Source organism: Sphingomonas sp. BK580, from assembly GCF_014194975.1.
GTDB lineage: Bacteria > Pseudomonadota > Alphaproteobacteria > Sphingomonadales > Sphingomonadaceae > Sphingomonas.
The window spans coordinates 115,344-230,686 of record NZ_JACIAY010000004.1 but is presented as its reverse complement, the minus strand read 5'-3'; the positions used below and the strand labels follow the sequence as shown (position 1 = coordinate 230,686).

The following is a 115,343-nucleotide window of genomic DNA, read 5'->3' as shown; positions in this document are numbered from 1 at the left end:
GAACTCGCGCTCGCGCACCTCCTGCTGCCGGGTGATGTCCTTGATCGCGTTCTCGAACGGGAATTTGCTCGCGCGCAGGTAAGTGCCGCAGCCCTTGGCGTCGCAGCTGGCGAAGCCGCTCTCCGCGTTGACGTGGACGTTGCGGAAGCGGATGTCGCCCGACTGATACAGCTTCACCGCCGCGTCCATCGGCTTGATCGTCCGCGTCACGCGATAGCCGTGGTAGTTGGCGAAGAGGATGTTGCGCGAGTGGTGGATTTCGGTCGAGACGGCGTTGACGCCGTCGCGCACCTCCTGCTCGGTCTGCGGCGCGAGGAACTCCCAGTTCTCGACATGGTCGAGCACGATCTCCGCGCGATAATGATGCTCCGCCGAGAGCTCGTAGACGTGCCCCGGTGTCTTGGTGTCGGAGACGTAGAAGCCCGCCGACGCCAGGGTGTTGGGCGACCAGATCGCGGCGAAGGTGCCGCCGCCCCCGTCCGTGACCCAGATGCTCGGGTGCTGGCCGTCCTGGCGCGCCTGCGGGTCATTGGGCTTGATCGCGCTGCCCTTGGTCAGCACCGTCCCGCCGCCGCCCTGGATCTTGACGTCGTTGACCATCGAGGCGGCGCCGGCGCGCCACAGCAGCGCGGTCGCGCGCGGGTTGACGCTGCCGGTCCACAGCCCGATGCCGTGGACGATGGCCTTGCCGCCCTTGGCGCTCTCCAGCAGCGCGCGCGCGCCGCCGACACCCGCGTAGTTGGGCGCGTTGTCGGGTAGATAGAGGTGCGTCAGGCTGGGGTGCAGCGCGATCAGCACGCTGTCGGGACGCAGCTTGAGCGTGTCGGTGACGCGATAGCGCCCCATCGGCAAATAGAGCACGCGGTGCGTGTCGATCGCGCGTTGCAGCGCCGCCGTGTCGTCCGTGGCATCGTCGCCCTTCACGCCGAGCGTGCGCACGTTGACCCACTGGCTGACCGGGGGCAGCGCGGCGATGGCGGGGGCTGACGTGCGCGATGCGCGCGGCTCGGCGGCGATATCGAAGGTGGTCGCGGTCTTGCCGATCTCGCCGAGTCCGGCGAGCGCGAGACCGTGCGAGAAGTCGGCGACCTGATAGCGCCTTCCCTTGCCCGCGATCGTGCGCCCGCTGTCGCGGAAGCGCGCGAACACCGGCGTGTCGCTCGCCACCGCGTGGTCGAAGCCGATCTGGGTGAAGACGCTGCTCTCCTCCGAGATCACCACCGCCGCCTGGCTGACGCGCTCGAAGCGCACGTCCTTCCCCCACAAGGAGTCCGACCAGCCGCGATCGATGTCGATGCCGATCGGCGTGTCGCGGATGACGACGTTGACCAGCGTGAGATCGACCTCATGCTCGCGGATCGCGGCGTCGCGCTGTCCCTCGAATGCCGAGTCGATCAGCGTGAACTGCCACGCCGAGGAGGTCTTCTCGCTCAGGATGCCGTAGCGCCCGCCGTAGAAGCGCAGGTCCTCGAACTCGTTGCCCGCCTGATAGACGCCTGCCAGCGCCGAGCCGAGATGGAAGTCGGCGTGGCGGACATAGCCGTGCTGCGCGACGCGGAAGCGCACCGCCACCGCGCCCTCGTTGCCCGCGCCGACGCGGAAGTCGACGTTGGCGATCGCCGAGTAGAAGGTGCTCGACGTCGCGTCATAGACGGTGGGATCGAACGGCACCGTGGTGGGCGGCGGCACCGCGACCTTGCCGACGCGATACTGGTCCTCGCCCGTGAACGCGAGCATCGCCGCGACGCCGCTGCCGAAACCGGGGGTCGCGTCGCCCAGCACGATCTCGGGACGGGTCTTGCCGACGCCGAAGATCCGCACCGCCGGGCGCACGAGGATGGTCCGCGTGATGCGGTAACGGCCGGAGGGCAGGAAGACGATGCCGCCGCTGCCGCTCGTCGCGGCCTGGTCGATCGCCTGCTGGATCGCCGCGCTGTCGTCGGCACGCCCGTCGCCGACGCCGCGCACCGTGATCGCGCGCGGATCGTCGGGCTGCGTGAGATAGACCGAGGTCGAGCGCGCCGCCGCGGGCAGAGCCGTTCCCGCCGCCAGCGCCGCCGTCGCGGCGCCCAGCCACCCCTTCGCCCACATCGCGCGTCTCCAGTTTTCTATTCTATCACAGGTGCTTACTAACGGTTCTCGGGCAGCGCTAGCCGGCGTGAGCGGCGAGCGCCTCGGCCACCACCGCCACCTGCGTGCGATTGCGGACGTTGAGCTTGCGCATCAGCGCGGTCATGTGCGCCTTCACCGTCGCCTCCGCGATGCCGAGGTCGAAAGCGATCTCTTTGTTGAGCCGCCCCGAGCGCACACCGCGCAGCACCTTGACCTGCGTCGGGGTGAGTTGCGCCAGCGTGGCAACGCCGCCGGTCGGTTCGTGGGGGATAGCGCCCGTCGTCATCCTGCTCCTCCTTCGCGGTCGTCGCCGCGCAACCTTATCGGCTCGTCCACCAGCAATCGGTTGGACAGCTTTGTTCGATATGAGCCCGTTTCACTTGGGCGAGCAAGCGGATTCACCGCAATCTGTGCCAACCTGTCTGACAGGCATCATCCTCGCCACGAAGGCCGTGCTCGGTTATGCCAGGGCCGAGGAGAGGATCGTGAGCGAGGGACGGCTGACCGATCGCGCCTATGCCGCGATCGTGCGAATCATCAACGACGAGGCGCTGGCGGTGGGCGACCGGCTGCCGTCCGAAGCGCGCCTGGCCGAGAGCTTCGGCATGTCGCGCGCGATCGTGCGCGAGGCGCTGGCGCGGCTGGCGTCGGATGGGATCACCGAGGCCCGCCGCGGTGCCGGCTCCTACGTCAAGCGCCGCCCATCGGCGCGGCTCGACACGCACATGCCGATGGACACCTTGGCGTCGGCGATGGGCACCTATGAGGTACGCTTCGTGCTCGAGGCCGAGGCGGCGCGACTGGCGGCGCAGCGCCGCTCGCCCACGCAGATGGAGGCGATCGAGCGCGCGCTGGCCGCGCTGCGTGCCGCGCTGCTCTCCAATGCTCCGGCGCACGAAGAGGACTGGCGGCTGCACCGCGCGATCGTCGAGGCGACCGCCAACGCGTCCTTCCCCCTGGTGTTCGACCAGCTGCTCGACGGGGTGATGCGGGTGTTGCGCGCCGGCGTCGACATCTCCCGCTCGCGCCCGCCAGCGGTGATCGGCGCGATGATGGAGGAGCATGACGCGATCGTCGACGCGATCCGGGCGCAGGACGGCGAGGGAGCCGCACTGGCGATGCGCTGGCACCTGTCGCAAGGGCGCCGCCGGCTGATGCCGTGAGCACTCACGGCTCCCCCCGCTCACGGGGAGGGGGGCCAGCCGCAGGCTAGTGGAGGAGGTGGCTTCCCTGAGCGCTGCACGACGAGGAGAGCTCCCCTCCACCACCTTGCGGCGCGCAGCGTTCCCCTCTCCGTGCCCGGAAGATTAGAAGCGCCTCACCCTAGCCCCAACCACGCGTGCACCGCGGCGACCAGCTCGTCCGGCGGCCGGGTCGAGTCCAGCGTCAGCGCTCGCTCGTCCGCGGTGGGGGGCTCCAGCGTGGCGAGTTGGCTGTCGAGCAGAGCGACCGGCATGTAATGGCCCGAGCGAGTCGCCATCCGGCGCGCGATCGTGTCGTGATCCAGCGCTAGCAGCACGAAAGCCGGGCGCAACCCTGATGCCGCACCGAGTCGCTCACGATAGGCGCGTCGCAGCGCCGAACAGGCCGCGACCGCACGACCTCGCTCGCGCGCGGCGTCGCCGAGCGCCGCGCCGAGCCGGTCGAGCCAGGGCCAGCGATCGTCGTCGGTCAGCGGATGACCGTCGCGCATCTTCGCGATGTTGGCGGCGGAGTGGTAGGTGTCGCCCTCGAGCATCGGGCAGCCGAGCGAGCGCGCGAGCGCGGTGGCGAGCGTGGTCTTGCCCGTGCCGCTCACGCCCATCACCACGATCGCGAGCGCCGCCTCACGCTCGTCCCCGCTCGCCTGCCCGATCGCGCGCAATGCCTACCCCGTTCTCGGCGCGGCCCGGACGGGGCCGCCTCACCGGCCCTATCCCGCGTCAGCGGCAGCTTGACCAGCGCGACCTTGGTCGGGCTCCGCGCCGCCGCGACTTTGGTCGTAGATGATGCCGTGCCCCGCTTCGGCTATAGCGGCGCACAGCGTGCAGCGGCACCGCACCAGCAGCGCGGGCCGATCTCAGGGGATGGATCATGATCAAGGTCAAGCGAGCGTCGTCTACCCGCCAGCTTGGTAACGTTACCAGCTTAGCCGCACTGGCGCTGGTCCTCGCCGCCGCGCCGGCTGTCGCCCAGACGCAGACGCCGCCGGCCGACGTGCCCGCGACCACGCGCAGCGCCGATCCGGCGGCCCCCGACTCGCTGATCGCGCCGGCCGACCGGGGCGCCGAACAGGCACCGGCGAGCGAGTCGGATATCATCGTCACCGGCTCGCGCATCACCGCCACCGGCTTCAACGCGCCGACACCGACCACCGTGGTCGGCGAGGAGCAGATCCAGCGCAACGCGCAGCCCAACATCTTCAACACGATCGCGCAGCTGCCCTCGCTTCAGGGCTCGACCGGCGCGGCCACCGGGACGTTCAGCACGTCGAGCGGCACGCAGGGGCTCAGTTCGTTCTCGCTGCGCGGCCTGGGGACGATCCGCACGCTCACGCTGCTCGACGGCCAGCGAGTCGTCGGCGCCAACGTCACCGGCGTGCCCGACATCAGCCAGTTCCCGCAGCTGCTCATCAAGCGGGTCGACATCGTCACCGGCGGTGCCTCCGCCTCCTACGGCTCCGACGCGGTCGGCGGCGTGATCAACTTCGTCACCGACACGCGCTTCGAGGGGTTCAAGGCCAACGCGCAGACCGGCGTCACGACCTACGGCGACGGCGGTCAGGTGCTGCTCCAGGCAGCGGCGGGGCACGCCTTCGCCGACGACCGACTCCACCTCGTCGTCAGCACCGAATATGCCAAGGACCAGGGCGTCGGCCCGGGCGACTTCGGCGAGGATCTCGCCGGCAGCCGCGACTGGTATCGCGCCACCACGCTGGTCGACACCGGCGTCCGCAACAACGGCAACCCGCAGTTCCTCTACCGCGACCACGGCCAGGCCTATCAGTACACGAAGTACGGGCTGATCTCGGCCGGTCCCTTGCAGGGCACTGCCTTCGACGCCAGCGGCAACCCGGTGCCGTTCAACTACGGCTCGAACGGCGTGCCGTCGAAGACCGCGGGCGGCAGCGTGATCGGCTGCTATGTCGGCTTCTGCGTCGGAGGCGACCAGTCGGGCCATGTCGGATCGGGCACCTCGCTCCAGTCGGGGCTGGAGCGGATCAACGCTTATACCCGCGTCGGCTTCGACGTGACGCCCGACATGGAGCTCTACGTCACCGCCAATATCGCGCAGGTGAAGAGCAACAACCAGCCCAACCCCGGCGCCGCGCGCACCGGGCTGACGATCCAGTGCGCCAACCCCTATCTGCCCGCCTCGATCGCGGCCGGGTGCGCCGCGAACAACGTCACCAGCTTCTCCTACGGGCTGAGCAATGCGATCCTGCCCAACATCAAGGTCAACACCGACCGTCGCCAGTACCGCTTCGTCGGCGGGCTGAAAGGCAAGGCGGACCTGTTCGGGGACGACTGGACCTACGACCTGTACTACGAGCACGGGATCAACATCACCGACATCAACGTCGACAACATCAGCATCAACCGCCGCTACGACCAGGCGATCAACGCCGTCCGCCTCAACGGCGAGATCGTCTGCGCCAACCCGGTCGCGCGGGCACAGGGCTGTCGCCCGATCAACATCTTCGGCAATTTCCAGCCGTCGCCCGAGGCGCTGGCCTATATCGTGCCGGAGAACGGCCCGTTCCAGCATACCCGGCAGACGCAGGACGCCGCCGGCGCGAGCATCTCGGGCACGCCGGTCGACCTCTGGGCGGGGCCGCTCGCGATCGCGATGGGCGTCGAGTATCGCAAGGAGGCCTATCGCGTCCGCGCTGACCCCTATGGCGCGGGCGTGACCGACCTCAGCCCGAACTCGGCGCTCTACCCCGCCGACCCGATCCTCAACGCCACCGACGGCAGCAACTGGTACGCGGGCAATTACAAGAACGGCCGCGGCAAGTATGACGTGGTCGAGAGCTTCGTCGAGCTCAACCTGCCGCTGCTCGACTCCGCCGCGCTGGGCAAGGCCAACGTCAACGTCGCTGGCCGCTCGACGCGCTACTCCACCTCTGGCGTGATCTACGCCTGGAAGATCGGCGGCACCTGGGACACGCCGATCGACGGCTTCCGCCTGCGTGCGGTGACCTCGCGCGACGTGCGCGCGCCCAACCTCTCCGAGCTGTTCGCCGCGCCGGTCACCACCACCGTGCCCAACTTCACCGACCCGCGCCCGACCGCGGCCAATCCCAACGGCCAGCAGGTGCTGATCATCCAGAACACGATCGGCAATGCCGCGCTGCGCCCGGAGACGGCGCGCAGCACCGAGCTGGGCGCGGTGCTGTCGCAGCCGAGCTGGGCACCCGGGCTGAGCCTGTCGTTCGACTATTACAAGATCAAGGTGAAGGACGTCGTCTCCAGCCTGTCGGCGCAGCAGATCGTCAACCTCTGCGTGGTGTCGAACATCCCCGACACGTGCGGCGCCTTCAACCTCGACGGCGACTCCAAGTTCGTCAACGTCCAGTCGTTCAACCTCGCCTCGATCGACACCGACGGCTTCGACATCGAGGCCAGCTACCAGTGGCGCAACCCGCTGTCGCTCGGCGGCAGCTTCACCATGCGCGCGCTGGCGACGCACGTGATCAAGTTCGTCACCGATCCCGGCCTGCCCGGCACGGTGCCGGTCGACACCGCCGGCGCCAACTCGGGCGCGACTCCCGACTGGAAACTGCTCGCGATCCAGACCTACGAGAACGACAAGTTCAACCTCACGCTGCAGCAACGCTGGTTCAGCAACGGCGTGATCGGCAACCAATATGTCGTCTGCGACCCCGGCACCTGCCCCGTGTCGACCACCGCCAACCCGACGATCGACTTCAATCGCATGAAGGGCGCCTTCTACTTCGACATCGGCGGCGGGGTGAACGTGACCAAGGAAGTGAGCATGTATTTCAAGGTCGACAATCTGTTCGACCATGATCCGGAGCCTTCGCCGCAGACCAATACCGGGCTGGACGTCAACCCGGCGCTGTACGACACGCTGGGGCGGATCTACCGCGTCGGCGTCCGCGCGCGGTTCTGACGCTAACCCTCCGCCCCCTGTTCCCCGGCGAGGCCGGGGTCCAGTTGGGGAACAGCTGTGCCACTCTCCACGGCCAACCCGACTGGCCCTGGCATGCGCCGGGGACAGCGCGTCGCTCGCCCGCCTCCCCTATCTCACCCGCGCCCAACCCGGCGCCGCCGGCTCCAGCGTCTCGAGGAACGCGCGCGCGCTGTCGCGATACTCTGCCCGGCGCGCGTCGTCGAACCGACGCCACGTCGCGTAGACGTTGCGCATGCGCGGGTTGCGCGCGAACCGCTCCTCGTGGCGCGCGACGAAGTCCCAGTAGAGCGCGTTGAACGGGCACGCCCCCTCGCCCGTCTTCTTCTTCACGTCGTAGCGGCATCGCCCACAGTAATCGGACATGCGGTCGATATAGGCGCCGCTCGCGACATAGGGCTTGGACGCGATCACCCCGCCGTCGGCGAACTGGCTCATGCCGACGACATTGGGCAGCTCGACCCACTCATAGGCGTCGAAATAGACCACCAGGAACCAGTCCGAGATCGCCGCCGGCGCCACTCCGGCGAGCAGCGCGAAATTGCCGAGCACCATCAGCCGCTGGATATGATGCGCGTAGGCCTCCCGCCGCGTCTGGTCGACCGCCTCGGCGAGGCAGCGCATGTCGGTCTCGCCGGTCCAGTAGAAGTCGGGCAGCGGCCGCGTCGCTCCCAGCGCGTTGCGCTCGGCGAAGGCGGGCATGTCCCACCAGTACATGCCGCGCATATATTCGCGCCAACCGATGATCTGGCGGACGAAACCTTCCACCGAGTTGATCGGCGCGCGCCCGCGCCGATAGGCACCAACCGCTGCCTCGCACACCTCCACGGGCCCGAGCAGCCCGAGGTTGAGGCACAGCGACAGGCTGGAGTGGAACAGATAGTCCTGCCCCGCCACCATCGCGTCCTGGTAGCGGCCGAAGTCGGGCAGCGCCTCGGCGACGAACTGGTCGAGCGCCTGCAACGCCTGCGCGCGGGTGACCGGGAGCGCGAACGGCTCGAGCGCGCCGAAATGCGCGCCGAAGCGTGCCGCCACCAGGGCGAGCACCTCGCGCGTCGTCTCGTCGGGCGCGAAGCGAAGCGGTGCGGGATAGTTGCGCCCGGCGGTCGGCCCGGCGCGATTGTCGTGGTCGAAGTTCCACTGGCCACCATCGGGCTTGCCGTCCGCGTCCATCAGCAGCCCGGTGCGGCGGCGCATCTCGCGGTAGAAGAACTCCATGCGCTTCTCGCGCGTCCGCTGCGCCCAGGCGTAGAAGTCGGGCAGCGGGCAGACGAAGCGGTCGTCCTCGAGGATCTCGACGGGCAGGCCGGTGCGCTCGGCCCAGCCGTCCTGCGCCTGACGGACGCGATACTCGCCGCCCGCGACGGTGCGGATCGCGCCGGCGCGGTGGCGCTTGGCGGCGCGCTCGACCTCGCCGGTGAAGCTCTGCGTGTTGCCGCGCGCGTCGAGCGCGACATAGTCGACCGTCCAGCCGTCGTCGCGCAGCGCCGCGGCGAAGTGGCGCATCGCCGAGAAGATCAGCGCGATCTTCTTCTGGTGATGCCGCACGTAGGTGGCCTCGTCCCACACCTCCATCATCAGCACGACCGCCCGCGCGCGGTCGACGTCGCGCAGGCTGGCGAGCGTGGGGGTGAGCTGGTCGCCCAGCAGCGGGATCAGCAGCGTCATGCCAGCGCCAACGCGCGGGCGGCATGAAAGCAACGTGGGTTAGCGGGGCGACGCCCGCGTCTTCCTTTTCGTCATCCCGCCATACCGTCATCCCCGCGCAGGCGGGGATCCAGACGCGCTGACGCTCGCGATGGAGTTGCAACGTCAGTGTGTATGGATCCCCGCCTACGCGGGGATGACGGGTAGGATGGGGCTGCCCTTCTCCTATCCGGCGCTAAGCCGTCACCCTCACCAGATCTTCACCCGATCCTTCGGCGCGAGGTACAGCTTGTCACCGGGCTTGACCCCGAACGCATCGTACCAGGCGTCGACGTTACGCACGATGCCGTTGACGCGGTAGAAGGCGGGCGAGTGCGGGTCGGTGAGGAGCCGCGCGCGCAGCGCCCCCTCGCGGATCTTGCTCCGCCACGCCTGGGCATAGGCGAGGAAGAAACGCTGGTCGCCGGTCAGCCCGTCGATCACCGGCGCCTTGCCGTGCTCGGCCTGGTAGCGCTGGTAGGCCGAATAGGCCGCCTCGATCCCGCCGAGGTCGCCGATGTTCTCGCCGAGCGTCAGCGCGCCCTTCACCTTCACGCCCGGGATCGGCTCATATTGGTCGTACTGGCCGACCAGCACGCCGGTGCGCTTGGTGAAGGCCTCGCGGGTCGCGGGCGTCCACCAATTCTCGAACTTGCCCGAGGCGGAGAACTGGCTGCCCTGGTCGTCGAAGCCGTGGCCCATCTCGTGTCCGATCACCGCGCCGATCGCGCCGTAGTTCACGGCCACGTCGGCCTTCGGATCGAAGAAGGGCGGCTGAAGGATCGCGGCGGGGAAGGTGATCTGGTTCGCCAGCGGGTCATAATAGGCGTTCACGGTCTGCGGCGTCATGCCCCACAGGCTGCGATCGACCGGCTTGGGGAAGCGGCTGAGGTCTAGCTGATGCTCGAACTCCGCCGCGCGCATGTTGTTGCCCAAAGGATCGCCGCGCACGACCTTGAGCGAGGCGTAGTCGATGTAGGTCGCGGGGTGGCCGGTGCGCGGCTCGAACGCGGCCAGCTTGGCCAGCGCGGCCTGCTTGGTCGCGGCGTCCATCCAGCTGTTGCCCTCGATCCGCTCGCGATACGCGCCGCGCAGGTTCTTGATCAGCTCGGCCATCTTGGCCTCGCTCTCGGGCGGGTAGAAGCGCGCGACATAGACCTTGCCGACCGCCTCGCCCATCGCCCCGTTGACCAGCGCCACGCCGCGCTTCCACCGCGCGCGCTGCTCGGGCTGGTCGCTCAGCGTCTTGCCGTAGAAAGCGAAGCTGGCGTCGTCGAACGCCTTGGGCAGCACCGCGGCCTGGCTCGAGGCGAGCCGGAACTTCATCCAGTCCTGCCAGGTGCTCACCGGCGTCGCCGCGAAGATCTTGCCCAGCGCGGTCAGCGCGGTGTCGTCGCTGACGATCAGCACCGGCTGGTTGCCGTAGCCCGCCGTCGTCTCCATCGCCGCGAAGTCGAACTCGGGCGCGAGCGCGCGGCGCTGCGCCACCGTCATCGGCTTGAGCATCTTGGCGAGGTCGCGCTGCTCGACCGGCGACCATTGCACCTTCGCCATCGCGGTCTCGAGCGCGACGATCCGATCGGCGCGCGCCGAAGCGTCGCCGATCCCGGCGAGCGTCAGCACCTGCTCGACGTAGCGGCGGTAGGCGGCGCGATAGGTGTCGTACTTGGCGCCGGGCAGCAGGTAATAGTCGCGCCCGCCCATGCCGAGCGAGCCCTGCCCCCAGTTCGCCACGTAGCGCGTCGGGTCGGACGGATCGGGCAGCTGGCCGATCTCGACCGGCGAGGCATAGCCGACGGTGGCGAACAGGCGCTGGAGCTGTGCGCGGTCGCGCGCGGCGTCGATCTTGGCGAAATAGGGCTTGAGCGGCGCGGTGCCGGCGCGCTCGATCGCGGCCTGGTCCATGAAGCTCGCGTAGAGCGCGCCGATCTGCGGCGCCGCCGGGCCGATCGCCGCAGGGTCGCTGGTCGCCTCCTCGAGGATGCGGCGGACCTGCAGCTCGGCCTCGTCGCTCAGCACCACCGCCGGGCCGGCGGACTGGCGATCGGCCGCGATCGGCGTGCTCTTGTCCCACTGGCCGTTGGCATAGGTCCAGAAATCGTCGCCGGGCTTCACCGCGGTGTCGCGCGCCGTCAGGTCGACGCCGAACGCGCCGTAGCGCGGGCCGGTCGCTCCGGTCGCAGCGGTCGGCGCGGGCGCGGTCTGCGCCGCCGCTGGCGCCGCGGCGAGCGAGGTAACGAGCGAGAGTCCCAGCAGGATCTTCGAAGTCATTGGGTCAGGCGTCCTCATCGAGTCACTGTGTGACTCGATTAAGGCACCGCGATGCCGCGCGCAATCGCGCCTCACCGGCCCCGGTCAGCCGCTGCAACATCTTCAATCTACAGCTGAACCCTCACGGCTCCGGCACGTTCGCCGCAGGTGGCGCTCGCGACCGACTTTCCCCGCCCCGTCGTCTGGCGCCCGCGCCGGCTGCTGATCACACGCGCCGCGCGCGGCTTCGCTCACGGTCGCGCGATCGCCGCACGTGCGGGCGCCGCCGGGGTAGAAGTGATCGAGCTGCCCGGCGACCGGCTCACGCTCGACCTGCCCGACGACCAGCGCCGCGCCTATGCCGCGGCGAAGGCGACGCTCGCGGTCACCGTCGCGCCGCCGTCGAAACGGCGGCTCCAGCCGATCGCGCCCAGCGCCGACTGGCGCGTCGACCTCGCCGAGGGCTGCCCGGCGCACTGCAGCTACTGCTATCTCGCGGGCTCGCTGCAGGGCCCGCCGATCACGCGAGTCTACGCCAATCTCGAGGAGATCTTGGCGGTGCTGCCCGATCATCTCGGGCGCGGCACGGTCACCTCGCGTCAGCGCGCCCGCGCCGGCGAGGGCACCACCTTCGAGGCGTCCTGCTACACCGACCCGCTCGCGCTGGAGCCGCTGACCGGCTCGCTCTCCGCCGCGATCGCCTGGTTCGGGCGCTGGCAGGCCGAGGCGCAGCTGCGCTTCACCACCAAGTTCGCCGACGTCGCGCCGCTGCTCGCGCTCGACCACGGCGGCCGCACGCGGATGCGCGCCTCGATCAACCCGCCCGCCTTCGCACGCTTCGAGGGCGGCACCGCGCCCGTCGCGGCGCGGCTGGGGGCGCTGCGGCAGATGGCGGACGCGGGCTATCCCGTCGGGCTGACGATCGCGCCGATCATCGCCGCGCCGGGCTGGGAGAGCGCCTATGGCACGCTGATCGACGATTCCGCCGCCGCGCTGGCGGGCGCGCGCGACCTCGACCTCACCGTCGAGCTGATCACGCACCGCTACACCGCCGCGTCGCGCGCGGTGCTGGAGAGCTGGTATCCCGGCTCGTCGCTCGACATGACCGGGCAGGATCGCGCCACCAAGCGGACCAAGTTCGGCGGCGAGAAGCAGGTGTACGACGCCGCGACGATGCGCGCGCTGCGCGGCTTCTTCGAAGCGCGGCTGGCGACGGCGCTGCCCGCGGCGCGGCTGCTCTACTGGACATGACGGTCTGGTTCACCGCCGACACGCACTTCGGCGACCACCGCACGATCAACATCTGGCGCCGCCCCTTCGCCGACGTGGCGGCGATGGACGCGCTCCTGGTCGAGCGCTGGAACGCGACGGTCGCGCCCGGGGACACGGTGTGGCACCTCGGCGACGTCGCGCGCCGCGCCGAGGCGGTGGCGGGGCTGCTGGAGCGGCTGAACGGCACCAAGCACCTGCTGCGCGGCAATAATGATACGGGGGCGACGCTCGCCGCACCGGGCTGGGCGAGCGTCGGCGACTATGCCGAGCTCGAGCTCGGCGGACGCGAACTGGTCCTCGGCCACTATCCGTTCCGCAGCTGGAACGGGCAGCACCGCGGCGCGATCGACCTGCACGGTCACAGCCACGGGCGGCTCGCACCGATGAAGCGGCAGTACGACGTGGGTGTCGACGTGCACGATTTCGCGCCCGTCTCGCTGGATCAGCTGCTCGCCGCCGCGCCGCGCCGCGCGGGCGAGCGGGCGTGACGCCACCGCGCCACGCCCGCCGACGGCTCAGAAGTCGAGCCGTGCCGTCGCGGAGACCGTCCGCCCGTCGAGCACGCGGGCGCGCAGGATGCCGCTCGACGGGATCGCCGCGTCGTCGAAGCCGCTGATCGCCGTCACGTCGAACAGGTTGCTCGCATTCAGCGCGAGCGACAGCCGCTCGGCCGCGCGCACCTGCAGGAAGGCGTTGGTGGTGACATAGCCGGGCATCCGCAGTAGGTCGTTGTCCTGCGCGTAGCTGCCGGTGGTACCGATGAACACCGCGCCCAGGCTGAGCCGCTCGGTGACGAGCTGCGGCGTCGCCTGAAAGGTCAGCTTGGCCTGGTGCCGCGGAATGTTGCCGGCGACGCGCGGGTTGACCGCGTCGCGCGTGATCGCGGCATGGGTCAGCGTCGCGCCAGCGTTGAGCGCGAAGACGCCGTGCCGCACCCCGCTCTCCAGCTCGACGCCGTGCGCCCGATAGTCGCGCTCAATCGGGTCGGTCGTCACCTGATCGGTGTTGCTGTCCTGCGCCGTCGCCCAGAAACCGGTGACGTTGAAGGTCAGCCCGTCCTGCCGGAACTTGGCACCCAGCTCGGCCTGGCGCACCGGGTCGTCGGCGGCACGCGGCAGCGCCAGCGCGCCGCTCGCCGTGTCGACGATCGGGCTGAACAGCAGCCGGTCGGCGTTGGCGCGCGCGCCGCGGCTGTACCGCGCGAACAGCGCGAACGGCTCGGCGACACGCCAGGTGATACCGGTAGAGTAGGACAGATACTGATAGCCGTAGTCGAGCGGCGCCGGCGCGCCGAGCGGGGTGATGCCGACCTTGGTCTCGGGCGCGGAGACGCGACCGTCACCGTCGACGTCGCGCGTCACGGTGCCGACGCGTCCGCCGCCGAGATCCGAGCCGTACATCCGCCCGCGGGCGCTGCCCGTGTCGTAGCGCAGACTCGCGCCGATCGCGACCGCGCCGACATGGTAGTTGGCCGAGGCGAAGGGCGCGTCGACCGCATAATCGAGGTCCATACTGCGTCGCCGCTTCCCGGGCAGCAGCATGAACTGGTAGGCGAGTACGCCCTTGTCGGTCAGCCGCGCGCCGGTGGCGGTGCTGAGGTCGACGAGCGCCGCCCTGCCGTCGCCGCGCACGTCGGAGAGCATCGTGCTCCACAGGGTGTCACGGTCGAGCGTCTGGCGCGCCGCGTAGAAGCCGCCGGTCAGCGTCAGCTCGCCTTCGCCGAGGCGCAATACGCGGCTGGCGCGCGTGTCACTGGTGACGTTGCCGTAGTCACGGATGCGCAGGTCGAGGATGCTGAGCAGCCCGACCAGCCCGTTGCCGTTGAGGCCGGACGGGTCACCGATCGCCTGACCGGCGAGCGGACCGCTGGCATAGGACAGCTGCCCGCCGGCTCCGGCCAGTGCCGCCGCACGCGTCGCTGGCAGGAACACCGTCGCGAACGGGCTCACCAGCGCGCCCGAGACGCTGCTGACGCGAAATCGCGCGGTGACGATCCAGTCGGCGAGATCGAGCTGCGCCTCGATCCCACCGCTCAGCGAGCGCGTGCGCTGGCCGTCGCCGATGTCGTGCCGCGCCGGCCGATTGGTCCCGTCGAGCAGGAGAACGTCGCGGATCGAGCGCGACAGCAGCACGCCCGAGCCGATGTCGAAGCTCGCTACCGGGCGCGGCGCCGGGTGCCGCGCGGTCCCGGTCGCGCGCACCGGCACGACGTCGTAGAAGGGCGTGCGATCGTCGAGATACTTGCCGTACAGCCGCACATAGCCGCCGGCGACCGTCCTGGTGAGGTTGAGCTTCACCTGCCCACCGCGCTGCGCGTCATAGCCGGCGCTGCGCGACCCCTCGCCGCGGCGATAGTAGCCGCCGATATGGTAGCGCCACGTGTCGCCGAGCTGACCGCCCTCGTCGGCATCGATGCGATACTGGCGGTGATCGAGCCCGGCGGTCAGCGCCACCGCGCCGCCCTCGGCCTCCCCCGTCTTGGAGATGAAGTTGATCAGCCCGCCCGGCGAGTTGGAGGCGAAGGTCGAGGCGGAGCCGCCGCGGATCACCTCGACCTGCGCGAGGCTGAGGTCGGCGCGCACCAGCCCGTCGGCACCGAGCCCCTGCATGTCGCCGAACTCGAGCACGGGCAGGCCGTCCTCCTGGAGCTGGACGAACTTGATCCCCGAGGAGGCGAGCGGCAGACCGCGCACGCTGAGGCTCACCAGGCCCTCGCCCGTGGAGGCTTCGGAACGGAGGCCGGGGATATCGCGCAGCAGGTCACCGACCGAGCGCGGCGCCAGCTTCTCGACATCAGCTTCCCTCAGGCTGCTGGTCGAGGTGGCGCTGTCGAGTCGGTCACGCCCCCTGGCGACGCCGGTGCTGACCGTGTCCGGCGCCGGCGCGCTCGGCGGCTCGCCGGCGTCCGTCGCGGGCGCGACGAGTGCGGTCGACGACATCGTCGCCACCAGAAAGATCGAGATCAATGTTTTGCCCCCCAGGGACGACGAGGGCTCGCCGTCGCGGCGGAGCGCATAGAGTTGGCGGAAGGGTCGTCTCAATCATACGGGTGACGCAGAACGGTGACGGCCTGGCAGCGGCGCGATGCCTCTCGACCCGCCTACCCGCGAACTTCTCGTCTTCTTCTGATCGGTTATCCGACGTGTGCCGAGTTGCACGATGGCCGCTGCGGCCGGGCGTCCTCACCACGACGGGTCAGACGCTCGTCACCCCGCGCCACCTCGCAACCGGCGCGTGCGCACCTTATCTAGGTGCCAACGGAGGTTGCATGACGGACTATCGCAAGACTGACGAGGCGATCGCGCGGCTCACGCCCGAGCAGTATCGCGTTACCCAGCAGAACGGCACCGAGCGGCCCGGCACCGGCGAACTGCTCTACAACAAGGAGCCAGGGATCTACGTCGACGTGGTCTCGGGCGAGCCGCTGTTCGCCAGCGCCGACAAATATGAGTCGGGCTGCGGCTGGCCCAGCTTCACCAAGCCGATCGAGCCCGCCAACGTCGCCGAGCTGGTCGACCGGTCGCACTTCATGACCCGCACCGAGGTGCGCTCCGCGCATGGCGACAGCCATCTCGGCCATGTCTTCGACGATGGCCCGCGCGACCGCGGCGGTCTGCGCTATTGCATCAACTCGGCGTCACTTCGCTTCGTCCATCGCGACGACATGGAGGCCGAGGGGTACGGCGCCTATCTGCCTCAGGTCGAGGACGTACGCTGACGCGCGCGCGACGGCGTGCTCACCACAACACGCCGTTGTCGGGCTTGAGCGGCTCGGGCGCTTCCTCACCGATCGATTGAAGCAGATCGATCTCGATCGTGCGGCACATCGCCGACAGCGGCAGGTCGTGGACGGTGTTGGCGAAGGGGTCGACGAGATCGTCGCCGATCGCCAACACCGCCAGGAACATCAGTCCCGCCACGGTCGAGCCCAGCGGGGTGGCGAAGCCCAGCGTCTCGACCAGCCCGATCGGCAGCAGAATGCAGAACAGATGCGTGAACACCATCGGGAAGAAGCGATATTGATTGGGTAGCGGCGTGTTCTTGAGCCGCTCCATCCCGCCCTGCGCGTTGGCGATGTCGATCAGCACCCCCTCGATCGAGGCCTGCTGGATCGTGTCGATCCAGCCGTTCTCGCGCGCGAGATTGACGCGACGGCCGGTGCCATCGACGATACCGTTGGCGATGTTGGTGCGCGACAAGGCGAAGTCAGCCTCGCCTTTCGAGAGGAATCGCAGCACCTCGTCGTCCGCCTTCTGCCGCCGCAATTGGCAGCGCAGCGCGTTCACGTAGGCGATCTGCCGCAGCACGATCGTCCGCTTCATGTCGCGCGCGTCGGGATCGGGAAGATAGTTGCGCGCCGCACGCGCGAGGTTGCGGCTGGCGTTGATCATCAGGCCCCACAGCGACCGCCCCTCCCACCAGCGCTGGTAGGCCGAGTTGCTGCGGAAGCCGAGGAACAGCGCCAGTGCCGAGCCGAACAGCGTCAGCGGCAGTTCGGGGGCCTTGAACGGCAGGACGTAGTAGGTGACCGTCACGATCACGTCCCAGACGAACAACAGCGTCAGTGGCTTCCAGACTTCGCGGACGATCTGCGTGAGGCGGGGAACGGCGGTGACGATCATGCCCGGCTAACGCGCATTAGGCTGGGCCGTTGCACGTACGAAACCAAATGTTACAGAGCCAGGCGGCGGGACGCGTCGGCTAGGCGCGAGACCCGGTCGAGCCGCATCGTGCTCCGGCGACCGCCGGGGTCGCGGTCGTGGCACCACTGGCTCGGGGCTGCTGCGCCCGCAGCAGCTCCCCCCTCACCCGACCAAGGCGCGATCGCGCAGGCCGCGCCAGACGCGCAGCGCCTGCACCGTCTCGGCGACGTCGTGGACGCGCAGCAGCTGCACGCCCGCCCCCGCTCCCCTGAGCGCGAGCGCCACCGAGCCGCCGAGCCGCTGTTCCACGGGCGCCTCGTTGCTGAGCGCACCGATCAGCCGCTTGCGGCTCGCGCCCAGCATCACCGCGCAGCCGAGGCCGTGGAACATCGCGAGACCGTTGAGCAGCGCGAGATTGTCCGCGAGCGACTTGCCGAAGCCGATGCCGGGGTCGACGATCACGCGGGTGCGATCGACCCCGGCGGCGACCACCGCCGCCACCCGCGCCTCGAGCCAGTCGAACACCTCGCCGACCACGTCGTCGTAGATCACACGGCCGTGCCCGCCGGCCGTCGGATCGGGCGAGTGCATCAGGATCACCGGCGCGCCGCTGCGCACCACCACCTCGAGCGCGCGCTCGTCCCACAGAAGCGCCGCGACGTCGTTGACCATCGCCGCGCCGGCGGCAAGCGCCGCCTCCATCACCGGCGCCTTGCGCGTGTCGACCGAGACCAGCGCGCCGGCGCGGGCGAGCCGCTCGATCACGGGCGCGACGCGGCGTGCCTCATCCTCCTCCCAGACGAGCGCGGCGCCGGGGCGGGTCGACTCGCCGCCCACGTCGATCAGTGCGGCGCCCGCCCCTGCCATCGCCATCCCGGCGGCGGCCGCGGCGGCGGGGTCGTCCCGGTGGGCGCCGCCGTCGGAGAAGCTGTCGGGCGTGACGTTGAGGATCGCGGCGACCTGCGGCTGGTCCAGCCGCAGCACGCGCTCGCCCAACGCCAGCGGCGCGCGCGGTGACGTGAAGCGCGCGTGCAGCAGCGCGGCGCGCTCGCCGAGTGCCGCCACCTCGCCGACGGGGACGACCCGTCGCGGACCGTCGCCGCTCACCTCATACGCGGCATACCACTGCAGCCCGCCGGCGAGGCGCGCCACCGCGCCGTCAGGGTAGGCGAACGGCGCGTCAACGAAGTGGACGGGGCGGAGGCGCATCGAACGGACCTTCTGCTGGGCGGGTGCCGCCTGCTAGCGCGGTTGACGGCGCGGCCCAAGCGCCGGCCGGGCGCTCGGCGGGAACGACGGCACGCGAGCGCTCTACCGCGCCGCCTCGCTCACGGCTGCGTCGCCAGCAGGTACGTCTGGCGCACGCGGTCGATCGGCTCGAGCGCGCCGTCGAGCTCGCGGTGCCAGAAGGTCCAGCCGTTGCACGCGGGCGCCTGCTGCACGGTCGCGCCCACCCTGTGGATCGAGCCGCTCGCGCCGCACGCGCTCGCCAGCGAACCGTCGGCGCGCACCGTCGCGCTGTGCCGCCGCTTGGCGTCGACCAACACGGTGCCGGGCGTGAGATAGCCGTTCTCGACCAGCACGCCGAACGCCACCTTCGGCTGCGCGCGCGGGCTCTGCATCGTCGCCAGCGCCGATTCGTCAAGCGGCAGCGCGGCGGCGATCCGCTCCGCCGCGGCGTCGATATAGGTCAGTTCGCGCTCGATCCCGATCCAGCGACGTCGCAGCCGCCTGGCCACCGCCCCGGTCGTCCCGGTGCCGAAGAAGGGGTCGAGCACGACGTCGCCCGGCTTGGTGCAGGCGAGCAGGATGCGATAGATCAGCGCCTCGGGCTTCTGCGTCGGGTGCACCTTCACGCCGCCCTTCTTGAGCCGCTCCTGCCCGCCGCAGATCGGGAACTCCCAGTCGGAGCGCATCTGCAGCTCGTCGTTGAGCGTCTTCATGCTGCGGTAGTTGAAGGTGTATTTGGCCTTCTCGCCCTTCGACGCCCAGATCAGCGTCTCGTGCGCGTTGGTGAAGCGCGTGCCGCGGAAGTTGGGCATCGGATTGGCCTTGCGCCACACGATGTCGTTGAGGATCCAATAGCCCAGGTCCTGCACCGCGGCGCCGACCCGGAAGATGTTGTGGTAGCTGCCGATCACCCAGATCGTGCCGTCGTCCTTGAGGATCCGGTGCGCCTCGGCCAGCCAGGCGCGCGTGAAGGCATCATAGGCGGCGAAGGTGTCGAACTTGTCCCAGTCGTCGGTCACCGCGTCGACGTGGCTGCCGTCGGGGCGGAACAGCTCGCCGCCGAGCTGGAGGTTATAGGGCGGGTCGGCGAAGACCATGTCGACCGACTTGGCCGGCAGCGCGCGCATCGCCGCGATACAGTCGCCCATCACGATCTGGTCGAGCGGGAGCGGCGATTCTGCCGGCTCCGCCGCGCGCCGCGACCGCGCGACCTTGTCCATCACCCCCATCGATCAGCTCCCCTTTGCCCGCGCAAGAGGCCGCCGAAACGCCGCTCCGTCAAGCCGCCTTTTACCTCGCGACTCGCGGACCGAAGCCGAGTCGCTAGCGGAACAAGATGAGTCCACGTCTATATGTTGAGTCAACCGCGGCGAGGTCGACTCGATATATGGTGGTGTGACGGGAAAGACTCAGAGCGGCAGAACCGCCTGCGCGACGGGGGCAAAGCTGCGGCGATGCAGCGGCGATGGCCCGTGCTCGCGCAGCGCGCGCAGGTGCGCGGGGCAGCCATAGCCCTTGTTCGAGTGCCAGCCGTACTGCGGGTGTGATTCGGCGGCGGCGATCATGATCTGGTCGCGCGTGTGCTTGGCGACGATCGAGGCGGCGGCGATCGAGCGGCTCTGCGCGTCGCCTCCGACGATCGCCGTCGCGGCATAGCCCCAGCGCGGCAGCCGGTTGCCGTCCACCAGCACGTGACCGGGCACGTTTCCCAGCGCGCGCGCCAGTTCGTCCACCGCGAGCGTCATCGCCTTCATCGTCGCCCAGTAGATGTTGAGCGAATCGATCTCGGCGGGCTCGACGATGCCGACGCCGACGATCGCGCAGTCGCGCAGCCGCGCGTAGAGCCGCGCGCGCTCGCCCGCGGGCAGCTTCTTCGAATCGTCGATCCCGCGCGGCACTCCTCTCGCGGGCAGCACCACCGCGGCGGCGACCACCGGCCCGGCGAGCGGCCCGCGCCCGGCCTCGTCGACGCCCGCGACCGGCGGCAGGCAGCGCTTCTCGTGGAGCAGCCCCGGCATCAGAGCCGCCACGGCGGGAAGCGGCGGTTCTCGCCCGCCTGAAAGAGACACACAGCGTTGCCCGAGGGATCGCGCAGCCGCGCCTCGCGCCAGCCCCACGACCGGTCGCGCGCCTCGTCGACCGCGACGCCGGCGGCGCGCGCGTGCGCCACCGCCGCGTCGACATCGGCGACCTCGAGGAAGACGACAGGCGCGGCGCCGATCTCCTGCGCCGCCTCGATCGACAGCGTCGCGCCGCCGGCGCTCTCGAACCGCGCGTAGCGCTCGCCGCTGGCGACGATCGGGGTCAGCCCGAGCCCGCGGTAGAAAGCGAGCGTCGCGGCGTGATCCGTCATCGGCAGCGTCACCTGGTTGAGCGTCGGCGCCGCCGCGGCGACGTCGAGCCGGACGCGCGCGTGTCCCATCGGTCCGTGCCCGCCGCCCAGCCCCGGCGACTCGCGCAGCGCGACCCGGACGAACACCCGCGCGCGCTCGATCGCCTGCGGCAGCGCGAGGCCGCGCGCGAGCCCCTCGGCGATCGCGCTCGCCAGCGTGCAGCCGGTGCCGTGGCTGTGGCGCGTGTCGATCCGCGGCGCTTCCCAGCGCAGGATCTCGCCGCCGGGGCCGATCAGCCGGTCGACCACGATCTCGCCCTCGGCGTGGCCGCCCTTCACCAGCAGCGGCGTCCCGATCGCGGCGGCATAGTCGCGCGCCGCCGTCGTCACGTCGTCGGCCGCGAGCGTGTCGACCCCGCACAGCGCCGCCAGCTCGGGCAGGTTCGGCGTGACCAGCGCGCTGAGCCGTGCCAGCCGCTCGAACGCCGCGATCGTGGCGGCGTCGGCCAGCACCGCGCCGCTGCTCGCCACCATCACCGGGTCGAGCACGATCGCGCGCCCGTAGCGCCCGCCCGCCAGCTCCTCGGCGACCACCGCGGCGATGTCGGCGCCGCCGAGCATGCCGATCTTGACCGAATCGACGCCGAGGTCCGCGACCACGCTCGCCATCTGCTGCCGCACCATGTCGGGCGACAGCGCCGCGACCGCCTGGACGCCGAGCGTGTTCTGCGCGGTGATCGCGGTGATCGCGGTCATGGCATGGCCGCCGAGCATCGTGACGGTCTTGATGTCGGCCTGGATCCCCGCGCCGCCGCCCGAGTCCGAGCCGGCGACGATCAGCACGCGCGGCATCATCCGCGGTGGCGCCGCTCGGTCGCGGCGGGGTATCTCTTCAGCGTCGCGCCGACCCGCGCGGGGCGATCGAGCAGCTCGCCGCCGCAGCCCGGGCAGCGCTCGTCGAGGTCGTCGGCGCAGTCGGCACAATAGGTACATTCGAGCGAGCAGATGAACGCGCCGCCCGCGTCGGCGGGCAGATCGACGCCGCAGCGCTCGCAATCGGGACGCATCTCCAGCATGCGCGCGCCATAGCGCCGCGCGCGCGCGAGGTCACGCGGGATCAGGGTGGAAGAGTGCACACGGCCCGCTCCTCGGCGCCGTCGCGGGCCGACGGCGACGAACCTCCTTCCTCCACCCCGGCGAACGCCGGGTTCCGGTTGGGAAGGCCGTCATGGGACTCAGCGCCGTCCCCCACCCGGACCCCGGCGTCCGCCGGGGTGGGAAGAAGAGGAGGGACAGGCCCACCTACCCCTTCACGCCGCGGCGCGCACCGCGTCGCAGATGCGGTCCACCACGCGCTCGACCTGCTGCGGGTCATCGCCCTCGGCCATCACGCGGATCACCGGCTCCGTGCCCGAGGGGCGGATCACCAGCCGGCCGGTGCCCGCCAACTCGGCCTCGGCCTCGGCGATCACCGCCTTCACCCCGTCCTGCTCGAGCGGCTTGCCGCCGGCGAAGCGCACGTTCTTGAGCAGCTGCGGCAGCGGCTCGAAACGGTGAAGCACCTCGCTCGCCGGCGCGCCGGCGCGGCACAGTTCGGCGAGCACCTGGAGCGCGGCGACCAGCCCGTCCCCCGTGGTGGCATAGTCGGACAGGATGATATGCCCCGACTGCTCGCCCCCGACGTTGTAGCCGCGCCGCCGCATCGCCTCGAGCACGTAGCGGTCGCCCACCTTGGTGCGGATCAGTCCCAGCCCCTGCGCCGACAGATGCCGCTCCAGCCCGAGGTTGGACATGACCGTCGCGACCAGCCCGCCGCCGGCGAGCCGCCCGGCGCGCGCCCAGCCCGCCGCGATCGTCGCCATCAGCTGGTCGCCGTCGATCACGCGGCCGCGCTCGTCGACCACGATCAGCCGGTCGGCGTCGCCGTCGAGCGCGATGCCGATCGCGGCACCGTGCTCCACCACCGCCGCCGACAGCGCCTCGGGGTGGGTCGAGCCGATCCGGTCGTTGATGTTGAGCCCGTTGGGACTGACCCCGATCTGGACGAGGTCGCCGCCGAGCTCCCACAAGGCCTCGGGCGCGACCTGATAGGCCGCGCCGTTGGCGCAATCGACCACCACCTTGAGCCCGTCGAGGCGCAGGTCGTTCGGGAAGGTCGACTTCGCGAAGTGGATATAGCGACCGCGCGCGTCGTCGATCCGCTTGGCGCGGCCGATCTCGCCCGCGGCGGCCAGCGCCACCTCGCCGTCGATCGCCGCCTCGATCGCCTCCTCGTCCTCGTCGGAGAGCTTGTAGCCGTCCGGGCCGAACAATTTGATGCCGTTGTCGGCGAAGGGGTTGTGGCTGGCCGAGATCATCACGCCCATGTCGGCGCGCATCGACTTGGTCAGCATCGCCACCGCGGGCGTCGGCATCGGCCCGACCAGCGTGACGTCCATGCCGACGCTGGTGAAGCCCGCCTGGAGCGCGCTCTCGAGCATGTAGCCCGACAGGCGCGTGTCCTTGCCGATCACGACGCGGTGGCGATGCGCGCCGCGCAGGAAGTGTCGACCGGCGGCCATGCCGACCTTCATCGCCATCTCCGCGGTCATCGCGCCGGTGTTGGTGAGTCCGCGAATGCCGTCGGTGCCGAAATATTTCCTTGCCATCGCCTCTTCCGTTCGCTCCGCTGGTGGGCTCCCATAAACGATGACGAACGAAGGGCGAAGAGCGCGCTGATGTCGCAGGCCACCCGTATCCTCCTTGCCCTGATCGCCGGCCTCGCCGCCGGCATCGCGCTGGCGCGCGTCGCGCCCGGCGCGGTGCCGAACGTGGTGGCGGTGGCCGAGCCGCTCGGCACCGCCTGGCTCCACGCCTTGCAGATGACGATCGTGCCGCTCGTGGTCTCGCTGCTGGTCACCGGGGTCGCCGCGACCGCGGAGGCGGCGCGTGCCGGGCGGCTGGCGGCGCGCGCGATCGCGCTCTACGTCGCCTTGCTCGCCACCTCGGCGACGATCGCGGCGCTGCTGACCCCGCTGCTGCTGGCGCTCGCGCCGCTGCCCGCCGCCTCGGCCGCGGCGCTGCGCCGCGCGCTGTCCGACGCGAGCGCGGTGCCCGCGGTGCCGCCGCTCGGCGAGTTCTTCGCCGGCATCGTGCCGACCAACGTGATCCAGGCGGCGGCGAACGACGCCTTCCTCTCGCTGATCATCTTCACCTTGGCCTTCGCCTTCGCGATCGCGCGGATCGAGCGCGCGCAGCGCGACCTGCTGGTGCGCCTCTTCACCGCCTTGCGCGACGCGATGCTGGTGGTGATCGACTGGGTGCTGTGGATCGCGCCCGCGGGCGTGCTGGCGCTCGCGCTGGTGGTGGGCGCGCGCGCGGGCACCGGCGCGTTCGGCGCGCTGATCCACTATATCCTGATCGTGAGCGCCTCGGGCGTGGCGGTGATGCTGCTGGCCTATCCGATCGCGCGGCTGGGTGCGCACCTGCCGCTCGGCGCCTTCGCGCGGGCGACGCTGCCGGCGCAGGCGGTGGCGATCAGCACACAGAGCTCGCTCGCCTCGATGCCGGCGATGATCGAGGGCGCGCGCGGCCTCGGCGTCGAGGTGCGGGTCGCCGGCGTGACGCTGCCGTTGGCGGTCGCGATCTTCCGCGCGACCGGGCCGGCGATGAACCTCGCGGTAGCGATCTACGTGGCGACCTGGTTCGGCGTCACGCTGTCGCCGGCGACGCTCGCGATCGGCGTGGTGGTGGCGACGCTGACCTCGCTTGGCTCGGTCAGCCTGCCCGGCACGGTGAGCTACGTTAGCGCGATCGCGCCGATCGCGGGCACGATCGGTGCGCCGATCGCGCCGCTGGGGCTGCTGGTGGCGGTGGAGACGATCCCCGACATCGTCCGCACCGTGGGCAACGTGACGATGGACATCGCCACCACCGCGCTGCTGGGCCGACGCGGCGACGCGGATGACCCCTCGGGTCCGCCCGGCCCGGACGCTTGACGAAGGCGAACCATCTCCTTTATTGACAGGACTGTCAGTAAGGAGTCTTCGCGTGACCCGCATGCCCCCCTATCCCGGCACCAGCGGACGGCGCGACTGGCGCGGCGCGGTCGACGCGGTGCGGCGGCTGATGCGCGACCCCGACGACACGCGCCAGGTCTTCCGCATCATGCGCGCGCTCAACACCGGCAACGCCCCCGCCAACTACGCGCGCCTGATCGCCTCCTCGGCGGGCGGCCGGATCGCCTATGAGCGTGCCGAGCTCGCCGCGCTGCTCGCCGATCCCGCGGCGGTGGCGCGACACGTGCCGGGCACGGTCGGCGCCGCCTATCGCGACTTCCTCGCCACCACCGGCTATACCGCCGACGGGCTCGTCGCGGTCAGCGAGGCGGACCATGCCGACGCCTGGGGTGCCGAACATCCCTATGGCTGGATGGGCCGTCGCATCCGCGACCTGCACGATCTCTGGCACGTGCTGACCGGCTACCAGGCCGACGACCCGCTCGGCGAAGCCGCGCTGGTCGCGTTCAGCTTCGCCCAGGTCGGCGGCCTGGGCTGGGCGCTGATCGCGGTCGCGGCCTCGGTGAAGAGCCTCGCGGTGACGCGCAGCACGCTGTTCGCGCGCGCGGTGTGGGAGGGCTATCGCCACGGCCGTGCGGCCGTGTGGCTGGTGGCGGAGGACCCGAGGACGCTGCTCGACGAGCCGCTCGCCGCGGCGCGGGCGCGGCTGGGCATCCGCGAGCCGCACGCCTATCAGCGTGCCCGTCGCGTGCTGGGCGCGGCGATCGACTCGTTCGGCGGCGCGCGCGGGGCAGCAGCGTGAGCGTGCCAGTCGCTCGCGCAGGCTGCTGCACGACCTGAGCCGCACTGTTCTCGAACGAACGCCGGAGTCCAGCGCGGCGGGATAGACGTTCGTGGCTCCGGGCGCCTGCGTGCGCGGGAGCCCAGCGTGAGCGCGGATCGGGCGGCTCAGCTTCTCTCGCCCGGCGCCGCGCGCCAGCCCGCCGCCGCGTAGAGCGCGCAGGCGGTCCAGATCAGCGCGAAGCTCAGCAACTGCGCCGGGCGGAGCGGCTCGCCGAAGATCAGCACCGCCTCGAGGAACTGCAGCGTCGGCCCGATATATTGCAGCAGCCCCACCGTCGCGTAGCGCAGCCGCCGCGCCGCCGCGGCGAACATCAGCAGTGGTGCCGCGGTCACCGCGCCCGCGAGCACCAGCAGCAGGTCGAGGCGCGTGGTCTGACCGAAGGCGCCGCTGCCATGCGCATGCGCCCAGGCGACGATCGCGACGGCGGGCACCAGCAGCAGCGCCGTCTCGATCAGCAGCCCCCCCAGCGCGTCGATCGCCACCACCTTGCGGATGAGCCCGTACAGCCCGAAGCTCACCGCCAGCGCGAGCGGGATCCACAGCGCCCCGCCGCCGTCGAGCGCGAGCAGCACCACCCCCACCCCGGCGATCGCGACCGCGCCGGCCTGCACCCGCGTGATCCGCTCGCGCAGCACCGCGACGCCGAGCAGCACGTTGAGCAGCGGGTTGATGAAGTAACCGAGGCTCGCCTCGAGCACATGGCCGTTCTGCACCGACCAGATGTAGACGAACCAATTGACCGCGATCAGCAGCGCGGTCGCGCTGAGCAGCGCCAGCGTGCGCCCGCGCGCTTCCCGCAGGATCGAACGCCCGCGTCCCAGCGCGGCGACGATCGCGACCAGCAGCAGCAGCGAGAAGATCACGCGATAGGCCAGCACCTGCAGCGCCGGCACCGAGTCGAGCAGGTGCAGGTAGAGCGGCAGCAGCCCCCAGCACACGAAGGCGCCGACTCCGAGCAGCAGGCCGGTGCGGGTCGAGGCGGGACGGTCGGGCATGCCGGTCGCCATCGCCCGCCGACCGCCCCGGCGCAAGTCGTCGCGCTCCCGTCATGACCCAGTGCGGTGGCGCTGCCTTGCGCGCGCCCTCCGACGCCGACTAGGGTGTGGCGCGTTGCCGCTTCCGCTTGCAGCGCTTACAGCCGCGGGCGATGCTCGCGCGCCTGGTCCTCACCGATGTCCGCAATCACGCGGCGCTGAGCCTCGCCCCCGCGCCGGGCTTCGTCATCCTGACTGGCCCCAACGGGGCGGGGAAGACCAACGTGCTCGAGGCGGTGTCGCTGCTCGCGCCCGGCCGCGGACTGCGCCGCGCGCCCTTGTCCGAGATCGCGCGCGCCGACGGACCGGGCGGCTTCGGCGTCGCCGCGACACTGGGCGACGGCGTCGAGCTCGCCACCGGGGCGCTGGCGGGCGCGCCCGAGCGACGGGTCGTGCGGGTCAACGGCGCCGCGGCCGGCGCCGGCGCGCTGGCCGAGCGCGTCGCGGTTCTCTGGCTCACCCCGGCGATGGACCGGCTGTTCACCGAGGCGGCGGGCGAGCGTCGTCGCTTCCTCGACCGGCTCACGCTGGCGCTCGCCCCCGAGCACGCGCGCCACGGCATCCGCTACGAGGCGGCGATGCGCGACCGCAACCGCCTGCTCGCCGAGCCGGCGCCCGACCGTGACTGGCTCGTCGCGCTGGAGGCGCAGATGGCGCAGCACGGCGCGGCGCTCGACGCCGCGCGCCGGCGCACCGTCGCGGCGCTGGGCGACGCGCTGGCGGCGCAGCCGGCGGGGGCGGTACCGCGCGCCGCGCTCGCGCTCGCCGGCTGGAGCGGCGATGCCGAGACGCTCGCCGCCGAACTGCGCGCGGGCCGTTCGCGGGACGCCGCGGCAGGGCGCACGCTCGCCGGACCGCACCGCGCCGACCTGCTCGTCACGCACGTCGACAAGGCCCGCCCCGCCGCGAGCGCCTCGACCGGCGAACAGAAGGCGCTATTGCTCGGCATCGTCCTCGCCCATGCCGAGCTGGTCGCCACCGCGACCGGCCGCGCGCCGCTGCTGCTGCTCGACGAGATCGCCGCGCACCTCGACCCCGCGCGCCGCGCCGCCTTGTTCGAGCGGCTCGCCCCGCTGGGTCAGGTGTGGATGACGGGGACCGAGCCAGCGCTGTTCGCCGCGGCGGGCGAGGCGACGCGCCTGGCGCTGTGACCGGGCGACGCGATCCCCGCGTCGCAGCGGCGTTGCGTCGCACCGCAAAAGCGCGCAGGCGGCGTTGATCATCCGGCGCCGCGCGCGCCGCACGCAGGACCACGCCGCTGACCGAGCCCGCCTTCCCCCTCGCGACCGAGCGCGCACCGTCAGAGGGCGCGGGCGAGTGGCGACGGGGCTGGCCGCTGGTGTCGGCGGCGATGCTCGGTGCGGGGCTCGGCCCCGGCCTCTACCAGAATCTGTCCAGCCTGTTCACGCCCGGGCTGGAGCGCAGCTTCGGCTGGTCGCGCGGCGAGATCGCCACCGCGGCCGGGCTCGCTCTGCTGGGCGCGCTCGCGGCGCCCCTGATCGGGCGCATCGCCGATCGCTTCGGTGTGCGACCGGTGATCACCGCCTCCATGCTGCTGCTCGGAATCGCCTATCTGTGGCTCGCCTCGATCGGCGGCGCGATCTGGCGCTATCAGGTCGGCGTGCTGCTGCTGGTGCTCACCATACCGGGGACGAGCAGCCTGGCCTATGGCAAGCTGATCGCGGCGGCGTTCGACCGACGACGCGGGCTCGCGCTGGCGCTGGGCACGTCCGGGCTGGCGCTCGCCACCATCGTCGCCGCCCCCGCGCTCGGCTGGGTGATCGGACGCTATGGCTGGCGCTACGGCTTCGTCGCGCTGGCGGCGGGAAGTTCGGTGCTGGCGCTGCCGCTGATCCTGCTCGCGATCCGTCGCGCGCCGCGCGCGATCGTCGCCCCGCGCGCCCCGCCGAGCGAGGCGAGCGGCGTGTCGGCGCGCGACGCGCGGCGCGATCGGCGCTTCTGGATCCTCGTCACCTCGGCGCTGCTGATCAACGCGGCGACGACCGGGCTGGTGACACAACTGGTGCCGATCGGGCTCGAGTTCGGCCAGAGCGCGGCGCAGGCGGCGCTGCTGCTGACCGCTTTCGCCGCGAGCGCGATCGCGGGGCGGCTGATGGTCGGCGTGCTGGTCGACCGGCTGCGACCTCAGCCCGTCGCGGCGGGGTTCGCGCTGGTGTCGGCGGTGGCGTTCGTGCTGCTCGCGCTCGCGCCGCAGGGCCAGGCGACCTTGTTGCTGCTGGTGTTCCTCGCCGGGCTGATGAACGGCGCGGAGAACGACCTGCTGCCCTTCTTCGCGGCGCGACTGTTCGGGCTGCGCGCCTATGCCGAGATCTACGGCACCGCGATGCCGCTGGCCCTGTCCGGCACCGCGGTGGGGATCATCGGCTTCGGCCGGCTGCACGACGCCACTGGCACCTACACGCCCGCGCTGGCGTGCGGCGCCGGCGCGCTGCTGCTCGCCTGCGGCTGCTTTCTGCTGCTGCCCGACCGCGCGCTGCCGAAGGCTGGCGAACCGCTCTGACCCCGGGGCTGGCGCCCGCGTGGTGGGCGCGGAGACGAGGATCGCGCCGGTCTTCCTAGAGGAGCCGGCCACCATCGTTCTCCGCGGGGAAGCAGTGATCGCGTCGCAGCCTCGCGCCACGTCGCCGCCCGACATTCCGACCCAAGACGAACCGAAATGTACACGCCCGCGCTGGCCGCCTCGCGGCCAACCGTCCTAGGGCTTCGCGCGCATGGGTATACCGAATCACCGCGCCGGCGCCGAGTGGCGCGCGGGCTGGCCGCTCGTGCTGGGCGGGCTGGTCGGCATGGGCGCGGGACCCGGGCTGTTCCAGAACATCTCCAGCCTGTTCATTCCCGGCCTGATCGCCGAGTTCGGCTGGACGCGCGGCGAGATCGCCACCGCCGCGGGCGTGGGGCTGCTCGGCTGTGTCGCCATCCCCTTCTTCGGCCGCGCCACCGACCGCGCCGGGCCCATTCCCGTCATCGCTTTCTCGCTGCTGCTGCTCGGCGCCACCTATCTCTCCTTCACGCGGCTGGCGGGCGAGCTGTGGCATTATCAAGTGATGGTGCTGTGTCTCGCGCTCGGCGTGCCCGGCACCAGCGCGGTCGCCTACGGGCGGCTGATCGCGACCCGCTTCGTCGCGCATCGCGGGCTGGCGCTCGGCGTCGCGACCTCCGGCCTGTCGGTCACCACCCTGCTGATGCCGCCGATCGTCGGGGCGGCGATCACGCGTCACGGCTGGCGCGGCGGCTTCGTCGTCCTCGCCATCCATGTCGTGGCGGTGGCGTTGCCGCTGACCCTGCTCGCGCTGCGCCGCGTCGGACCGGTGGCGCCGGTAGACGCCGCGCGCGGCCCCAGCGCGCGCGCGGCGCGGCGTCAGGCGCGCTTCTGGCGGCTGGGGCTCACCGCCTTCTGCGTCAATTTCGCGACGGTCGGGCTGGTCACCCAGCTCGTGCCGCTCGGGCTGGAGCGCGGGCTGGGCGTGATCGAGGCGGCGCTGCTCGTCACCGCGTTCGGCAGCGCGCAGCTGGTCGCGCGCGTCGCGATCGGCGCGCTGGTCGACCGGCTCGCCCCGCACCGCGTCGCCGCCGCGGTGGCGCTGCTGTCCGCCGCCGGCTTCGCGCTGCTCGAGCTGCGCGCGCCCGGTCTCGCCGCGCTGTGGCTCATCGTCTTCGTCGCGGGGCTGATGAACGGCGCGGAGAACGACCTGCTGCCCTTCTTCGCGGCGCGGCTGTTCGGGGTCGGCGCGTACGGCGAGACGTACGGCTCGCTGCTGGTGATCGCCCTGCTCGGCACCGCCGCGGGCGTGGTCGGCTTCGGGCGACTGCGCGACGCGACCGGCGCCTATGATCTCGCGCTCGCGCTCGGCGCCGGGGCGATGGTGGCGGCGGCGCTGCTGTTCCTCTCGCTGCGCCAGCGCGGCGACGGCTGAGCGATGCTCGACCGTCGCCGCCACCCGCCCGGGCTCGCCTTCACGACCTGGCGCGCGCGCGACGGCTGGGCCTTACGCGCCTATGACTGGCCCGCGCCGGCGCCGCGCGGGCGTTTGCTGTTCCTCGGCGGACGCGGCGATTTCGCGGAGAAGTACCTGGAGGCGATGGCGCATTGGCGCGGGCGCGGGTGGAGCATCACCGGCTTCGACTGGCGTGGCCAGGGCGGCTCGGGGCGGATCGGGCGCGACCCGCTGGTCAACCACCTCGACAGCCTCGACCCGCTACTCGACGATCTCGCCGAGTTCGTCGCCGCGCGACCGGCGGCCGTGGCGGTGGCGCATTCGATGGGCGCACACCTGCTGCTGCGGCTGCTCGCCGAGAAGCGCGCGCGCTTCGACGCCGCGGTGCTGTCGTCGCCGATGCTGGGACTGCGCGCCGGCCCGCTCGCCACGCCGGCGATCGCCGCGCTCGCCGCCGCGGCGGCTCGCGCCGGCCGCGGCGAGCGGCGCGTGTGGGAGGGCGACGCGGGCAACGTCGGCGGGCGCATGACCTCCTGCCCCGAGCGGCAGGCCGACAAGGTCTGGTGGAAGACGAACCACCCGCAGATCGCCTCGGGCGCGCCGAGCTGGGGCTGGACTCGCGCCGCCTGCGCCTCGATCGCCCGGCTGCGCCCCGCCGCGCTCGCCGCGGTGGACACGCGCGCGCTGCTACTGGTGTCGCGGCGCGACCCGATCGTGTCGCCGCGTGGCGTGGCGCGTGCCGCGCGGATCCTCCCGCTCGGCGAGCTCGAGCTGCTGCCCGGCCGCGGCCACGAGCTGCTGCGCGAGGCCGACCCGATCCGCGAGCGCGTGCTGGCGCGGATCGACCAGTTCCTCGGCTGAGAAGGGCGCCATTTCGCTTCCGTTGGAGGGGCGCCGTGCCTATATGCCCGCTATGGCAGAACAGCAGAATTCCAGCGAGTACGGCGCCTCCTCGATCAAGGTGCTGAAGGGCCTGGACGCGGTGCGCAAGCGTCCCGGCATGTATATCGGCGACACCGACGACGGCTCGGGCCTCCACCACATGGTGTTCGAGGTGAGCGATAACGCGATCGACGAGGCGCTCGCCGGCCATTGCGACCGGATCGACATCTCGCTCAACGCCGACGGTTCGGTCTCGGTGACCGACAACGGCCGCGGCATCCCCACCGGCATCCACCCCGAGGAGGGCGTCTCCGCCGCCGAGGTCATCATGACCCAGCTCCACGCCGGCGGTAAGTTCGAGAACACCAGCGACGACAACGCCTACAAGGTCTCGGGCGGGCTCCACGGCGTCGGCGTCTCGGTGGTCAACGCGCTGTCGGAGTGGCTCGATCTGACGATCTGGCGCGACGGCGAGGAGCATTACATGCGCTTCGCGCATGGCGACGCGGTGGCGCCGCTCGAGGTGGTCGGCACGGCCGACGGCAAGAAGGGGACGCGTGTCACCTTCCTCCCCTCCCCCGCCACGTTCAAGATCACCGAGTTCGACTTCGACAAGCTCGAGCACCGCTATCGCGAACTCGCCTTCCTCAACTCTGGCGTGCGGCTCTTCCTCACCGACGCGCGTCACGAGGAGCCCAAGCAGGTCGAGCTGTTCTACGAGGGCGGCATCGCCGCGTTCGTGAAGTGGCTGGATCGTAACAAGCAGCCGCTGTTCCCGGACCCGATCTCGGTGTCGGGGATGCGCGACCAGATCGGGATCGACGTCGCGCTGGAGTGGAACGACTCTTATTACGAGAACGTCCTCGCCTTCACCAACAACATCCCGCAGCGCGACGGCGGCACGCACATCGCCGCCTTCCGCGCCGCGCTGACCCGCACGCTCAACAATTACGCGGAGAAGTCGGGCCTGTTGAAGAAGGAGAAGGTCAGCCTCACCGGCGACGACATGCGCGAGGGACTCACCGCCATCGTCTCGGTCAAGCTGCCCGACCCCAAGTTCAGCTCGCAGACCAAGGACAAGCTCGTCTCGTCCGAGGTGCGCCAGCCGCTCGAGAGCCTGATGGCCGACAAGATGGCCGAGTGGCTCGAGGAGAACCCGCAGCACGCGCGCGCGATCGTCGGCAAGATCATCGACGCCGCCGCCGCGCGGGAGGCGGCGAAGCGGGCGCGCGAGCTGACGCGGCGCAAGGGCGTGATGGACATCGCCTCGCTGCCCGGCAAGCTGGCCGACTGCCAGGAGCGCGATCCCGCCAAGTCCGAGCTGTTCCTCGTGGAGGGCGACTCCGCCGGCGGCTCGGCCAAGCAGGGGCGGGACCGCCACTTCCAGGCGATCCTCCCCTTGCGGGGCAAGATCCTCAACGTCGAGCGCGCTCGCTTCGACCGGATGCTGGGCTCGAAGGAGATCGGCACGCTGATCCAGGCGATGGGCACCGGCATCGGCCGCGACGACTTCAACCTGACCAAGCTGCGCTATCACAAGATTGTCATCATGACCGACGCGGACGTCGACGGCGCACACATCCGTACGCTGCTGCTGACCTTCTTCTATCGCCAGATGCCCGAGATCATCGAGGCGGGGCACCTCTACATCGCGCAGCCGCCGCTCTACAAAGCGACGCGCGGGCGATCCGAGGTGTACCTCAAGGATGACGCCGCGCTCGACGAATATCTCGTCGACGCCGGGCTCACCGCGATGGCGCTCGACCGCGGCGGAGAGGCGCTGACCGGCGCGCACCTGCGTCCGCTGGTGGAGCATGCGCGTCGGATGCGGACGCTGATGCGCTACGTGCCGCGCCGCTACGATCCGGTGATCATCGAGACGCTCGCGCTGGGCGGTGCGCTCGCACCCGAGCTGACGCGCGAGGCGCGTGCCGCCGCGGTGGCCGAGGTGACGCGCCGGCTCGACCAGGGCGACAGTGAGGCGACGTGGAGCGCGCGACTGACCGACGAGGGCGGCATCCACTTCGAGCGGCTGTGGCGCGGCGTGACCGACCACCATATCGTCGAGGCGGCCTTCCTCGCCTCGGCCGAGGCGCGCAAGCTCCACACGCTCGCCGCCGAACAGGCCGAGAGCTTCGCGCACGCCTCCAAGCTGGTGCCGGTAAAGGGCAGCACGGTCGAGACGCCGGCCGACGCGGTCGCCACCGACGAGGAGGGTGAGGAGACGGTGACGGTCGGGCGTGGCGAGTCGCTCGTCGCGCGCCCGTCGCAGCTGCTCGACGCGATCCTGGCGGCCGGGCGCAAGGGACTGGCGATCCAGCGCTACAAGGGGCTGGGCGAGATGAACGCCGAGCAATTGTGGGAGACCACGCTCGATCCGTCGAACCGCTCGATGCTCAAGGTGGCGATCGACCAGGCCGACGTGGCCGACGAGATCTTCACCCGGCTGATGGGGGACGTGGTCGAGCCGCGCCGCGAGTTCATCCAGGAGAATGCGCTGAGCGTCGCCAACCTCGACGTGTGAGGAGAGCGGCGCGGAGACGCATCGGCACGACCTGGGGGCGTGAAAGCGTGCTCCGGCGCACGCCGGCGTACCGCGCGGCGCCGCGCATGCGCGCCACCTTGGCTCCTGCCGCGCGATAGCCCGCTACAATGTGGTCCGTCGCGTGGGATCGTGCTCCGGCGAACGCCGGAACCCGGAGCCGCAGGCGTGACGCCAGCGCTCTGGGCTCCTGCGTGCGCAGGAGCACTCCGCTGGTTCACGCCAGATAGATCGTACGCTTGCGCTTCAAACGGCAGAGATCATCCGGCGCCTGTCACGCGCGGGGGCAGTCGCCCTTCCTACCCCGCCGCTCTCCGCGGCAAGTAAAAATGACGACGCCGCTGGTGCATAACTACCAGGAAACAATCTAGGTTAACGTGGTTCTTCTCTCGACAGGGGAGATATACCATGAGACCTTTCGTAGCGGCCGCACTCTGCTTGGCCCTGCTCGGCGCGACGTCGGCGTGCGTCGACCCGTCGGCGCGGATCGCGTCGTCGCTGGAGGGCTACGGCCTCGCGCCCGACCAATCGACCTGCGTCGGCGAGCACCTCGAGAAACATCTCTCGCTCGGGCAGTTGCAGCAGCTCGGCCGCGCCGCGCGCGCCGCGCGCGAGGGCGACACCACGCCCGGGCGCCTCACCATCAGCGACTTCGTCCGCGTCGCGGGTCAGGTGAAGGATCCCAAGGTCCCGCTCGAGGTCGCCCGCGCCGCCGCGGGCTGCGGCATCGTCACCGCGCCGCCCGCGCTCTGACGCGCGGTCTCACTCTACAGAAGGGCATCCCAACCCATGAACGACGTCACCTATGCGGGCGGTCAGGTCGTCTCGAACGGCCGGGAGATCGGCTCGCGCCTGCTCTATTATGTCGAGGAATGGGGCCCGCGCATCCTGGCGGCGCTCGTCATCCTGCTGATCGGCTGGGTCGCCGCGCGCGCGATCAAATGGGCGGTGGCCAAGCTGGTCAATCGCACCCCGCTGGCGCGCCACGCCAACGCCGCCAACCTCGGCGAGCGCCACCCCGACAGCATCGGCGTGCAGGTCGGTGACGCGGCCTATTGGATCGTGCTGCTGATCGCGCTGTTCCTCGCGGCCCAGCCGCTCGGGCTGACCGGCGCAACCGGGCCGCTCGGCGACATGCTGCGCGGCTTCGGCCACGCGGTGCCGCACATCATCGGCGCCAGCCTGATCTCCTTCCTCGGCTATGTGCTCGCCAAGGTGGCGCGCAAGGCGGTCGAGGCGGTGGTCACGGCCAGCCACGTCGAGCGCTTCTCCACCAGCCTGGGCGACGGCGCGCCGAGCGACCCGTCGATGCTGCCGCGCACGCTCGGCGCGATCGTCTTCGCGCTGATCATCATCCCGGTCGCGATCGCCGCGCTGGACACGCTCAACATCGCCGCGATCTCGCAGCCCGCCACCGCGATGCTGCGGCTGATCCTCGACGCGATCCCGCACGTCATCGCCGCCGCGCTGATCCTCGCGGTCGCCTATGCCATCGGCAAGTTCGCGTCACGGCTGCTGACCCAGTTCCTCGGCACCACCGGCTTCGATCGCGCGATCGGCGCCACCGGCCTGTGGTCGCAGGCGACCGCGAGCGAGCTGGGTGCGGCGCGCGCCGATCTTCGTCCCTCCGCGCTGGTCGGCAGGGGCGCGTTCGTCGCGGTGCTGATCTTCGGCCTGATGGAAGCCTTCCGCCAGCTCGACTTCGCTTATGGCTCGCGCATCATGGCCGAGGTGCTGGCGCTGTTCGGCCAGGTGGTGTTCGGCTCGATCATCATCTTCGCCGCGGTGATCGTCGCGCGGCTCGTCGCCCGGGTGGTCGAGGGGCAGAGCGGCGCGCGCGCCGCGGCGCCGCTGGTACGGGTCGCGATCATCGTGCTCGGCACCGCGATCGGGCTGCGCTTCATGGGCCTGGCCGACGACATCATCAACATGGCGTTCGGACTCCTCCTCGGCGCGGTCGCGGTCGCCGCGGCGCTCGCCTTCGGGCTCGGCGGCCGCGAGGCGGCAGGGCGCGTCGTGGCGCGGCTGCTCGAGCCTGACGCGACCGGGCGCGACCTGACGACGGCACCGCCGAAGGAGCACACCGCGGCACCGCGTCCCGCGCCGCTCACCCCGCACTTCAACGAAGGAGACGAATGATGAACACCGATACGTTCGCCGGCGCCGCGACCGACCTCGGCGGCAAGATCAAGGAAGGGCTGGGCAACGCCGCCGGCGACAAGACCCTGCGCGCCGAGGGCAAGGCCGATCAGCTCGGCGGCCAGGCGCGGCAGAGCTACGGCGAGGCCAAGAATGCGGTGGAGGACACGATCCGCCCCGCGATCGACTATGCGCGCCAGTTCATCCACGAGCGGCCGTTCACCGCCGCGGCGATGGGCGGCGTGCTCGGGATCGCGCTGATCAACACGCTGCGCGGCAAGTGATCGCGGGGCGAGGTGCCGGCCGGCGCCTCGCCCTCACCTCCCCTGCCCGCCGCGAAGATCGCCACGACCGTCCCGCTCGCAGCGGTCCCGATTATCCCGCCCCCGGCGCGTGGCGGCTGCGGTCCTGGGTGTCGCGCTCGTGTCGGGATCGACCGTCTTGACGAAGGCGTTCGCCGTCGGTGCCCACAGCGCCCGCGCGGACGACCGATCACGATCGCTAGCTCGGCGTAACGGATTGACGGAGCCAGTCTTTTCGGCTCCTACGGGCATTCGGGCCGGGGAGAGGAAAGAATGACGCAGGCGATCCAACGACGCTCGCTGCTCGCGGGAGCTGCTATCGGCGGCATGACGCTGGCGAGCGGCGCGGCGAGCGCGCAGCGCGCCGTCGCGACGACCGCGCCAGAAGTCTATGAGCTGCGCACCTATCACCTGGTGCGCGGGCCCATGCGCGAGCGGCTCGACACCTATCTGCGCGAGGCCTTCATCCCCGCCGCCCGCCGCGCCGGCTGCGGGCCGATCGGCGTGTTCACGGTCGCGATCGGCTATGGCACGCCGGGGCTCCAGGTGCTGGTGCCGCACCCGACGATCGCCGACTTCGCCGCCCTGCCCGACCGGCTCGCCGCCGACGCGCGCTACACCGCCGCGGCGGCACCCTTCCTCGGCACCACGCCGGACGCGCCGCCCTTCGTGGCGCTCGACGTCAAGCTGATGCGCGCCTTCCCGCACTTCCCGCGGATCGAGCTGCCCGCCGCAGCCGCCGGCAACAAGGGGCGCATCTTCGAGCTGCGCACTTATTACAGCCACAACGAGCGCGCGGGCACCACCAAGATCGGCATGTTCGACACCGGCGGCGAGATCGACATCTTCCGCCGTACCGGGCTGACCCCGGTCTTCTTCGCGCAGGACCTGACCGGCGCGCACCTGCCGAGCCTGACCTACCTGCTCACCTTCCCCGACCTGGCGACGCGCGAGCGCAACTGGGCGACGTTCGGCTCGGACCCGGCGTGGCGCAAGCTGATCACCACGCCCGGCCTGACCGATCCCGAGATCACCTCGGCCGCCGACAACCAGATCCTCAGCCCGACCGCCTACTCGCAGATCTGACGCGGCGGAGAAGCGGAGTCTCGCCGCTCGCCCGGCGGCCCGCGTTCGATGCCCCGACGAGACGGTCAGGCTAGAGGCCTGCAGTCACCCCCGCCTTCGGGGGTCGGTTCATCGTCGTGAACGCGCTCCCCACGATCGTCATCCCGGCCCTGAGCCGGGGGCGATGGTTCAGCAAGAGCGATGACTTAGGCGTGAGCGGCACGACGGATCGCGGCTCGAGGCCGAGATGACGGGAGTTCCGCAACGAACCGCGAAGGGAAGGCGCTTACCAGCGTGGGACCACCGAGCGGACCTAGTCCAGCGACAGCGGCAGCACCGCGGTGAACACCACGCCCTCGGGTCGATAGTCGATCTCGGCGCGGCCCCCCGCCTCGCTGGCGAGCACGCGCCGGATCAGCTGCGTGCCGAAGCCGCTGCGCTCGGGCGCGACCACGGGCGGGCGCGGCGCGCTCGGTCCAGTTCAGCCGCAGCAGCGCTGGGGTGGCCCGATCGATCAGCTCCCACGTCACCTCCACCACGCCCCCGGCGTTGGAGAGTGCGCCGTATTTGGTCGCGTTCGTCGCCAGCTCGTGCAGCGCCAACGCGAAGGCGACGACGAGGTGCGGCGGCAGGCTCATCGCCGGGCCGTTCAGCACGAAACGCTGGCCGTCGTCGATGCCGAAGGGCGCCAACGTGCGCTCGAGCAGGTCGCGCACCGAGGCGCTGGCGAAGTCCTCGCTGACGAGCAGCTCGTTCGCCGCCGCCATCGCTTGGATCCGCGCCGCGATCGACTCGCCCGCGTCCTCGAGCGAGCTGGCGCGGCGGATCGTCTGCGCCACCACGGCCTGGAGCGAGGTGAGCGTGTTCTTGACGCGGTGGCTGAGCTCACGTGCCAGAAGTGCGCGATGGCCCTGGTCGCGCCGGCGCTCGGTGATGTCCTGCGTGGTGCCGACCAGCGTGATCGGCGTGCCGTCGGCACGATGGTTGGCCTGGCCCCGAACCTGCACCCAGCGCTCCTCGCCCGACGGCAAGGCGAGGCGATATTCCGCATCGAGCATCGTGCCCTCGCTGATCGCGCGCTCGATCGCGGCGGCCTGCATCGCGCGGTCGTCGGGGTGGATGGTCGCCTGCAACTCCTCCAAGCTGAGCGAGTCGCCGGGGCGGCGGCCGCAGATCGCCTTGCAGCTGTCGGACGCGATCAGGTGGCGCGTCTCGAGGTTCAGGCTCCAGGTGCCGAGCCGCCCCGCCTCCAACGCGAGCCGCAGCCGCTGCTCGCTCGCCTGTAGCTCGGCGGTGCGCCGCGCGACCTCCGCCTCCAACTCGGCGCGGTCGCGCTCGAGCCGGGCAACGCGCTCGCGCTCGGGGGTGACATCGAACTGCGAGGCGAAGAAGAAGGTCAGCACGCCGTCGTCGCTGAACACCGGCGACACCAGCAGCCGGTTCCAGAAGGTGGTGCCATCCTTGCGGTAATTGAGCAGCTCGAGTTCGATCGGCTGACGCAGGTCGATCGCGGCGCGCAGCCGCGCCACTTCGCCGCGGTCGGTCGCGGGGCCCTGAAGAAAGCGGCAGTTCTTGCCGATGATCTCGGCGCGGGCGTAGCCGGTCAGCCGCGCGAAGGAGGCATTGGCGAAGACGATCGGATTGTCCGGCTGGCGCGGGTTGGTGATCAGCATCGGCATGCGCGTGGCGCGAACGGCCGAGGAGAAGGGGTCCGGCCCGTTCCCCGCACGCACCAGCTCGCGGATGATTCGCGCTTCTTCCTTGAAGTCGGGCAAGTCTCGGTTTTCCCCCGCGGCGATCGACTCGACGCCGCACATTCCTAATATGGATTAGGAGCGCCTGAGGAAAGCGCTCGTCGCGCGCTCGTGCCCGGCGGAACGGGACCAGGGCGCGGCCCCAGCTCCCGACATCGGCCCGACCTGGCGCCGGCGCGGCTGGCTCTGCTCAGGCCGAGGCGAAGAACTTGGTGCCGACGACCCCGACGATGATCAGCGTGATGAAGCCGATCTGCGCCAGGTTGAGCGTCTCGCCGAACAGCACGACGCCGAGGAGCGTCACGCCCACAGCGCCGAGCCCGGTCCATACCGCATAGGCGGTGCCCGCCGGCAGGCCGCGCATCGCCAGCGCGAGCAGCCCCATGTTGACGAAGCTGAGCGCGATCGGGATCGTTGAGACAAGCACGCCGGGGCGCATCGCCGCCCACTTCAGGCTGAGCGCCCAGATGATCTCGGTGACGACGGCAACGCCGAGGATGAGCCACGCCATGAGGAGGTTCCTTCTCGCGGGCTCGGTGGAGGTGTCCGCGGCCGGAAACCCGGAAGAGGCCGTGACGGCGCGCCCGATAGGCGCCCGCGTCGGCGCTGTCCAGCGGCGCCTTCCCTACGAGGCCGCACCCCTGCGCGCGCCGGAGGCGCCACGATGGGTCACTTCGGTGACTCTGGGCTCCTGCCTGGGCAGGAGCGACGGGGGCACGAACGTTATCGGCCTGATCCGGGGTGAAAGGCAGCATGCCGTCATGGCGAAGAGAAAACGTTACCTGATCGCGACGCTCTCCGACGGCTACGTCAAGACGATCGGGCCGACCGCGGCGCCGCTGACGCACTACTGGCGTATCGTCGCGCAGCTTCAGAACGGGCGCACCGAGGTGTTCTGGGGACATGAATCTTCGCGACGCGCGGCGCTCGCCAAACGGGTACCGGCGGAGGAGGCGGCGAAGCAACGCGGATGGCGATCGTTCGACTTCGAAGTGGTCGCGCTGCAGGAAACGACTGACGGACCATCGGGGGACACATAACAGCGCCAGCATCCGCGAGCGCTCCGGGATATTCTTCTCACGCAGCAGAGCGCTGTACGAGAAGAGGAAAACACCATGACTGTCGAATATCCTCCGGTCGTCCCCGGGCCGCACCACCGCCTCCAGCAGGCCGACTCGCCCGCCCCGGGCGCGCGGCCGCTGTTCCAGCTCGACCAGCTCGACGTGAGCTTCGACCCGGCGCTGGAGACGCTGTGGACCTATATGCGCCCGCGCACGCGGCCGAGCTTCAACCCCGACCTGCTGCGCGACTTCGTCTCCTGGCAGGAGGACATCGAGCTCGCCTGCGCCAGCGGCGCGATGCCGATCCGCTACCTCGTGCTCGGCTCGCGCTTCCCCCGCGTCTTCTCGCTCGGCGGCGACCTCGATCTGTTCGCACAGCATATCCGGGCGGGCGACCGCGAGTCGCTGGTGCGCTACGGCCGCGCCTGCGTGCAGATCCTCCACCGCAACATGACCGGGCTCGACCGGCCGATCGTGACGATCGGGCTGGTCGAGGGCGACGCCCTGGGCGGCGGCTTCGAGGCATTGCTGTCGTTCAACGTCGTCATCGCCGAGCGCGGCGCGAACTTCGGCCTGCCCGAGACGCTGTTCGGCCTGTTCCCGGGCATGGGCGCGCACTGCTTCCTGTCGCGCCGGCTCGGCGCCGCGCGCGCCGAGCAGATGATCCTGAGCGGGCGGACCTACGGCGCCGAAGAGCTGTACGAGATGGGGCTCGTCCACGCGCTCGCCGAGCCGGGCGCGGGGCGCGGCATGGTGGCGGACTATATCCGCCAGAACCGCCGCCGGCACAGCGCGCACTGCGCGATCTACGAGGCGTCGCGCGCGGTGAACCCGCTGCCGCTCGCCGAGCTGGAGGCCGTGGTCGATCTATGGGCCGACGCCGCGCTGCGGCTGACCGAGACGGACCTCAAGCTGATGCGGCGGCTGACCGGCGCGCAGACGCGCCTACTCGAGCGCGCCGCTGCCTAGGCGGTCCCCGCGCGCAGCCGCGTGCCGGCGAACATGGCGGCGACCATGTCCGCCGGCATCGGCCGCGCGAGCAGATAGCCCTGTACCGCGTCACAGCGCGTGCGGCGCAGCTGATCGAGCTGCGCCGCCGTCTCCACACCCTCCGCGACGGTGCGCATGCCCAGCTTCGCAGCGAGGTCGACCACGGTCTGCACGATCGCGATCGACGCCGGGCTGTGGTCCAGGTCGGTGATGAAGGACCGGTCGATCTTGAGCGTCTGGAACGGGAAGCGGGTGAGATAACTCAGCGCCGAATAGCCCGTGCCGAAATCGTCGAGCGTGGTGTTCACCGCCAGCCGGTTGAGCGCCTTGAGCGCGGCGAGCGAGGAGTCGACATCCTCGAGCAGTACCGACTCGGTCACCTCGAGGTGGAGCCGCTGCGGCGCCAGCCCCGTCGAGTCGAGCGCGCTGATCACCACCGCTGGCAGGTTGCTCGCGCGCAGCTGCACCGGCGACAGGTTCGCTGCGATCGAGACGTGCGCCGGCCACTCGCTCGCGGTGCGGCAGGCCTGGTGGAGCACCCAATTGCCGATCGCGACGATCTGGCCGTTGTCCTCCGCGATCGGGATGAACTCGGCCGGCGACACCGCGCCGTGGCGGCGATTGGTCCAGCGCAACAGCGCCTCGCACGAGCTGATCCGCTCGCCCGCGAGGTCGTAGATCGGCTGGTAGACGAGATGGAACTCGCCGCGTTCCAGCGCGCCGTGCAGCTCGGCGGCGAGCTGGCGCCGGCGCTCGATCTTCTCGTCCATCGCCGGCTCGTACAGCGACATCTGCCCGCGCCCGCTCTCCTTCGCGCGATACAGGGCCAGGTCGGCGTTCTTGAGGAGCGTGTCGGCGTCGCCCCCGTCACGCGGCGCCACCGCGACCCCGACCGAGACGCTGGAGCGCAGCCGGTGCCCGTCGCACTGCGCCGGCTCCCCGACCACCTCCAGCAGCCGCCGCCCGATCGCGACCGCCTCGTCGGGGCTGTCGAGCGCGCAGACGATCGCGAACTCGTCGCCGCCCAGCCGCGCCACCGTACCGCAGTCGGCGAAGGTGCGCCGCAGCCGCTCCGCCACCGCGACCAGCAGCGCGTTGCCGGCGAGATGCCCGAACGTGTCGTTGACCTCCTTGAAGCGGTCGAGGTCCAGCCACAGCAAGGCCAGCGCGCCCCCGTTCGCCTTCGCCGCGGCAAGCCGCGCTTCGAACTGCTCGCGGAACGCGGTGCGATTGGCCAGCCCGGTCAGGTCGTCGCGCCGCGCCATGCTGGCATTGTGCTCGGCCAGCGCCGCTTTCTCGTGAGAGACGACGACGGCGCGCAGGATCGTCTCGTAGGTCTGCAGCGTGATCTCCATCATCGCCACGACGAACAGCAGGATGACCGCCGCCAGGACCGCCTTGAGCGGATCGAGCGCGATCAGCAGGCCCACGACCAGCGGCAGCGAGGCGCCGCACAGCTGGCTGAGCGCGATCGACGGCCGGCCGGCGTTGCGTCCGGCGATGCCGGCGGCGTAGCCGATCGCGGTGGTGACCGCGAGCAGCTGGAGCACGCCATCGTCGGTGCGGGTGAGCGTGAGCAGCCCGAACAGCCCGAGCAGCCCGGCGTAGCTCAGAGCGCCGAGGCGGTAGCCGCGCTCCTGCCGGCGCACCGTCGCCCCCGCGACCGCCTGGCGGTGAAGTCGCACCGCGTCGACGATCCGCACCACGCCGACCGTCCCGATCATCACCGCGCAGCCGGCGAGCCACTCGTCGCGACTGACCGCGGCGACCACCGCGGCGATGACGCTGCTCGTCAGCGCGCCGATCACGAGCGACTGCGGCGAGGCATAGAGCGATCCGACCAGCGTGGCGCGCACCGCCGCGGTGATCCGCTCGTCGGGGTGTCGCAGCTGCCGCAGCCGGTGGATCAAACGCGCCATAACTTCCTCATGCGCAGCAACTATCTACTCTCCCTAAAGACGCACCTTAACCGGCGTTGGTATCGCGCGGTGATCAGCGCTCCCGCGCCGAGGAGCACCGCGCTGCCGCCGCATCGTGCGCACGGCCAGACGGGTGTAGAGCGGCGCTGAACGAGCGGGCGCCGCGCGCTCGAGGAGCCGCGCATGACCGACGATCCCCGCCGTGCCGTTGCCAAGGTCCCCGCGGTCACGCTGGGCTATTGGACCATCAAGATCCTGGCGACGACCCTGGGCGAGACCGGGGGAGACACGGTCTCGATGAGCTGGCTGGGCGAGACCAGTCCGGATGCTGGTGCGTCGGGGTTGAACGGTTATCTCGTCGGCACCGCCATCTTCGGCCTGCTCCTCGTCGTGCTCGTCGCGCTGCAGGTGCGCGCGCGACGGCTCGACCCCTGGCTCTACTGGGCGACGATCCTTGCCTCGACGACGGCGGGGACGACGCTGGCGGATTTCGCGACCCGCTCGCTCGGCCTCGGCTATGCCGGCGGTGCGCTGCTGCTGGTCGCGCTGGTAACCGCCGCGCTGCTGTTGTGGCGACGGAGCACCGGGAGCGTCGACATCGGCGCTGTCGCGGACCGGCGGAGCGAGCGCTTCTACTGGTTGACGATCACCTGCTCGCAGACGCTCGGCACCGCGCTGGGCGACTGGGTCGCGGGCTCGGGGCTGGGCTATGACGGTGCCGCACTGGTGTTCGGGGCGCTGCTCGCGGCCGCCGCGCTGCTGTACTGGCGAACGCGGGTACCGCGCGTGCTGCTGTTCTGGACCGCGTTCATCCTCACGCGACCGCTCGGCGCGACTGTGGGCGACTACGTCGACAAGCCGACCGCGCACGGCGGGCTCGGACTGAGTCGTCCGATCGCGAGCATGGCGCTGGCCGCCGCGATCGTCCTGCTCATCGTCGTGCTGCCGCAGCGGCCGGCGAAGCATATGTCTCATAATGAACCATAAGCGCCCGTCGGGAGGTCGGCGTCGACACGGACGTCACGGCGATAGCAACCGAGCATGCGGGCGCTGAACGCACCTTAGACCGCGACGGAGGAGCGGCGACGCGCTCCGCTCCCAGCCCGTCCGTGTTCGTCTTTTCCCGCCAGCCACCCGCCGCTCGGCCGGCGATCAATCCTGTTTCCCTTTGAGCCCATTGGCGTAAGGCGTTGATTAACCATTCGGTGCTGCCGGCGCCTACTCGGTGACGAGCACCGCGACGCCGCCCTCAGGGAGAGCCCGATGACCCACGACAGAACGGTACTCGCCGCGCTCGCCATCTGCGCTCTTGCCACGCCGGCGGCGAGCCAGGCGCTCGAGCCGCCCGATCGCCCTGTGCGCTACGACGGCACCAGCGCGATCTCGCCGTCGAGCGCGAACACCTCGGTCTCCGCCGCCACCGTGCCGCAGGCGATGGAGCGGCTCGGTCGCGACGACGCCGCGCTCGACGTGTCGCTCGGCGGCATCTACGGCGAGGGCGATTTCGGCACCGGTTCGACGACGACGATCTGGAGCTCCGCTTTGGGCGCCCGGCTGCGGCTGAACGATCTCACGCTCTCGGCCTCGCTGCCGTGGATGCGGATCCGCAGCCGCTCGACCGTCTTCACCGGGATCGACGCCACCCCGGTGCTGGTCGCACCCAACACCTCCGCGGTGAAGCGCACCGCCGAGGGTCTCGGCGATCTGACGCTCGGCGCCGCCTACACGATCGCCCCATCGGGCAGCCCGGTCGAGATCGAGCTGTCGGGACGCGCCAAGATCAACACGGCGACGCGGGGCAGCGGCCTGTCCAGCGGCGAGAACGACTATGCTCTCGGCGCCGACGCGTCGCTGCCGCTGGGCGCGCTTACCCCGTTCGTCTCGGTGACCTACCGCTTCCTCGGCGACACGGCGCTGTACGAGCTGCGCGACGGCCCGGCGGCCTCGGTCGGCGCCTCCTTCGCCATCGGGCCGGACGCCTATCTGCTCACCTCCTATCATTACGCGCGCGCGGCGACGCGGCTGGTCGAGGACTCGCACGAGCTGTTCGCGGGCGCGTCGACGCGGCTCGCGGGAACACCGCTGCGCCTGACCGGGTTCACGACGGCGGGGCTGTCGCGCGGTGCGGCGAGCTTCTCGGCGGGCCTCGCCGTCTCGGTGGGCCTGTCACGGGCGCGTGAGTGAGCGCGCGGGCGCGAGGGTGACGATGGGGTGAGCGGCGGCGAGCACGCGGGCGAGGCGGACCGGATCTACGCGATCGGCGACCTGCACGGCCGCTTCGACCTGTTCCGGGCACTGATGCGCCTGATCGAGCGCGACCATGCCGCGCGCGGGCCGGCCACGACGCGGATCGTCCTACTCGGCGACCTCGTCGATCGCGGGCCCGACAGCGCGCGGCTGGTGCGCGGCTGCCTGCGGCTCAGCCAGCTCAACCCGCGCTTCACCGTGCTCAAAGGCAATCATGAGGAGATGATGGTGCACGCACTGCGCGGCGACCTCTGGGCGTACCGCGCCTGGCTCGACTTCGGCGGGCGCGAGACGCTGCTCAGTTGGGGCGCCACACCCGAGGTGACCGGGGGGTTGCCGGGGCTGCGCGAGCTGCGCGCCGCGGCGCGGCTGGTCGGCCGCGACGTGATCGACTGGCTCGCGCAGCTGCCGCTCTCGCTGCGCCACGAGGATCATCTCTTCGTCCATGCCGGCATCCGTCCCGGCGTCGCGCTCGATCGCCAGGTGCCGCGTGACCTGTTGTGGATCGGCCAGGAGTTCCTCGAGGCCGAGGACGATCACGGAGTCACCGTGGTCCATGGCCACACCATCGCCGAGGACGGCCCCGAGGTGCGCGGCAACCGCATCGGGATCGACACCGGTGCCTATCGCACCAGCCGGCTCACCGCGATGGGGCTGGAGCGCGGCGAGCGCTGGTTCCTGCAGGCGGAGCAGGAGGGCACCGCGCCGGTCGACGCGATGGGCGAGCGCGCGAGCGCGAGCGGTCGCCTGGACGCGGTGGTCGCGCGATGACCAACCCGCCGACCGTCTTCGACGACGAGGAACTCGACGCCGCGCTGCTCTCCGTGCTGGGTAGACCCGGCGCAGCGAGCAGCGGTGCCGAGCCCGCGGCCGCCGCGCCGCGCGCACTCGCCCACGCGCTCGCTGCGTCGCGCCGCGCCTCGGCGACGCTCGGGCTCGCCGCCGCGGTGGCGATCGGCGGCCTCGCCTTCGTGACGATCGAGCGCGGTCAGCCGCGCGACGCGCCGCGCGATCGGGCGGCGCGGCCGGAGGCGCGCCCGCGCGAGCCGGTGAGCGCAAGCGTGTCGGTCAGCGCCTCGGTCGCGCCACTCGCTCCCGCGTCCACCGTCGCGGACAAGGCGTCGCGCCTGCCCGCGCCGCGGCGGGCGCTCGCCACTGCCGACGCGCGTGTATCGCCGCCACCGTTCCGGCCAGCCCGGCCCGACGATGGGCCACGCCCGGCCCTGATCGCGCTCACGGATCAGATGGTCGGCGCGCTCGAACCCGGTCCCGTCCCGGTCGCGGCGCCGCCGGCGCCCTCGCTCGAGCCGGCGACGCTGGCCGACACCAGTCCATCGTCGGCGCTGGCCGATCTCACCCCCCCGACACGACGCGCCCGCCGCGACTCCGTGGCGGCGATCCGAGGCTTCCGCCGGCAATGGTGAGCGGCCGGTCCGTCGCTCGGACGACGGACGGCGCGGACCACCACGCTCTTCCCCACTCACGCGCCGCGACCGGCGGTGCGCTCATGCGACGCGCCTCCGCGCCGCCCGACCCGCTCGGGCGACCCGATCCGAGGCGGGTCTTCTTCCACCGTTCATGGTCCTTCGGGTGCGCTATCGTTCCACCAACAAGACGGATCGTCTAGAATACGCGTCTATTCGGTCGATCATGGAACACGCATCTTCGCCTTCGTCAGCACGACACACGAAGGAGACCTCTCATGACCATTCTCGTCATCGGTGCCACCGGCCGCGTCGGCCAGCACGTCGTCAATCAGCTGCTCGCCCGCAACGCCGAGGTCCGCGTCCTGACGCGCGATCCCGCCAAGGCGAGTTTCCCCGCCGCGGTCGAGGTCGCGAAGGGCGACCTGCTCGACATCGATTCGCTGCGCGCCGCGCTCACCGGGGTGAGCACGCTGTTCCTGCTCAACGCCGTCACGGGCGACGAATTTACCCAGGCGATCATCACGCTCAACCTCGCGCGCGAGGCCGGGATCGACCGCATCGTCTATCTCTCCGTGTTCGGCGCGGACGAGGCGGTCAACGTCCCGCATTTCGCGGTCAAGTCGGGTGCCGAGCGGATGCTGGCGGCGATGGACGCGGGCGCGACGATCCTGCGGCCGACCTATTTCATCGACAACGAGGCGATGGTGAAGGACGTGATCCTGCAGCACGGCGTCTACCCCATGCCGATCGGCGGCAAGGGCGTGGCGATGGTCGACGCGCGCGACATCGCCGAGGCCGCCGCGATCGAGCTGATCCGCCGCGAGCGCGCCCCCGCCAAGCTGCCGCCCGAGACGATCAACCTGGTCGGTCCAGAGACGCTGACCGGCGCGGATGTCGCGGCGATCTGGTCCGACGTGCTCGGCCGCCCGATCGTCTACGGCGGCGACGATCCGAGCGGCTTCGAGCAGAACATGGCGACCTTCATGCCGCGCTGGACCGCCTATGAGATGCGGCTGATGGCGGAGCGCTACGTCAGCGACGGCATGATCCCGCACGAGGGCGATCGCGAACGGTTGACCCGACTGCTCGGCCGCCCACTGCACGACTATCGCGAGACCGCGACGCGTCTGGCCGAAGCCTGACGGTCACTCACGCGGCGAGAATAGCACCGCGCGTCATCGGCGATGGCCGGTGGCGCGCGACGGGCTCGAGGCAAAGAGGCTCTCACGAACGCCCCGCATCACTTGAAGAAAGGTCGATAGATAGCTAACTAACCGAAGTGCCCGTCGAGTCGTTCCCGCCCGAGCGTCAGCTCACCACGTTGCTCGTGCCGCTGGCACGTGCCTACCGGCGCCATCTCGACCGCGAACTCGCGGACCTCTCGCTGTCGCACTCCTCCGCGCTGGCCGTGATGCTGCTCGGGCGGATGGAGGACGGCGTACGCCAGGGCGCCCTGGCCGAGCAGCTCGGCGTCGAGCCGCCCACGGTCGTCCCGATGCTCGACCAGATCGAGCGCGCGCGGCTCGCCGAACGCCGCCCCGATCCCGCCGACAAGCGCGCCAAGACGCTCCACCTCACCGACGCGGGCCGCGCGCTGGCCGCCGCGGCGGAGGCGCGCTCGGCCGAGATCCGTGCCGCGCTGTTCGCCGGGATCGCTCCTGCCGAGGTCGCGGTGGCGAGCAAGGTGCTCGAGCGGCTCGCCCAGGCGCTGGCCGCGGCCGACGCGGCCTGATCCGATGCGCGTGGGTCCGCGCGAGGTCGTGTTCTCGGCCAATTGCTTCGCCGCGGCGATGCTGGCGCTGTACGTCTCGTTCGCGCTGGGGCTCGAGCGCCCGTTCTGGGCGATGGCGACCGTCTATATCACCAGCCAGCCGCTGAGCGGTGCGGTCCGCTCCAAGGCGGTGTTCCGCCTGCTCGGCACGCTCGTCGGCGCGAGCGCGGCGGTGGTGATGGTGCCGCTGCTGGTGGACGCCCCGCTGCTGCTCTCGCTCGCGCTCGCCGGCTGGGTGGCGACGTGCCAGTTCGTCTCGCTGCTCGATCGCACGCCGCGCTCCTACCTCTTCATGCTGGCGGGCTATACCGCGGCGCTGGTCGGCTTCCCTACTGTGGGCCATCCCGAGGCGATCTTCGACGTCGCGGTGCTGCGCGCGCAGGAGATCGGCATCGGCGTGACCTGCGCCGCACTCGTCCATGCCGCGGTATGGCCGCGCAGCGTCACCGCGCTGCTCGGTGCGCGCGTGCGAACGCTGCTGGCCGAGGCCGAGCGCTGGATCGCCGACGCGTTAGCCCCCGTACCGACGGAGCGCGCCGACCAGGAGCGCCGTCGTCTCGCCGGCGACGTCACCGAGCTGCACGTCATGGCGACTCATGTCCCGTTCGACACCGCCGCCGCGCGCCCCACCCGCGCGCTGCTGAGCGCGCTGCAGGACCGTTTCGTGCTGCTGCTGCCGCTCGTCTCCGCGGTCGAGGACCGGCTCCGCGCCATCGCCGTCGAGGGCGAGGTGCCCGCCGACGTGGCCGCGCTGGTCGAGGACGTCCGCGCCTGGGCGAGCGACGCGGGCGCGCACGACCCGGCCAGCCTGGCCGCGCGCGTCGACGCGCTCGCCGCGGCGCTGACGCCCGCGGACTGGCGCGAGCTGCTGATCGCCAACCTGCTCGACCGGCTGCGCGAGCTGGTCGAGGCACTCGACACCGCGCGACTGGTCGCGGCGCAGGCGATCGATCCCGGCGCCGCGCCGCTGGAGCGCGTGCGTGCGCTGCTGAGCGAACGGCGACGGCGACCGCTCCACCGCGACCTGCCGCTCGCGCTGCTCTCCGCCGTCGCCACCTTCGCCGCGATTCTCGCCTGCTGCGGCTTCTGGATCATGGCCGCCTGGCCCGAGGGCGCGGTCGCGGCGATGATCGCGGCGGTGGTGTGCTGCTTCTTCGCCACGATGGACGATCCGGTGCCGGCGCAGCGCGGCTTCCTGATCTGGACGGTCGCGTCGCTGCCCTTGGTCGCGCTGTACCTCTTCGCGCTGCTGCCGCTGGTGCACAGCTTCGAGACGCTCGCGCTGCTGCTCGCGCCGGCGCTGCTGGTGCCCGGCGTGCTGATGGCGCTGCCGCGCTGGTACGGGCGGATGATGCCCTTGCTGATCGGGTTCGCGGGCGGGCTCGCGCTGACCAACAGCTTCACCGCCGACGCGGCCGGCTTCTTCAACGGCAGCGTCGCGCAGCTCGCCGGGGTCGCCGCGGCGATGGTGGCGACGCGGCTGTGCCGCAGCCTCGGCGCGGGCGCCGCGCTGCGCCGGCTGCGCCGCGCCGGCTGGCGCGAGCTCGCCGAGCTGGCCGCGCACCCCGGCCGCGCGCCGCTGCCGGCGTGGCGGAGCCGCATGCTCGACCGCGTCGGGCTGCTCGGCGCGCGCGTCGGCGACCTCGAGCAGGGCGACCGCGACGCCGGCATGGCCGCGCTGCGCGAACTCCGCGTCGGGGTGAACATCGCGCAGCTCGCCCCCGCCAACGACGACTCGCTCGCCGCGCTGCGCGCCGACGTCGCCGCGCATTACCGCGCGCGCGCCCGCGGCGACGTGGCCGCGCCCGAGGCGGCGCTGCTCGCACGCCTCGACGCGGCGATCGCGACGGCGCTGGCGGAGGTGCCCGCCCCGCGCGACCGGCTGGCCGCGCTTACCGGACTGCGCCGCAACTTCTTCCCCGCCGCGCGCGAGCTCGACCACGCGAGGGCGGCGGCATGAACGGCGAGATCGACCTCGCGGGCGTGTACGTCCACCCGCTGCTGCTCGCCGCGGTGCTGGCCTTCGTCGCCGCGGAGACGATCGGCTGGGCGCTGGCGCGGCTCGGCCTCTACCGCTTCGTCTGGCACCGCGGGCTGTTCGACGTCGCGCTCACCGTCATCCTCTGGGCCGGCTGCGCCGCGCTCCTCGGCGGCACCGCGCCCGCCGCTGTCTTCGGCTAGGAATCATGAGAAAGATCGTCATCCTCCGCGTCGCCGTGACGCTGGTCGTGGTCGCCGTCGCCTGTCCCGCGGCGCAGCGGCTGTGGATCCACTATGAGGAGGAACCGTGGACGCGCGACGGCCGCGTGCGCGCCGACGTGGTCCAAGTCGCCCCCGACGTGTCAGGGCTCGTCACGCAGGTGTTCGTGCGCGACAACCAGCCGGTCGCGGCGGGGACGCCGCTGTTCGAGGTTGACCGGCCGCGCTACCGGCTCGCGGTGGCGCAGGCGCGCGCGGCGATCGCGGCGCAGCAGGTCCAGCTCGCGCAGGCGCGGCGCGAGGCGCGGCGCGACCGCGAACTCGGCGAGCTGGTCGCGGGCGAGGTGCGCGAGCAGAGCCTCGCCAGGGTCGCGCAGCTCGAGGCGACGCTGGCGCAGGCGCGCGTCGCGCTCGACACCGCCGAGCTCAACCTCGCGCGGACGCTGGTGCGCGCGGGCGTGGCGGGCACCGTGACCAACCTGGACCTGCGCCCCGGCGACTATGCCAGCGCGGGCCATCCCGCCTTCGCGATCATCGACCGCGCCTCGCTCCACGTGATCGGCTATTTCGAGGAGACCAAGCTGCCGCGCATCCACGTCGGCGACGCGGTGCGGGTGCGGCTGATGGGCGACGACGGCGCGCTCGCCGGCCATGTCCAGAGCATCGCCGGCGGGATCGAGGACCGCGACCGCAGCGCCGGCGCCAATCTGCTCGCCAACGTCAACCCGACCTTCAGCTGGGTGCGGCTGGCACAGCGCATCCCGGTGCGGGTCACGATCGACCGACTGCCCGCCGGCACGTCGCTCGTGGTCGGGCGCACCGCCACGGTGGAGGTGGTGCCCCCGGCTCCCGCCGTCGCCGCACGGGAGCATCGCGCGTGAGCCCGCGGCGCCTCGCCCCCGCGCTGCTCGCGGCGCTGCTCGCCGGCTGCGCCGCGGCCGGTCCGGAGTATCACCGGCCCGCCAGCGCGGTGATCGAGCGGCCGAGCGCGACCGGCGCGTTCGTCTCGGGCGATGCCGCCGCCTACGCGCCGGCGCCGCTGCCCGACCATTGGTGGCGTCTGTACCAGGACCCGCTGCTCGACCGGCTCGTCACCGCGGCGATCGCGCACAACACCGACCTGCGCGTCGCCGACGCCAATATCGCGCGCGCCCGCGCCGCGCTCGACCTCGCCGCGACCGACCGCACGCCGCAGACCCAGGTCGAGGTCGCGCCGGGCTACGCGCAGCGCTCGGCCGAGGAGGAGCTGTTGCCCGGCGCGGCACTCCCCTCCGCCCCGGTCTATGCGGGCCGGGTCGGCGTCTCCTACCAGCTCGACCTCGCCGGTCAGGTGCGCCGCGCGGTCGAGGCCTCGACCGCCGACGTCGCCGCGACGCGCGCCGCCTATGACGCGGTGAAGGTCACCGTGGTGGCCGACACGACGCGCGCCTATGTCGACGCCTGCGCCGCGGGACGCGAGATCGGCGTGGCGCAGCGCGCGCTGGCACTGCAGCAGCGCACCACCGCGCTGACGCAGCGGCTGGTGCGCGCCGGGCGCGGCATCTCGCTCGACGCCACCCGTTCCCGCGCGCAGGAGGAGCAGGTCCGCGCGACGCTGCCGACGCTGCTCGCGGCGCGACAGGTGGCGCTGTTCCGCCTGGCCACGCTCACCGGCCGCCCCCCGGCCGAGTTCGACCGCGACGTCGCCGCCTGCGCGCTCGAGCCCCGGCTCGACCGCCCGATCCCGATCGGCGACGGCGCCGCGCTGCTGCGCCGCCGCCCCGACGTGCGCCGCGCCGAGCTGCTGCTCCACGCCGCCACCGCGCGGATCGGCGTGGCCGAGGCGGCACTGTACCCACGCGTGACGCTCGGCGCCTCGGCGGGCTCGGTCGGGCTGCTGCGCAACGCGCTCGCGAGCGACACCTATAAGTTCTCGCTCGGCCCGCTGATCAGCTGGGAGTTCCCCAATCGCCGCCGCGTGCGGGCGCGGATCGCGGGCGCGGAGGCCGAGACCGACGCCGCGACGGCCAGCTTCGACGGCGTCGTGCTCGGCGCGTTGCGCGAGACCGAGACCGCGCTGACCGTCTACGCGCGCGACCTCGACCGCCGGGCGGCGCTGGCACAGGCGCGCGCGCAGGCGGCGCGGGCGGCGAGCGACTCGGAGCGGCTGTTCACCGCGGGGCGGACCGGCTTCCTGCCGGTGCTCGACGCGCAACGCACGCTGATCGGCACCGAGCAGACGCTCGCCGCGGCGGACAGCCGGCTCGCGGCGGACCAGGTCCAGCTGTTCCTCGCGCTCGGCGGCGGCTGGGAGGTGTGACGCTCGCCAATCCCCCCGCTCGCGGGGAAGTGGCAGCGCGTCAGCGCTGACGGAGGGGGCTCCCCGCGCACGGACCGGTCATTTGGGGCCACCCCCCTCCACCACCCGGCTGCGCCGGGCGGTCCCCCTCCCCATGCCGGGGAGGATCTCGACGCGACCTCGCGCACCCTCGCCGTCAGCGCCGATCCGCCCGTCTCACCGCCCCCAGCACGTGGCGGAGCAATCCTTCGGCATCATGGTTGATGTTGTGCCCGCCCGGCATCGCCACCTTGCGCAGGTTGGGCAGGTCGAGCAGCGGGCACAGGCTGTCGTCCTCCTCGGCGCCGTAGATGCAGGTGAGCGGCGTCCAGGTCAGCGTCCGCGCGGTGGTCACCGCGACGCTGTCGGGCGTGCCGTGATAGGCCCAGCCGGTCGGGTCGGCGCGATAGAAGACCGAGTCGCCCGGCAGCACCAGGATGATCCCCGCCACCCGCGCGCGCAGCTCGGCCGGCAGGTGCGCCATGCCGGTCTGGACGATGTCCGCGCCATAGGACTGGCCCATCACCACCAGCCGGCGCGCGCCGGTCCGCGCCAGCGCGGTGCGCACGGCGTCGGCGACGAAGGCGTCGACCTCGGCGCGGGTGCGGCGCTTGCGGAAGTAGACCGGCGAGGAGATGCCGACCACGCCGATATGATGCTCGGTCAGGCCGCGCGAGGTCGAGGCGCCGAGCAGGAAGCGCAGCCCCATGTCGCCCGAGACGTTGACCACCGCGACGTCGCGCACCGGCGGCGCCGCCGGATAGACGTGCACCGCGTCGCGGTCGAAATAGCCCGCCGCGGCCACCGCCGCGCAGACGAACGCCGAGCTGACCAGGCTCACCCGCACGCCGCGCCAGAAAGCGGAACGCGGGGGCCGCGCCGGGCGCGCCGCCGCGCGCTTTCCCCACCGCCGCGCTATAGCAGTTTGTCCAGCGTGATCGGCAGGTCGCGCACGCGCCGGCCGGTGGCGTTGTAGATCGCGTTGGCCACCGCCGCGCCGACCCCGGTGATGCCGATCTCGCCGACGCCGTGCGCGCCCATCGGCGTGTGCGGGTCGGGGATGTCGGTCCAGATCACGTCGATCTCTGGCACGTCGAGGTGCACCGGCACGTGATATTCGGCGAGGCTAGGGTTCATGATCCGGCCGTTGCGCTCGTCGAACTGGGTCTCCTCCATCAGCGCCATGCCCAGCCCCATGATGATGCCGCCGCGGAACTGGCTCGCCGCGGTCTTGGCGTTGAGGATGCGCCCGCAGTCGAACGCGCCGAGGAAGCGGCTGACCCGCGTCTCGCCCGTCACCGCGTTGACCTTCACCTCGCAGAACAGCGCGCTGTGCGAGTGCATCGACCAGTGCATCAGCTCGAGCGGCGGCGTGCCGGCCTTGGTGACCGTGACGCTGTCGCGCTGCGCGCGCGCCAGGATCGAGGCATAGCCCTCGCGCCGCGCGGCGTCGTCGAGCTTGGCCAGCCCGCCGTCCTCGCTGCCGACCTCGCCGGCCGCGAGCCCGGCGAGCGGTGAGTCGTTGCCCGCCAGCGTCAGCAGCTCGGCCACCAGCGCGTTGTGCGCGGCGATCACCGCGGCACCGATCGCCGCGGTCTGCTGCGAGCCGCCCGCCATGATCGCGCCCGGGATGGCGGAGTCGCCATAGGCGACCTCGACCCGGTCGAGCGGCAGGCCGAGCCGCTCGGCGGCGACGATCGCGGTGGTCGTGGAGGTGCCCATCCCCATCTCCGCCGCCGCTACCTCGACCAGCGCGCTGACGCGGTCGCCGTCGCGGCGGAGCGTGATCCGCGCCTCGGCACCGGGCATGCGGTAGTAGGGGTAGGTGCCAGTGGCGCAGCCGGTGCCGACCAGCCACTCGCCCTCGCGCCGCGCCCCCGGCGCGCCGCGGTCCGACCAGCCGAAACGCGCCGCGCCCTCGCGCCACGCCTTGTCGATGTGGCGCGACGAGAAGGGCAGCCCGGTGGTGGGATCCTTCTCGGGCTCGTTGCGCAGCCGCAGCTCGACCGGGTCGATCGCGAGCGCCACCGCGAGCTCGTCGATCGCCGACTCCAGCGCGAAGGTGCCCACCGCCTCGCCCGGCGCGCGCATGAAGGTGTTGGCCAACATGTTCATCTGCGTCACCTCCACCTGCAGCCTGATGTTGGGACAGGCATAGCCGGCGCGGGTGCCGAGGATGAACGGCTCGGGCATGTTGTTGTGCGGCGACATCACCGACAGGCCGGTGTGGATCAGCGCCTCGAACCGGCCGTCCGCGCTGGCGCCGATCGCGACGCGCTGCTCGGTCAGCGTCCGCCCGCCGACGACGCGGTACACGCCCTCGCGCGACAGCGCGATCCGCACCGGGCGCCCCGCCATTTTCGCCGCGGCGGCGCCGATCACCTGATGGTCCCACAGCCCCTTGCTGCCGAACCCGCCGCCTACATAGGGCGAGGTCAGCCGTACCTGCTCGGGGGTGAGATCGAACACCTCGCCGATCGTCTGCGCCTGCTGCGTCACCATCTGGCTGGCGTCGTGGATCACCAGCTCGTCGCCGACCCAGGCGATCGTCGCGGCGTGGGGCTCGATCGGGTTATGGTTGTGCCGCGGCGTGCGGTACACCGCGTCGACCTTGACCGCCGCCCGCGCCAGCGCACCCTCCGCGTCGCCGATCTCGTTGAGCAGCGGCTGGCCCATGAACAGGCCCTGCGCGATGCCGTTAACCTTGGCGCCCTCCAGCGAGGTGGTCGAGGGCTCGGCGACGTACGTGACCTCGACCAGCGCGGCGGCATGGTCGGCGTGCTCCTGCGTCTCGGCCAGCACCGCGACGATCGGCTGGCCGTTCCAGTGGACGCGATCGTCCTGGAAGATCGGGAGGTCGGCGGGGCCGACGCCGTGCGGCGTGGAGCCGAACGCGGGCGGCTTGTTCATCCGCGGCGCGTTGAGGTGCGACATCACCAGCACCACGCCGGGCGCCGCCTCGGCCGCGGCGGCGTCGATCGCGGTGATGCGCCCGCGCGCGATGGTGGCGTAGACCAGCGCGCAATAGGCCATGTCGTCGAAGCGGAACTCCGCCGCGAACGGCGCCGCGCCCTTCACCTTGAGCGGCCCGTCGAGCCGCGACACCGCCGCGCCGATCAGCCCGTGCTTGTGCTGGATCAGCGGATCGGGGACGCCGCCGGGGATCCAGCTGTCGGGCGCGAGCGGGACCAGCTTGGTCATCGCGCCCTGCACGAGGCCCTGGGCGCCCTGCTTGACCGTGTCGACGATGCTCATGCCGCCTCTCCCTTGACCAGCTCGCCCAGCACCGCGGCGAGCGTCCGCCCCGCCAGTGCCGGCTTGAAGGCATTGTGCCGCAGCGGCGCGGCGTCGGCGAACTCCAGGGCCGCGGCGGCGTGGAACGCCTCCGGCGTCGCCGGGCCGCCGCGCAGCGCCGCCTCGGCCTTGAGCGCGCGCCACGGCTTGTGCGCGACGCCACCGAAGGCGACGCGCACGTCGCCGACGCGGTCGCCGTCGAGCTCGATCGCCGCCGCCACCGAGATCAGCGCGAAGGCGTAGCTCGCCCGGTCGCGCACCTTGCGATAGGTCGAGCGCGCCGCCAGCGGCAGCGCGGGCAGCTCGATCGCGGTGATCAGCTCGCCCGGCGCCAGTATCGTGTCGCGGTCGGGCGAGTCGCCCGGCAGGCGGTGGAAGTCACCGATCGGCACGGTCCGCTCGTCGCCGACGCCGGCGACATGGACCTGCGCGTCCAGCGCCACCAGCGCGACGCACATGTCGCTCGGATGGGTCGCGACGCAGGCCTCGGACGCGCCGAGCACCGCGTGGATGCGGTTGAAGCCCTCGCGCGCGTCGCAGCCCTCGCCCGGCGAGCGCTTGTTGCAGCGCGAGCCGTCGGTGTCGTAGAAGTAAGTGCAGCGCGTGCGCTGGAGCAGGTTGCCGCCGACGGTCGCCATGTTGCGGATCTGCGCCGAGGCGCCCGCCAGGATCGCGCGCGACAGCATCGGGTAGCGCTCGCGCACCGCGCGATGCTCCGCCAGCGCCGTGTTGCGCGCCGCCGCGCCGATCCGCAACCTGCCGCCGTCGGTCTCCTCGATCGCGGCGGAGAGGCCGGTGACGTCGACCAGCGCCTCGGGTCGCGCCACCGTCTCGCGCATCAGGTCGACCAGGTTGGTGCCGCCGCCGAGATAGGCGGTGGCGCTCGCCGCGCCGAGCCGCAGCGCCTCGGCGGCGTCGCCCGCGCGGGCGTAGGAGAAGGGCGTCATGCCGCCCACTCCGCCGCGACGGTGGCGCGGATCGCGTCGACGATCCCGTTGTGCGCGCCGCAGCGGCACAGGTTGCCGCTCATCCGCTCCTGCACCTCCTCGCGCGTCAGCGCGACCGCGGCGGTGAGGTCGGCGCTGACGTGGCTCGGCACCCCGCGCCCCGCCTCGGCCGCCATGCCGATCGCCGAGCAGATCTGGCCCGGCGTGCAATAGCCGCACTGGAAGCCGTCATGCTCGATGAAGGCCTGTTGCAGCGGGTGGAGCCCGTCCTCGCCAGCCAGCCCCTCGATCGTGGTGACCGAGCGCCCCTCATACTGCACCGCCAGCGCGAGGCAGGAGAGGATGCGTTCGCCGTCGACCAGCACCGTGCAGGCGCCGCACGCGCCCTGGTTGCAGCCCTTCTTGGTGCCGGTGAGATGCAGTGCCTCGCGCAGGTGATCGAGCAGCGAGACTCGCGGGTCGGACGGCGGCGCCACCGCCTCCCCGTTGACGATGAGCGACATAAGGGCTTCTCCCTACCTCTCCGAAGCGGCGCGACCGCCGCGCTAACCTATACCAAGTTTCGGAAAGCGCGCGGCATCTTTCGCGGGAACGCGGCACTCGACCGGGCGCGGCGGCGCGTCATCGTGGCGCGCTCGCGCGGCGAGGCTAAGAGGAGAGTCAGAGGACGCGCCGAATCGTCGCCGCGCCGGTCACATTCGCGGAGGACCCCCGTGCCGCTCACCGCCGTCGCGATCCGCCATGTCGCCTTCGAGGACCTCGGCCACCTCGACGCGCCGCTGCGCGCCGCCGGCTATGCCGTCCGCTACGTCGAGGCGGCCGAGGGAAGCGTCGCCGCGCTGGACCCGCTCGCGCCCGACCTGCTCGTCGTGCTCGGCGGCCCGATGGGCGTCTACGACGCGCCGGAGCACCCGTTTCTCGGCGAGGAGTTGGCGTTGCTGCGCGCGCGGCTGGCGGCGCGGCGGCCGACGCTGGGGCTGTGCCTCGGCGCGCAGCTGATCGCGGCGGCGCTCGGCGCGCGAGTCTATCCCGGGCTGGTCAAGGAGATCGGCTACGCGCCGGTGACGCTCACCGCGGAGGGCACGGCCTCGCCGCTCGCCGCTCTGCCCGCCGGCCAGCCGGTGCTGCACTGGCATGGCGACACCTTCGACCTTCCGGCGGGCGCGACGCTGCTCGCCTCGACCGACGTCTACCGCCAACAGGCGTTCTCGGTCGACCGCCACGCGCTCGCCTTGCAGTTCCACCTCGAGGCGGACCGGATCGAGCGCTGGCTCGCGGGGCACGCCGCCGAGCTGAGCGCCGCCCAGATCGACCCCGCCGCGCTCGCGCGCGACGCGGCGCACCACGATGCCGCACTGCGCGACGCGGCCGAGGCGGTGCTCACGCGCTGGCTGCGCGATCCGTCGCGACACGGACCCGCCGACGCTTCCGGGAGTTGAGCGCGGCGCAGTCGAAGGGCACCCCGCCCCGTCGCGCTCTTCGCAGGTCGAATCCTTGGATCAGAACCAGTCCCCGGTCGCCGACAATCTGGCGATGTTCGCTCGCGACCCCGTTCACGGCTTCGGCGGGCCGGGCCATCACCGCGGCCGCGGCGCGCCGGCGGAGGCGCTCGCCGCGCTCGGCGACGCCGCCTTCCGCGCCGACATCCTCACCCCCAAGGGGCTCGACGACCGCACCAAGCGCTTCCACGTGATGGAACAGGCCGAGGCGCTGGCGGCGGATGCCTGGGGCGCCGACGCGGCCTTCTACGGCACGAGCGGGACGACGCAGAACCTTCAGGCGCTGCTCCTCAGCCTCGCCGCGCCCGGCGACATCTTGCTGGTCGCGGGCAACGACCATCGCGCCTCCTTCTCGCTCGCGCTGACGAGCGGGCTGACGATCGTGCCGCTCACGCCCGCCTATGACGCCGAGCGCGACGTCGAGAACGGCGTCACGGCCGCGGCGGCCGAGGCCGCGCTCGCCGCGCATCCCGGGGCCAAGGCGGTGGTGATCGTCTCGCCCACCTTCTTCGGCGTGACCAGCGACGTCCGCGCGATCGCCGCCGCGGCGCACGCGCGCGACGTGCCGCTGATCGTCGACGCCGCCTGGGGCGGTGCCTTCGCCTTCAGCGCGGCGCTGCCGCCCTGCCCGCTCACGCTCGGCGCCGACGCGATGGTGACGAGCGTCCACAAGACCATGGGCGCGCTCGCGCAGGGCTCGGTGATCCTGCTGCGCGGCGATCGGGTCGACCCCGACCGGCTCCAGCGCACGCTCGACTGCATCCAGACGACCAGCCCCTCCGTACCGATCCTCGCGAGCCTCGATCTTGCCCGCCGCGCCCACGCGCGCGACGGCGAGGCGCTGTGGCGCGGCGTGCTCGAGCGCGTCGGCACGGCGGCGTCGCGGATCGCCGCGCTGGGCGACTATCGCGTCTACGGCGACGAACGGCTCGGCGCGCCCGGAGTCGCCGACCTCGACCGCAGCAAGCTGGTGATCGACGTCACCGCACTGGGCGTCAGCGGCTTCGACGCCGACGAGTGGCTGCAGTCGCGCGCGCGCGTCTCGGTGGTGCTGTCCGACGCGCGGCATCTGGTCGCCACCTTCTCGGTCGGCAACGACGCGGGCGACGTCGACGCGCTCGTGGCTGGCCTGGCGGGGTTGCGGGACGCGGTCGCGCGGGGCGAGCTGCGGCGCTCGGCGCCGGGGGCCGGCTATGGCGCCCTCGAGCGCGGCACCACGGTGATGCTCCCGGCGCACGCGGCGCGTGCCGCGAGCGAACGGGTCAGCTATGCCGATGCCGTGGACCGGATCGCCGTCGAGCTGGTCGCCCCCGCTCCGCCGGAGGTGCCGCGGCTCATGCCGGGCGAGCGCGTCACCGCCGCCACCGCCGCGTGGCTCGCGCACGCTGACGCGAGCGGGGCCTTCATCCCGGGTGCCGAGGGCGACGAGCGCGGCACGATGCTGGTGGTGCGCGACCGCGCGTGAGCTTGGCGAGCGCGGATGGCGCGACCGCTGTACTGGCACGCGCCGCGGTCCCGCGACTCAGAGGGAGGTTCTCCGGCTCGCCCACACCGCGTCATCCCGGGCTCGAGCCGGGATGCATGCTTCCGCGCCAGCAACGATCGAGGCGCGCGCGGCACCATGGCTCCCGTTTCAAGACCGGGATGACGAGGTGAACACGGCCGCGGCTCGCCTCACCCCGCCGCCTCGCGTCGTGCCGCCATCATCGCGAGCCAGCGCCGCCGCAGCACCGCGCGGCGCTCGGGGTAGCGCTCGTCGAGGAAGCTGACGCTCGCCAGCCGGTCGGTGCGGAACATGCGGAAGTCGCCGCGCAGCTCGCACCAGGCGATCAGCACGCGCTTGCCATCCATATAGCCGACCAGGAACGGCCACACCGTCCGCTCGCTCGGCGCGCCGGCGGCGTCGGCATAGCCGATCCGAAGCTTGCGCCCCTGCAGGCTCCAGGCGCGCAGCCGCGCGACATCGACCCCGGCATCGGCGCGCTCGCTCCACGACGGCGGGGTGATCACGGCGGGCTCGTCGATCGCGGCGCGCAGCCGCTCCGGGATCACCGCCGCCACCTTGGCGAGCACGTCGGCCGCGGCACGCGCCAGCCCCTCGTCGGCGTGCACCAGCACCCATTGCGCGCCGAGCACCACCGCCTCGACCTCGTCCGAGGTGAGCATCAGCGGCGGCATGTCGAAGCCGCGCTCGAGCACGTAACCGATCCCCGCCTCGCCGCGGATCGGCACGCGCTGCGCCACCAGCGCGGCGATGTCGCGATAGACCGAGCGTCGGCTGGTCTCGAGCTCGGCCGCGATCGCGTCGGCGGTCATCGGGCCGGGCGCGCGGCGGAGCAGCTGGACGATCTCGAACAGGCGGTCGGCGCGGCGCATGCGGCCGAGCCTAGGGCCGCGCGAACGGCGAGGCGAGCCCGCAGAGCAGCGGCGTGGCGGCGCTCGCCAGGATGAGCAGCGCGGTCGCGACGAAGCCCACCGCCGCCCAGCACAGGTCGCGCGCGGTCACGCCGGCACCGCGTCACGCGCCATCGCGCGCTGGAAGGCGGGACGCTCGGTCAGCCGCGCGAGATAGGCGGGGATGACGCCGTCGTTCGGCATCAGCTGATGCGCCCAGCCGAGCGTGCCGCCGAGCATCACGTCGGCCGCGCTGAAGCGCGCGCCCAGCAGCCACGGTCCGTCCGCCAGCGCACGCTCGATCCGCGTCAGCGCGGCGGCGAAGGCCGGCGGGATCTCCCCCTCGATGGCGCCGAGCCGGGCGCCGATCGCGGGGCCGAACTCGCCCTCGATCCAGCTCAGCCAGGTGAGATAGGCGCCGCGGTCGCGGTCCCCGATCGCGGGTGCGAGCCCGCCATCGCTCGCCCGATCGGCGAGAAAGGTCGCCACCGCGGCGGACTCGGTGACGAGCACCTGCTCGTCGAGCAGCGCGGGCACCTTCTTGTCGGGGTGCGGGTTGGCGGCGTCGGGTCCCTCACCGCTGCCGTCGCGGTAGCGGATCGTGACGTAGCGGAGCTGGTACGGCACGCCGAGTTCCTCGAGCAGCCAGATGATCCGGGTCGAGCGCGAGCGGGGAGCGTGGAACAGCGTCAACATGGAAGGTCTCCTCGGGCCGGGGCGGCCGGTGGAGACGGTGTACGTCGGGCCTGCTGCCAACGTGGTGGCAGCAGGGTGGTGGTCGGCAGCCTGGTGCGGATCGGCGAGCGGGCGGAGCTATAGGACCGGTCGAGGCGGCCGGAGCTCGTCGTGCCACCGCCCCCTCTCGTCATTCCCGCGACGGCGGGCGTCCAGACACGCTGACGCTGAGGCAGGAAGCGCGACGACAGCGCGTCTAGATCCCCGCCTGCGCGGGGAGGACGGAAGAGGAGAGGCGGCAGATGGAAGGGAGCCGAAGCAAGCGCGGGCGGAGGAGGAGGTCGACGGCGAAAGATCACCGGCACCGCACCGCCCTTGATCTCGATCGATACCTTCGTCCCGCCGCGCGCGGAACTGCGCGCGCCATCCGCTCGTACTCGCGCCACTCGGACCGGAAGGACCTGACTCGATGGCATCCAGCCCCGGGCGCCCAGCGCTCGCTCCCCTCGCGCTCGCGGGGCGGCCGATCTACCCGGTGCTACTGCCGGTGCCGATCACATTGTTCCTCGCCGCACTGGTGACCGATCTCGCCTACGCCGCGAGCGCCGAGATGATGTGGCTCGACTTCTCGTCCTGGCTGCTGCTCGCCGGGTTGGTCGCCGGGGGCGTAGCGGGCGTCGTGCTGCTGATCGAGCTCGTCCGTGCCGGCGCCGCCCGGCGCGGCGCGCTCGGGCTGCACTTCACCCTGCTGCTCTCGGCCTGGATCGTCGAGGTGTTCAACTCCTTCATCCACGCGCGCGACGGCTGGACCGCGGTGGTGCCGACCGGGCTGACGCTGTCGGTGCTGGCAGTGCTGCTCGCGCTCGCCGCTGGCTGGTTCTGGCAGGCGGTGCCGCGGCGCATCGCGGGAGACGTGCGATGATCCGTCGGTTCGCCCCCGCGCTGGTCGCGCTCCCGCTCGCCGCGTGCGGCAGCGGGCAGCAGATCGATCAGAATCGCCAGTACGGCGCCAACCCGGTGCTGCCGGCCCCGCACGAGCAGCTCGTCGCCGACGTCGGGGTCTACGAGACCGTCGGCTGGAAGAAGGGCGAGACGCCCACCGTCCCCGCCGGCTTCCGCATCGAGCCGCTCGCCAGCGGGCTCAGCAACCCGCGCAACGTCGTCGCGCTCCCGAACGGCGACGTGCTGGTGGTCGAATCGCGCAACGAGGGAAAGGAGCCGGTGCAGCGGCCCAAGGACCCGATCCGCGACTGGGTGATGGCGCGCGCGCACTCGCAGACGCAGAGCGGCGACGCGCCCGCGCCGAGCAACCGCCTGACGCTGCTGAGCGGTGCCGGCGGCGACGGCGGCCCCAGCGCGCGCTCGGTGCTGGTCGACAAGCTCAACGCGCCGTTCGGCGTGGTCGCGCTCGGCGGCCAGCTCTATGTCGCGAACACCGACGCGATCGTGCGCTATCCCTTCGCCCCGGGTCAGACGCGGGTCACCGGCCCGGCGACGCGGCTGACCCCGCTGCCGGCGGGCGCGATCAACCATCACTGGACCAAGAGCCTCACCGCCAGCCCCGACGGCACGCGGCTGTATGTCGGCGTCGGCTCGAACAGCAACGCGATGGAACGCGGCAGCGACGCCGAGCGGGATCGCGCCGCGATCTTCGAGGTCGACCCGCGCACCGGCGCGTCGCGTCCCTTCGCGACCGGCCTGCGCAACCCCAACGGGCTCACCTTCTACCCCGGCACCAACACCTTGTGGGCGGTGATCAACGAGCGTGACGAGCTCGGCCCCAACCTGGTGCCCGACTATCTCACCTCGGTGCGACCCGGCGCCTTCTACGGCTGGCCCTACAGCTATTACGGCCAGCAACGCGACCCGCGCGTCAGGCCGCAACGCCCCGACTTGGTCGCGCGCGCGATCGCGCCCGATTACGCGCTCGGCTCGCACGTCGCGCCGCTCGGGCTCGCCTTCTACACCGGGGCGAGCTTTCCCGCGGGCTACCGCGGCGGCGCCTTCGTCGGCGAGCACGGCAGCTGGAACCGCACCGAGCCCCACGGCTACAAGGTCGCCTTCATCGCCTTCCGCGACGCGCGCCCCGTCGGCGTGCCGCGCGACTTCGTCACCGGCTTCCTCAAGGACGGCAAGGCGCGCGGTCGCCCGGTCGGCGTCGCGGTCGATCCGCGCGGCCGGCTGCTGATCGCGGACGACGTCGGCGGCACGGTGTGGCGGGTCAGCTATGTCGGCGGCTGAGACGCTGGCCAGCGCGGCGCGAAGCGCGTAGCGAAGCGCGATGGCCGACCGCTTCGAGAGACATCGCCAGCCGTGGCGCCCCGACGAGATCCAGAAGCTCCACACGCTCGCGAAGAAGGGCATGGCGCTGAAGGCGATCGCCAAGGCGCTCACCCGTAGTGAGGAGTCGGTGAAGGAGCGGGTGAAGCAGGACGGCCTGTCGATCGCCAAGCTGCACTAGGCGCGTCGCGCGGCCGCGCGCCGATCCGCCGCCGCGAGCGCCGCCCGCGCGGCACGCGGCAGCGATCGACCGTTTTCTTCTTTGATCTCCGACGTTTCCTCGTCTCGCGCGCTCCGGTACGCTGCGCCCATGACTCGTCGCCCCGCCCGCCTGATCGTCTCGCTCGCCGCCTCCGCCGCGCTCGGCGCGGCCCCGGCACCGAGCGCGATCCATCTGAACCAACTCGGCTTCCTGCCCGACACCGCCAAGCGAGCGATCGTCGCCGACCGCTCGACCCAGCCGCTCCGCTGGACCGTGCGCGACGCGCGCGGGGCGACGGTTGCCGCGGGCGAGACGCAGGTGATCGGCGACGACGCGGCCTCGGGTGACCACGTCCATCTCGTCGATCTCGGCCGGGTCACCGCGCCCGGCACCTATAGCCTCAGCGTCGGCGGGCGGACCAGCCGCCCGTTCGCGGTGGGCGCTGGCCTTTACCGCCCCCTCGCCGCGGCCGCGCTGCACTATTTCTACCAGACCCGTGCCGGCATCGCGATCGAGCCGCGCTACGCCGGCGACCCGCGCTGGGCACGTCCGGCCGGCCACGCCAAGGAGATCGCGCCGTGCTTCTCCGGCAAGGACGAGCGCGGCACGCCCTGGTCGGGGTGCGACTATCGCCTCGACGTCACCGGCGGCTGGTATGACGCGGGCGACCACGGCAAATATGTCGTCAACGGCGGCATCGCGCTGTGGACGCTGCAGGACCTGTACGAGCGCGACGCGCGCGCCGGTCGCTTCCCCTTCGCCGACGGCCGCGGCAACCTGCCCGAGAGTGGCAACGGGGTCGACGACCTGCTCGACGAGGCGCGCTGGGAGATGCGCCTTCTCCTCGCGATGCAGATCCCCGACGGCGCACGCGCGACCGTGCCCGTCGGTCCCGCCCGCGGCGCGGAAGCGCCCGCCTTCCGCACGATCGACGCCGGTGGCATGGCGCACCAGAAGGTCGCCGACCGCCGCTGGACCGCGCTGCCGACCCGCCCCGCCGACGACCGCGAGGACCGGCTGCTCTACCCGCCGACCACCGCCGCGACGCTCAACCTCGCGGCGACGGCGGCACAGGGTGCGCGCATCTGGCGCACGATCGACCCGCGCTTCAGCGCGACCTGCCTCGCCGCCGCGCGCCGAGCCTACGCCGCCGCGCTGCGCCATCCGCAGGTCTTCGCCACCAGCAGCTTCACCGGCAGCGGGGGCTACGGCGACGACGACGTGAGCGACGAATTCTACTGGGCCGCGGCCGAGCTGTACGCAACCACGGGCGAGCCCGAGTTCGCTGCGGCGCTGCGTGGCTCTCCGTGGCACACCGCGCCGGTGCGCGCGCCCGACTGGGGCCATGTCGCCGCGCTCGGCACGATCACGCTCGCGACCGCGGCGGGTGTGTCGGCGAGCGAGGCGACACCGGCGCGCGCCGGGCTGATCGCCGCGGCCGACGGCTTCCTCGCCGAGGAAGCGCGCAGCGGCTATCGCATCCCTTATGCCACGCTGGATTATCCCTGGGGATCCAACGCGGTAATCCTCAACCGCGCGATGATCCTGGGCGTGGCGCAGCGGCTCACCGGGGCAGCGCGCTACCGTGACGGCATGGTCGACGCGATCGACTATGTGCTCGGCCGCAACCCGCTCGACCAGAGCTATGTCTCGGGCTTCGGCGCGCGCCCGCTGACCAACCCGCACCACCGCTTCTGGGCGCACCAGCTCGACGCGTCGCTGCCCGGTCCGCCCCCCGGCATTGTCTCCGGCGGCCCCAACTCGACCGCGATGGCGGACCCGATCGCGGCGAAGATGAAGGGCCGGTGCGCGCCGCAGCGCTGCTGGGTCGACGACATCCGCGCCTATGCGCTCAACGAGGTGGCGATCAACTGGAACGCCCCGCTGCTCTGGGTCGCTTCAGCGCTCGACGAACCGGGCGCGCGCACGACTCGCCGCCGCCGCTGACAGAGGAGCCGGACATGGACTGGTCGCCGACACGACGCGAGGGATTGGCGGCACTCGCCGCGGCGCTGACCGCCGGACCTGCCATGAGTGCGAGCGGCGCGTCCGGGCTCGACGCCGTGGCTCGTCGGCGCGGGCGCCGCTTCGGCTCGGCGCTGTCGAGTCGACCGCGAGGCGCCTCTCCGGACAACCCCCGCTACGCCGCGCTGCTGCGCGCCGACTGCGGCGTGCTCGTCGCCGAGAACGAGACGAAGTGGCAGCATCTGCGGCCTACGCCCGACCAGTTCGATTTCGCCGCCTTCGATCGCATCGCCGACTATGCCGCGCGCGCGCACATGGCGCTGCGCGGACACAACCTGCTCTGGCAGCGGCGCAAGTGGATGCCGCGCTGGCTCGAGGCGCATGACTTCGGCGCGCGCCCGGCGGCCGAGGCCGAGCGCATCCTGCGCGAGCATATCGCGACGGTCACGCGCCGCTACGGCACGCGGATCACCAGCTATGACGTCGTCAACGAGGCGGTGACGCCGGAAACCGGCGCACTGGAGGAGACCGCGCTGAGTCAGGCGCTCGGCGGCACCGAGGCGACACTGGACCTCGCCTTCCACACCGCGCGCGCGGGGGCGCCGCACGCCGAGCTGGTCTACAACGATTACATGAGCTGGGAGCCGGGCAATGCGGCGCACCGCGCCGGCGTGCTGCGGCTGCTGGAAGGCTTCCGCAAGCGCGGCACGCCGGTCGATGCACTCGGCCTGCAGTCGCATATCGTCACCGCCGGCAGCGATACCGCCGCGAGCGCGCGCGCTTATGAGGGCGAGTGGCGGCACTTCCTCGATGCCGTCACCGCGATGGGCTATCGCCTGCTGATCACCGAGTTCGACGTGCGCGACAACGGACTGCCCGCGGAGGTCGCCGCGCGTGACCGCGGCGTCGCCGATTACGCGCGGCGCTACCTCGACGTCACGCTCAGCTATCCGGGGCTGCGCGACGTGCTCGCCTGGGGGCTGAGCGACCGCTTCAGCTGGATCGGCCCGTTCGAGCCGCGCCCCGACAAGGCGCCGCGACGTCCGTGCCCGTATGACGTCGACTATCGCCCCAAGCCGCTGCACGCCGCGATCGCGCGTGCGCTGGCGGAGGCACCCAGGCGCGCGTGACCCGCGGCGCTCACGGATGACAACGGGCCACCCATCGCGCGGCGGATCGTCACGCCGGGCGTGACCCGGCATCCATGTTTCCCGTCGCGCCACGGGCGTGACGCCCGCGGCATCCCGGGTCCGGCTCCGACCCGTATAAGCGGAGGGAGAGCGCGGCCGTGATCATCGACGGACCGACGCTCTCCGCACCACTCAGTAGTTGGCGCGCAGGATGATCGAGTAGCGCCGGTCGTTGGTGAAGTAGGAGCGCGGCGCGAGGTCGTCCGAGCCGCCCTTGTAGGCCTGGAGCAGCTTGGTCGTCGTGTTGGTCAGATTGACCCCCTGAACGCCGAGCTTGACCCATTTGTTCAGGTTGATGAAGGCCGAGGCGTCGAGCTGCCCGGTCGCGTCGTTGAAGATCGACGTGTAGGGGAAGATCACGTCCGCCGCGGTGAGCAGGAAGCGTGACCGCCAGTTGTACGCGGCGCGCAGCGACACCGGCCCCTTCTCGTAGAAGACCGTCGCGTTGACGTTATGCTTCGACAGGCCCTCCAGCGGCAGGTTGCCCTTGGCGATCGTCGAGTTCGACGAGGGCGTGCCGCCGTTGAGGAAGGAATTGGGCAGGCCCGAGCTGTCGATATAGGTATAGTTTCCGTTGAAGCCGAGGCCGCTGAGGAAACTTGGCAGGAAGTCGAAGGTCTGCTGGTAGGCGACCTCGAAGCCCTTGATCTTGCCCTTGCCGTCGTAGTTGGCGGGGCCGCGTGCCTGGATGTTCTGCGTGATGCCGTTGTTGGTGATCGAGCGGTTGACCAGCGACTGGTAGAAGAAGCCGTCCACCGTCTTGTAGAAGGCGTCGAGCGAGATCTGACCGACACGGCCGAAATACCATTCCACCGTCGCGTCGAACTGCCACGCGGTGGCGGGTTTGAGATACGGGTTGCCCGCGTTGATCGTCACCGTGCCCGAGCCCGGCTCGAGCGCGTAGGTCACGTACGGCCTGATGTTGGCGAAGTCCGGCCGGGTCAGCACCTTCGACGCGGCGAGGCGGACGATCACGTCGTTGGTGACACCGAACTTGAGGTTCGCGCTCGGCAGCCAGTAATTGTAGCTGTTGGTGAAGTTCGCCGGCTGCGAGGCATAGCCCGGCGTCGCGAAGGTGCGCAGCCGCTCATATTCGGTCTCGCCCAGGGTACAGACGCCGCCAGGCTGTACCGTCTCGGTGGTGCCATTGGGCAGCTGTCGCTGCGAGGTGGCGCAGCGGGTCGAGTAAGGATCGGCCACGCCGAGCTCGGTCCGATTAGGCACCGCCGTCTCGGTGCGCGATTGCACCGTCGTACGAACGTACCGCACCCCGATGTTGCCCGAGAGACGGATGTTGCCGAACACCGGCTCGTTGTTGCCGAACTGGACCATGGCATAGGCCGCGCTGTCCTGCTGATTGACGTTCGAGACCTCGGACGGGAGGAACGCGGTACCCGGGATCGCGCCGACGCGCTGCCCGGCGGCGAGGAAGCGATTGGTCGCGGTGGCGCCGTTGGTATTGCGCCAGATGTCGTTCTGCGTCTGGAAGAAGTTAGTAGCCCCATTATAGTCGCCGATCAGATCGCCGTTGTAATAATAGGCGCTCGGCGGGGCCGCGGTCTGGCCGCGGAAGAAATTGTCAAACGAATACAGGGATGAACGGCTCGTGTCGCCCTGGTTGAAGGATACGGGTGCACCGGAGAAGGTGTCGTTCACCCGGCCCGACCAGACTTCGCTGATCGCTCCCCAGTTGTAAGCGGTGTAACGCACATCCTGCGAGCGCTCGGCATATCGCGCACCGAACTTCACTCGCTGCAGGAAGTCGCCCTCGTCGAACTTGTAGGCGAAGTCGCCCTTGATCTGATATTCCGAGCCGACGCTGTGTTCGATGTGGTCCATCGCCGCCCGCCAGAACTGGAAGTCGCGGCTCTGGAAATAGTCCGAGTCGCTCGCCGCCGCCATCGCCGGGTTCGGTGAGGCCCAGTTGGCCGCCAGGGTCAGCGGCTTGTGGGGGATCACCACGGGCAGGTTGCCGGTGAGGTCGAGTTCCGAGTCGGCGAAGGTCGAGCCGAACACGCTCAGATCGGTGACGTCGTGCTTGGCATACGTATAGTCGACATCCAGCCCGATCGACCAGTGATCGTCCGGATTGATCTTGAGGTTGAAACCGGCGTCCTTGACGAGATTCTCGTCATAGACCTGGCGCCGCGACAGCGACTGCTGCGTCCCGCCCGTCGGCACCGTCGTCGTTGGCTGGCCGCTCGAGCTCGTACGCCAGCCGTTGCCGGGCAGCGTGATGAAGCCGCTCTGGAAAAGCCCGCTGTCGTCGTAGACGAAGTTCGGATAGGGCCCGCCGCCCGGATTATAGCCGTTGCCGCGCTGATTCTCGCCGAACTGGAACTGGCCCGCGCCGGTGAGCTGGCACTCCGCGCGCGTGGTGCTCTGGTTCGCGCCGTTGAGCGGTCCGTTGCCGTTCTGCTGGCAGCCCGCCGGGTAGGTGCTGTACTCGGACAGGTCGGGCGCGGTCTCGAACGTGTGCTCGCCCCAGGCGCTGCTCGAGTGGGTGCGCAGGAACTGGGCGGTAAAGGTGGTGCGCTCGTCGGTGCTCTGCCACTGCACCGCCAGCGCCTGGCCGTCGCGCTTGCGATCATAGTCCTGGCTGCGGAACTGGCCCCCGATCGGCGCATAGGCGATCGCGGTCGGGTCGGCATAGCCGTCCGCGCCCGCGGTGCCCTGCGCACCGCAGACATTGGCGGGGTTCGGGAAGGATTGGCCGCCCACGCCGTTCACCGTGCCGGGCAGCAACGTGAAGCCGTCGGTGGTGCCGGGCAGCTGGTTGCGGCAGGTCACCGTGGTGTTGGTGCCGGTGCCGGTCGCCGCCTGGACGCCGTCGCGCGTCTGGAAGTTGGTGACCTGGATGCCGTCGGCGCGGCTCTTCAGCCGCGAGTAGGAGGCGTTCGCCAGGATGCCGAACCGACCGATCGGCGTGTCCCAGGTGTTCGAGACCAGCAGCGAGCCCGTCGGCGCCCATTTCTTGGCGAAGTCACCGTAATTCGCCTCGACCCCGCCCCCGATGTGGAAGCCCTTGTTATCGAACGGCTTGCGCGTGTTGAGGTTGACCGTGCCGGCGAGCCCGCCCTCGATCAGGTCGGCGGTGGCGTTCTTGTACACCTCGACCGAGCCGAGCAGCTCGGAGGGCACGTCGGCGAAGTTGATCGCCTGGCCGCCGATACCGGCCGAGAAGGTGTCGCGTCCGTTGAACTCGGAGCGGACGAAGTTGAGCCCGCGAACGTTCACACCCGAGCCCTCGACCGAGAAATGGTCGGGGTCGTTGTTCCCGGCGAAGCGGTTGATCGAGACGCCCGGCACGCGCTGAAGCGCCTCGGTGACCGAGCGGTCGGGCAGCGCGCCGATGTCCTGCGCCGTGATCGCATCGACGACGGTGTCGGAGTTGCGCTTGATGTTCTGCGCGTTGGCGAGGCTCTGCCGGATGCCGGTGACGACGATGTCGCTCTCGCCGGCGGCGTCCGTGGCCGGCGTGTCACCGCTGTTCTGCGCCGCCGGATCCGCCCCCGGCATGTTCGGCGAGGTCGCCGCGCCGGCGGTGTTCTGCCCGGTCGCTGCGCCCGTCTGCGCCAACGCCGGCGCGGCCAGCGCGAAGGCGCACATCGCCGACACAGAAACGCCGGTCAGAACGGCCCTGTTACGAAGTCGGGTATGGCCGCCGCGGGCGGGCTTGTCCTCGATGATCATCACACCCCCTCCTGAATAATCATACTACGATGTCTCTCCGCGCCGATCGCGTGGCATCTTCCAGCAATCGGTACGACTGCCGCGAGCGCGCCGCAACGGAAATGTTTGCGCTATCATTTTTCATTATTCGGTGTGGCTTTCCGGCATTCCCGCGGCCGCCGCTTGCGCTATGACAAGCCGGGATCGCGGCGCCGGAACGGACGTCCGCGACGGGAGGTGGAGGCGGATGGAGCGGGCGGAACGACAGCGCGTGGTGGTGGTCGGCGGAGGCACGTCCGGCTGGATGACCGCGGCCGCGCTCGCCAAGCTGCTGCCGACGCGCTGCACGGTCGACCTGGTCGAATCGGAGGCGATCGGGATCATCGGCGTCGGCGAGGCGACGCTGCCGCACATCCGCGCCTTCAACGAGCGGCTCGGCATCGCCGAGGCCGAGTTCATGGCGGCGACCCGCGCCACCTTCAAACTGGGGATCGAGTTCCGCGACTGGGCGCGGATCGGCGACAGTTACATCCACCCGTTCGGCACCTTCGGCCGCGGCACCGGCGAGGTGCAGTTCCACCATTACTACGCGCGGCTGCTCCACGAAGGCGTCGCGCTGCCGCCGATCGAGGCCTTCTCGATGGCCTGCTCGCTCGCGCGCGCGAATCGCTTCGGCGCGCCCGCGACCGACCCGCGCCAGATCGCCTCCACCTTCGGCTACGCCTATCAGTTCGACGCCGTGGCCTTCGCGCCCTATCTGCGCCGGCTCTCGGAGGGCCTGGGGGCGCGCCGCACCGAGGGACGGATCGTCGACGTCGCGCGCGACCCGCTCAGCGGCGACGTCACCGCGGTGGTGTTGGAGGACGGTCGCCGCGTCGAGGGTGACCTGTTCATCGACTGCTCCGGCTTCGTCGCGCTCCTGATCGGCAAGGCGATGGGCGAGCCGTTCGACGATTGGTCGCGCTGGCTTCCCGCCGACCGCGCGGTGGCGCTGCCGTGCCGCACCGCCACCGCGGTGACGCCCTATACCAGCGCGATCGCCATGCCCGCGGGCTGGCGCTGGCGCATCCCGCTCCAGCACCGCACGGGCAATGGCTACGTCTTCGCCAGCGACTTCCTCGACGAGGGCGCCGCCGCCGACGCGCTGGTGGCCGCGGTGGAGGGGACGCCGCTGGCCGAGCCGCGCGTGCTGCGTTTCAAGGCGGGACGGCGGGCGCGCAGCTGGGTCGGCAATGTCGTCGCGGTCGGGCTCGCCTCAGGGTTCCTGGAGCCGCTCGAGTCGACCAGCCTGTACCTCGTCCAGCAGGCGATCACCGCGCTGGTCGAGCTGTTCCCGGAGCGCCGCATCGCTTCTGCCGATCGCGACGAGTTCAATCGCCTCGTCAACATGGAATATGACCGGGTCCGCGACTTCCTGATCCTGCACTATCACGCGACCGAGCGCGACGACTCGTCCTTCTGGCAGTACGTCCGCAGCATGGAGATCCCCGCCAGTCTCGCCGAGAAAATGGCGCTGTTCCGCCGCCGTGGCCGCGTGGTGAAGTATCGCGAGGGCGCCTTCCTCGATGCCAGCTGGGTGTCGGTCTACCTCGGCCAGCGCGTTCTGCCCGACGGCCACGACCCCCGGGCGGACGGGCCGGAAGCGGACATCCTCGCGGCGGGCATGCGGCGGCTTCGTGGCGAGATCGAGGCGGCGACCCGCGGCATGGCGGAGCATCGCGACTTCCTCGCGGCCTATTGCCCCATGCCGGCGGCGGCGTGACGATGCTGGACGCGCCGATCCGCAGCGTCGCGGTGGTGGGCGGCGGCATCGTCGGCTGGTCCGCCGCGGTGGCGCTGCGACGGCGCGTGCCGGGGCTGGAGGTGACGATCCTCGCCACCCCGCCGAGCCCCGACGCGCTCGCCGACCGCCTACCCCATACCCTGCCCTCGACGATCGGTTTCCACGACGACCTCGGGCTGCGCGAGGAGGACGCGGTGGTGCGCGCGGGGGGCACGTGGCGGCTCGGCACCCTGTTCGAGGGCTGGGTCGAGGGCGTGCCACCCTATGTCCACGCGTACGGCAGCTATGGCCGGCCGTTCGGCACGGCTTCCTTCCACCATCACTGGGTCCGCGCCGCACACGCGGGCGCCGCCGCGCCGTTCGACTCGCACGCTCCGGCGGCGGCGCTGGCGCGCGCGGGCCGGGTGGCGACGGGCGCGGCCGACCCGCTGATCGGCGACGTTCAGCCCGGGCTGGTGCTCGACGTCGAGCGCTATCGCGCCATGCTCGCCGCCTTCGCGCGCCACCTCGGGGTGGGCGTGCGCGAGGGGACCGTCGCCGCGGCACGGCTGCGCGGCGACGACGGGTTCATCGAGCGGCTCGTGCTCGACGACGGCGCGACGCTCGCGGCCGACCTCTACGTCGACGCCAGCGGACCGCTGGCCGTCGTACGCGACGCGATCGACCGGGAGCGCGAGGAGTGGTCGGCGTGGCTGCGCTGCGACCGACTCGTCACCGGCGAGGGCGCGCCCGAGCCGCTCTCGCCGCTCGATCGAGTCACCGCGACGGACGGCGGCTGGCGCTGGCGCAGCGCGGCGCCGGGGCGGACGCTGCACGGCCACTGCTACGCCGCCGCCGCGCTGGGCGACGCCGCGGCCGGCGAGGCGCTCGCCGCCGCGGGCGCCACCACGATCACCGCGCCGGTGTCGTTCCGCCAGGGCACGCGGCCCGCCCCCTGGGCGCGCAACTGCGTCGCGGTGGGGGACGCCGCGACGGTGATCGAGCCGCTCGACTTCACCAACCTTCACCTCGCGCAGAGCGCGATCGACCGGATCGTCGCGATGCTGCCGGGGCGCGCCTGCCACCCGCTCGAGCTCGCCGACTACAATCGCCAGGCGGGCGCCGAGGTGGCGCGCGTGCGCGACTTCGTGCTGTGCCATTACGCCACCGCGCGGCGGCCCGGCGCCTTCTGGCAGCCGCCCGCGGCGCTGCCCGAGAGCCTCGAGCGCACCCTGCGGCTGTTCGCCGAGCGCGGCCGCCTGCCCTTCTTCGAGGAGGAGACGTTCGCGCGCGACGACTGGCTCGCGCTGCTGCTCGGCCAGGGCGTCCTGCCGCGGCGGGTCGACCCGCTGATCGACGTCACCGCCGCGGCCGACAGCGACCGCGCGATGGCGGCCTATCGCGCCGCGATCGCGCAGGCGGTGGCGCGCTGCCCCACCGCCGACGATTATCTCGCCACCGCACGAGGACGGCTCGCCCGATGAACGACCATACCATCCGCCACGTCGTCATCCTGGGCGGGGGCACCGCCGGCTGGATGGCCGCCGCGGCGCTGTCGCGCTTCCTCAACAACGGCGTGACCCGGATCACCCTGGTCGAGTCCGAGGAGATCGGCACCGTCGGCGTCGGCGAGGCGACGATCCCGCCGCTGCTCACCTTCAACCGCATGCTCGGCATCGACGAGCAGGCGTTCATCCGCGCCACCGGCGGCACCTTCAAGCTGGGCATCGAGTTCGTCGACTGGGGCGGGCTGGGCGAGCGCTACTTTCACCCGTTCGGCGCGCACGGCCACGATCTCGGCGGGGTCCACTTCCACCAGCTCTACGTGCGCGAGCGCCAGCGCCGCGTGATGCAGGACATCTCGGCCTGGTCGATGAGCGCGGTGGCGGCGCAGGCTGGCAAGTTCGCCCCGCCCTCGCCCAATGCGCAGTCGGCGGTGAAGGAGCTGCTCTACGCCTATCACTTCGACGCCGCGCGCTACGCCGACTTCCTGCGCGACTATGCCGAGCGCAACGGCGTGCGCCGCGTCGAGGGCAAGGTCGCCGCGGTCGCGCAGCGCCCCGAGGACGGCTACGTCACCGCGCTGCGGTTGGAGGACGGCCAGGTGATCGCGGGCGAGCTGTTCGTCGACTGTTCGGGCTTCCGCGGGCTGCTGATCGAAGAGACGCTCGCCACCGGCTACGAGGACTGGCGCCGCTGGCTGCCGTGCGACCGCGCGGTGGCGGTGCCGAGCGCGCTCGCCGGCGACCCGGACCCCTATACCCGCGCCACCGCGCGCGGCGCCGGCTGGCAGTGGCGCATCCCGCTTCAGGAGCGGATGGGCAACGGCCTGGTCTATTGCAGCGACTATCAGACGCGCGAGTCGGCCGAGCGCGAGCTGCTCCACCATCTCGAAGGGCCGCCGCTCGCGCAGCCGCGCCACCTCGCCTTCACCACCGGGCGGCGCGCCCTGGCGTGGAACCGCAACGTGGTCGCGCTGGGGCTCGCCTCGGGGTTCGTCGAGCCGCTCGAGTCGACCTCGATCCATCTCGTCCAGTCCGGCATCGCCAAGCTGATCGCGCTCTTCCCCGACCGCCGCTTCGCCGCGGTCGAGCGCGACGAGTATAACGCGCAGATGCACGAGCTGTACGAGGACGTGCGCGACTTCGTCATCCTGCACTATAAGGCGACACGGCGCGGCGACACGCCCTTCTGGGAGCGCTGCCGCACGATGGACGTGCCCGCCAGCCTGCAGCGCAAGATCGACCTGTTCCGGGCAAAAGGCCGCGTCTTCCGTGAGGGCCGCGAGCTGTTCGCCACCACCAGCTGGGTCGCGGTCTGCCTCGGCCAGCATGTCGTTCCCGACGAGCACGAGCCCGCCGCCGACGCGCTCGACGAGGATCGCGTCGCGGAGGCGATCGAGCAGATGCGCCGCGACTATCTCGCCGTGGCGGACAAGCTGCCGCGGCACGGCGACTTCCTCCGCCACATCGGCGCCGGCGCGGCACCGGCCGCCCCGCCCCCGCCCGCCGCGCCGGACCCGGGGCCGACCTTCTCCTTCGCCTCGGAGACGCCGTTCAACTTCTCGGCCGACCCGCTGTGAGGACCGACTCGATCCGCCGCGTCGTGATCGTCGGGGGCGGCACCGCGGGATGGATGGCGGCCGCCGCGATCGCGCGCGTGCTCGGCGAGATCCCGGGCCTGTCGATCGAGCTGGTCGAGTCCGAGGCGATCGGCACCGTCGGCGTCGGGGAGGCGACGATCCCGCAGATCGTGCTGTTCAACAAGATGCTCGGCATCGACGAGGCGGAGTTCCTGCGCGAGACGCGCGCCACCTACAAGCTCGGGATCGAGTTCGTCGACTGGATGCGACCGGGCCATCGCTACGTCCACCCCTTCGGCTTCTACGGGCTCGACATGAAGGGGATCGAGTTCCACCACCACTGGCTCAAGGGCCGCGAGCTCGGCGACGACACCCCGCTCGACGCCTATTCGCTCGCGGTGGTGGCGGGGCTGCAGGGACGCTTCGCGCACCCGCGCCCCGACCAGCCCGGCTCGCCGCTCTCCAAGCTGGGCTATGCCTTCCAGTTCGACGCCGGCCTCTACGCGCGCTTCCTGCGCCGGCTGGCCGAGGCGAACGGCGCGCGCCGCACCGAGGGGCGGATCGTCGCGGTCGAGCGCGCCGACGAGAGCGGCCATGTCGCCGCCGTCGTGCTCGAGTCGGGCGCGCGCGTGGCAGGCGACCTGTTCCTCGACTGTTCGGGATTCCGCGGGCTGCTGATCGAGGAGACGCTCGAAGCGGGCTTCGAGGATTGGAGCCACTGGCTGCCGTGCGATCGCGCGGTCGCGGTCCCCTGCGCCAACGGCGGCGACCGCCAGCCACTGACTCGCTCCACCGCGCGCGCCGCCGGCTGGCAGTGGCGCATCCCGCTCCAGCACCGCATCGGCAACGGCTATGTCTATGCCTCGCAGCACCTCTCCGACGACGAGGCGGCGGCGACCTTGCTCGCGAACCTCGACGGCGCGCCGCTGGGCGATCCGCGCCCGCTGCGCTTCACCGCGGGGCACCGCCGCCGCGCCTGGGTCGGCAACACGGTCGCGCTCGGCCTGGCCGGCGGGTTCCTCGAGCCGCTCGAGTCGACCAGCATCCACCTCGTTCAGTCCGCGATCGCGCGGCTGCTCACCTATTGGCCGACGCGCCGCTTCGACCAGCGCGAGATCGACCGCTTCAACGCCGCCCATGTCGCCGACTATCGCGACATCCGCGACTTCCTCGTGCTTCACTACAAGGCGACCGAGCGGCGCGACTCGCCCTTCTGGGACTATTGCCGCACGCTCGAGCCGCCGCCCGGGCTCGCCGACAAGCTCGCGATCTTCGCCGCCAACGGCCGCATCTTCCGCGAGGGCGACGAATTGTTCACCGAGACGAGCTGGCTGTCGGTGATGGTCGGCCAGGGAGTCGCCGCCGGCGGCTATCACCCCGCCGCGGACCTGCTGAGCGACGCCGAGACGCTGGCGCGGCTCGATCATATCCGCCGCGTCGTGGCGGAGACCGCGGCGCTGCTGCCGCGGCAAGAGGATCACCTGCGCGGGCTCGGCTGCGATCTGGTGGGGCTGGCGGCGTGACCGCGCCGCTGCCCGAGCTGACCGGCGTCGACCGCCGTCGCTTCGAGGAGGAGGTGCGCCCCGCCGCGCGCCCGGTGGTGCTGCGCGGCATCGCGCGCGACTGGCCGGCGGTGGTCGCCGCGGGCGAGTCGGCCGAGGCGGGCGTGGGTTATCTCAAGCGCTTCAGCCGCCCCGCGCCGGTGCCCGCGATCCTTGGCGAGCCGGGGATCGCGGGGCGCTTCTTCTACACGCCCGATCTCAAGGCGCTCAACTTCGTGCGCGGGCAGACCCCGCTCGACCCGTTCCTGGACCGCCTGCTGCGCGACCGCGGCCATGCCGAACCCTATGCGATGGCGATCCAGTCGGTGCCGCTGCCCGAGCTGCTCCCCGGCTTCGCCGAGGCGAACGCCTGCGCGCTCGTGCCCGACGGCGTGGTCCCGCGCATGTGGCTGGGCAACGCGATCCGCGTCGCCACGCACTATGACCTGATGGAGAATGTCGGCGTGGTGGTGCTGGGGCGGCGGCGCTTCACGCTGTTCCCGCCCGACCAGATCGCCAACCTCTACATGGGTCCGCTCGAGCTGACCCCCGCGGGCACGCCGGTGAGCCTCGTCGACCCCGACGCGCCCGACCTCGAGCGCTACCCGCGCTTCGCCGACGCCTTGCGGACGGCGCAGAGCGCCACGCTGGAACCGGGCGACGGCATCTACATCCCGTTCCACTGGTGGCACGCGGTGGCGTCGCTCGAGCCCGTCAACGCCTTCGTCAACTACTGGTGGAACCCGGCACCGGCGGGGCTGGGCAACCCCTATGACGTGCTGCTCCACGCGCTGGTGGCGATCGCCGCGCTCCCGGCGAACCAGCGCGCGGCCTATCGCGCGGTGTTCGACCACCTCGTCTTCCGTCCGGACGGCGCCCCCGCGGCGCACCTGCCCGACGACGTCAAGGGCGTGCTCGGCCCGCTCGACCCCGGCACCGCCGCGCGCATCCGCGCGACCTTGGTGGATAGCCTCGGACGGTAGCCCGGGGGCATTCTTCCCCGCATCGCGGGGAGGAGTCTCACACGCGCCCGCCGAGCAGCCTGATCAGGAAGCCGCGCAGCCGCTCGGTCCTTGCCGCACTCGCCGGGCCGAGGATGCCGCGCGCGGCGGGCGGCAGGTGCGCGGCGGCCTGGTCGGCGTCGAGCGCGAAGACATAATGGTCGAACCAGCCGCGCCACGCCGCTTTCTGCTCGGGCGGCAGGTCGCGCACGCTCATCAGCGCGTGGACCAGCGCGCCGAAGGGTGAGGCGGTCGCCTGCTGCTCCCACCAGTAGTTGACGAGCACGTTGAGCGGGTCGAGCGCGCGGACATGGTGCCACCAGATCGCGGGGATGAAGATCGCGTCCGCGGGGCCGAGCTCGGTGACCTGGGCGTGCTCCAGCGCGGCGGCGAAGCGCGGGTAGCGCACCAGGTCGGGCGAGTCCGGGTCGACCATGCTCGATGGCGGCCCGGCCATCGTGTGATCGAGCGGGCCGACGTAGAGGTTGGCGATCTGCTCGGGCGGGAAGAGCGTGAAGCGCCGCCGGCCGTGCACCACGCAGGCGATGTTGTCCGATTGGTCGTAGTGGGTCGCGACCTGGGTGGCGTTGCCGATCCACAGCCGCGCGGGCGCGTTCCCGGTCGGCAGCCCCAGCGCGTTCTCGTCCTGCCAGCCGGGCAGATGCTCGGGCGCGGTCGCGGCGTTGGCGTAGAGCGCGTGCGGCGCCGCGGTCCGCTCCTCGGCGAAGCGGACGAGCTCACCGAGCAGCTGGCCCAGCGCCACCTTCTGGCGCGAGAAATTGAAGCCGGTCAGCGCCTCGTCGTAGAAGAAGCGCCCGTGGATCTCGGGCGCGCCGATCATCACGTCGAGCTTCTGCCCGCCGCCGAAGCGCGCGAGATAGGACGCCATCGCGCGATCGCCGCCCGCGCCGGCGCGCACCGCCGCGAAGTGGCGGACCTGACCGCGCAGCACGACCGGCGCGTAGGTCGGGACGATCTCGCGCTCGAAGGTCGCGGCGTCGACCGCGGGGCGCTCGGCGACGCGGCGGGGCGTCGGGATGGCCGCGCCGGACACGGGCCGCGCCGCGCCTAGCGTCCGCTCACGCCGCGCAGGTCTTCACCGCGCGCGCGAGCGCGGGCAGCGGATCGCCCCTGGGCACGAACTCGTGCGCGAGATAGCCGTCGAAGCCGGTGTCGGCGAGCGCGCGGGCGAACGCGCCCCAGTTGACTTCCTGCGTGTCGTCGAGGTCATGGCGCCCCGGCACGCCGCCAGTGTGGACATGGCCGATCCAGCGGATGTTCTGGCGTACCGTGTCGATCAGGTCGCCCTCCATGATCTGCATGTGATAGGCGTCGTACAGCAGCTTGACGTGGGGCGAGCCCACCGCCTCCATCACGCGCGCGCCCCAGGCGGTGTGGTCCGCCATATAGTCCTTGTGGTCGACCTTGCTGTTGAGCAGCTCGAGGCAGATCGTGACGTTGTTGTCCTCGGCGATCCTCTTGACGCGATTGAGCCCCGCGATCGTGTTCTCGGCGCCCTGCTCGTCGGACATGCCCTTGCGGTTGCCCGAGAAAGCGATGACGTTGGGCACGCCCGCCTTGGCCGCCTGCGGGATGCCGACGCGATACTGCGCCTCGATCGCGGCGTGGTTCTCGGTGCGATTGAGCCCATCGGGGATCTGCATCACGTCCGCGGCATAGCCCATCGTGCAGCGCAGCCCGTGGCGGCGCGGCACGTCATAGTCCTTGGGTTCGAGCAGATCGATGCCGTCCAACCCGATCTTGGCGGCGAAGGCGCAGAGCTGATCGAGCGGGATCTTCCCGTAGCACCAGCGGCTGACCGACTGTTTGAGGCGCTTGCGCGGCGGCGTCGCCGGCCCGGCGACGGCCGCGCTGGCGGCGAGGGTGAGTGACGTGCCGATGACCTGTCGCCTTGTGACCATCGGCCGAGTGTAGCGCACCCGCCCGCGGGGGCAAGCCGCCGCGCGGCGATCGACAAGAAGCGGCGGCGCTGCGATAGCATGCGCCGTGTCGACCGCGTCCCCCGCCCCGCTCCGCCGCATCGCGATCGACCGCGGCGGCACCTTCACCGACGTGGTCGCCGAGCGCGAGGACGGCACCATCGAGGTGGTCAAGCTGCTCTCGGTCGATCCGGGCCGCTACGACGACGCCGCGGTGGAAGCGGTGCGGCGGCTGACCGGCGTGCGCGACGGCACGCTGCCGCCGCTCGACGTGCGCATCGGCACCACGGTGGCGACCAACGCGCTGCTCGAGCGGCGCGGCGAGGCGGTGCTCCTCGCGATCACGCGCGGCTTCGGCGACGCGCTGACGATCGGCTACCAGGACCGGCCCGACATCTTCGCGCGCGCGATCGTCCGCCCGCCGCCCCTGCCCGAGCGCGTGATCGAGATCGACGAGCGCGTCGACGTCGACGGCACGGTGGTGCGCGCGCTCGATCTCGCCGCCGCGGGGCGCGACCTGCGCGCCGGGTACGACGCGGGCCTGCGCGCGGTCGCGATCGTGCTGATGCACGGCTGGCGCTACCCGGCGCACGAGGCGGCGCTGGAGGAGCTGGCGCGCGCGATCGGCTTCACCCAGGTGTCGGTGAGCCATCGCGTCGCGCCGCTGATCCGGCTGGTCGCGCGCGGCGACACCACCGCGGCCGACGCCTATCTCTCGCCGGTGCTGCGTCGCTACGTCGACGGGCTGGAGGCGGCGTTCGGCGGCGCGCCGCTGTTCATGCAGTCGTCGGGCGGGCTCGCCGCGGCGCGCGCGGTGAGCGGCAAGGACGCGCTGCTGTCCGGACCCGCGGGCGGGATCGTCGGCATGGCCGCCGCGGCCCGCGCCGCCGGGGTCGGGCGCGTGATCGGCTTCGATATGGGCGGCACCTCGACCGACGTCTCTTTGTGGGCGGGGACCTTCGAGCGGCGCCAGGAGGCGGTGATCGGCGGCGTCCGCGTCGCCGCGCCGATGCTGCGGATCGACACGGTCGCGGCCGGCGGGGGCTCGGTCTGCGGCTTCGACGGCGGTCGCTTCACGGTCGGGCCGGAGAGCGCCGGCGCCGACCCGGGCCCCGCCTGCTACCGCCGCGGCGGGCCGCTGACGGTGACCGACTGCAACCTGCTCCTCGGCAAGATCGTGCCCGAGCATTTCCCCGCGGTGTTCGGGCCCGAACGCGACCAGCCGCTCGACCGCGCCGCCGCGCGCGCCCGGCTCGAGGCGTTGCTCGACGCGGTGGAGCGCGCGACCGGCACGCGCCCCGATGCGCTCGCCGCGGCGGAGGGACTGGTGGCCATCGCGGTCGCCAACATGGCCAAGGCGATCAAGTCGGTGTCGGTCGCGCGCGGGCATGATCCGGCGAGCTACGCGCTGATGAGCTTCGGCGGCGCGGGCGGGCAGCACGCCTGTCTCGTCGCCGACGCGCTGGGGATGCGCGACGTGCTGATCCACCCGCTCGCCGGCGTGCTCTCGGCCTGGGGGATCGCGCTCGCCGACCGGCGCGCGGTGCGCCAGCGCACCGTCGCCGCGCCGCTCGACGCGGGCGCGTGGCGCGAGACGCTCGACCAGCTCGCCGCCGAGGCCCGCGACGAGCTGGGCGGTGAGGCAAGGATCGAGGCGGTGGGGACGCTGCGCTACGCGCGCACCGACCAGGGGATCGAGGTGGCGGTCGCGGACGCGGCGGCGATGCGCGCCGCGTTCGAGACGGCGCATCGCGAGCGCTTCGGCTTCACCGCGGACGACGCGCTGATCGTCGAGCGGCTCCAGGTCGAGGCGGTGCGCGCCAGCGCGGCCCCGGCGATGGCGGCGCCCGAGGCGGCGGCGTCCGCGCCCGACACGATCGAGGTGACGATGGCGGGCGCGCGCCACCGCGCGCCGCTGCACCGCCGCGCGACGCTCGGCGCGGACGCGCGAGTCGCCGGGCCCGCGCTGCTGGTCGACGCCACCTCCACCGTCGCGGTCGAGCCGGGCTGGGAGGCGGCGGTGCTGGACGACGGCACATTGCGGCTCACCCGCGTCGCGGCCCGCGCGGCGGCGGCGGGCGACGCCGCGGTCGACCCGGTGCGGCTGGCGATCTTCGCCGGGCTGTTCATGGGGCTGGCCGAGGAGATGGGGTCCGCGCTCCAGCGCAGCGCCGCCTCGGTCAACATCCGCGAGCGGCTCGATTTCTCCTGCGCGCTGTTCGACGCGGGCGGGCACCTCGTCGCCAACGCGCCGCACATACCGGTGCATCTCGGCTCGATGGGCGACTGCGTCCGTCACCTGATCGCGAGCCGTGGCAGCGACGCGCGCGGGATGCGGCCGGGTGACGCCTACGCGGTCAACGACCCCTATCGCGGCGGGACGCATCTGCCCGACATCACCGTCGTCCAGCCGGTGTTCGCGGGCGGCGACGCGCCCGCTTTCTTCGTCGCCGCGCGCGGGCACCACGCCGACGTGGGCGGCACCAGCCCCGGCTCGATGCCGGCGGACAGCCGCACGCTCGCCGACGAGGGCGTGGTCTTCGACGACGTGCTGGTGCTCGCCGAGGGCCGCTTGCGCGACGCCGAGGTGCGCGCGGTGTTCGCGGGCGGACCGCACCCGGCGCGCACGATTGACCAGAACATGGCCGACCTCGCCGCGCAGCTCGCCGCCTGCGCGCGCGGCGCGGCGGGGCTGGATCGGCTCGTCGCCGAGCAGGGGCGCGAGGTGGTGGCGGGCTATATGGAGCACGTCCAGGCGCACGCCGAGACGCTGGCGCGCGGCGCGGTGCGGTCGCTGTCGGACGGCGCCTTCGCCTATGCCACCGACGACGGCGCGGAGGTGCGCGTCGCGGTACGCGTCGATCGCGCCGCCGGGGCGCTGACGGTCGACTTCACCGGCACGAGCGCGCAGCGGCCGGGCAACACCAACGCGCCGCTCGCGGTGACTCGCGCCGCGGTGCTCTACGTGCTGCGGACCTTGGTGGGCGAGGACACGCCGCTCAACGACGGCTTCCTGCGCCCGGTGACGCTGATCGTGCCCGAGGGCTCGATGCTCAACCCGCGCTTCCCCGCGGCGGTGGTGGCGGGCAACGTCGAGACCAGTCAGGTCGTCACCGACGCGCTGATGGGGGCGCTGGGCGCGATGGCGGCCTCGCAGGGGACGATGAACAACTTCACCTTCGGCGACGCGACTCACCAATATTACGAGACGATCGCGGGCGGCGCGGGCGCGGGCGACGGCTTCGCGGGGGCGAGCGCGGTGCAGACGCACATGACCAACAGCCGGCTGACCGACCCCGAGGTGCTGGAGACTCGCTTCCCGGTGCTGCTCGAGGCGTTCGCGATCCGCCGCGGCTCGGGCGGCGCGGGGCGTTGGGCGGGCGGCGACGGCGCGGTGCGGCGGGTGCGCTTCCGCGCGCCGATGCGGGCGAACATCCTGTCGAACCACCGCGTGGTGGCACCGTTCGGGTTGGCGGGGGGCGGCGACGGCGGGGTCGGGGCGAACCGCGTCGAGCGCGCGGACGGGCGCGTCGAGGCGCTCGGCGCGACCGCGTCGGTGGAGCTAGCGGCGGACGACGTGTTCGTGATCGAGACGCCCGGCGGCGGCGGCTATGGGAGCGTGGCGTGAGCGGGTGGCGCTGTCGTTGCCGTCTGGAAGGTGCGGGCCGGACCCATGCGATCGTGGGAGCCCCGCCTCTTCCATCGAGCACGTACCCCGGCGCAGGCCGGGGTCCAGTAACGCGTCCCTCGCGTGAGCCGCGCGAGCTATCCCGACTTGGCCCCGGCCTTCGCCGGGGTGCGAATGAGGTGGTTCGGCCGGCCTCTCCTTCTCGCTACCGCCCCGGCGGACGCCGGGGTCCAGTTGGGGAACGGCAGCGGACCTCGCACAAGCTCTCCCACCTGGACCCCGGCGTGCGCCGGGGTGGTCAGAGGATGAGGAAGGGCCGAGCGCTGATTCAACACCGCTCGCCTCCCCTTTCCGACCGGAACCGCCGCTGATGCTCGTCCTCGCCGGCGTCGCGGTGATCGCGCTGGGGTTCCTGCTGCGCTTCAACCCGCTGCTGGTGATCGTCGTCGCCGCCGCGGTGACGGGGCTCGCCGCCGGGCTCGAACCGCTGACCGTGCTCGCCCACTTCGGCCACGCCTTCAACCAGAGCCGCTACGTCACCGCGATCTACATGGTGCTTCCCGCCATCGGCCTGCTCGAACGCGCGGGGCTGCAGGAGCGCGCGCGCGGACTGGTCGGCGGGCTGCGCGGGCTCACCGTGGGGCGGCTGCTCGCGGGCTATCTGCTGTTCCGCCAGCTCTCCGCCGCGCTGGGGCTCAACGCGGTGGCGGGGCCGGCGCAGACGGTGCGGCCGCTCGTCGCGCCCATGGCCGAGGCCGCCGCGGCACGCCAGGGCGAGGCGGACGGCGAGCCGATCCGCGCGCTCGCCGCGGCGACCGACAACATCGGCCTGTTCTTCGGCGAGGACATCTTCATCGCGATCGGCTCGATCCTGCTGATGCGCGGCGTGCTCGAGGGCTACGGCGTGCGCGTCGAGCCGTTCCAGCTCTCGGTCTGGGCGATCCCCACCGCGCTCGCCGCCTTGCTCGTCCACGGCGCGCGGCTGTGGTGGCTCGACCGCCGGCTGAGCCGACGCGCGCGATGATCGGGCTCAACTTGGTCTACGCGGTCGCCGGCCTCTTCTTCGCCGCCTGCGCCCTGCTCGGCGCGGCCGACCGGCGCTGGGCGAACGCGCTGTTCCACGCGCTGCTCGCGCTCTCCTTCTTCGCGGGAGACGCGATCGGCGATCTCGGCAACGGCGTGCTCGTGCTCGCGCTGGTCGCAACCGCCACCTCGGGCCGGATGCGGCGCGGCGAGCCCGAGGCCGCGCGCGAGCCGCGCGGCCCGCTGCTCGCGCTGGCGCTGGTGATCCCCGCCGCCGCGCTCGGCGGCACGCTGCTGTTCAAGCGCCTGCCGACGCTGGTCGACTCGCAGCAGGCGACGCTGGTGGCGCTGACGCTCGGCGTGCTGGTCGCGCTCGCGCTCGGCCACTGGCGCCTGCGCGCGGCGCCGCTCGCGGGGGTGCGCGCGGGGCGGCGCCTGCTCGACGAGATCGGCTGGGCCGCGATCATGCCGCAGCTGCTCGCCAGCCTCGGCGCGGTGTTCGCGCTCGCCGGCGTCGGCGACGTGGTCGGCGGGCTGGTCGGCGGCGCGATCCCGGCGGGCAGCGTGCTCGGCGCCGCGATCGCGTACGGCCTGGGGATGGCGCTGTTCACGATCGTGATGGGCAATGCCTTCGCCGCGTTCCCGGTGATGGCGGCGGCGGTGGGCATGCCGCTGCTGGTGCGCCAGTACGGCGGGGACCCGGCGGCGGTCGCGGCGATCGGCATGCTGGCGGGCTTCTGCGGCACGTTGCTCACGCCGATGGCGGCGAACTTCAACATCGTCCCCGCCGCGCTGCTCGAGCTGCGCGACCGCTACGGCGTGATCCGCGCGCAGGCGGCGACCGCGCTGCCGCTGCTCCTCTTCAACGTGCTGCTGCTATGGTGGGTGATCCGATGACCAGGCTCGACCCCGCGCTCGCCGCGCGCTTCGCGCGCATCACGCTCGACCATGTCGGGCGCGAATATCCGTACAAGCTCGACCATGTCCTCACCGGCGCGCACGACGCGGTGCCCCCCGCGGTGCTCCACCCGATCTTCCACGGCAGCTTCGACTGGCACAGCTGCGTCCACGGCTGGTGGCAACTGCTGACGATCCGCCGCCTGTTCCCGTCGCTGACGGAGGCCGAGGCGATCCGCGCGCGCGCCGATGCCATGCTGGTCCCCGGCAAGGTCGCGGGCGAACGCGCCTACCTCGACCGGCCGACGAGCGGCGGGTTCGAGCGACCTTATGGCTGGGCGTGGCTGCTCGCACTGCACGGCGAGGCGGACCGGCATGCCGCGCCCTGGGGCAAGGCGCTGGAGCCGCTGGCACGCGCCTTCGCCGCGCGCCTCGCCGCTTACCTGCCCAAGCTGACCTATGCGGTGCGCGTCGGCACGCATTTCAACACCAGCTTCGCGCTGGTGCTCGCGCGCGACTGGGCGCTCCGCCACGACCCCACCCTGGTCGAGCTGATCGACGCGCGCGCGCGCGGCTGGTTCGGCGAGGACCGTGCCTGCCAGGCGTGGGAGCCGTCGGGGGACGACTTCCTCTCCTCGGCGCTGTGCGAGGCGCTGCTGATGAGCCGCGTGCTGCCGGCGGGCGCGTTCGCGGCGTGGTTCGACGCCTTCCTCCCCGACGTCGCGCGCGGCGAGCCGGCCAGCCTGTTCCGGCCGGCGCACGTGTCCGACCGGAGCGACGGCAAGATCGCGCATCTCGACGGGCTCAACCTCAGCCGCGCCTGGTGCTGGCGCCAGCTCGCCGCCGCACTCGGCCCGCGCCACGCCGGGGCGGCGGCGATGCGCCACGTCGCCGAGGCGCATCTCGCCGCCAGCCTGTCGCACCTCGACGACGATTACATGGGCGGCCACTGGCTGGCGACCTTCGCGCTGCTGGCGGTGCTGGCGGGCTGAGTGCAACGAGAGCCCGGCGATCCTCCCCTTGCAGGGGAGGATCAGATGATGGTTGATCCGCCCTAGCCTCTCCGCCCCGCAACCAGCCGGCGCGCCGGCGGTTCACTGCGCATCACCGCAGGAGGCGCTATGCTCGAACATGTTCCCCACTGGCTCGGCAGCCTGTTGCACAATGTCCGCGCGGGCCACGCCAAGCTGGTGATCGTGCAGGATGGGATCGTGCCCGCGGGCGGCGCGCAGCTGACGCTCTCCAGCCCCGCCTTCGCCGACGGCGCGCGGCTGCCCGAGCGCTTCACCGCCGACGGCGAGGGCGTCTCGCCGCCGCTCACCTGGACCGGCGTGCCCGCCGGCGCGGTCGCGCTGGCGCTGCTGGTCGAGGATCCCGACGCGCCCGCACCCAACCCGCTCGTCCACGCCGTGGTATGGAACCTGCCGCCGGACTCGGCGGGGCTCGAGGAGGGCGCGATCGCGGCCGACGGGCGCGGCGCGTTCGACGGGTCGGACGTCGGCCGCAACAGCTACCAGCAGGAGGGCTGGCTGCCCCCCGATCCGCCGACCGGCCACGGCAGCCACGACTATGTCTTCCAGCTGTTCGCGCTGAGCGAGGCGGCCGCGCTCGACGTCAGCCCGGGGCGCAGCGCGGTGCTGGAGGCGCTGCGCGGGCGCGTGCTCGCGGCGGGCATGCTGAGCGGCACCTACTCGCGCGGCGAGCCGGCCGAGATCGGGCCGGTCGGCGCGGCGCAGCCCGCCTGAGCCGCGTGCGCGACCCGACCCCCCGCCCGCTGCCGGCGGCGCCGCGCTGGCTCGGCCTCGCGGGGTTGCTGCCGCCGGCGGGCTGCGTCGCGGTCGCGCTCGCGCTGCCGGCGCTGCAGCCGGCCGCGACGCTGGTGGGCGGGATCTACGCCGCGGTGATCCTGTCGTTCCTCGGCGGGCTGTGGTGGATGGACTCGCTCGAGCGCCGCGTCACCGCCGCCGCGCCGTACGTGCTGGCGGTGGCGCCGAGCCTGGTCGCCTGGGCGGCGCTGCTGGCGTGGCTGCTCGGCGGCGCACCGCCGGCCTCGTCGCTGCTCGCGCTCGGCGCCGCGGTGCTGGTCTCCCCGCTCGCCGACCGTGCCGCGTCGCCGACGGTCCGCGAGCTGCCCGGCTGGTGGGGCCTGCGGCTGACGCTGTCGGGCGGGCTCGGCGTCCTGACGCTGCTACTGGCGATGCTGGCGCGATGACGTCGACCGTGAGGGGCGAGCCGCTCCTCACCCCTCCGGATCGGGCGCGGTGAAGGGCGAGCAGCACGGCTCGGTCACGGCGTGGAACTCCATCAGCTCGACCCGGGTGCCGTCGGGGTCGTAGAGGTTGGCCTGCCACTTGCCGTCGAGCCCCATCTGCGGCCCGTCGTGGCGCCCCGTCATCTTCTTGCCGCGGTACAATTCGGTCGCCGCGGTCTGCATGTTGCGCACACCGAGCGAGAGGTGGTTGAGGACCCCGAGCTGGCGCGCGTCGAGCGACGCCTCGCTCACGCGCGAGCCCTGGCCGACCATCATATATTCGAGCCAGTCGCGCCCCTCGGGCGTCTGCTGCGACACCCAGTCGACCTTGGGGGGCTCGAACGAGCCGAACCAATAGGGGCGGAAGCCCAGCAGGGTGCGGTAGAAGCCGTCCTCCTTGGCGCGGTCGCGCACGGCATGGCCGATATGGATGATCCGGCCGCTCACCGCGCCGGGCACCGCCGCGGCGCTCGCCTCGGTCTCGACGAACTGCACCTCGTTGCCCTCGGCGTCGCGCGCGGCGAAGCGGCGCTCGCCCGCCCCCTGCTCCAGCGCGCCGACCCCGCGGGCGCCGCGCGCGAGGAGCCAGGAGCGCAGCGCGCTGGCGTCGGGGGTGCGATAGGCGGCGTGCGCGAACAGGCTGGCGCCGAGCCCCGCGGGAGCGGGCAGCACCTCGACGAACTGCGTGCCGCTGAACTGGTAGCGCGCGCCGGCGCCATTCTCCGGGTCGGCGACCTTCCGCGCGCCGAGCACGCCGGCGTAGAAGCGCTCCGAGGCGGCGAGGTCGCGGCTGTACACCGCCAGGTGCGACACGCCCGTGATGGGGGGCCGCTCGGGCGCGCGCGCGCCGACCGAGAAGAAAGCCGCGACGACCATCGCCGCCCGCGTGTGACGCATGTGAGACCCTCCCCTGCCGCGCCTAAGAAATGGCGTCGAGACGGTAGGTTAGCGGGCATCGGCGCGCGTGTCACGGGGCGTCGCGTGGGTGCGGCACGGCGCTGCAGGTAGCGAGGATCGTGCCGAAGCACCGGCCGACATGGCGGCGGCAGCGCTCCGGGGCAAGGCAAGAACGGGAGGACCTGAGCCGTGGCACGATCCGTCCTCGCGGCGGCGAAACGCAAGAACGATCGTCGATCGCGCCAAAGGAACACCGAGCTCGTCGGAGTGCCGTCTCGAGCATGTCGCGAGATGCGCCACGATGCGCCGCAGGGATCCTGCGGCTCGCGTGCGACGCCGAGCCCCGCGGCCCGGGCCCGAACCGGTCGCTTCACCAGTGAAAACGCGCTTCATGCCCGTTGCATCCGCCCGGTCGCCCGTTGTAGCGTCACGACAGGAGCGCTGCCCGACCGAGCGGCGGCCTCGGGTGAGGGAGAGGAAGCGTTGCGCGCATCGATCAGCTGGGCAGCCGCGGCGCTGCTCGCCACCGCGACCGTCGCGGCGGCACAGACCAAGGTGCCCGGTGACCCGTACGCCGACGATCCCTCGGGCATCGTCGCCGACCCCTGCCCGACGCATCCCAGGCCGGCGGACAAGGCGGCGGGAACGATCGCCAACCTCCACATGCTCACGCGCGACCACGGCCAGCTGTGCCGCTACGCCGCGGCCGATCGCGCGCTGACGGAGAAGCCGCGCGTGGTCTTCATGGGCGACTCGATCACCGACAATTGGATCAATCTCGCGCCCGATTTCTGGCGCGACGGCCGGGTCGATCGCGGCATCAGCGGCCAGACCACGTCGCAGATGCTGCTGCGCTTCCGCCAGGACGTGATCGCCCTCCATCCCCAGGCAGTCCACATCATGGCGGGCACCAACGACGTGGCGGGCAACACCGGCGCGACCACGATCGAGACGGTCGAGGGCCATATCCAGAGCATGGCCGAGCTGGCGCGCGCCAACGGGATCAAGGTGATCCTCGCCTCGGTCCCGCCCGCCGCTGCCTTTCCGTGGAGCCCGGACAAGCGGCCCGCGCCGCAGATCGCCGCGCTCAACGCCTGGCTCAGGGCCTACGCGCGCCGCAGCGGCGCGACCTGGGTGGATTATCACCCGGTGCTCGCCACGCCCGCGGGCGCGATGCGCGAGGGGCTGGCGAGCGACGGCGTCCACCCCACCGCGGCGGGCTATGCGGCGATGGCGCCGGTCGCGCTCGACTCGATCCGCCGCGCGCTCGGGCGCTGAGCGTGACCGCGATCCAGCGCCGCGCCTTCCTCGCCGGCTCGGCCGCGGTGCTCGCCGCGCGCGCCGGCCTCGCCGCCAGCCCGACCGGCACGGTGAGCGGGCCGGTCCAGCCGACGTGGGAGTCGCTGCGCTCGCACTACCGTGTCCCCGAGTGGTTCCGCGACGCCAAGCTGGGGCTGTGGTCGCACTGGGGGCCGCAGGCGGTGCCCGAGCAGGGCGACTGGTACGGCCGCTTCCTCTACATGCAGGGGCACCCGGTCTACGAGCACCACCTGCGCACCTACGGCCACCCCACGAAGGTCGGGATGAAGGACATCCAGAACCTGTGGAAGGCGGAGCGCTGGGACCCGCAGGCGCTGGTCGACCGCTACAAGCGCGTCGGCGCCAAATATTTCATGGCGCTCGCCTGCCACCACGACAATCTCGACTGCTACGACAGCCGCTACCACGCCTGGAACTCGCTGCGCGTCGGGCCGAAGCGCGACGTGGTCGGCACCTGGGAACGCGCGGCACGGCAGGCGGGGCTCAAGTTCGGCGTCTCGAACCATGCCGCGCACGCCTGGCACTGGTACCAGCCCGCCTACGCCTATGACCCCGAAGGGCCGCGCGCGGGCGAGCGCTACGACGCCTATCGCCTGACCCGCGCCGACGGCCGCGGCACCTGGTGGGAGGGGCTCGACCCGCGGCAGCTCTACACCGGCCGTCACATGGTCGCGCCCGACGGCATCCGCACCGCCGCGGCGATGGGCAAGTGGCACGAGGCGCACGACGGCCAGTGGATCGAGACGCCGCCCCCGGCCGACCCGCGCTACGCCGCCCGGTGGCTGCTGCGCCAGGCCGACCTGATGGCCAAGTACAAGCCCGATCTCTGCTACATGGACGATACCGCGCTGCCGTTCGGCGCGATCGGGCTGGAGGCGGCGGCGGACTATTACAACCGCGCGATCCAGTGGCACGGCGCGCCCGAGGTGGTGCTGACCGGAAAGAAGCTGGAGCCGCACCAGCTGGGCGGGATCGTCGAGGACGTCGAGCGCGGCTTCAGCGACCGGCTGCGCGCCGAGCCGTGGCAGACCGACACCTGCATCGGCGACTGGTTCTACAATGTCGCCAGGCTCAACGACCGCAGCTACAAGACCGCCGAGGACGTGGTGCAGCGGCTCGCCGACGTCGTCTCGAAGAACGGCAACCTGCTGCTCTCGATCCCGCAGCCGGGTCACGGCGCGATCGACGCCGAGGAGGAGAAGATCCTGGACGCGATGGAGCGCTGGATGGCGATCAACGGCGAGGCGATCTTCGCCTCGCGCCCGTGGCGGATCTACGGCGAGGGGCCGACCCAGGTCACCGCGGGCGCGCAGAACGAGGAGGCCGCCAAGCCCTTCACCGCCGAGGACGTGCGCTTCACCACGCGCGCCGGCGCGCTCTACGCTCTGTTCCTCAAGCCGCCCGCCGGCACCGCGCGCGTCGCCGCATTGGCCACGGGGCCGAACGCGCCGGTGGTCGAGCACGTCTCGCTGCTCGGCGGCGGCACGGTCGCGCACCGCCAGACGCCGCGCGGGCTCGAGCTCGACCTCGGCGGGCGCGCGCCGGGCGGGTTCGTCCCCGCGGTGCGGGTCGACGGGCGCGGGCTGGCATGAGCGGCGCGGCGATGCGGCGGCTGCCGCTGGTGCTCGTCGTCGCGCTCTTCTTCCTGTGGGGCGTCGCCAACAACCTCAACGACGTGCTGATCGCGCATTTCAAGAAATTGTTCGTGCTGAGCGATCTCGGCGCGGGGCTGGTGCAGTCGGCCTTCTACCTCGGCTATTTCTGCCTCGCCATCCCGGCGGCGCTGACGATGCGGCGCTTCGGCTATCGTGCCGCGGTGCTGCTCGGGCTGCTGCTGTACGGCGCGGGCGCACTCATGTTCTGGCCCGCCGCGGCGTGGCAGAGCTATCCCGCCTTCCTGCTCGCCTTGTTCGTGATCGCGAGCGGGCTCGGCTTCCTCGAGACCTCGGCCAACCCGCTGATGGCCAAGCTGGGCAGCGAGGACAGCGCGGCGCGGCGGCTCAACCTGGCGCAGGCGTTCAACCCGCTCGGCTCGATCACGGGCGTGCTGATCGGCAGCCAGTTCATCCTCTCGGGCCAGTCGGGTCCGGTCACCGGCGATGCCGCGCGCGCGGCCGAGGCGGCGGCGGTGCAGCTGCCCTACCTCGTCATCGGCCTGGGCGTGCTGGCCTGGGCGGTGCTGATCCGGCTGACGCCCTTCCCGCCGGTCGCGACCGAGCGCGACGTCGAGGAAGGCGTCGGCGCCGCGGGTGACTTCGCCGCGGTGGTGCGCTCGGCGCGGGTGCGCGGCGGCGTCGCGGCGCAGTTCTTCTACGTCGGCGCGCAGGTCGGCATCTGGAGCTTCCTGATCCGCTACAGCGAGGTGGCGGTGCCGGGCACGGGCGAGCGCACCGCGGCGCATTACCTGACGCTGTCGCTGGTGCTGTTCATGGCGGGGCGCTTCGCGGGCACCGCGCTGATGACGCGCGTCGCGCCGGCGCGGCTGCTCGCCGCCTTCGCCGCGATCGCGGGCGCGCTGACGCTGGCGGCGGCGCTGCTCGGCGGCGGGACCGGCATCGTCGCGCTGGTGGCGACCAGCTTCTTCATGTCGATCATGTACCCGACGATCTTCGCCGAGGCGGTGCGCGACCTCGGCGCGCTGACCAAGTCCGCCGCGGCGCTGCTGGTGATGGCGATCGTCGGCGGCGCAATGTTCCCGGCGCTGATGGGGCTGGTGTCGGACCGCAGCGGCTCGATCGTGGTGGCGATGGTCGTGCCCGCGGCCTGTTTCGCGGTGGTGCTGCTCTACGCGCTGTCGCTGCCGCGGGGGCGCGCGTGATCGACACGCACGTCCACCTCTGGCGCATCGGCGCCAACGGCCACCGCTGGCCGACGCCCGCCCTCCCCGCGATCCACCGCGACTTCCTCATGGAGGACTGGCGCGCGCTGCCCGGCGCGGCGACGGTCGCGGGCGTGGTGCTGGTGCAGTCGCAGCCCAACGCGCGCGACACCGACTGGCTGCTCGAGGTGGCTTTGAGGGAGCCGCAGGTGCTGGCGGTGACGGGCTGGGCCGACGTGGACGCGCCCGACGCGGTCGCCGCGGTCGAGCGGCGCGCGCGCGCGCCCAAGCTGCGCGCGCTGCGCCCGATGGTGCAGGACCTCGCCGCCGACTGGTACGACGATCGCTCGCGCGATCCGGTGTGGGAGGCGATGGCGCGCGCCGGGCTGGTCCTGGAGGCGCTGGTGCGCCCGCGCCACCTGCCCAGCCTCGCGCGGCTCGCGGCGCGTCATCCCGCGCTCACGATCGTGATCGACCACGGCGCCAAGCCGGTACTCGGCGACCTGACCGAGTGGCAGGCCGACATGGCCGCGCTCGCCGCGCTGCCGCGGGTGCGCTGCAAGCTCTCCGGCCTGCTCACCGAGCGCGGCCCCGCCGAGCCGTCCGCGGCGATCGCGCCCGCCGCCGCCGCGCTGGTCGCGCTGTTCGCGCCCGACCGGCTGATGTGGGGCAGCGACTGGCCCGTGCTCGCGCTCGCGGGCGACTATGGCGGCTGGCAGGCGCAGGCGCGCGCGCTGGTGCCGGCCGAGCATCACGCCGCCGTGTTCGACGCCACCGCGCGCGCCACCTACGGGATCGCCGCATGACGCTGACACTGCCGCCGCTCGGCATGGGCTGTGCCGGGATCGGCAACCTCTACCGCGAAGTCGACGACGCTACGGCCGACGCCACCGTCGCCGCCGCGCTCGCCGCCGGGATCGGCTATTTCGACGTCGCGCCGCACTACGGCTTCGGCCTGGCGGAGGAGCGGCTCGGCCGCGCGCTGGCGCGCCACGATCCGGAGGCGCGCGCGATCGTCTCGACCAAGGTCGGACGGCTGCTGGTGCCGACCGACAGCGACGCGCCCGAGCGTCACGGCTTCGTCGCCGCGCCGCCGCTCGAGCCGGTGTTCGACTATGGCCGCGACGCGATCCTGCGGAGCCACGAGGCGAGCCTCACCCGGCTGCGCCGCGATCGCGTCGAGCTGCTCTTCGCGCACGATCTCGGCGAGGTGACTCACGGCGCCGCGGCCGAGCGCCACCTGCGCGCCTTCCTCGACGGCGGCTATCGCGCGCTGCGCGACCTGCGCGACGCCGGCGCGATCGACGCGATCGGATTGGGCGTCAACGAGATCGCGGTGTGCGAGCGGCTGCTCGACGCGGTCGAGCTCGACGTGATCCTGCTCGCCGGCCGCTACACGCTGCTGGAGCCCGACGCCGCCGCCGCGCTGCTCGATCGCTGCGCGCGGGTCGGCACGCGCGTGGTGATCGGCGGCCCGTACAACAGCGGGATCCTGGTCGAGGGCAGCGCCGCGCAGGGCCATTTCAACTACGCCCCGGCCCCCGCCGAGGTGGTCGCGCGGGTCGCCGCGCTGGAGCGGGTCTGCGCGCGCCACGGCGTGCCGCTGCCCGCCGCGGCGCTGCACTTTCCCGCGCGCGCGCCGGCGGTGGCGAGCGTCATCCCTGGCCTGGTCGGAGAGGCGCAGGTGGCGGACACGTTGCGCTACGCGCGCCATCCCATTCCCGAGCCGCTGTGGGGCGAATGTCGCGCCGCGCTCGACCTTTCTTCAACGGAGACATCTGCGTGAGCGACCGTCTGGCGGGCAAGACCGCCTTCATCACCGCCGCGGGCCAGGGCATCGGCCGCGCCACCGCCGAGCTGTTCGCGCGCGAGGGCGCACGCGTCATCGCCAGCGACATCGATCCCGCCAAGCTCGACGGTCTCGACGCCGAGACGCTCGCGCTCGACGTGCGCGACGCCGCCGCGGTCGCATCGCTGGCGGGGCGGACCGGGCCGGTCGACGTGCTCGTCAACTGCGCCGGCTTCGTCCACAGCGGCACCATCCTCGACTGCGACGAGGACGCCTGGGCCTTCTCCAACGACCTCAACGTCACCGCCATGTACCGGACGGTGCGCGCCTTCCTGCCGGCGATGCTGGAGCGCGGCGGCGGCAGCATCGTCAACGTCGCGTCGATCGCCAGCTCGATCAAGGGCATCCCCAACCGCTTCGCCTATGGCGCGACCAAGGCGGCGGTGATCGGGCTGACCAAGTCGGTCGCCGCCGACTTCGTCGCGCGCGGCATCCGCTGCAACGCGATCTGCCCGGGCACGGTCGACTCGCCCTCGCTCCAGCAGCGGCTGCACGACACCGGCGACTATGCCAAGGCGCGCGCCGACTTCACCGCGCGCCAGCCGATGGGGCGGCTCGGCCGCCCCGAGGAGGTCGCCGCGCTCGCCCTGTACCTCGCGAGCGACGAGTCCGCCTTCACCACGGGGCAGGCGCACATCGTCGACGGGGGCTGGATCAATTGACCCAGCGCCACGTCCTGCTGCTCGACCTGATCGACGAGCCCGCGTCGATCGCGCGCTACGAGGCGTGGCACGCCGCCGGCGCGGTGCCCAAGGCGGTGGTGGCGAGCATCCGAACCGCGGGGATCGCGGCGATGCAGATCTTCCGCAGCGGCAACCGGCTGGTGATGGTGATGGACGTCACCGCGGCCTTCGATCCGGCCGCGAAGGCGCGCGCCGATGCCGCCGATCCGGACGTCGTCGCCTGGGAGGCGCTGATGGACGGCTTCCAGCAGCGCCTGCCCTGGGCGACGGCGGGGGAGAAGTGGGTGGAGGCGCCGCTGATCTTCGACCTGGCAGCGCAGGAATGAGCCGGCGCGGTGTCGCTAGGACGGCGCGCGTCGTGGCGTCCTCTCACCCAGCGCACGCCGGATCGCGGCCTCCGCTACCGGCGCCATCAGGGCATAGCCGGCGCGAAGCGGGTGGATGCCGTCGGCGGTGAGATCGGGGCGCATCAGCCCGCGCCCGTCGACCAGCGCGGCGTAATAGTCGGCGAAGCCATAGCCTCGCCGCGCGCAGAAGGCGCGCAGCCAGGTGTTGAGCGCGCGCAGACGCGCCGGATCGCGCTCGCGCAGTACGTCGCGCGCCGCCGCCGAGTCGCCGTTGACGGGTAGCAGCGCGCCGAACACCACCCTGATCCCGTGCGCGTCGGCGAGGTCGCCCAGCGTCTCCCAGTTCGCCTCGATCTGCGCGTCACTCTCCTGCTGCAGGAAGCCCTGCACGTCATTCACGCCGGCGAGCACCACCACGGCCGCGGGGCGCAGTGCGACAACGTCCTGGTGGAAGCGCAGTACCAACTGGCTCGTCACCTGGCTCCCGATCCCGCGATTGACATAAGGGCGACCCGGGAAGGAGCGCGCCAGATCCCAGCGATCGGTGATCGAGTCGCCCAGGAACACCACCCGTCGCTCGCCCGACCGCGGCGCACCGAGCGCGCGGTTGGCGGCGGCGTACAGGTAACGCTCGCCGAAGTCCTGCATCAGGCTGGGCACCAGCCGCGCCCGGAACGGCCCCAGCCAAGGGCCCCAGTCCCGCTCCGGGACGGTGCGGCGTTCTGGCGCGCTCTGGTAGACCGGTTCGGCCGCGGGCGCCTCCGCCCGCGCCGCCGTCATCGTGACCACTCCGACGATAGCCAACAGCAAACGATTGAATTGGCCCATCTTCCTCTCCCCGTCCTTGTCGAAGACTTAACATAGCCTAATCGCTGGTACTCGCTAAATTCATATATGAATATGATGGATCCTGCAGTAGTGAACGTTCTCGGGCGCCGCCGCAGCAACGAGACGCCCGCCGGTGACAGGGCCGCGGGCGCGATGGATGCGCCGGCGCAGGGAGGACGAGGATGATGACGGGTAACGGGTTCATCGCGCGCGGCGCGCGGGCGCGGCTGGCACTGACGGTGTCGGCGGCGGCGCTGCTGCTGGCAGGCGCGCCCGCGCACGCGCAGACGCAGGAAGGCTCCCCTCCCGCGGCCCAGCAGCCGGGCACGGGCAGCGGGGTCACCGCACCGAGCGGCGACCAGGGCACCGCCGATCCCGGCAACGGCAACAGCGATGCCAGCGGCGGTGACGTCGTCGTCACCGGTGTCCGCGCGAGCCTCAGCAGCGCGCAGGGGATCAAGCGCTACGCCGACCAGATCGTCGACTCGATCGTCGCCGAGGACATCGGCAAGCTGCCCGACCGCAACGTCGCCGAGGCGTTGCAGCGGATCACCGGCATCCAGATCCAGCGCAGCTACGGCGAGGGCAGCTCGATCGCGATCCGCGGGCTCAGCCAGGTGCGCACCGAGATCAACGGGCGCGACGTGTTCACCGCCAACAACGGCCGCACGCTCAGCCTGGAGGACGTGCCCTCCGAGCTGCTCGCCGGCGTCGACGTCTACAAGAACCCGTCGGCCAATCTGATCGAGGGCGGCATCGGCGGGCTGGTCAACCTGCGCACCCGCAAGCCGTTCGACTTCGACGGCTTCAAGCTCTCCGCCAGCGCGACCGCCAATTACTACGACCTGTACGACGGCACCAAGCCGCAGGCGAACCTGCTGGTGTCGGATCGCTGGCAGACCGGCGTCGGCGAGATCGGCGTGCTGCTCGACGTCGCCTATCAGGAGACCGCGTTCCGCCAGGACCAGATCTCGAGCCAGCCCTTCTACCTGCTCAACGACCAGCTCAACGCGAGCGGCGCGCCGGTCAACGCGACCGACTATGCCACCGCGCAAGGGCTCGGCCGGCTCGGCCAGCCGACGTACCTCTCGCACGGCGTCGGCATCGGGCAGTATCTCGGCGATCGCCGCCGCCTCGGCATTGACGCCGCGGTGCAGTGGCGCCCGACCGACACGATCGACGTCACCGCCGAATATGTCCGCTCGGACTATAAGTTCCGCTACGGCGACTACAGCTTCTTCGCCTACACCGGCGACAATCCGATCACGCCGGACTACACGCGACCGTTCACCTACGACAGCGAGGGCAACTTCCGCAGCGGCACGTTCGTCAACGTGCCGGTCAACGCCAACACCAGCCTCGAGCAGCGCCACTCGGTCACCAACGACTATTCGCTCAACGCCAAATGGCAGCCGAGCGATCGGCTGACGATCAACGGCGATTTCCAGTATATCCGCGGCGTCACCGACGGGCAGCGCTCGATCGTGATCCTCGCCTCCACCGCGGAGCGGCTGACCACCTCGGTCGGCAGCGGCGTGCCGTCGATGATCATCTCGCCCGACAGTGATCCCGCCAACGGCAACGGGCTGGTCAGCGATCCGGCCAATTACGCCTCGGGAGCGGGCTATCTCGACCATATCGAGCATTCGGTCGGCACCGAATATGCCGGGCGCTTCGACGTCGAGTACAAGGTCGACGGCGGCTTCCTGAAGTCGCTCGCGGGCGGCCTGCGCTATACCGATCGCTCGGCGGTGACCGACAGCTCGACCTACCAATATTACGGCCTCACCCGCGCGCTCTCGCCCGATCTCTACGAGCAGCGGCTGTTCCGCGGCGATCTCTACCGCGGCTTCCAGGACGTGCCCACCAGCGCGGTGTTCTTCGATCGCGACACGGTACTCGACTATGGCGCGACTCGGCAGACGCTGGCCCCGTTCGTCGATCCGTCGCAGCAGGCGGCGCTGCTCGCCGGCGTCGGCTACGTGCCGTCGGACCGCAATACGCAGGGCGAGAAGACCTACACCGCCTACGGCGTGGCGCGCTTCGGCAGCGGCGGCGCGGTGCCGATCGACGGCAACATCGGCGTGCGGCTGATCAAGACCAAGGTGAGCACCGCTGGCTTCGTCGGCTCGTCGCCGCGGGTGCAGACCGGGACCGACGCGATCACCGGGGCGCCGATCTACGGCAACGGCCCGATCACCTTCAATCCGGTGAACGTCGACTCCGACTATACCAAGGCGCTGCCGAGCCTGAACCTCGCGTTCCACTTCACCGACAAGCTGCAGCTGCGCCTCGCCGCGTCCAAGGCGCTGACGCGTCCGGGCTTCGACCAGCTCAACCCCAACATCACGATCTTCGAGAACAATCCCACCAACGGCCAGCGCACCGCGACCTCGGGCAACGCCGACCTGCGCCCGCTCACCGCGGACCAGCTCGACGCCAGCCTGGAATATTACTTCTCGCGCACCGGATCGATCTACGCGGCGGGCTTCTACAAGAAGGTCGATGGCTTCATCGCCACCATCACCGCGCCCGAGACCTATTCGTTCAACGGGGTCGACTACGTCTATCAGGTCACCCGTCCGGTCAACGGCGACGACGGCAAGATCAAGGGCTTCGAGGTCGGCGGCAACACCTTCCTCGATTTCCTGCCGGGATGGCTGTCGGGCTTCGGCGCGCAGGCGAACTTCACCTATGTCGACAGCAAGGCGCCGTCGCCCGACGCGCAGGACACCAGCGGCGCGGCGCTCAACGTGCCGCTCGAGCAATTGTCCAAGTACAGCTACAATCTGATCGGCTTCTACGACCGCGGCGCGCTGTCGGCGCGGGTCGCCTACAACTGGCGCTCGAAATATGTCGTGACCACGCGCGGCAACGGATCGGGCAACCTGCCGATCTTCAACGACGCGCGCGGGCAGCTCGACGCCTCGGTGACGCTCACCGTGACGCCCAACTTCGGCCTCACCGTCGACGGCACCAACCTGACCAACACCGAGAACCGCACCTATTACGGCGTCGCCAGCCGCCCGCAATCCTCGGTGCTCAACGACCGTCGCGTCAGCATCACGGCGCGGCTGACCTACTGACGCGATCGGACGCCCGCGCGGCCGCCGCGGGCGTCGCTCCGATGGTACCGCTACCGAATACCGCTTGAGCAATAACGTTCACATCGGCACAAGCTGTCTGACTAATCGGAGGGGAAGACGATGAACCGCAGGACGGCGCGCTGGGCGCGAACGCTACCGCTCGGGCTGCTCGCGCTCGGCACGCAGGCGGTCGCCGAGCCGGTCGCCACGGTGGACCGCAACGGCAGCCTCGTCGCGATCGAACCCTATGCGCCCAACATCGTCCGCGTCACGATCGCGACCGAGCGCGACCAGGCCGACGGCAAGCCCGGCTACGGCATCAGCGCCGCGGCCGACGCCGCGGGCTGGTCGCACAGCACCACCCAGGCGGGCGATGTCTTCGCCTCGGGCGCGCTGAACGTCACCGTGAGGGCGCAGCCCTGGCCCGGCGCGCCGAGCCAGATGCAGCGCTATTTCGCCCCTTCGCTGCCGCCGGTCTCGGTCGCGATCACCACCGCGGACGGGCGCACGATCAGCATGGGCGGCTGGTCGATGGCGCCGCATACCGTCTCGGGCGAGAAGACCTTCCTCGTCGGCGCGAATTTCGAGGCCGACCCGAACGAGCATTTCTACGGTCTCGGGCAGAACCAGGAGGGCATCCTCGACCTGCGCGGGCGCACGATCGACTGCCGCCACTGGTATGACGCGCCGGCGGGCGAGCAGGTCTGCGTGCCCGTCCTCGTCTCCAGCCGCAACTACGCGATCGTGTGGGACAATCCCTCCGCCACCCGCGTCTCGCCGGGGATCCACGGCCAGACCCGCTTCGAGAGCGAGGTGGGCGACCGGGTCAGCTTCTTCGTCATCACCGGGAACTCGAGCGACGAGCTCTACGCCGGCTATGCCAAGCTGACCGGCAAGACCCCGCTGCCGCCCAAGGCCGCCTTCGGCCTGATCCAGTCCAAGGCGCGCTACGAGAGCCAGCAGGAGCTGATGGCGGTGGCGGACGGCTATCGCAGCCGCGGCTACCCGCTCGATATGATGGTGCTCGACTGGTTCCACTGGACCCGCATGGGCCAGCTCGACATCGACCGGAACTTCTTCCCCGATCCCGCCGGCATGAACCGTGAGCTGCACCAGCGCGGGCTCCACTCGATCATCTCGGTCTGGCCGCGCTTCGAGAAGGAGAGCCGCTACTTCAACGAGCTGGACGCCAAGGGTTGGTTCCTCAAGGACGCCGACGGCAAGACCGTCGACGGCCTGCCGGTGCGCTCCGACCGCGCCGGCGCGCTGATCGATTCGACCAACCCCGCGGCCCGCGGCTGGTTCTGGGGCAAGGTGCGGGACAATATCCTGAGCCAGGGCTTCGACTATCTCTGGCTGGACGAGACCGAGCCCGATCTCGTGCCCGACGGCTATTTCTACTCGATCGGCTCGGGCGACCGTTACCACAACGTCTTTCCGCTGCTTCACACCGACGGCGCGGCCGAGGGATCGCGGCGCGATCGCCCCGACTTCCGAAACATGATCCTGTGCCGCGCGGCCTATCTCGGCACGCAGGCGAACGGCTGCCTGTTCTGGTCGTCGGACATCCAGTCGACCTGGGAGTCGCTGCGCCGCCAGGTGCCGACGGGGCTCAACATGACCGCTTCGGGCATCGCGCTCTGGTCGAGCGACACCGGCGGCTGGCAGTATCCCGGCAGCAGCAAGCCGGCGCACGCGCCGCTGCTCAGCCCGGCGGGCGCCACCGCGATGGGCGCGAACTATCCGGACTATCCCGAGCTGTTCGTGCGCTGGTTCCAGTACAACAGCTTCACCCCGACGCTGCGGATCCACGGCCAGCGCCCGGCGACCGCGATCTGGGACTATGGCGCCGCGGCCGAGCCGATCCTGGCGAGCTGGTCGAAGCTGCGCTACGCGCTGCTGCCGTACATCTATCCGCTGGCGCGGACCACCTATGAGACCGGCGCGCCGTTCATGCGCGCGCTGTGGATGGACTTCGCCGGCGACCCGCAGGTGGCGACCGTCGGCGACGAATATATGTTCGGCCCCGCCTTCCTGGTGGCGCCGGTGACCGAGCAGGGCGCGACCAGCCGGCGCGTGTACCTGCCCGCGGGCAGCGACTGGTACGACTGGTGGACCAACCAGAAGCACGCCGGCGGCCAGTGGATCGACGCCGCGGCGCCGATCGAGCGCATGCCGCTGTTCGTCAGAGCGGGCTCGATCGTGCCGATCGGCGCGCCGGTGGCGAACACGTCGGCGAAGCAGGCGCTCGCCGAGATCCGCGTCTTCCCCGGCCGTGACGCGACCGCGCGGCTGTACGACGACGACGGCACCACCAACGCCTATCAGAAGAGCGGCGGCCGCAGCGCGACGCTGCGCTGGGACGAGGCGGCGGGGCGGCTCACCGCCTCGGGCGCGCTGCCGACCGGCCAGGCGGTGGCGGGACTGGTGAAGGTGGTGGGGCGGTAACGCGGAGTTCCGCCCGACGCTTGGCCGAGCCCTGCCTCCGTCGGCCCGGAGTTGGTCCGGGATCCACCGGCCGCATCGTCGGCGGCCGGTGCCCTCGCGGATCGCTGGATCCCGCGACGCGTCCGGGACGACGGTGAGAAGGGACAGACGTCACCCGATGACGGACGCCGCTCCGTCGTGAGGACGAAGTCCTTGACCGCGGTCCCCCTCCCCCGCCTACACAGCGTCTGACAGACGCGCCGAGGCGCGACACCGGAGGGGGACGCCGATGATCGACGACAGCGCGGGCGAGGACGAGCGCCGCTACCGCGCGCCCGCGCTGGAGAAGGGGCTCGACATCCTCGAGCTGCTCGCCGCCGCCCCCGCCCCGCTCACCTTCACCGCGATCGTCAACCGGCTCGGGCGCAGCCACGGCGAGCTGTTCCGCATGGTGCAGGTGCTGCAGTTCCGCGGCTATCTCGATCAAGACCCGAGCGACGACGGCTATTTCCTCACCGACCGGCTGTTCTCGCTCGGCATGAAGCAGCCGCGCACGCAGAGCCTGGTCGAGGTCGCGCTCCCGGTGATGCGGCAGCTCTCGCTCGACATCCAGCAATCCTGCCACCTCGCACTCCACACCCTGGGCGAGATGGTCGTGGTGGCGCGGATGGAGTCGAGCGAGCAGCTCGGCTTCTCGGTGCGCGTCGGCTATCGCAAGCCGCTGGCCCAGGTCGCCTCGGGCGCGGTGCTCTATGCCTTCCAGCCCGAGGACGTGCGGCGGCGCTGGGAGGCGCTGTTCGACCCGTCGCTCTCGCCCGAGGAACTCGCCGACTTCCGCGCGCACGCCGACGCGGTGCGCGAGCGACGGGTCGAGCTGACGCCGAGCCCGTTCGTCACCGGCGTCACCGACATCTCCGCGCCGGTCATGCGCGGCGGCGCGGCGGCGGCGGCGCTGACCGTGCCCTTCCTCAAGAAGATCGGCGCCGACCTGATGCCACGCGGCGCGGCGAAGTCGGTGCGCGAGGCGGCCGACGCGATCTCGGCGCAGCTCGTCGAGGCGGACAGCCGGCTGTATTGAGCGGCGCCGACGGCCCTTCGGCTGGTGTGCTGCGCGCGTCCGGGGACCCGCCGTGCGGCACCTCCCGCGCGCGGCGCGCCCGCGGAACGTCGGTCCTGAGACGAGTGCGGGATGACGGCAGATCAGGGGGCAGCCACCGGCCCATCATCCCCGTTGTGCGCACCCGTGAACATTGGTAGCACCTGCGAACAGACCACCAGGGGGAGGCGGCATCATTTTGGGCTATCGCAACGCAGCTGTCGGCGCGCTCGAGACGGGGGTGGCGGCATGACCGTGATCACCGGCCTGCAGGTGCTCGACCTACGCTTCCCGACGTCGGCCTCGCTCGACGGCTCGGACGCGATGAACCCCGATCCGGACTATTCCGCGGCCTATTGCATCCTCGAGACCGACACGCCGGGCCTCGACGGCCACGGCCTCACCTTCACGATCGGGCGCGGCAACGATCTGTGCTGCGCCGCGATCGAGGCGCTGCGCCCGCTGGTCGTCGGCCTCGACCTCGCGACGGTGCGCGCCGACGGCGCCGCCTTCTGGCGCCGCGTCACGGGCGACAGCCAGCTGCGCTGGGTCGGTCCCGACAAGGGTGTGATCCATCTCGCCACGGGCGCGGTCGTCAACGCGGTGTGGGACCTGCTCGCCAAGCAGGCGGGCCAGCCGCTGTGGCGACTCGTCGCGGAGATGACCCCCGCCGAACTGGTGCGGCAGATCCCCTTCACCTACCTGACCGACTATATCGACGAGGAGGAGGCGCTGGCGCTGCTCACGGCGCGCGCCGCGGGCAAGGAACAGCGCATCGCCGAACTCGAGCGCTCCGGCTACCCCTGCTACACCACCTCGGCGGGCTGGCTCGGCTATTCGGACGAGAAGCTCGAGCGGCTGTGCCGCGAGGCGATCGCCGAGGGCTTCCGCCACGTGAAGCTCAAGGTCGGCGTCAGCCTCGACGACGACGTCCGCCGCGTCGGCATCGCGCGCCGCGCGATCGGCGAGGACGCGGTGCTGATGATCGACGCCAACCAGGTGTGGGAAGTCGGCCAGGCGATCGATCACGTCAACGCGCTCGCCTTCGCGCGGCCCTGGTTCATCGAGGAGCCGACCAGCCCCGACGACGTCGCCGGCCATGCCGCGATCCGCCGCGGCGTCGCCCCGGTCCAGGTCGCGACCGGCGAGATGTGCCAGAACCGCATCGTCTTCAAGCAGTTCATCGCCGAGGGCGCGATCGACGTGGTGCAGATCGATGCCTGTCGACTGGGCGGCGTCAACGAGGTGCTCGCGGTGCTGCTGATGGCCGCCAAGGCCGAGCTGCCGGTCTGCCCGCATGCCGGCGGCGTGGGCCTGTGCGAATATGTCCAGCATCTCGCCATGATCGACTATCTCTGCTTCGCCGGCACCGCCGAGGGGCGCGTGGCCGAATATGTCGATCATCTCCACGAACATTTCCTCGAACCCTGCGTCGTGCGCGACGGCGCCTATCAGGTGCCGACCGCGCCGGGCTATTCGATCGAGATGCGACCGGAGACGCTGGTGACGTTCCGGCACGGGTGAGCTGAAACGATCCTCGCCGCATGGCGGGGAGCACCTTCGCTTGGTCGCTTTGATCCCCCTCAACGCGCTCGCGCTACCCTCCCCGCGCGGCTGTGCTAGGGTGCGCCGCGACATGGGGCGGAGGAAGAAGTGCCAGTAACCAGCGCAGGCGACGCGCGTACCGGGATCGCCGGGCTCGATGACGTGCTCGGCGGCGGGCTGGAGCGAGCGCGCACCTTCCTGACCGAGGGCAGCCCCGGCACCGGCAAGACCACCATCGCCTTGCAGTTCCTGCTCGCCGGTGCGGCGCTGGGCGAGCGCTGCCTCTACGTCACGCTCTCGGAGACGGAGGACGAGCTGCGCGCCACCGCGACGGCACACGGCTGGGACCTCACGGGGGTCGACGTCTATGAACTGATCCCGCCCGAGAACCTGCTCGACGAGGAGCAGCAGCAGAGCCTGCTCTACTCCTCCGACCTCGAGCTGGGCGAGACCACCAAGCGTATCTTCCAGGCGTTCGAGCGCGCGCGCCCCGATCGCGTAGTGATCGACAGTCTCTCCGAGATCCGTCTGCTCGCGCAGAGCTCGCTGCGCTATCGCAGGCAGATCCTGGCGCTGAAGCATTATTTCGCGCGGAGCGGCGCCACGGTCGTGATGCTCGACGACCTCACCACCGATACCAACGACAAGACCGTCCACTCGGTCGCGCACGGCGTGATCCGGCTGGAGGAGCTCGCCCCCGATTACGGGGCCGAGCGGCGGCGGATGCGCGTGATCAAATATCGCGGGCGGCGATTCCGCGGCGGCTACCACGATTTCACCATCCTCACCGGCGGCGTCCACGTTTATCCGCGCCTGATCTCGGCCGAGCACAAGGGCGATTTCGCGCGTGACCTCGTCGCCACCGACACGGCCGAGCTCAACGGGCTGCTGGGCGGCGGCATCGAGCGCGGCTCCAGCGTGCTGGTGCTCGGCCCGGCGGGCACGGGCAAGTCGCTGCTCATGCTCACCTTCATCACGACCGCGGTGGCACGCGGCGAGCGCGCCGCGATGTTCGTGTTCGACGAGGAGGTCGGCACGCTGGTGCAGCGCGCCCGCGCGCTCGGCATCGATCTCGCCGCGATGGTCGAGGCGGGCCGCCTCACGCTCGAGCAGGTCGACGCCGCCGAGCTGACCCCGGGCGAGTTCTCCGCGCGCGTGCGCCGCTGCGTCGAGGAGCATGACGCGCAGACCGTCGTGGTCGACAGCCTCAACGGCTATCAGGCGGCGATGCCCGGCGAGCAGGCGCTGGTGCTCCACCTCCACGAGCTGCTGCAATATCTCAATCGCCGCGGCGCGACCACCTTCCTCACCGTGGCGCAGCACGGGCTGGTCGGCGGGATGAGCACACCGGTCGACGTCACCTATCTCGCCGACACCGTCATCCTGCTGCGCTACTTCGAGGCGCTCGGCCGCGTGCGCCGCGCCATCTCGGTGGTGAAGAAGCGCACCGGCCCGCACGAGGACACGATCCGCGAGTATCAGATCGGCGCGCGCGGCATCACGCTGGGCGAGCCGCTGACCGGCTTCCAGGGCGTGCTCGGCGGCATACCCGAGCTGCGCGGCGACCCCGTGCTGCTGCGACGCGAGGACGCGTGAAGCGCACCACCGTCTCGGAACGCGCGCTGGTGCTCGCACCGCGCGGGCGCGACGCCGCGGTGGCCACCGCGATGCTCGCCGAGGCGGGGCTGGAGGCGGGCGCGTGCGACACGCTCCCGGGGCTGGTCGCCGAGCTCGACCGCGGTGCCGGCTATGCCATCGTCACCGAGGAGGCGATCGCCACCGCCGACGTGCGCGCGCTCTCGCGCTGGATCGGCGAGCAGGAGGAATGGTCCGACCTGCCGTTCATCCTGCTGACCAGCCGCGGCGGCGGGCTGGAGCGCAACCCCGCGGCGGTGCGCCATCTCGAACTGCTCGGCAACGTCACCTTCCTCGAACGGCCGTTCCACCCGACGACCCTGATCAGCCTCGCGCGTGCCGCGATCCGCGGGCGGCGGCGGCAATATGAGGCGCGCGCGCGGCTGATCACGATCCGCGAGAGCGAGGCGCGGCTGCGCACCCTGTTCGACACGATGGACGAGGGCTTCTGCGTCATCGAGTTCCTCGACGGCCCGCACGGCCCGCTGAGCGACTATGTTCATGTCCAGGCCAACCCCGCCTACGAGCGCCACACCGGCATCGCCGACGTGATCGGGCGCAAGGTGCGCGACATGGTCGGCGATGAGGCGGAGGGCTGGATCGCGCTGTATCGCGGCGTGCTGACCAGCGGCGAGGCGATCCGCTTCGAGCGCGAGCTGGTCGCGACCCGGCGCCACCTCGAACTCGCCGCCTTCCGCGTCGAGCCGGCGAGCCGGCGCGAGGTGGCGGTGATCTTCCAGGACGTGACCGAGCGCAAGCGTGCCGAGATCGCGCTGCGCGAGCTCAACGAGACGCTGGAGCGCCGCGTCGCAGACGCGATCGACGAGCGCGAGCGAGCGCTGGCGCAGCTGCACGAGGCGCAGAAGCTCGAGACGATCGGCCAGCTCACCGGGGGTGTCGCGCACGACTTCAACAACCTCCTCACGCCGATCACTGGGGCGCTCGACCTCATCGGCAAGCGCTACGTCGAGGATCCGCGCGCCGCGCGGCTGATCGACGGCGCGCTCCAGTCGGCCGAGCGCGCCAAGACGCTGGTGCAGCGCCTGCTCCAGTTCGCGCGGCGGCAGGCGCTGGAGACCCGCGCGGTCGACACCGCGGCGCTGATCGAGGGCATGCGCGACCTGATCGCCAGCTCGGTCGGCAGCCGGGTCGAGCTCAAGCTGGTGCTGCCCGACGACCTGCCGCCCGCGCTCGCCGATCCCAACCAGCTCGAGCTCGCGCTGCTCAACCTGTGCGTCAACGCACGCGACGCGATGCCCGACGGTGGGCGGCTCACCGTGGTGGCGGAGACCGCCGCGATCGGACCGGGCGCATCGCTGCGGCTCGCGCCCGGCGCCTATGTGCGGCTGGCGGTGATCGACACCGGCACCGGCATGGACGAGGCGACGCTGGCGCGCGCGGTCGAGCCCTTCTACTCCACCAAGGAGCGCGGCAAGGGCACGGGCCTGGGCCTGTCGATGGTGCACGGACTCGCCGCACAGCTCGGCGGCGCCTTCGTGATGACGAGCCGGCCGGGCCAGGGCACGCGCGCCGACCTCTACCTGCCCGTCGCGGGGCGCGAGGCCGACACGGGCGCGCGCGACGGCGCGGGCGAGCGGGTGGTCGAGACCAGGCCGCTCCGTCTGCTGCTCGTCGACGACGAGGAGCTGGTGCGCGCCGGCACCGCCGAGATGCTGCGCGACCTCGGTCACCATGTCACCGAGGCGGACGGCGGCGCCGCCGCACTGGCGCTTCTCGACGACGGGCTCGCGGTGGACGCGGTGCTCACCGACTATATGATGCCGAGGATGAACGGCGCCGAGCTCGCCGCGGCGGTGCATCGCCGCGACGCGGCGCTCCCGGTGCTGGTGGTGACGGGCTATGCCGGCGGCGACCTCGCGCTCGAGCTGCCGCAGCTTGCCAAGCCGTTCCGCCGCGTCGACCTGGCCGCCGCGCTCGCCGCGCTGACGAGCGGCGGCAAGGTGGTGCGTCTGGCAGAGCGGCGACGTTGAGGGCGACTGCTCACCGGCTCAACCGCGCCGGCGAGCGTCGCCCCTTGAACCTGCGCCTTCGATCGCCTGCTGGCGTGTCTCCCCCGCGCCGCCGATCGACGGCAGGTTCGCAGCGACACGTCCGCGCGGGAGGACCGATCTTCCCGGCCGGCGCGAACCCACTAGTATATGAAGGCGCTCACCTCGCCAGCACCGCGTCGACCCATGCCGGCACCAGCACGCCCGCCGGCCCCAGTCGGGTCTCGTCGAACCAGGCGCTGCCCGCCGAGCGCTCGAGATTGAGCTCGAGCGTCGCCGCGCCCGCCGCCGCGGCGGCGCGAACGAAGCCGGCGGCGGGATAGACCGCTCCCGAGGTGCCGATCGAGACGAACAGGTCGGCGCGCGCCAGCGCCGCCTCGACCCGCTCCATCTCGTACGGAATCTCGCCGAAGAAGACGATGTCGGGACGCAGCGCCGGCGCCGCGCAGGCCGGGCAGATGGTCGCCGGCGGCAGCGCGTCATGCCAGGCGCGGCGCGAGCCGCAGGCGGCGCACAGCGCGGAACGCAATTCCCCGTGCACGTGGAGCAGCCGGCGCGCACCGGCGCGCTCGTGCAGGTCATCGACGTTCTGGGTCACGATCAGCAGCTCGCCCGGCCAGGCGGCATCGAGCCGCGCCAGTGCGTCGTGCGCGGCATTGGGCGTGACGGTGTCGAGCGCGGCGCGGCGCAGGTCGTAGAAGCGGTGCACCAGCGCGGCGTCGCGCGCGAGCGCCGCGGGCGTGCACACGTCCTCGACCCGGTGGCCTTCCCACAAGCCGCCGGGCCCGCGGAAAGTCGCGATACCGCTCTCGGCCGAGACACCGGCGCCGGTGAGGATGACGATGGTGCCGGCGGTGCTCATGCTCCAGGTGATATCGCCGCGGGCCCGGAGCCGCTAGCGCCGCGTTGAAGCGCGAGACTGTGGAGCCGATGATGTCGCGAGAGCCGGGCCGCTATGCCGCCAAACGCCTGCTGATCGCGATCGCCATCGGCATCGTCGCGATCGTGGCGGTGATGCTGGTGTTCAAGAACAGCGCGCACAATCCCCGACTGACCCAGCACAACCACCAGGTCGACGACTGAGCAGCGCCGCGCGACGATCAGTCGGGCATGACATAGGCGAGCGCCTCGCGCGCGATCCGCTCGACCCGGCGCACCGCGTAGCGCGCGTCGCCCAGCGCGACGAATCCGCCGGCGGTCGGCAGCGACGCCTCGTCGCGCTCGCAGAGGAAGCGCTTGGGCTGGTCCTGGCAGTACGTCACACGGGTCGTGCCCGCGAGCGACGGCGTGATCGGGCGGCTCAGCATGGTGCGATGGTCCTGACCGCCGGCGGGTCGGCCGGCGCGGGGGTGAGGGCGGCGCGACGGGCGCCGCCCTCGATGCGTCGACTCACGTCGACGCGCGGCGAGTGGGTCGTCAGATCGCCTGGCTGAAGCGCACCGCGGTGCGCCGCCGGCGCATCGCATAGCCGACCACGCCGAAGCCCATGATCATCATCGCCCAGGTGGCCGGCTCGGGCACCGCCGAGCTGATCGGGGTGAAGGTCGCCTGGCCACCGTACGCGCCGTTGCCGCGCGACACGCCGGTGACGACGAGGCGGTTGAGCTGGCCCGCCACGATCGGCACGCTGTTGACGAACGCCACCTCGAACGCGCCGCCCGCCGTCTTCGTGATCGAAGCGGCGATGTCGTTGATCGTCACCGAGGTGAAGTCCAGATCGTTGACCGAGCCGAGATCGGTGACGCTGGTCGACACCGTGCCGCTGCCCAGGCCGTTGGTCGGCAGCGTGAAAGTGAAGGTGTCGGAGAACACGCCGGCGGCGAGACCGGTGACCTGGAAGGCGCCCGCGAAGGTGCCGCCGGCGCCCGGGGTGGCCTTGAAGTTGTCCGAGCCGACCGGATAGGTGGCGGCGGCGGCTGGGGCGGCAGCACCGATCACCGCGGCGGCGGCGACGGCGATAGCGACGACAGATCTCATGTACGAACTCCCTGACTGGAACACGACTTCGTTGCACGAAGCCGTCGCTCAGAATGCCCGAGAGCGTCGATCGGGGTGACCCCTCATGTTAACCGTCACTGCCCCAGCGCGAGGCAGTCAAAACAAGCCTTTGATCAATTTTGCTGGGAACTTTCGCGCGACATCGGCGACGTCACCGTCGATCGGTCGTCCTCACGCGCTCGCGGGGGCGCGCGCGTGCGCCTGGGTGCCGCGCGTGATCACCGTGTCGTCGGGCAGGATCGTCGCCACGGGCACGTCGGGTTGCGCCAGGATCTCGCCGTAGAGCGGCGCGAAATCAGTTTCCACCGTCGCGCGCAGCAGCGCGTCGAAGCTCGGGATCACGAAGTAGTTCTGCTGGAAATCGTCGATGCGGTAGTCCGTGCGCATCACCCGCCTCAGGTCGAAGGCGATCCGATGCGGGCTGTCGCTCTCCAGCGCGAAGCGGGTCTCCGCCGCGGAGGAGACGATCCCCGAGCCGTAGATGCGCAGCCCGTCGCCTTCGTCGATCAGCCCGAACTCGACCGTGTACCAGTAGAGCCGGCCGAGCTGCTTGAGCGCGCCGAGCTCCAGCGCGCGCTGCCCGCCGCGGCCATAGGCCTCCAGATAATCCGCGAAGACCGGGTCGGCGAGCATCGGCACGTGCCCGAACACGTCGTGGAAGACGTCGGGCTCCTGGATGTAGTCGAGCTGGTCGGGGCGGCGGATGAAATTGCCCGCGACGAAGCGGCGATGGGCCATATGGTCGAAGAACACGTCGTCGGGCACCAGACCGGGCACCGCCACCACCTGCCAGCCGGTCAGCTTCATCAGCCGCTCGGACAGTTCGGCGAAGTCAGGGATGCCGGGCTTGGACAGGTTGAGCACCTCGAGTCCGCGCAGATACGCCTCGGACGCGCGACCGGGCAGCAGCGCGCGCTGACGCTGGAACAGCGTGTCCCAGGTGGCATGCTCCTCGGCGGTATAGTGGGACCAGTCCTGCGCGACGGTCCAGTCGGGCGCGGCGCCGGGCGGCGGGGAATCGAGCACATGTGTTTCCTCGGTCATGCCACACGGTATAGCATGGCCGCGTGGCCCGACTATCCGCCTCGCTCGGTCGCCTGCTCGCCGCGCTCGCGCTGCTGCTGTTCGGCTACGCGGTGGCCGGGACGATCGGCGGCCTGCTCCCGCGCAACGGCGGCTGGCACCCGCCGGCGCGGGGCGTGACGATCTGGGTCGAGGACAATGGCGTCCACACCGGGCTGGTGCTGCCCAGGCGCGCCGCCGGGATCGACTGGACCGCCGACTTCCCCGCCGGCGACCTCGCCGATCCGCGCTACGCCGGCTACGACCATCTCGCGATCGGCTGGGGCGAGCGCGGCTTCTACCTCGGCACGCCGACCTGGTGGGACGTCCGGCCCGGCGTGCTGCTCGGCGCGGCGTTCGGCAGCGACTCGACGCTGGTCCACGTCGAGCACGTGCCGCGACCGCTGCTCGGCGACGACGTGCGCGCGATCGTGCTGCGGCCGGAGGAGTATCGGCGGCTGGCGGCGAAGATCCGCGCCAGCCGCGCCGCGGGGCCGGCGGTGCGCGGCTACTACGGCTACGACGCCTTCTACCCAGGCGCAGGACGGTACGACGCGATCACGACCTGCAACGCCTGGACCGGGAACACGCTGGCGGCGGCGGGGGTGCGAGTCGGGCGCTGGACGCCCTTTCCTGTGACCGTGATGCGGTGGTTCTGACTCGAGCGGGTTCGGACCGCCCGTCGCGTACCCCGGCCTTCGCCGGGGCATGAGAACAGAGCCTCGACCGGCAGCCTCAGTTCGCCGCGCCGGTCTGGTTGGCCATCTCGCCGCGCGTGGCCGCGAGCGTGGGCGCCGGACCGGTGGCGGGGCGGAGCGACTCGCGCTCGGACGCGGGCACCGGCGCGGTCGGGTCCGGCCGGAACGCCTCGGGGGCGCGGCTCGTGCCCGGGGTCGGCGCGTCCGCGGCCAGGTCCGGCGCGGCATGCTCGGCGTCGTCGCCGGGGAAGTAGCGGTCGAACCAGCCGAACTTCAGCGCCGCGCCGACGCCCGCGGCGATCGCGCCGATCAGGCCGGCGGCCGCGATCGCGCGGTCGCGGCGGTGGTGATCCGGCTTGTAGCCGCGCTTGCTCTTGCCCTTCGGCTTGCTCTTCTGGGTCATGCGCGCGTCAACGGGCGGCACGCGCGCGCGTTCCCGCGTCCGCCGGCCCCGGAGGTTCCCGCCGCGCCGCCAACCTGCTAGCCCGGTCACCCGCAACCCGAGAGACGCGCCATGTCGACCCGCGACGACCTGATCCTGCAGACGCTCGAGCCCGCTACGCACGATCTCGGCGGCTTCAAAGTGTATCGCACCCTGCCCCATCGCGAGCGCACGATGGTGGGCCCGTTCCTGTTCTTCGACCAAATGGGCCCGGCGCATCTCGCCCCCGGCGACGGCGTCGACGTGCGCCCGCACCCGCATATCGGGCTGTCGACCGTCACCTACCTGTTCGACGGCGCGTTCCAGCACAAGGACTCGCTCGGCACCGACGCGCGGATCACGCCCGGCGCGGTCAACCTGATGACCGCCGGGACCGGCATCGTCCACTCGGAGCGCTCGCCCGCCGACGTCCGCGCCGACGGTCCCGCGCTCGCCGGCATCCAGACCTGGCTCGCGCTGCCCGACGGGCGCGAGGATATCGCTCCCGCGTTCGAGCATGTCGGTGCGGGCGACCTGCCGATCGTCGAGGCCGGCGGCGCGCGCGCGCGCGTCATCATGGGATCGCTGTGGGGGGCACGCGCGCCGACCACCACCTACGCCGACACGATCTACGCCGATGTCGTGCTCGACCCCGGCGCCAGCGTCCCGATCGACGTCAGCACCGACGAGCGCGCGCTCTATCTGGCAGAGGGCGAGGCCGCGCTCGACGGGCTCGTGCTCGAACCGCGCAAGCTCTACGTGCTGCGCCCCGGTACCGCCGCGACGCTGAGCTCGGCGCTGGGCGGGCGCGCGATGCTCGCCGGCGGCGCCGCCTTCGCGACCAAGCGCCACGTCTGGTGGAACTTCGTCCACTCGTCACGCGACGCGATTCGCGAGGCCAAGCGCGCCTGGATGGCGGGCGAGTTCGCGCGCGTGCCCGGCGACGAGAAGGAGTGGATCCCGATCCCCGAGGTGCCCAAGACCGTCAGCTACCCGTGACCGCGGCGAGCGCCGGCGAGGGCGTGGCCGCGCGCTCGGCGTAGCGGCGCGCCAGCACCGCGCAGACGAACAGCTGGATCTGGTGGAACAGCATGAGCGGCAGCACGATCAGCCCGACCGAGGCTGCCGGGAACAGGATCGCCGCCATCGGGATGCCGCTCGCCATGCTCTTCTTCGAGCCGCAGAAGACGATCGCGATCTCGTCCTCCGTGCTGAAGCCGAGCGCACGGGCGGCGGCGCGGGTGGCGAGGAGCACCAGCGTCAGCATCGCGCTGGCGATCGCGACGATCGCGACGAGGTCCACCACCGACACCTGCGTCCAGATCCCCGCCACCATGCCCGCGCTGAAGGCGGCGTAGACGACGACCAGGACCGAGCCGCGGTCGACCGTCGCGGTGAGCTTCGGGTGGCGCAGCAGCCACTGGCCGATCAGCGGGCGCAGCAGCTGGCCGACCACGAAGGGCAGCAGGATCTGCACCGCGATCTCCTCCAGCGCGGCGAGCGACACGCCCCCGCTCGCCGCGGGCATCAGCTGCGCGACGAGCAGCGGGGTGAGCAGCGTGCCGACGAGATTCGACAGCGAGGCGCTGCACAGCGCCGCGGGGACATTGCCGCGCGCGATCGAGGTGAAGGCGATCGACGACTGCACGGTCGAGGGCAGCAGGCTGAGGAACAGGAGCCCCGTCACCGCCGGCGCGGGCAGGAGAGGTCGCGTCGCCGCCGCGGTGGCGAGGCCGATCATCGGGAACAGCACGAAGGTGCTGGCGAACACCAGCGCCTGCAGCCGCCAGTGCGTGAGCCCCGCCCAGATCGCCTCGGGCGCGAGCCGCGCGCCGTATAACAGGAACAGCAGCGCGACCGCGACCGTCACGGCCCCGTCGGCGACGCTCGTGAAGGCGCCGCGCGCGGGCAGCAGCGCGGCGAGCGCGACGGTCGCGATCAGCAGCAGCAGGTAGCGGTCGACGCGCGGCCAGCGGAAGGGGCGGGAGAACATGCGGAGCCTTTCGTTCGGGGTGGCGTCGTTTCGTGAGGAGCGTTTTGGTCGAACCCTACCCCCCCTTTCGTCATCCCCGCGAAGGCGGGGATCCAGACACGATGACGCCGCGCCTCCAGCCTCGAGGTTCGCGCGTCTGGATTCCCGCCTTCGCGGGGATGACGAAAGGGCGGATGGTACCGCTTCAGTCTTCATTTAGGCGATCGTGCTTCATGCACAAACCCGATAGCCGCGATATCGGTGATCATCTAACGTGATGACCATGCCCGACATCGCGCTCGAC

At 71.8% G+C, this 115,343-nt stretch carries 97 protein-coding genes (2 of these 97 cut by a window edge); 63 read left to right on the top strand and 34 right to left on the bottom strand.

All coding sequences use genetic code 11. The annotated features are described in order from the left end of the window. Positions 1-2,091, bottom strand: the 5' portion of a protein-coding gene (locus FHY05_RS09835) for a glycosyl hydrolase family 28-related protein (protein ID WP_183944206.1). Its footprint begins 921 nt before the window's first position; 2,091 of the gene's 3,012 nt are visible here — the first part of the coding sequence; its start codon is at positions 2,089-2,091; its stop codon lies beyond the left edge, outside the window. 58 nt (positions 2,092-2,149) lie between these two features. After that, complete coding sequence (locus tag FHY05_RS09830) at positions 2,150-2,398, bottom strand: helix-turn-helix transcriptional regulator (RefSeq protein ID WP_183944205.1); 249 nt, start codon at positions 2,396-2,398, stop codon at positions 2,150-2,152. 199 nt (positions 2,399-2,597) lie between these two features. Between FHY05_RS09830 and FHY05_RS09825 the strand changes: the two genes are divergently transcribed. Further along, positions 2,598-3,275, top strand: coding sequence for an FCD domain-containing protein (locus tag FHY05_RS09825; protein ID WP_183944204.1), 678 nt, complete (start codon positions 2,598-2,600; stop codon positions 3,273-3,275). A 155-nt stretch (positions 3,276-3,430) separates the two neighbouring features. Here FHY05_RS09825 and FHY05_RS09820 read toward each other — a convergent pair whose 3' ends face one another. Further along, positions 3,431-3,976: a gluconokinase gene (locus FHY05_RS09820; protein ID WP_311732436.1), complete on the bottom strand. Its 546-nt coding sequence runs from the start codon at positions 3,974-3,976 to the stop codon at positions 3,431-3,433. 209 nt (positions 3,977-4,185) lie between these two features. Between FHY05_RS09820 and FHY05_RS09815 the strand changes: the two genes are divergently transcribed. After that, positions 4,186-7,227, top strand: coding sequence for a TonB-dependent siderophore receptor (locus FHY05_RS09815; protein ID WP_183944203.1), 3,042 nt, complete (start codon positions 4,186-4,188; stop codon positions 7,225-7,227). A gap of 129 nt (positions 7,228-7,356) precedes the next feature. Here FHY05_RS09815 and FHY05_RS09810 read toward each other — a convergent pair whose 3' ends face one another. Both FHY05_RS09810 and FHY05_RS09805 read right to left on the bottom strand, forming a co-directional pair. Then, positions 7,357-8,913: a cryptochrome/photolyase family protein gene (locus FHY05_RS09810; RefSeq protein ID WP_183944202.1), complete on the bottom strand. Its 1,557-nt coding sequence runs from the start codon at positions 8,911-8,913 to the stop codon at positions 7,357-7,359. A 228-nt stretch (positions 8,914-9,141) separates the two neighbouring features. Then, positions 9,142-11,202 carry a M13 family metallopeptidase gene (locus FHY05_RS09805; RefSeq protein ID WP_183944201.1) on the bottom strand — a complete coding sequence of 687 codons (2,061 nt, stop codon included), beginning with the start codon at positions 11,200-11,202 and terminating at the stop codon, positions 9,142-9,144. Positions 11,203-11,349: 147 nt separating this feature from the next. Between FHY05_RS09805 and FHY05_RS09800 the strand changes: the two genes are divergently transcribed. Then, complete coding sequence (locus tag FHY05_RS09800) at positions 11,350-12,432, top strand: spore photoproduct lyase family protein (RefSeq protein ID WP_183944200.1); 1,083 nt, start codon at positions 11,350-11,352, stop codon at positions 12,430-12,432. After that, complete coding sequence (locus tag FHY05_RS09795) at positions 12,429-12,941, top strand: metallophosphoesterase family protein (protein ID WP_183944199.1); 513 nt, start codon at positions 12,429-12,431, stop codon at positions 12,939-12,941. Before FHY05_RS09800 ends, FHY05_RS09795 begins: the two co-directional genes overlap by 4 nt. 27 nt (positions 12,942-12,968) lie before the next feature. Here FHY05_RS09795 and FHY05_RS09790 read toward each other — a convergent pair whose 3' ends face one another. Next, complete coding sequence (locus FHY05_RS09790; RefSeq protein ID WP_260181447.1) at positions 12,969-15,419, bottom strand: TonB-dependent receptor domain-containing protein; 2,451 nt, start codon at positions 15,417-15,419, stop codon at positions 12,969-12,971. Positions 15,420-15,721: 302 nt separating this feature from the next. Between FHY05_RS09790 and msrB the strand changes: the two genes are divergently transcribed. Then, positions 15,722-16,171 carry a peptide-methionine (R)-S-oxide reductase MsrB gene (msrB, locus tag FHY05_RS09785; RefSeq protein ID WP_183944198.1) on the top strand — a complete coding sequence of 150 codons (450 nt, stop codon included), beginning with the start codon at positions 15,722-15,724 and terminating at the stop codon, positions 16,169-16,171. 19 nt (positions 16,172-16,190) lie between these two features. Here msrB and FHY05_RS09780 read toward each other — a convergent pair whose 3' ends face one another. From FHY05_RS09780 to glmM, 7 genes are all read right to left on the bottom strand, one after another. Next, positions 16,191-17,075 (bottom strand): bestrophin family protein, encoded by an 885-nt coding sequence (locus FHY05_RS09780; RefSeq protein ID WP_183944197.1) that lies wholly within the window; start codon positions 17,073-17,075, stop codon positions 16,191-16,193. A gap of 183 nt (positions 17,076-17,258) precedes the next feature. Further along, positions 17,259-18,305 carry a dihydropteroate synthase gene (gene folP / locus FHY05_RS09775; RefSeq protein ID WP_183944196.1) on the bottom strand — a complete coding sequence of 349 codons (1,047 nt, stop codon included), beginning with the start codon at positions 18,303-18,305 and terminating at the stop codon, positions 17,259-17,261. A 119-nt stretch (positions 18,306-18,424) separates the two neighbouring features. Next, a complete protein-coding gene (locus FHY05_RS09770; protein WP_183944195.1) occupies positions 18,425-19,555 on the bottom strand; it encodes a site-specific DNA-methyltransferase in 1,131 nt (376 codons plus the stop codon). Between the two features lie 180 nt (positions 19,556-19,735). Beyond that, a complete protein-coding gene (locus FHY05_RS09765) occupies positions 19,736-20,344 on the bottom strand; it encodes a ribonuclease HII (protein WP_183944194.1) in 609 nt (202 codons plus the stop codon). Next, positions 20,344-21,513, bottom strand: a complete 1,170-nt coding sequence (thiD, locus tag FHY05_RS09760; protein ID WP_183944193.1) for a bifunctional hydroxymethylpyrimidine kinase/phosphomethylpyrimidine kinase — start codon at positions 21,511-21,513, stop codon at positions 20,344-20,346. The genes FHY05_RS09765 and thiD overlap by 1 nt, the downstream gene beginning before the upstream one ends. After that, positions 21,510-21,734 carry a DUF1272 domain-containing protein gene (locus FHY05_RS09755; protein WP_183944349.1) on the bottom strand — a complete coding sequence of 75 codons (225 nt, stop codon included), beginning with the start codon at positions 21,732-21,734 and terminating at the stop codon, positions 21,510-21,512. Before FHY05_RS09755 ends, thiD begins: the two co-directional genes overlap by 4 nt. A gap of 234 nt (positions 21,735-21,968) precedes the next feature. Next, on the bottom strand, positions 21,969-23,306 hold the full coding sequence (glmM, locus tag FHY05_RS09750; protein ID WP_183944192.1) for a phosphoglucosamine mutase: 1,338 nt from the start codon (positions 23,304-23,306) through the stop codon (positions 21,969-21,971). Between the two features lie 69 nt (positions 23,307-23,375). Here glmM and FHY05_RS09745 point away from each other — a divergent pair, with 69 nt between their 5' ends. Together FHY05_RS09745 and FHY05_RS09740 are read left to right on the top strand one after the other, a co-directional pair. Beyond that, positions 23,376-24,635 (top strand): dicarboxylate/amino acid:cation symporter, encoded by a 1,260-nt coding sequence (locus tag FHY05_RS09745; protein WP_183944191.1) that lies wholly within the window; start codon positions 23,376-23,378, stop codon positions 24,633-24,635. Positions 24,636-24,696: 61 nt separating this feature from the next. Next, on the top strand, positions 24,697-25,458 hold the full coding sequence (locus FHY05_RS09740; RefSeq protein WP_183944348.1) for a Coq4 family protein: 762 nt from the start codon (positions 24,697-24,699) through the stop codon (positions 25,456-25,458). Positions 25,459-25,604: 146 nt separating this feature from the next. Here FHY05_RS09740 and rarD read toward each other — a convergent pair whose 3' ends face one another. Further along, positions 25,605-26,495 carry an EamA family transporter RarD gene (gene rarD, locus FHY05_RS09735; RefSeq protein ID WP_260181445.1) on the bottom strand — a complete coding sequence of 297 codons (891 nt, stop codon included), beginning with the start codon at positions 26,493-26,495 and terminating at the stop codon, positions 25,605-25,607. A 152-nt stretch (positions 26,496-26,647) separates the two neighbouring features. Here rarD and recF point away from each other — a divergent pair, with 152 nt between their 5' ends. The 9 genes from recF to FHY05_RS09690 all read left to right on the top strand — a co-directional run bounded on the left by recF (position 26,648) and on the right by FHY05_RS09690 (position 37,441). Further along, positions 26,648-27,685 carry a DNA replication/repair protein RecF gene (recF, locus tag FHY05_RS09730; RefSeq protein ID WP_183944189.1) on the top strand — a complete coding sequence of 346 codons (1,038 nt, stop codon included), beginning with the start codon at positions 26,648-26,650 and terminating at the stop codon, positions 27,683-27,685. Positions 27,686-27,873: 188 nt separating this feature from the next. Further along, positions 27,874-29,055: an MFS transporter gene (locus FHY05_RS09725; RefSeq protein WP_183944188.1), complete on the top strand. Its 1,182-nt coding sequence runs from the start codon at positions 27,874-27,876 to the stop codon at positions 29,053-29,055. Between the two features lie 211 nt (positions 29,056-29,266). Next, entirely contained in the window at positions 29,267-30,469 is a 1,203-nt protein-coding gene (locus FHY05_RS09720; protein WP_183944187.1) for an MFS transporter, read from the top strand. Between the two features lie 3 nt (positions 30,470-30,472). Continuing rightward, positions 30,473-31,351: an alpha/beta hydrolase gene (locus FHY05_RS09715; protein ID WP_183944186.1), complete on the top strand. Its 879-nt coding sequence runs from the start codon at positions 30,473-30,475 to the stop codon at positions 31,349-31,351. 52 nt (positions 31,352-31,403) lie between these two features. Then, positions 31,404-33,896 carry a DNA topoisomerase (ATP-hydrolyzing) subunit B gene (gene gyrB / locus FHY05_RS09710; RefSeq protein ID WP_183944185.1) on the top strand — a complete coding sequence of 831 codons (2,493 nt, stop codon included), beginning with the start codon at positions 31,404-31,406 and terminating at the stop codon, positions 33,894-33,896. Between the two features lie 426 nt (positions 33,897-34,322). Next, positions 34,323-34,667: a hypothetical protein gene (locus tag FHY05_RS09705; protein ID WP_183944184.1), complete on the top strand. Its 345-nt coding sequence runs from the start codon at positions 34,323-34,325 to the stop codon at positions 34,665-34,667. Positions 34,668-34,703: 36 nt separating this feature from the next. After that, positions 34,704-36,053 (top strand): mechanosensitive ion channel, encoded by a 1,350-nt coding sequence (locus FHY05_RS09700; RefSeq protein WP_183944183.1) that lies wholly within the window; start codon positions 34,704-34,706, stop codon positions 36,051-36,053. Next, a complete protein-coding gene (locus FHY05_RS09695) occupies positions 36,053-36,337 on the top strand; it encodes a CsbD family protein (protein ID WP_183944182.1) in 285 nt (94 codons plus the stop codon). Before FHY05_RS09700 ends, FHY05_RS09695 begins: the two co-directional genes overlap by 1 nt. A 291-nt stretch (positions 36,338-36,628) precedes the next feature. Continuing rightward, complete coding sequence (locus tag FHY05_RS09690) at positions 36,629-37,441, top strand: NIPSNAP family protein (RefSeq protein ID WP_183944181.1); 813 nt, start codon at positions 36,629-36,631, stop codon at positions 37,439-37,441. A gap of 185 nt (positions 37,442-37,626) precedes the next feature. On the opposite strand, the gene FHY05_RS09685 is transcribed toward FHY05_RS09690, so the two are convergent. Both FHY05_RS09685 and FHY05_RS09680 read right to left on the bottom strand, forming a co-directional pair. Next, on the bottom strand, positions 37,627-39,195 hold the full coding sequence (locus tag FHY05_RS09685; protein ID WP_260181444.1) for a PAS domain-containing protein: 1,569 nt from the start codon (positions 39,193-39,195) through the stop codon (positions 37,627-37,629). 169 nt (positions 39,196-39,364) lie between these two features. After that, positions 39,365-39,685 carry a multidrug efflux SMR transporter gene (locus FHY05_RS09680; protein ID WP_183944180.1) on the bottom strand — a complete coding sequence of 107 codons (321 nt, stop codon included), beginning with the start codon at positions 39,683-39,685 and terminating at the stop codon, positions 39,365-39,367. A gap of 250 nt (positions 39,686-39,935) precedes the next feature. Between FHY05_RS09680 and FHY05_RS09675 the strand changes: the two genes are divergently transcribed. Then, a complete protein-coding gene (locus FHY05_RS09675) occupies positions 39,936-40,214 on the top strand; it encodes a hypothetical protein (protein ID WP_183944347.1) in 279 nt (92 codons plus the stop codon). A 75-nt stretch (positions 40,215-40,289) separates the two neighbouring features. Further along, positions 40,290-41,204 carry a crotonase/enoyl-CoA hydratase family protein gene (locus tag FHY05_RS09670; RefSeq protein ID WP_183944179.1) on the top strand — a complete coding sequence of 305 codons (915 nt, stop codon included), beginning with the start codon at positions 40,290-40,292 and terminating at the stop codon, positions 41,202-41,204. Here FHY05_RS09670 and FHY05_RS09665 read toward each other — a convergent pair. Next, entirely contained in the window at positions 41,201-43,144 is a 1,944-nt protein-coding gene (locus FHY05_RS09665) for a bifunctional diguanylate cyclase/phosphodiesterase (RefSeq protein ID WP_183944178.1), read from the bottom strand. The genes FHY05_RS09670 and FHY05_RS09665 overlap by 4 nt on opposite strands. 183 nt (positions 43,145-43,327) lie before the next feature. On the opposite strand from FHY05_RS09665, the gene FHY05_RS09660 reads away from it, so the two are divergent. From FHY05_RS09660 to FHY05_RS09615, 10 genes are all read left to right on the top strand, one after another. Next, the gene (locus FHY05_RS09660) at positions 43,328-44,131 is read left to right on the top strand and encodes a hypothetical protein (RefSeq protein ID WP_183944177.1); all 804 of its coding nucleotides are present in this window, start codon (positions 43,328-43,330) and stop codon (positions 44,129-44,131) included. Positions 44,132-44,407: 276 nt separating this feature from the next. Then, complete coding sequence (locus FHY05_RS09655; RefSeq protein WP_183944176.1) at positions 44,408-45,328, top strand: hypothetical protein; 921 nt, start codon at positions 44,408-44,410, stop codon at positions 45,326-45,328. A 27-nt stretch (positions 45,329-45,355) separates the two neighbouring features. Then, positions 45,356-46,162 carry a metallophosphoesterase family protein gene (locus FHY05_RS09650; protein WP_183944175.1) on the top strand — a complete coding sequence of 269 codons (807 nt, stop codon included), beginning with the start codon at positions 45,356-45,358 and terminating at the stop codon, positions 46,160-46,162. After that, complete coding sequence (locus FHY05_RS09645) at positions 46,159-46,815, top strand: hypothetical protein (protein ID WP_183944174.1); 657 nt, start codon at positions 46,159-46,161, stop codon at positions 46,813-46,815. The genes FHY05_RS09650 and FHY05_RS09645 overlap by 4 nt, the downstream gene beginning before the upstream one ends. 278 nt (positions 46,816-47,093) lie before the next feature. Beyond that, on the top strand, positions 47,094-47,960 hold the full coding sequence (locus tag FHY05_RS09640) for an SDR family oxidoreductase (RefSeq protein ID WP_183944173.1): 867 nt from the start codon (positions 47,094-47,096) through the stop codon (positions 47,958-47,960). 137 nt (positions 47,961-48,097) lie between these two features. After that, positions 48,098-48,550 (top strand): MarR family transcriptional regulator, encoded by a 453-nt coding sequence (locus FHY05_RS09635; protein ID WP_221191103.1) that lies wholly within the window; start codon positions 48,098-48,100, stop codon positions 48,548-48,550. Between the two features lie 10 nt (positions 48,551-48,560). Then, on the top strand, positions 48,561-50,549 hold the full coding sequence (locus FHY05_RS09630; RefSeq protein WP_183944172.1) for an FUSC family protein: 1,989 nt from the start codon (positions 48,561-48,563) through the stop codon (positions 50,547-50,549). Continuing rightward, on the top strand, positions 50,546-50,770 hold the full coding sequence (locus tag FHY05_RS09625; RefSeq protein WP_183944171.1) for a DUF1656 domain-containing protein: 225 nt from the start codon (positions 50,546-50,548) through the stop codon (positions 50,768-50,770). The genes FHY05_RS09630 and FHY05_RS09625 overlap by 4 nt, the downstream gene beginning before the upstream one ends. A 5-nt stretch (positions 50,771-50,775) precedes the next feature. Beyond that, the gene (locus FHY05_RS09620) at positions 50,776-51,669 is read left to right on the top strand and encodes an HlyD family secretion protein (RefSeq protein ID WP_183944170.1); all 894 of its coding nucleotides are present in this window, start codon (positions 50,776-50,778) and stop codon (positions 51,667-51,669) included. Next, positions 51,666-53,087 carry an efflux transporter outer membrane subunit gene (locus FHY05_RS09615; RefSeq protein WP_183944169.1) on the top strand — a complete coding sequence of 474 codons (1,422 nt, stop codon included), beginning with the start codon at positions 51,666-51,668 and terminating at the stop codon, positions 53,085-53,087. Before FHY05_RS09620 ends, FHY05_RS09615 begins: the two co-directional genes overlap by 4 nt. A gap of 175 nt (positions 53,088-53,262) precedes the next feature. Here FHY05_RS09615 and FHY05_RS09610 read toward each other — a convergent pair whose 3' ends face one another. The 4 genes from FHY05_RS09610 to FHY05_RS09595 form a co-directional block, all read right to left on the bottom strand. Further along, a complete protein-coding gene (locus FHY05_RS09610; RefSeq protein ID WP_311732435.1) occupies positions 53,263-53,946 on the bottom strand; it encodes an AcvB/VirJ family lysyl-phosphatidylglycerol hydrolase in 684 nt (227 codons plus the stop codon). Between the two features lie 74 nt (positions 53,947-54,020). Continuing rightward, complete coding sequence (locus FHY05_RS09605) at positions 54,021-56,360, bottom strand: xanthine dehydrogenase family protein molybdopterin-binding subunit (protein ID WP_183944168.1); 2,340 nt, start codon at positions 56,358-56,360, stop codon at positions 54,021-54,023. After that, positions 56,357-57,346: a xanthine dehydrogenase family protein subunit M gene (locus FHY05_RS09600; RefSeq protein WP_183944167.1), complete on the bottom strand. Its 990-nt coding sequence runs from the start codon at positions 57,344-57,346 to the stop codon at positions 56,357-56,359. Before FHY05_RS09600 ends, FHY05_RS09605 begins: the two co-directional genes overlap by 4 nt. Next, on the bottom strand, positions 57,343-57,849 hold the full coding sequence (locus FHY05_RS09595; RefSeq protein WP_183944166.1) for a 2Fe-2S iron-sulfur cluster-binding protein: 507 nt from the start codon (positions 57,847-57,849) through the stop codon (positions 57,343-57,345). Before FHY05_RS09595 ends, FHY05_RS09600 begins: the two co-directional genes overlap by 4 nt. 210 nt (positions 57,850-58,059) lie before the next feature. Here FHY05_RS09595 and FHY05_RS09590 point away from each other — a divergent pair, with 210 nt between their 5' ends. Together FHY05_RS09590 and FHY05_RS09585 are read left to right on the top strand one after the other, a co-directional pair. Further along, positions 58,060-58,785, top strand: a complete 726-nt coding sequence (locus tag FHY05_RS09590) for a glutamine amidotransferase (RefSeq protein WP_311732434.1) — start codon at positions 58,060-58,062, stop codon at positions 58,783-58,785. 55 nt (positions 58,786-58,840) lie between these two features. After that, positions 58,841-60,310, top strand: coding sequence for an aminotransferase class I/II-fold pyridoxal phosphate-dependent enzyme (locus FHY05_RS09585; protein ID WP_183944164.1), 1,470 nt, complete (start codon positions 58,841-58,843; stop codon positions 60,308-60,310). Between the two features lie 209 nt (positions 60,311-60,519). Here FHY05_RS09585 and FHY05_RS09580 read toward each other — a convergent pair whose 3' ends face one another. Together FHY05_RS09580 and FHY05_RS09575 are read right to left on the bottom strand one after the other, a co-directional pair. Next, positions 60,520-61,221, bottom strand: coding sequence for a YafY family protein (locus FHY05_RS09580; RefSeq protein WP_183944163.1), 702 nt, complete (start codon positions 61,219-61,221; stop codon positions 60,520-60,522). Between the two features lie 126 nt (positions 61,222-61,347). Continuing rightward, entirely contained in the window at positions 61,348-61,935 is a 588-nt protein-coding gene (locus tag FHY05_RS09575; protein ID WP_183944162.1) for a glutathione S-transferase family protein, read from the bottom strand. 448 nt (positions 61,936-62,383) lie between these two features. Here FHY05_RS09575 and FHY05_RS09570 point away from each other — a divergent pair, with 448 nt between their 5' ends. The 5 genes from FHY05_RS09570 to FHY05_RS09550 all read left to right on the top strand — a co-directional run bounded on the left by FHY05_RS09570 (position 62,384) and on the right by FHY05_RS09550 (position 67,491). After that, positions 62,384-62,836, top strand: coding sequence for a DUF2231 domain-containing protein (locus FHY05_RS09570; RefSeq protein WP_183944161.1), 453 nt, complete (start codon positions 62,384-62,386; stop codon positions 62,834-62,836). Further along, on the top strand, positions 62,833-64,155 hold the full coding sequence (locus FHY05_RS09565) for a sorbosone dehydrogenase family protein (RefSeq protein ID WP_183944160.1): 1,323 nt from the start codon (positions 62,833-62,835) through the stop codon (positions 64,153-64,155). Before FHY05_RS09570 ends, FHY05_RS09565 begins: the two co-directional genes overlap by 4 nt. Positions 64,156-64,195: 40 nt before the next feature. Then, positions 64,196-64,375 (top strand): hypothetical protein, encoded by a 180-nt coding sequence (locus FHY05_RS09560; protein WP_183944159.1) that lies wholly within the window; start codon positions 64,196-64,198, stop codon positions 64,373-64,375. A 129-nt stretch (positions 64,376-64,504) separates the two neighbouring features. Further along, positions 64,505-66,343 carry a glycoside hydrolase family 9 protein gene (locus FHY05_RS09555; protein ID WP_183944158.1) on the top strand — a complete coding sequence of 613 codons (1,839 nt, stop codon included), beginning with the start codon at positions 64,505-64,507 and terminating at the stop codon, positions 66,341-66,343. A 14-nt stretch (positions 66,344-66,357) separates the two neighbouring features. After that, positions 66,358-67,491 carry an endo-1,4-beta-xylanase gene (locus FHY05_RS09550; RefSeq protein ID WP_183944157.1) on the top strand — a complete coding sequence of 378 codons (1,134 nt, stop codon included), beginning with the start codon at positions 66,358-66,360 and terminating at the stop codon, positions 67,489-67,491. A 192-nt stretch (positions 67,492-67,683) separates the two neighbouring features. On the opposite strand, the gene FHY05_RS09545 is transcribed toward FHY05_RS09550, so the two are convergent. Further along, positions 67,684-71,244, bottom strand: a complete 3,561-nt coding sequence (locus tag FHY05_RS09545; RefSeq protein WP_260181442.1) for a TonB-dependent receptor — start codon at positions 71,242-71,244, stop codon at positions 67,684-67,686. 226 nt (positions 71,245-71,470) lie between these two features. On the opposite strand from FHY05_RS09545, the gene FHY05_RS09540 reads away from it, so the two are divergent. From FHY05_RS09540 to FHY05_RS22465, 5 genes are read left to right on the top strand one after another with little or no spacing between them, the layout of a single operon-like run. Continuing rightward, positions 71,471-72,985: a tryptophan halogenase family protein gene (locus FHY05_RS09540; RefSeq protein WP_183944156.1), complete on the top strand. Its 1,515-nt coding sequence runs from the start codon at positions 71,471-71,473 to the stop codon at positions 72,983-72,985. 2 nt (positions 72,986-72,987) lie between these two features. Next, a complete protein-coding gene (locus FHY05_RS09535; RefSeq protein ID WP_260181473.1) occupies positions 72,988-74,469 on the top strand; it encodes a tryptophan 7-halogenase in 1,482 nt (493 codons plus the stop codon). Continuing rightward, positions 74,466-76,067 carry a tryptophan halogenase family protein gene (locus FHY05_RS09530; protein WP_183944154.1) on the top strand — a complete coding sequence of 534 codons (1,602 nt, stop codon included), beginning with the start codon at positions 74,466-74,468 and terminating at the stop codon, positions 76,065-76,067. The genes FHY05_RS09535 and FHY05_RS09530 overlap by 4 nt, the downstream gene beginning before the upstream one ends. Next, positions 76,064-77,590 carry a tryptophan halogenase family protein gene (locus FHY05_RS22470; protein ID WP_183944153.1) on the top strand — a complete coding sequence of 509 codons (1,527 nt, stop codon included), beginning with the start codon at positions 76,064-76,066 and terminating at the stop codon, positions 77,588-77,590. The genes FHY05_RS09530 and FHY05_RS22470 overlap by 4 nt, the downstream gene beginning before the upstream one ends. After that, positions 77,587-78,591, top strand: coding sequence for a cupin-like domain-containing protein (locus tag FHY05_RS22465; protein ID WP_311732433.1), 1,005 nt, complete (start codon positions 77,587-77,589; stop codon positions 78,589-78,591). The genes FHY05_RS22470 and FHY05_RS22465 overlap by 4 nt, the downstream gene beginning before the upstream one ends. 37 nt (positions 78,592-78,628) lie before the next feature. Here FHY05_RS22465 and FHY05_RS09515 read toward each other — a convergent pair whose 3' ends face one another. Both FHY05_RS09515 and FHY05_RS09510 read right to left on the bottom strand, forming a co-directional pair. Continuing rightward, entirely contained in the window at positions 78,629-79,663 is a 1,035-nt protein-coding gene (locus FHY05_RS09515; protein ID WP_311732432.1) for a cupin-like domain-containing protein, read from the bottom strand. Between the two features lie 25 nt (positions 79,664-79,688). Beyond that, positions 79,689-80,531 (bottom strand): hydroxypyruvate isomerase family protein, encoded by an 843-nt coding sequence (locus tag FHY05_RS09510; protein WP_183944152.1) that lies wholly within the window; start codon positions 80,529-80,531, stop codon positions 79,689-79,691. Positions 80,532-80,616: 85 nt separating this feature from the next. Between FHY05_RS09510 and FHY05_RS09505 the strand changes: the two genes are divergently transcribed. The 6 genes from FHY05_RS09505 to FHY05_RS09480 all read left to right on the top strand — a co-directional run bounded on the left by FHY05_RS09505 (position 80,617) and on the right by FHY05_RS09480 (position 88,309). Continuing rightward, positions 80,617-84,177, top strand: a complete 3,561-nt coding sequence (locus FHY05_RS09505; protein WP_311732431.1) for a hydantoinase B/oxoprolinase family protein — start codon at positions 80,617-80,619, stop codon at positions 84,175-84,177. A gap of 370 nt (positions 84,178-84,547) precedes the next feature. Next, positions 84,548-85,201 (top strand): DUF969 domain-containing protein, encoded by a 654-nt coding sequence (locus FHY05_RS09500; RefSeq protein ID WP_183944151.1) that lies wholly within the window; start codon positions 84,548-84,550, stop codon positions 85,199-85,201. Further along, positions 85,198-86,097: a 5-oxoproline transporter, DUF979 family subunit gene (locus tag FHY05_RS09495; protein WP_183944340.1), complete on the top strand. Its 900-nt coding sequence runs from the start codon at positions 85,198-85,200 to the stop codon at positions 86,095-86,097. Before FHY05_RS09500 ends, FHY05_RS09495 begins: the two co-directional genes overlap by 4 nt. Then, complete coding sequence (locus tag FHY05_RS09490; RefSeq protein WP_183944150.1) at positions 86,094-87,089, top strand: DUF2891 domain-containing protein; 996 nt, start codon at positions 86,094-86,096, stop codon at positions 87,087-87,089. Before FHY05_RS09495 ends, FHY05_RS09490 begins: the two co-directional genes overlap by 4 nt. A 129-nt stretch (positions 87,090-87,218) precedes the next feature. Further along, entirely contained in the window at positions 87,219-87,842 is a 624-nt protein-coding gene (locus FHY05_RS09485; RefSeq protein ID WP_183944149.1) for a YbhB/YbcL family Raf kinase inhibitor-like protein, read from the top strand. A 5-nt stretch (positions 87,843-87,847) separates the two neighbouring features. After that, positions 87,848-88,309: a DUF3429 family protein gene (locus FHY05_RS09480; RefSeq protein ID WP_183944148.1), complete on the top strand. Its 462-nt coding sequence runs from the start codon at positions 87,848-87,850 to the stop codon at positions 88,307-88,309. A gap of 27 nt (positions 88,310-88,336) precedes the next feature. Here the strand turns inward: FHY05_RS09480 and FHY05_RS09475 are convergent, their stop codons facing one another. After that, positions 88,337-89,245, bottom strand: coding sequence for a VOC family protein (locus FHY05_RS09475; protein ID WP_183944147.1), 909 nt, complete (start codon positions 89,243-89,245; stop codon positions 88,337-88,339). A gap of 483 nt (positions 89,246-89,728) precedes the next feature. On the opposite strand from FHY05_RS09475, the gene FHY05_RS09470 reads away from it, so the two are divergent. The 7 genes from FHY05_RS09470 to FHY05_RS09445 are packed head-to-tail and all read left to right on the top strand — an operon-like array spanning position 89,729 to position 96,241. Then, complete coding sequence (locus FHY05_RS09470; RefSeq protein WP_260181441.1) at positions 89,729-90,523, top strand: SGNH/GDSL hydrolase family protein; 795 nt, start codon at positions 89,729-89,731, stop codon at positions 90,521-90,523. A gap of 2 nt (positions 90,524-90,525) precedes the next feature. Beyond that, complete coding sequence (locus FHY05_RS09465) at positions 90,526-92,157, top strand: alpha-L-fucosidase (RefSeq protein ID WP_183944145.1); 1,632 nt, start codon at positions 90,526-90,528, stop codon at positions 92,155-92,157. Next, positions 92,154-93,383, top strand: coding sequence for an L-fucose:H+ symporter permease (gene fucP, locus FHY05_RS09460; protein WP_183944144.1), 1,230 nt, complete (start codon positions 92,154-92,156; stop codon positions 93,381-93,383). The genes FHY05_RS09465 and fucP overlap by 4 nt, the downstream gene beginning before the upstream one ends. After that, positions 93,380-94,189, top strand: coding sequence for an amidohydrolase (locus tag FHY05_RS09455; RefSeq protein WP_183944143.1), 810 nt, complete (start codon positions 93,380-93,382; stop codon positions 94,187-94,189). Before fucP ends, FHY05_RS09455 begins: the two co-directional genes overlap by 4 nt. After that, positions 94,186-95,169, top strand: a complete 984-nt coding sequence (locus tag FHY05_RS22255) for an aldo/keto reductase (RefSeq protein ID WP_260181440.1) — start codon at positions 94,186-94,188, stop codon at positions 95,167-95,169. Before FHY05_RS09455 ends, FHY05_RS22255 begins: the two co-directional genes overlap by 4 nt. Continuing rightward, a complete protein-coding gene (locus FHY05_RS22250; RefSeq protein WP_311732430.1) occupies positions 95,166-95,894 on the top strand; it encodes an SDR family oxidoreductase in 729 nt (242 codons plus the stop codon). The genes FHY05_RS22255 and FHY05_RS22250 overlap by 4 nt, the downstream gene beginning before the upstream one ends. Then, positions 95,891-96,241 carry an L-rhamnose mutarotase gene (locus FHY05_RS09445; protein WP_183944142.1) on the top strand — a complete coding sequence of 117 codons (351 nt, stop codon included), beginning with the start codon at positions 95,891-95,893 and terminating at the stop codon, positions 96,239-96,241. The genes FHY05_RS22250 and FHY05_RS09445 overlap by 4 nt, the downstream gene beginning before the upstream one ends. 15 nt (positions 96,242-96,256) lie before the next feature. Here FHY05_RS09445 and FHY05_RS09440 read toward each other — a convergent pair whose 3' ends face one another. After that, positions 96,257-97,042 carry a GDSL-type esterase/lipase family protein gene (locus FHY05_RS09440; protein ID WP_260181439.1) on the bottom strand — a complete coding sequence of 262 codons (786 nt, stop codon included), beginning with the start codon at positions 97,040-97,042 and terminating at the stop codon, positions 96,257-96,259. Between the two features lie 230 nt (positions 97,043-97,272). Here FHY05_RS09440 and FHY05_RS09435 point away from each other — a divergent pair, with 230 nt between their 5' ends. The 6 genes from FHY05_RS09435 to FHY05_RS09410 all read left to right on the top strand — a co-directional run bounded on the left by FHY05_RS09435 (position 97,273) and on the right by FHY05_RS09410 (position 108,870). Next, a complete protein-coding gene (locus FHY05_RS09435) occupies positions 97,273-100,176 on the top strand; it encodes a TonB-dependent receptor (RefSeq protein WP_183944141.1) in 2,904 nt (967 codons plus the stop codon). 120 nt (positions 100,177-100,296) lie between these two features. After that, positions 100,297-102,624, top strand: coding sequence for a glycoside hydrolase family 31 protein (locus FHY05_RS09430; RefSeq protein WP_183944140.1), 2,328 nt, complete (start codon positions 100,297-100,299; stop codon positions 102,622-102,624). Positions 102,625-102,892: 268 nt separating this feature from the next. Further along, positions 102,893-103,681: an IclR family transcriptional regulator gene (locus FHY05_RS09425; RefSeq protein WP_183944139.1), complete on the top strand. Its 789-nt coding sequence runs from the start codon at positions 102,893-102,895 to the stop codon at positions 103,679-103,681. 267 nt (positions 103,682-103,948) lie between these two features. After that, on the top strand, positions 103,949-105,223 hold the full coding sequence (locus FHY05_RS09420) for an L-fuconate dehydratase (RefSeq protein WP_183944138.1): 1,275 nt from the start codon (positions 103,949-103,951) through the stop codon (positions 105,221-105,223). A 129-nt stretch (positions 105,224-105,352) separates the two neighbouring features. After that, complete coding sequence (locus tag FHY05_RS09415) at positions 105,353-106,840, top strand: ATPase domain-containing protein (RefSeq protein WP_183944137.1); 1,488 nt, start codon at positions 105,353-105,355, stop codon at positions 106,838-106,840. After that, positions 106,837-108,870: an ATP-binding protein gene (locus tag FHY05_RS09410; protein ID WP_311732429.1), complete on the top strand. Its 2,034-nt coding sequence runs from the start codon at positions 106,837-106,839 to the stop codon at positions 108,868-108,870. The genes FHY05_RS09415 and FHY05_RS09410 overlap by 4 nt, the downstream gene beginning before the upstream one ends. A 178-nt stretch (positions 108,871-109,048) precedes the next feature. On the opposite strand, the gene FHY05_RS09405 is transcribed toward FHY05_RS09410, so the two are convergent. Next, a complete protein-coding gene (locus FHY05_RS09405; protein ID WP_183944136.1) occupies positions 109,049-109,750 on the bottom strand; it encodes an NAD-dependent deacylase in 702 nt (233 codons plus the stop codon). Between the two features lie 71 nt (positions 109,751-109,821). On the opposite strand from FHY05_RS09405, the gene FHY05_RS09400 reads away from it, so the two are divergent. Next, on the top strand, positions 109,822-109,971 hold the full coding sequence (locus FHY05_RS09400; protein WP_183944135.1) for a hypothetical protein: 150 nt from the start codon (positions 109,822-109,824) through the stop codon (positions 109,969-109,971). Positions 109,972-109,988: 17 nt separating this feature from the next. On the opposite strand, the gene FHY05_RS09395 is transcribed toward FHY05_RS09400, so the two are convergent. The 3 genes from FHY05_RS09395 to phhA form a co-directional block, all read right to left on the bottom strand. Further along, positions 109,989-110,195 carry a hypothetical protein gene (locus tag FHY05_RS09395; RefSeq protein WP_183944134.1) on the bottom strand — a complete coding sequence of 69 codons (207 nt, stop codon included), beginning with the start codon at positions 110,193-110,195 and terminating at the stop codon, positions 109,989-109,991. Positions 110,196-110,304: 109 nt separating this feature from the next. Further along, on the bottom strand, positions 110,305-110,865 hold the full coding sequence (locus FHY05_RS09390; RefSeq protein WP_183944133.1) for an FxDxF family PEP-CTERM protein: 561 nt from the start codon (positions 110,863-110,865) through the stop codon (positions 110,305-110,307). 192 nt (positions 110,866-111,057) lie between these two features. Continuing rightward, positions 111,058-111,930 (bottom strand): phenylalanine 4-monooxygenase, encoded by an 873-nt coding sequence (gene phhA / locus FHY05_RS09385; protein ID WP_183944132.1) that lies wholly within the window; start codon positions 111,928-111,930, stop codon positions 111,058-111,060. A 23-nt stretch (positions 111,931-111,953) separates the two neighbouring features. Between phhA and FHY05_RS09380 the strand changes: the two genes are divergently transcribed. After that, on the top strand, positions 111,954-112,607 hold the full coding sequence (locus tag FHY05_RS09380) for a TIGR02117 family protein (RefSeq protein ID WP_311732428.1): 654 nt from the start codon (positions 111,954-111,956) through the stop codon (positions 112,605-112,607). 76 nt (positions 112,608-112,683) lie between these two features. Here FHY05_RS09380 and FHY05_RS09375 read toward each other — a convergent pair whose 3' ends face one another. Beyond that, positions 112,684-113,049 carry a hypothetical protein gene (locus FHY05_RS09375; protein ID WP_183944131.1) on the bottom strand — a complete coding sequence of 122 codons (366 nt, stop codon included), beginning with the start codon at positions 113,047-113,049 and terminating at the stop codon, positions 112,684-112,686. Between the two features lie 111 nt (positions 113,050-113,160). Here FHY05_RS09375 and FHY05_RS09370 point away from each other — a divergent pair, with 111 nt between their 5' ends. Further along, a complete protein-coding gene (locus FHY05_RS09370; protein WP_183944130.1) occupies positions 113,161-114,066 on the top strand; it encodes a pirin family protein in 906 nt (301 codons plus the stop codon). Here the strand turns inward: FHY05_RS09370 and FHY05_RS09365 are convergent. Continuing rightward, a complete protein-coding gene (locus tag FHY05_RS09365; protein ID WP_183944129.1) occupies positions 114,053-115,060 on the bottom strand; it encodes a bile acid:sodium symporter family protein in 1,008 nt (335 codons plus the stop codon). The genes FHY05_RS09370 and FHY05_RS09365 overlap by 14 nt on opposite strands. A 256-nt stretch (positions 115,061-115,316) precedes the next feature. Here FHY05_RS09365 and FHY05_RS09360 point away from each other — a divergent pair, with 256 nt between their 5' ends. Further along, positions 115,317-115,343: the 5' end (the start) of a LysR substrate-binding domain-containing protein gene (locus FHY05_RS09360; protein WP_183944128.1), read on the top strand. It continues 831 nt past the right edge of the window; only the first 27 of its 858 coding nucleotides appear in the window; it begins with the start codon at positions 115,317-115,319; its stop codon lies off the right edge, out of view.

What these genes read in the sequence shown, in the direction of transcription:
- FHY05_RS09620 (WP_183944170.1), top strand. Translation starts at nt 50,776, where the DNA reads ATGAGAAAGATCGTCATCCTCCGCGTCGCCGTGACGCTGGTCGTGGTC.
- FHY05_RS09680 (WP_183944180.1), bottom strand. Translation starts at nt 39,685, where the DNA reads ATGGCGTGGCTCATCCTCGGCGTTGCCGTCGTCACCGAGATCATCTGG.
- FHY05_RS09690 (WP_183944181.1), top strand. Translation starts at nt 36,629, where the DNA reads ATGACGCAGGCGATCCAACGACGCTCGCTGCTCGCGGGAGCTGCTATC.
- FHY05_RS09665 (WP_183944178.1), bottom strand. Translation starts at nt 43,144, where the DNA reads ATGGCGCGTTTGATCCACCGGCTGCGGCAGCTGCGACACCCCGACGAG.
- FHY05_RS09580 (WP_183944163.1), bottom strand. Translation starts at nt 61,221, where the DNA reads ATGCGCCGCGCCGACCGCCTGTTCGAGATCGTCCAGCTGCTCCGCCGC.
- FHY05_RS09755 (WP_183944349.1), bottom strand. Translation starts at nt 21,734, where the DNA reads ATGCTGGAGATGCGTCCCGATTGCGAGCGCTGCGGCGTCGATCTGCCC.
- FHY05_RS22255 (WP_260181440.1), top strand. Translation starts at nt 94,186, where the DNA reads ATGACGCTGACACTGCCGCCGCTCGGCATGGGCTGTGCCGGGATCGGC.
- FHY05_RS09550 (WP_183944157.1), top strand. Translation starts at nt 66,358, where the DNA reads ATGGACTGGTCGCCGACACGACGCGAGGGATTGGCGGCACTCGCCGCG.
- FHY05_RS09765 (WP_183944194.1), bottom strand. Translation starts at nt 20,344, where the DNA reads ATGCCGGGGCTGCTCCACGAGAAGCGCTGCCTGCCGCCGGTCGCGGGC.
- FHY05_RS09375 (WP_183944131.1), bottom strand. Translation starts at nt 113,049, where the DNA reads ATGACCCAGAAGAGCAAGCCGAAGGGCAAGAGCAAGCGCGGCTACAAG.
- FHY05_RS09640 (WP_183944173.1), top strand. Translation starts at nt 47,094, where the DNA reads ATGACCATTCTCGTCATCGGTGCCACCGGCCGCGTCGGCCAGCACGTC.
- FHY05_RS09660 (WP_183944177.1), top strand. Translation starts at nt 43,328, where the DNA reads ATGACCGACGATCCCCGCCGTGCCGTTGCCAAGGTCCCCGCGGTCACG.
- FHY05_RS09700 (WP_183944183.1), top strand. Translation starts at nt 34,704, where the DNA reads ATGAACGACGTCACCTATGCGGGCGGTCAGGTCGTCTCGAACGGCCGG.
- FHY05_RS09670 (WP_183944179.1), top strand. Translation starts at nt 40,290, where the DNA reads ATGACTGTCGAATATCCTCCGGTCGTCCCCGGGCCGCACCACCGCCTC.
- FHY05_RS09715 (WP_183944186.1), top strand. Translation starts at nt 30,473, where the DNA reads ATGCTCGACCGTCGCCGCCACCCGCCCGGGCTCGCCTTCACGACCTGG.
- FHY05_RS09740 (WP_183944348.1), top strand. Translation starts at nt 24,697, where the DNA reads ATGCCCCCCTATCCCGGCACCAGCGGACGGCGCGACTGGCGCGGCGCG.
- FHY05_RS09405 (WP_183944136.1), bottom strand. Translation starts at nt 109,750, where the DNA reads ATGAGCACCGCCGGCACCATCGTCATCCTCACCGGCGCCGGTGTCTCG.
- FHY05_RS09655 (WP_183944176.1), top strand. Translation starts at nt 44,408, where the DNA reads ATGACCCACGACAGAACGGTACTCGCCGCGCTCGCCATCTGCGCTCTT.
- FHY05_RS09810 (WP_183944202.1), bottom strand. Translation starts at nt 8,913, where the DNA reads ATGACGCTGCTGATCCCGCTGCTGGGCGACCAGCTCACCCCCACGCTC.
- FHY05_RS09530 (WP_183944154.1), top strand. Translation starts at nt 74,466, where the DNA reads ATGAACGACCATACCATCCGCCACGTCGTCATCCTGGGCGGGGGCACC.
- FHY05_RS09430 (WP_183944140.1), top strand. Translation starts at nt 100,297, where the DNA reads ATGAACCGCAGGACGGCGCGCTGGGCGCGAACGCTACCGCTCGGGCTG.
- FHY05_RS09830 (WP_183944205.1), bottom strand. Translation starts at nt 2,398, where the DNA reads ATGACGACGGGCGCTATCCCCCACGAACCGACCGGCGGCGTTGCCACG.
- FHY05_RS09560 (WP_183944159.1), top strand. Translation starts at nt 64,196, where the DNA reads ATGGCCGACCGCTTCGAGAGACATCGCCAGCCGTGGCGCCCCGACGAG.
- FHY05_RS09440 (WP_260181439.1), bottom strand. Translation starts at nt 97,042, where the DNA reads ATGACGGCGGCGCGGGCGGAGGCGCCCGCGGCCGAACCGGTCTACCAG.
- FHY05_RS09770 (WP_183944195.1), bottom strand. Translation starts at nt 19,555, where the DNA reads ATGGGGGTGATGGACAAGGTCGCGCGGTCGCGGCGCGCGGCGGAGCCG.
- FHY05_RS09510 (WP_183944152.1), bottom strand. Translation starts at nt 80,531, where the DNA reads ATGGTCACAAGGCGACAGGTCATCGGCACGTCACTCACCCTCGCCGCC.
- FHY05_RS09575 (WP_183944162.1), bottom strand. Translation starts at nt 61,935, where the DNA reads ATGTTGACGCTGTTCCACGCTCCCCGCTCGCGCTCGACCCGGATCATC.
- FHY05_RS09545 (WP_260181442.1), bottom strand. Translation starts at nt 71,244, where the DNA reads ATGATCATCGAGGACAAGCCCGCCCGCGGCGGCCATACCCGACTTCGT.
- FHY05_RS09490 (WP_183944150.1), top strand. Translation starts at nt 86,094, where the DNA reads ATGACCAGGCTCGACCCCGCGCTCGCCGCGCGCTTCGCGCGCATCACG.
- FHY05_RS09570 (WP_183944161.1), top strand. Translation starts at nt 62,384, where the DNA reads ATGGCATCCAGCCCCGGGCGCCCAGCGCTCGCTCCCCTCGCGCTCGCG.
- FHY05_RS09695 (WP_183944182.1), top strand. Translation starts at nt 36,053, where the DNA reads ATGAACACCGATACGTTCGCCGGCGCCGCGACCGACCTCGGCGGCAAG.
- FHY05_RS09420 (WP_183944138.1), top strand. Translation starts at nt 103,949, where the DNA reads ATGACCGTGATCACCGGCCTGCAGGTGCTCGACCTACGCTTCCCGACG.
- thiD (WP_183944193.1), bottom strand. Translation starts at nt 21,513, where the DNA reads ATGATGCCGCGCGTGCTGATCGTCGCCGGCTCGGACTCGGGCGGCGGC.
- FHY05_RS09540 (WP_183944156.1), top strand. Translation starts at nt 71,471, where the DNA reads ATGGAGCGGGCGGAACGACAGCGCGTGGTGGTGGTCGGCGGAGGCACG.
- FHY05_RS09555 (WP_183944158.1), top strand. Translation starts at nt 64,505, where the DNA reads ATGACTCGTCGCCCCGCCCGCCTGATCGTCTCGCTCGCCGCCTCCGCC.
- FHY05_RS09605 (WP_183944168.1), bottom strand. Translation starts at nt 56,360, where the DNA reads ATGAGCATCGTCGACACGGTCAAGCAGGGCGCCCAGGGCCTCGTGCAG.
- FHY05_RS09390 (WP_183944133.1), bottom strand. Translation starts at nt 110,865, where the DNA reads ATGAGATCTGTCGTCGCTATCGCCGTCGCCGCCGCCGCGGTGATCGGT.
- FHY05_RS09475 (WP_183944147.1), bottom strand. Translation starts at nt 89,245, where the DNA reads ATGCGTCACACGCGGGCGGCGATGGTCGTCGCGGCTTTCTTCTCGGTC.
- folP (WP_183944196.1), bottom strand. Translation starts at nt 18,305, where the DNA reads ATGCGCCTCCGCCCCGTCCACTTCGTTGACGCGCCGTTCGCCTACCCT.
- FHY05_RS09495 (WP_183944340.1), top strand. Translation starts at nt 85,198, where the DNA reads ATGATCGGGCTCAACTTGGTCTACGCGGTCGCCGGCCTCTTCTTCGCC.
- glmM (WP_183944192.1), bottom strand. Translation starts at nt 23,306, where the DNA reads ATGGCAAGGAAATATTTCGGCACCGACGGCATTCGCGGACTCACCAAC.
- FHY05_RS09645 (WP_183944174.1), top strand. Translation starts at nt 46,159, where the DNA reads ATGACCAACCCGCCGACCGTCTTCGACGACGAGGAACTCGACGCCGCG.
- FHY05_RS09365 (WP_183944129.1), bottom strand. Translation starts at nt 115,060, where the DNA reads ATGTTCTCCCGCCCCTTCCGCTGGCCGCGCGTCGACCGCTACCTGCTG.
- FHY05_RS09395 (WP_183944134.1), bottom strand. Translation starts at nt 110,195, where the DNA reads ATGCTGAGCCGCCCGATCACGCCGTCGCTCGCGGGCACGACCCGTGTG.
- FHY05_RS09595 (WP_183944166.1), bottom strand. Translation starts at nt 57,849, where the DNA reads ATGTCGCTCATCGTCAACGGGGAGGCGGTGGCGCCGCCGTCCGACCCG.
- phhA (WP_183944132.1), bottom strand. Translation starts at nt 111,930, where the DNA reads ATGACCGAGGAAACACATGTGCTCGATTCCCCGCCGCCCGGCGCCGCG.
- FHY05_RS09780 (WP_183944197.1), bottom strand. Translation starts at nt 17,075, where the DNA reads ATGATCGTCACCGCCGTTCCCCGCCTCACGCAGATCGTCCGCGAAGTC.
- gyrB (WP_183944185.1), top strand. Translation starts at nt 31,404, where the DNA reads ATGGCAGAACAGCAGAATTCCAGCGAGTACGGCGCCTCCTCGATCAAG.
- FHY05_RS09815 (WP_183944203.1), top strand. Translation starts at nt 4,186, where the DNA reads ATGATCAAGGTCAAGCGAGCGTCGTCTACCCGCCAGCTTGGTAACGTT.
- FHY05_RS09805 (WP_183944201.1), bottom strand. Translation starts at nt 11,202, where the DNA reads ATGACTTCGAAGATCCTGCTGGGACTCTCGCTCGTTACCTCGCTCGCC.
- msrB (WP_183944198.1), top strand. Translation starts at nt 15,722, where the DNA reads ATGACGGACTATCGCAAGACTGACGAGGCGATCGCGCGGCTCACGCCC.
- FHY05_RS09720 (WP_183944187.1), top strand. Translation starts at nt 29,267, where the DNA reads ATGGGTATACCGAATCACCGCGCCGGCGCCGAGTGGCGCGCGGGCTGG.
- FHY05_RS09705 (WP_183944184.1), top strand. Translation starts at nt 34,323, where the DNA reads ATGAGACCTTTCGTAGCGGCCGCACTCTGCTTGGCCCTGCTCGGCGCG.
- FHY05_RS09370 (WP_183944130.1), top strand. Translation starts at nt 113,161, where the DNA reads ATGTCGACCCGCGACGACCTGATCCTGCAGACGCTCGAGCCCGCTACG.
- FHY05_RS09500 (WP_183944151.1), top strand. Translation starts at nt 84,548, where the DNA reads ATGCTCGTCCTCGCCGGCGTCGCGGTGATCGCGCTGGGGTTCCTGCTG.
- FHY05_RS09745 (WP_183944191.1), top strand. Translation starts at nt 23,376, where the DNA reads ATGTCGCAGGCCACCCGTATCCTCCTTGCCCTGATCGCCGGCCTCGCC.
- FHY05_RS09675 (WP_183944347.1), top strand. Translation starts at nt 39,936, where the DNA reads ATGGCGAAGAGAAAACGTTACCTGATCGCGACGCTCTCCGACGGCTAC.
- FHY05_RS09400 (WP_183944135.1), top strand. Translation starts at nt 109,822, where the DNA reads ATGTCGCGAGAGCCGGGCCGCTATGCCGCCAAACGCCTGCTGATCGCG.
- FHY05_RS09425 (WP_183944139.1), top strand. Translation starts at nt 102,893, where the DNA reads ATGATCGACGACAGCGCGGGCGAGGACGAGCGCCGCTACCGCGCGCCC.
- rarD (WP_260181445.1), bottom strand. Translation starts at nt 26,495, where the DNA reads ATGCCCGACCGTCCCGCCTCGACCCGCACCGGCCTGCTGCTCGGAGTC.
- FHY05_RS09485 (WP_183944149.1), top strand. Translation starts at nt 87,219, where the DNA reads ATGCTCGAACATGTTCCCCACTGGCTCGGCAGCCTGTTGCACAATGTC.
- recF (WP_183944189.1), top strand. Translation starts at nt 26,648, where the DNA reads ATGCTCGCGCGCCTGGTCCTCACCGATGTCCGCAATCACGCGGCGCTG.
- FHY05_RS09565 (WP_183944160.1), top strand. Translation starts at nt 62,833, where the DNA reads ATGATCCGTCGGTTCGCCCCCGCGCTGGTCGCGCTCCCGCTCGCCGCG.
- FHY05_RS09795 (WP_183944199.1), top strand. Translation starts at nt 12,429, where the DNA reads ATGACGGTCTGGTTCACCGCCGACACGCACTTCGGCGACCACCGCACG.
- FHY05_RS09600 (WP_183944167.1), bottom strand. Translation starts at nt 57,346, where the DNA reads ATGACGCCCTTCTCCTACGCCCGCGCGGGCGACGCCGCCGAGGCGCTG.
- FHY05_RS09625 (WP_183944171.1), top strand. Translation starts at nt 50,546, where the DNA reads ATGAACGGCGAGATCGACCTCGCGGGCGTGTACGTCCACCCGCTGCTG.
- FHY05_RS09535 (WP_260181473.1), top strand. Translation starts at nt 72,988, where the DNA reads ATGCTGGACGCGCCGATCCGCAGCGTCGCGGTGGTGGGCGGCGGCATC.
- fucP (WP_183944144.1), top strand. Translation starts at nt 92,154, where the DNA reads ATGAGCGGCGCGGCGATGCGGCGGCTGCCGCTGGTGCTCGTCGTCGCG.
- FHY05_RS09435 (WP_183944141.1), top strand. Translation starts at nt 97,273, where the DNA reads ATGATGACGGGTAACGGGTTCATCGCGCGCGGCGCGCGGGCGCGGCTG.